Raw genomic sequence first — 112,804 nt, 5'->3', positions numbered from 1 at the left:
GCGAACGCGGATGGCGCGGCGCTTGCGGGCAGCGTTCTTGTAGCCGTTGCCCTTGCCGATCTTGACAGAAAGACTCATGGCTTACTTACCGCTCTTTCCGACCTTGCGGCGGATGACCTCGCCCGCGTACTTAACGCCCTTGGCCTTGTACGGGTCGGGCTTACGCAGCTTGCGGATCTTGGCGGAAACCTCGCCGACCAGCTGCTTGTCGATCCCGTCCACGTGGAACTTGGTGGGCGACTCGACCACGAAGGAGATGCCCTCCGGGGCCTCGATCAGGATCGGGTGGCTGTAGCCGAGCTGGAACTCCATGTCGGAGCCCTTCGCTGCGACTCGGTAACCAACACCGCTGATCTCCAGCGACTTGCGGTAGCCCGCGGTCACGCCGGTGATCATGTTCGCCACCAGCGTGCGGGAAAGGCCGTGAAGGGCCTTCGACAGACGCTCGTCGTTCGGGCGGGTGACGAGCAGAGTGCCGTCCTCGCCCTTGCCGATCTCGATCGGCGCGGCGACAACGTGGGTGAGGGAGCCCTTGGGGCCCTTCACCGAGACCGCCTGGCCATCGATGGTGACGTCCACGCCGGCGGGAACCGGGATGGGCAGCCGTCCAATGCGCGACATTGCTGTACCTCCGTTTCCCGAATTACCAGACGTAGGCGAGAACTTCTCCGCCTACGCCCTTCTTGGCGGCCTGCTTGTCAGTGAGGAGACCGGAAGACGTGGAGATGATCGCCACGCCCAGGCCGCCGAGCACCTTCGGCAGGTTGGTGGACTTTGCGTAGACCCGCAGGCCCGGCTTGCTGATCCGCTTGATGCCAGCGATCGAGCGCTCACGGTTGGGGCCGAACTTGAGCTCGATGGTCAGCTTCTTGCCGACCTCGTTCTCCTGCGGCTCCTCAACCTTCCAGGAGGAGATGTAGCCCTCCTGCTGCAGGATTTCGGCGACGTGCGCCTTGATCTTGCTGGCCGGCATCGCCACGGTGTCGTGGTACGCCGAGTTCGCGTTACGCAGACGCGTGAGCATGTCTGCGATGGGGTCGGTCATGGTCATGATGGGCCTCAGGCCTCTCTCGCCGTGGTTTCTCCGCGCCAGGTCCCCCCGCCGCACTCCGAGGAGTGCGACAGGGGCACAGACGCAGGGGACCTGCGGCGTTAGTAAGACTGGGTGCGAGCCCTCCGAAGAGGGTCGACGGCAGCTACGGAGCTGCCGCGACAGGGGGCCCGACCCCACTACCTTACGGGATTCCGTACGCAGCCCCAAAAGGGGGCCGTGTGGGATCGGGCACCACTGCTTCGCTTATGGCGTTACCAGCGGGTCCTGGACTACCAGGAGCTCTTGGTCACGCCCGGCAGCTCGCCGCGGTGGGCCATCTCACGGAGGCACACACGGCAGAGGCCGAACTTGCGGTACACCGAGTGCGGACGACCGCAGCGCTGGCACCGGGTGTAGGCCCGCACGCCGAACTTCGGCTTGCGCTCGGCCTTCGCGATGAGGGACTTCTTCGCCATGTGCGGCTCACGCCTCCTTGAACGGGAAGCCCAGAGCGCGCAGGAGCGCCCGGCCCTCGTCGTCGGTCTGAGCGGTGGTCACGACGGTGATGTCCATACCGCGCTGACGGTCGACCTTGTCCTGGTCGATCTCGTGGAACATAACCTGCTCGGTCAGACCGAAGGTGTAGTTGCCACGGCCGTCGAACTGCTTGGGGGAGAGACCGCGGAAGTCACGGATACGCGGCAGGGCCAGCGACACCAGACGGTCCAGGAACTCCCACATGCGGTCACCACGGAGGGTGACGTGGGTGCCGATCGGCTGGCCCTCACGCAGCTTGAACTGCGCGATGGACTTGCGAGCCTTCGTCACCGCCGGCTTCTGGCCGGTGATGGCGGTGAGGTCGCGGATCGCGCCCTCGATCAGCTTGGAGTCGCGGGCGGCCTCGCCCACACCCATGTTGACCACGACCTTGACCAGGCCGGGGATCAGCATGACGTTCTCGTAGGAGAACTCCTCCTTGAGCTGGCCCTTGATCTCGGAGTTGTAACGCTCCTTGAGGCGGGGGGCCACCTTCTCAACGTTCTCGATGGTCGTCTCAGACATCAGATGTCCTCACCGGTTCGCTTGGCAACGCGGATCTTGTTGCCCTCGTCATCGAAGCGGTAACCAACGCGAGTGACGACCTTCTTGCCGTCCTTCTCGACGACCAGCTGCACGTTGGAGACGTGCACCGGGGCCTCGACGGTGACAATGCCACCCTGAGTGCCCTGGCCGGGCTTGGTGTGCTTCTTGACCCGGTTCACACCCTCGACGAGGACCTTGTTCTCGGCGGGCAGGGCCTGGATGACCTTGCCCTGCTTGCCGCGGTCCTTGCCGGTGATGACCTGAACCAGGTCACCCTTCTTGATCTTCATGCTGTTCGCCATGGGTTAGAGCACCTCCGGCGCAAGCGAGATGATCTTCATGAACTTCTTGTCGCGCAGCTCGCGGCCCACCGGGCCGAAGATGCGGGTGCCACGGGGGTCACCGTCGGTGTTCTTCAGAACGACCGCGGCGTTCTCGTCGAACCGGATGTACGAACCGTCGGGGCGACGGCGCGACTTCACGGTGCGGACGATGACGCACTTGACGACGTCACCCTTCTTCACCGAACCACCGGGGATCGCGTCCTTGACGGTCGCGACAATGACGTCCCCGATACCGGCGTAGCGGCGACCGGAACCACCGAGAACGCGGATGCAAAGGATTTCCTTCGCGCCCGTGTTGTCGGCGACACGCAGTCGCGACTCCTGCTGGATCACAGCTTTCTCCTGATCGTCAACGAGAGCTGACGGGCCGGCCGCTGCTCACACCGGCGCCCGCGAGGGGCCCGTTGCACATACGGCCGTACCGCATCAACTTCGTTACTTGGCCTTCTCGAGGATCTCGACGACGCGCCAGCGCTTCGTCGCGGACAGCGGGCGGGTCTCCGCGAGGAGGACCCGGTCGCCGATGCCGCAGGCGTTCGCCTCGTCGTGCGCCTTCAGCTTGTTCGTACGGCGGATGACCTTGCCGTACAGAGCGTGCTTGACGCGGTCCTCGACGGCGACGACGACGGTCTTGTCCATCTTGTCGCTGACGACGAGACCCTCACGGGTCTTGCGGAAACCGCGCGCCTCAGTGTCGTTGGTGGTGTTCTCAGTCATCAGGCGTTCTCCACCGTCTCGATGCCCAGCTCGCGCTCGCGCATCAGGGTGTAGATCCGCGCGATGTCCTTACGGACGAGCTTGAGCCGTCCGTGGTTGTCGAGCTGCCCGGTCGCCGCCTGGAAGCGGAGGTTGAACAGCTCCTCCTTGGCCTCACGGAGCTTGGCAACGAGACCCTCGTTGTCCAGCTCGCGAAGCTCAGCAGCCTTGGTGCCGGCCGACATCAGCTCTCACCTGCCTCGCGCCGGATGATCCGGCACTTCATCGGGAGCTTGTGAGCTGCGCGGGTCAGCGCCTCACGAGCCACCTTCTCGTTGGGGTACGACAGCTCGAACATGACCCGACCCGGGTGCACGTTCGCGATCCACCACTCGGGCGAACCCTTACCGGAACCCATGCGGGTCTCGGCCGGCTTCTTGGTGAGCGGACGGTCCGGGTAGATGTTGATCCAGACCTTGCCGCCACGCTTGATGTGACGGGTGACGGCGATACGAGCGGACTCGATCTGCCGGTTCGTCACGTAGGCCGGGGTGACGGCCTGGATGCCGTACTCGCCGAAGGCGAGCTCGGTGCCACCCTTGGCAGCGCCACGGCGCTTGGGGTGGTGCTGCTTGCGGTGCTTGACCCGACGGGGGATCAGCATGTCGGTCAGGCCTCCGTTCCGGTGCTCTCGGCAGCCGGCGTCTCCGTCACAGCCGCGGCCGGAGCCTCGGTGTTCTGGGGACGACGGGCGCCACCACGTGCGCCACCGCGCTCGCCGCCACGGCCACCGCGCTCGCCGCCACGCGCGGGGCGGGCGTCGTTGCGGGCCGGACGGTTGCCCGAGCGGGCAGCAGCGTTCTCAGCGCGGACCTCGGCGATGTTCTTGACGTCGCCCTTGTAGATCCAGACCTTCACGCCGATGCGGCCGAAGGTCGTCTTGGCCTCGAAGAAGCCGTAGTCGACGTTCGCACGAAGGGTGTGCAGCGGCACACGACCCTCGCGGTAGAACTCCGAACGGCTCATCTCGGCGCCGCCGAGACGACCGGAGCACTGGACCTTGATGCCCTTGGCGCCGGACTTCATGGTGCCCTGCATGCTCTTGCGCATGGCACGACGGAAGGAGACGCGCGAGGACAGCTGCTCCGCGACGCCCTGAGCCACGAGCTGGGCGTCCAGCTCGGGGTTCTTGACCTCGAGGATGTTCAGCTGGACCTGCTTGCCGGTCAGCTTCTCGAGGTCGCCGCGGATGCGGTCGGCCTCGGTGCCACGGCGACCGATGACGATGCCGGGACGAGCGGTGTGGATGTCGACCCGGACGCGGTCGCGGGTGCGCTCGATCTCAACCTTCGAGATGCCGGCGCGCTCCATGCCCTTCGTCATCATGCGACGAATGGCAACGTCTTCCTTGACGTAGTCCGAGTACAGCTTGTCGGCGTACCAGCGGGACTTGAAGTCCGTGCTGATGCCGAGGCGGAACCCGTGCGGGTTAACCTTCTGGCCCATTACCGGGTCCCTTCCTTGCTGCTGACGACCACGGTGATGTGGCTGGTCCGCTTGCGGATCCGGTAGGCACGGCCCTGGGCGCGCGGACGGAACCGCTTCAGGGTCGGGCCCTCGTCAACGTACGCCTCGCTGATCACGAGGTCGTCCACGTTGTTGTGGTTGTAGTTGTGCACGGCGTTGGCAATGGCGCTGTCGAGCACCTTGCCGACCGGCACGGTAGCGGCCTGCGGAGCGAAACGCAGGACCGCCTGGGCCTCCGTGGCGTTCAGGCCACGGATGAGGTCCACCACGCGGCGGGCCTTCATGGGCGTGACGCGGATGTACCGCGCCTGGGCCCTGGCTTCCATGGTTGTCCCCTTGCTGGTGTAAGTCATTGAGTCGGTAATCTCGCTGGCGACTAGCGACGCTTCGACTTGCGGTCGTCCTTGACGTGACCGCGGAAGGTACGCGTCGGCGCGAACTCGCCGAGCTTGTGGCCGACCATCGACTCGGTGACGAACACCGGGACGTGCTTACGGCCATCGTGAACCGCGATCGTGTGGCCGAGCATGGCCGGGAAGATCACGGAGCGACGGGACCAGGTCTTGATGACGTTCTGGGTACCCGCCTCGTTCTGCGCGTCCACCTTCTTGAGAAGGTGGCCGTCGATGAAGGGGCCCTTCTTGAGACTGCGCGGCATCTGACCTGCTCCTAGCGCTTCTTGTTGGTCTTGCGGCGGCGCACGATGAGGGCGTTCGAAGCCTTCTTCGGGCTACGAGTGCGACCCTCCTTCTGGCCCCACGGCGAGACCGGGTGGCGACCACCGGAGGTCTTACCCTCACCACCACCGTGCGGGTGGTCGATCGGGTTCATGGCCACACCACGCACGGTCGGGCGAACGCCCTTCCAGCGCATACGGCCGGCCTTGCCCCAGTTGATGTTCGACTGCTCGGCGTTGCCGACCTCGCCGACGGTCGCGCGGCAGCGCGCGTCCACCAGGCGGATCTCACCGGAGGGCATGCGCAGGTGCGCCATCTTGCCCTCACGCGCGAGCAGCTGGATGCCGGCACCGGCGGAGCGGGCCATCTTGGCACCGCCGCCCGGGCGCAGCTCCACCGCGTGGATGGTGGTACCGACCGGGATGTTGCGCAGCGGCAGGTTGTTGCCGGGCTTGATGTCGGCCGCGGGGCCGTTCTCAATCCGGTCGCCCTGGCCGACACCGCGCGGGGCGATGATGTAGCGCTTCTCGCCGTCCGCGTAGTGCAGGAGCGCGATGCGCGCAGTGCGGTTGGGGTCGTACTCGATGTGCGCGACCTTGGCCGGCACGCCGTCCTTGTCGTGACGACGGAAGTCGATCACGCGGTAGGCGCGCTTGTGTCCGCCACCCTGGTGGCGAGCGGTGATACGACCGGCGTTGTTACGGCCGCCCTTGCTGTGCAGGGGGCGAACCAGCGACTTCTCCGGCGTGGACCGCGTGATCTCTACGAAGTCGGCCACGCTGGAGCCACGACGGCCCGGCGTAGTCGGCTTGTACTTGCGGATGCCCATTTGGCTCTCTCGTCCTCGTCCTTATCGACGATCCGAGTCTCCGTTAGGAGACCGGACCCCCGAAGATGTCGATGCGGTTGCCCTCGGCCAGCGTCACGATGGCGCGCTTGGTGTCCTTGCGCTTGCCAAAGCCCGTCTTGGAGCGCTTGCGCTTGCCCTGACGGTTGAGCGTGTTGACCGACTCGACCTTGACCGAGAAGACCGCCTCGACGGCCTGCTTGATCTGGGTCTTGTTGGCGCCCGGCGACACGACGAACGTGTACTTGTTCTCGTCGAGGAGCGAGTAGCTCTTCTCCGAGATGACCGGCTTCACCAGAACGTCACGGGGGTCCGTGAAGGTCTTGCTCGTGATCTCTGCAGCCATCAGGCGGCGCTCCCTTCGAGCTCGCCCTCAGCAGCCACAGCCTTGGCGGACGCGGCGGGACCCGCCACGAAACGCTCGAAGGCGGCCTGGGTGAAGACCACGTCGTCGGAGACGAGCACGTCGTAGGTGTTCAGCTGACCGGCGTCCAGGATGTGGACGTTCGGCAGGTTGCGGGCGCTCTTCAGACCCAGCTCGTCGGCACGCTCGACGACGAGGAGGATGTTCTTGCGCTCGGTGATCTTGCCGAACAGACCCTTGGCGGCCTTGGTCGACGGCGCCTCGGCCGCGACCACGTCGGTGATGACGTGGATGCGGCTGTGGCGGGCCCGGTCGGTGAGCGCGCCACGCAGAGCGGCGGCGATCATCTTCTTCGGGGTCCGCTGCGAGTAGTCACGCGGCTTCGGGCCGTGGACGACGCCACCGCCGACGAACTGCGGGGCGCGGGTCGAGCCCTGACGGGCGCGGCCGGTGCCCTTCTGGCGGTACGGCTTGCGGCCGCCGCCTCGGACCTCGCCACGACGCTTGGTCGAGTGGGTGCCCTGGCGGGCGCCGGCGAGCTGAGCGACGACCACCTGGTGCATCAGCGGAATGCTGACCTTGGCGTCGAAGATCTCAGCGGGCAGCTCCAGGCTGCCGGCCTTGTCGCCCGAGGGCGACAGGATGTCAATGGTGCTCATATCCTCACAGCCCCTTCGCCGCGGTGCGGACGAGGACGAGGCCGCCGTTCGGACCCGGGATTGCGCCCTTGATGAGGAGCAGCCCCTTCTCCGCGTCAACGGCGTGGACGGTCAGGTTCTGGGTGGTCACGCGCTCGTGGCCCATCCGGCCGGCCATCTTCATGCCCTTGAACACGCGACCCGGGGTGGCGCAGCCACCGATCGAGCCGGGCGAACGGTGCTTGCGCTGCACGCCGTGACCGGCGCCGAGGCCCTTGAAGTTGTGACGCTTCATGACACCGGCGAAGCCCTTGCCCTTGGAGGTGCCGGTCACGTCGACCTTGACACCCGCCTCGAACAGCTCAGCGGTGATCTCCTGGCCGAGGGTGTACTCGGACGCGTCCGAGGTACGCAGCTCGACCAGGTGGCGGCGCGGGGTGACACCGGCCTTGGCGAAGTGACCCGCGAGGGGCTTGTTCACCTTGCGGGGGTCGATCTCGCCGAAACCGATCTGCACGGCGTCGTAGCCGGTGCCATCAGCGGTGTGGACCTGGGTCACGACATTGGGCCCGGCCTTGACGACGGTCACCGGAACGATCCGGTTGTTCTCGTCCCAGACCTGGGTCATGCCGAGCTTCTCGCCCAGGATGCCCTTAATCTGCTTTGCCATCTTCGTCGCGCCTCTCAGAGCTTGATCTCGATGTCGACGCCGGCCGGAAGGTCGAGGCGCATCAGCGAGTCAACGGTCTTCGGGGTCGGGTCGAGGATGTCGATCAGACGCTTGTGGGTGCGCATCTCGAAGTGCTCGCGCGAGTCCTTGTACTTGTGCGGCGAGCGGATGACGCAGTAGACGTTCTTCTCAGTGGGCAGCGGCACCGGGCCCGCGACCTGCGCACCAGTGCGAATGACGGTCTCGACGATCTTCTTCGCCGAGGAGTCAATCACCTCGTGGTCGTAGGCCTTGAGCCGGATGCGGATCTTCTGTCCCGCCATGGCTACTCAGTAGTCCTTTGTGTCGTCTGATGCTTCTACTGCCGGAGTCATCCGGGTGGATTGGTCCGGTGGTCCCTCTGGGTGGTTACCTCCGACCCACGCGGTCGGGCGTGTCGCCCTCGCGCTTGCAAAAAATCCACCAGGGATCACTCCCTGCGGATTCCTGCGGGTCGGTGGAGGTCTTGCACCCACCAGGTACCGGGTCGAGGCCCTGCCCACGCTTCCCGGAAGATTCCCGTACGTCCGCCCCGCAGCTGCCGCGGTGTCGCTTACACACCACTGCGGTCCACACCTTCACCCAGGGGGTCGAGGCGGACCACATGAACGGCCATCACGGGAACGACGAGTACGTGGGACTCGCTTCCGGTCCTCCCGGCGGGAGGCGCGCAGCATCGGCACTCAACCGAGCAACTTGGACATACTGCCACAGGAAGCACGCGGGAAGCCAATCGGGGCCGGTGAGGTCTCCCTCACCGGCCCCGATCGGAGCGTCACCCGGTTCAGCGCCGGCGCCACACGACCCAGTGCTCCTTCTCGCTGACCGCGGCGACGTACCACTCCGCGGGGTGGTTGTCCCACAGCGCCTCCGGCGAGCGGCCCGGCTCCAGCGGCGTCACCACCACGGTGGCCTGGGCCGGGACCTCCTGCCAGCGCGGGTCGCGGACCCAGATCCGGCCGTTGTACACCTCGTAGGCCTGAGCCATCCGCAGGCCCCAGTCGAGGTCCCAGGCCAGCACCACGGAATCGCCCCGGACGATGCCCGCCGCCTTGGTGAACCCCGTCGCGGAGGCCTTGCGCACCTTGGAGTGCGGGTAGGTGACGTGGTCGGTGACGGTCGCGGTGGCGAAGGCGCCGAAGAGGACCAGCGAGAGCCCTATCCCCCACAGCACGCGCAACCCGCCGGCGGCCCGCATCAGCACCACGACGGCCAGCACGACCATCGCCGCGACCGTCGCCCGGACCATCTCCAGCGACTGCCAGTTGAGCGTCAGGAAGGACGTGTCCGCCAGCGCCCAGGGGACGAACACCTGGTCGTGCAGGAGCTTGCCGGCGTACTGCATCACCACCTCGCCCAGGACCAGCGCCAGCAGGGCGGTGCCGGCCACCAGGTAGACGAGCCGGCGCCGGCTCAGCCGCGCCAGCAGGGCGATCGCCGCGACGAACAGCGTCGGCACCAGGTAGGAGAGATAGCGCGCGTACACCCAGTTGTCGATGCGCCCGTCGTCCGGCAGGGCCGCCGCCGCGGCGAGCGCGGTGCCGCACATCAGGGCGACGACCACCCCGGACAGCACCCGCAGGGCGCGCGGCACCCGCCCGCTGAACACGGCGAACAGCGCGAAGACGATGGTCAGGCCGCCGAGGCCCCAGGTCGAGACGATCAGGTACCAGATCTGCCCGGCGGTGCGGGTCAGCGTCCGGCCGAGGATCTCGGTGTTGGTGATCCCCTCCAGGGCCAGGTTGCCGACCTCGCTGGGCGGCACGGTGAACAGCGTGTTCAGCCAGGCGGAGAAGAGCTTCACGGCCGCGGCGCCGGCCAGGGCGGTGGCCAGGCCGGCCAGCGAGGCACGGCGGGGCGCCCAGCGCAGGAGGAGTGCCAGCACCAGCACCAGCACGGTGATGGCGATCACCACCGAGCCGCGGTCGTGCGTGGCCATCATGTAGGCCGCCGAGGCTCCCGTGCCCACCGCGGACCAGGTCCGCCGACGCGCCGTGCCCTCCGACAGCCAGCCGTGCATGCACAGCAGCCACCCCAGGACCAGCACCGGCATGACGGTGTCGGACATCGCGAACTGCGAGTAGAAGACCACCGGCGGCAGCAGCGCCGTGGCGGCGCCGAACAGCAGCGCGAGCACTCGACGCAGGCCGAACCGGCGCAGCGCGACGTAGGCGAGCGGGAAGACGAGCGCGTTGAGCAGCGCGTTGATCCCCATCACCAGGTGGTAGGCGGTCACCGGGTTGTCGGCGATCCGGAGCGCCGGGGAGATCAGCAGCGGGTATCCGCCGGGGATGACCACGCCGACCGGCATCTCGGTGGTGGGACGGCCCGCGAGCACCCGGGCGAGGACGAGGTAGGAGTCCTCGTCCGCGTGCACCGAGGGGTAGCTCAGGTGCCGCACGAAGTAGAGCCGGTACGCGACCTGGAGGAGGTAGCCGACGACCAGCAGCGCCGGCCAGAACCAGCTGCGGGTGGCGCTGAGCAGGGCCGCCGTCCGCAGGCGGTCGACGACGTCCCGTCGGGGTGCCCCCGTGTCCTGCGACGCGCGGGCGGGACCGCCTACCGTGCTGTCGGGTGACTCGTCGGCGGTCTCCGCTGAAGTGCGCACTTGATCCGACACATCCCTGGTGGTCCGTTGCTGTGATGAGGAAGTCCTGGGCCGGTCAGGCGCCGGTCGGCGCCGGATGCCCGGGGCTCCCGGCGCCGACCGGCGTTCAGGACCCGACGGTGGCCCCGGCCGGGCTGACCCGGTAGGCGTGGCGCTTCGCCGCGATCACCTTGAGGTGCGGGGGCATGCGGCGGATCATCGCGAGCAGCAGGACGAGCCCGGCCCGCGAGAGGTAGACCATCGCCTTGATCGGCGAGGCGCTGGGCGTGCCGGTGGTGCGCTCGCGCATCGCGACGGGGACCTGGCGGACCACGAAGCCGCAGCGGGCGGCGCCGACCATGCTCTCCACGGTGTCACCGAGGTACTCGACGGGGTACCAGTTGGCGAAGAACTCGATGAGCGGCTTGTTGCAGGCGCGGAAGCCCGACGTGGTGTCGGTCAGCCGGGTGCGGGTGATGCGGGAGAGCACCACCGAGAGCAGGCCCATCGCCCACTTGCGCGGGCCGCGCACCTTGTAGTCGCCCTCGCCGTCGAAGCGGGCGCCGATCACCAGGTCGGCTTCCTTGAGCTTCTCCAGCAGGACGGGCACGTAGGACGGGTCGTGCTGGCCGTCCGAGTCGATCTGGATCGCCACGTCGTAGCCGTGCAGGTGCGCGTAGCGGTAGCCGAGCCGCATGGCGCCGCCGACGCCGAGGTTGTACGGCAGCTGGGCCACCGGCGAACCGGACGCGGTCGCGACGGCCGCGGTGCGGTCGGTCGAGCCGTCGTCGACGACCAGGGTGTCCACACCCGGCAGGTGGGTCTGGATCTCCTTGAGGATGCTGGGGAGACCCTCCTCCTCGTTCCAGGCGGGGAGGATGATGAGGACCCGTCGTCCGTCGATCATGAGTACACCTTGGGGTCAGTGCCGTCCAGGGCGGAGTCCTGGTGCTTGGTCACGGGGTAGCCGTGGTGCTCCACGAGGTGGGACCGCATCAGGGCCACCTCCTCGGACAGGGTGCGGGTCTCGGCCTCCAGGCGGCTGGCCTCCCAGCTGAGGTGCAGACTGACCATCAGCACGAGGACGAACCCGGCGAACAGGACGAGACTGACCCCGGAGGCGATCCCGAGCTTGCGCGCGGTCGAGTCCAGGATGCCCGGGAAGAAGCCCAGCGGAGCCACGACGACGCCGATGGCGAGCCAGATCGTCGCGTACTTCTCCCGGAGCTGCTGACGGCGCAGCAGTTCGAGGATGTACACGACCACCAGGACTCCGGTGACGGAGGTGATGACGGTGAGTTGCACGACGGGAGGCGCCTTTCAGCGGCAGTGGCGTGGCAATAGTAGGCAGATCATATGGGCGTGTCGCACTCGGGTTCTTCACGCCCGGCGTACACGAGGACCTCAGGAGCTCCGCAGTGCTCCGGCCGGACGCTGCCCGGCGGCAGCCGTGCGCGGCTCGCCGGATGCGCTCGGCCGTTCGGGCAGCGAACGGAACAGCGACCACAGCATGGCAGTCGCACTGACGGCGGCACCAGCCAGGTAGCCCACCTCGACCCGGGTGGCGATGTCCCCCGGCATCAGCGTCACCGCGATCATCACGACCGTGCCCGCCAGCCAGGAGAACAGCTGGCGGTGATGGCGGCCCAGCGCCATCAGCGCCTGCCCGAAGACCGTCGCCAGCATGTAGCAGAGGGTGCCGAGGACCAGCCAGAGGAAGTCCAGCGAGGTCAGCACGTCCTGCGCCTTGAAGAGCACCTGGATCAGCCACGGCCCGAGGACGATCGTCGGCAGGCCGGCCGCCGCGCACATCATCACCACGATGGCCGCCGTCCTGGTGAGCACCTTGCGGAACTCCCGGTGGTCGCCCGCCGCCGTCGCGCCGGAGAGCGCCGAGACCAGCGAGGCCTGGATGGCGGCGTAGGCGAACAGCGGCACCCGGGCCAGCACCACCGCGTTGAGCAGCGCGGCCACCAGCGCCGTGGAGGAGGGCGAGAGCAGCCGCACGTTGACCACGGCCGCGTTGACCATCAGCTGCGCCAGCAGGGTCGAGCCGGTCAGCAGGCCCAGGCCCCGGGTGACGTCGCGCCAGGCCGGGATCGGCCCGCCGCGCCGGTCGCCCAGCACGGAGCGCAGTCCGATCACCGAGGCGGCCAGCGGTGCGACCACCAGGATCAGGCTGAACGCCAGCGCCGAGTGCAACCCCAGCACGGGCACCAGGGCGCCGAGCGCGATCCGCAGTCCGCCGTCGACCGCCAGCTGGCTGCCGTAGGCACGGAAGTTGCCCAGGCCCGCGAGCGCGCCGCGGACGACCGAGCTGATCGCCAGGCCGACCAGTGCGCCGCCGAGGCCCAGGACCAGCCCGATGTCCCCGCCGAACAGCCGGTCCGCGATCGGCCGGGCCGCCAGCCCGATCACCAGCAGCACCGCCGCCAGCACGCCGAGCGTGAGCACCAGCACCCTGCGCACGGCGGGCAGCGGGCCGTGCCCGGCCACGTCACGGGCGGCCACCAGCCGGGTCAGTTCCAGCTCGACCGGCGAGAAGAGGCCGTAGCCGACGGACATCACCACCGTCCACAGCACCGAGACGCCGGCGACCTGCGCGGTGTCCAGGCTGTGGCCGGCGAGCGCCAGGAAGATGTACGAGGAGGCACCGAGCACGACGGTCCCCCCGACCACCAGCCGCACGCCCGGTGGCAGCGCGCCGAGCAGCTTGGCGAGCGGTCCCTGAGCCGACGACTTGGTCATCGGCCGGTCACGGGGTTCATCCGGCGAGCTCGGCCTTCGTCTTGAGCGACTCCCACCAGGCGCGGTTGTCGCGGTACCAGGCGATGGTGGCGGCGAGGCCGTCCTCGAAGCGGACCTGCGGGGCGTAGCCCAGCTCCTCGCTGATCTTGGTGATGTCGAGGGAGTAGCGCAGGTCGTGGCCCTTGCGGTCGGCGACCGGCTCGACCATGTCCCAGCCCGCGCCGGCCGCCTCCAGCAGCAGGCCGGTCAGCTCCTTGTTGGTGATCTCGGTGCCGCCGCCGATGTTGTACACGTGGCCGGCCCGGCCCTTGAGCATCGCCAGCTCGATCCCGCGGCAGTGGTCCGAGACGTGCAGCCAGTCGCGGATGTTGCCGCCGGTGCCGTACAGCGGCACCTTCTTGCCGTCGAGCAGGTTGGTGGTGAAGAGCGGGATGACCTTCTCGGGGAACTGGTAGTGCCCGTAGTTGTTGGAGCAGCGGGTCACCACGATGTCCATGCCGTGGGTGCGGTGGTACGCCAGCGCCAGCAGGTCCGAGCCGGCCTTCGAGGCCGAGTAGGGCGAGTTGGGCGCGAGCGGCCACTCCTCGGTCCAGGAGCCCTCGGAGATCGAGCCGTAGACCTCGTCGGTCGACACGTGGACGAACCGGCCGACCCCGTGCTTGCGGGCCGCGTCGAGCAGCACCTGGGTGCCGACCACGTTCGTCAGCACGAACGGGCCCGCGCCCTCGATCGACCGGTCGACGTGCGACTCGGCCGCGAAGTGCACCACCACGTCGTGGCCGGGCATCACCTGGTCGACGGCCTCGGCGTCGCAGATGTCACCCCGGACGAAGGAGTACCCGGAGTGGTTGGCCACGGGCGCGAGGTTGGCCTCGACGCCCGAGTAGGTCAGCTTGTCGAAGACGGTGATCTGGGCCGAGGCGTCAGCGCCGAGCAGCTGGCGGACGAACTCTGAACCGATGAAGCCGGCGCCGCCGGTCACGAGGATGCGCATAGTGGGGGCAGTCTACCCGTGCCCCGTCAAGCACCCACCCCGGGCCAGCGCACCGGTACTCAGCTCACATAAGCTGCCGACATGCGTGGAATTCTCCTGGCGGGAGGCACCGGCTCACGACTGTGGCCGCTGACCCGAGCCGTTTCGAAGCAGCTTCTTCCGGTCTTCGACAAGCCGATGATCTACTACCCGCTCTCGACCCTGGTCATGGCGGGCATCAGCGAGATCCTGATCATCACGACCCCCCAGGACCAGGACCAGTTCCAGCGGCTGCTGGGCGACGGCTCCCAGTTCGGCCTGCGTCTCGAGTACGCGGTCCAGGAGCGGCCCGAGGGCATCGCGCAGGCGTTCGTCCTGGGCGCCGACTTCATCGGCGACCAGCCGGTCGCGCTGATCCTCGGCGACAACATCTTCCACGGCAGCGGGCTCGGCACCCGCCTGGCCCAGCACACCGCGCCCGTCGGCGGCCGGGTGTTCGCGTACCCGGTGGCGGACCCGTCCGCGTACGGCGTCGTCGAGTTCGACGAGCAGGGCCAGGTGCTCTCCCTGGAGGAGAAGCCCGTCCAGCCGCGCTCGCGCTACGCCGTGCCGGGCCTGTACTTCTACGACAACCAGGTCGTCGACATCGCCCGGAAGCTGGAGCCCAGCGCCCGCGGCGAGCTGGAGATCACCGCGGTCAACGAGGCCTACCTGCGGGCCGGCGAACTGCACGTGACGATCCTCGACCGCGGCACCGCCTGGCTGGACACCGGCACCTTCGTCTCGATGGTGCAGGCCTCCGAGTTCGTCCGGGTGATCGAGGAGCGCCAGGGCTTCAAGATCGGCTGCATCGAGGAGGCCGCCTGGCGGGCCGAGCTGATCAGCTCCGCCGAGCTGCGCGAGCTGGCCGAGCCGCTGCGCAAGAGTGGCTACGGCGACTACCTGATCGCCCTGCTCGACGAGGAGAGCGCCCGATGAAGTTCCGCGAACTGTCGATCGGCGGTGCCTTCGAGGTCACCCCGCAGCTGCACGGTGACCCGCGCGGCCTGTTCATGGAGTGGTACCGCTTCGACCGCCTCGCCGAGGTGGTCGGACACCCGCTGCGGCTGGCCCAGGGCAACCTGTCGGTCTCGGCCCGGGGCGTGGTGCGCGGCGTCCACTTCGCCGACGTCCCGCCCGGCCAGGCCAAGTACGTCAGCTGCGTGCGCGGCGCGGTGCTGGACGTCATCGTCGACCTGCGCGTCGGCTCCCCGACGTTCGGCCGGTGGGAGGGCGTCCAGCTGGACGAGACCGAGCGCCGTTCGGTCTACATCTCCGAGGGGCTCGGCCACGGCTTCTGCGCCCTGAGCGACGACGCCACCCTCTCCTACGTCTGCTCCGAGACGTACAACCCGACCGGCGAGCACTCCGTGCACCCGCTGGACCCGGACCTGGGCATCGAGTGGCCCGCCGACAGCCCGCAGCTCTCCGCCCGGGACGCGGCCGCCCCCTCGCTCGCCGAGGCGATCGCCTCCGGCCTGCTGCCGGACTACCAGGCCTGCCAGGCCTTCACCGAGAGCCTGCGCACCGCCTGACCGTGGACCCCCGGTACCGGCCCGGGCCCGGGTCCGCCCCGGTACCGGGCGGGCCGGGGCCGGGGCCCCGGCCACGGGTGGGCGCCCGGGGACCGTCAGTATGATTGGCCAGCCGCAGGTAACCCCTGCGCGGCGGCCGGGCCGGCAAGGACGCCCCCGCCACGACCTCGACCAGCGGATGTGCCCCCACCATGACCACTCTGGATGTGCTCCTCCCGTACTACGGGGACGTCGCGCTGATGCAGGCCGCCGTTCGCAGCGTGCTCGCGCAGACCGACCCGGACTGGCGGCTGACCGTCGTGGACGACGGCAAGGAGCCGGGTGTCCCCGAGTGGTTCGCGGAGCTCGGCGACCCCCGCGTGAGCTACCGCCGCAACGAGCAGAACCTCGGCGTGACCGGCAACTACCGCAAGTGCCTCGGCCTCGCCGAGCACGAGTACCTGGTCTTCATGGGCACCGACGACATCATGCTGCCCAACTACGTGGCGACCATCCGCGCCGCCCTCGCCGCGCACCCCGGTGCCGCGATGATCCAGCCCGGCGTCGAGGTCATCGACAGCGTCGGCAAGCCCAGCAACACGCTGGTGGACGAGGCCAAGCGCCGCCTGTACGCCCCCAAGGAGCAGGGCCGCAGGCTGATGGGCGGCGAGGAGCTCGCCGTCAGCCTGCTGCGCGGCAACTGGCTGTACTTCCCCTCCATCTGCTGGCGCACCGACGCCGTCCGGGGCACCGGCTTCCGGGACGACCTGGAGATCATCCAGGACCTCGCGCTGGTCATCGACCTGCTGCAGGCCGGCGAGCAGATGATCGTCGACGACACCCGCTGCTTCCAGTACCGCCGCCACAACGTCAGCATCTCGGCGAAGTCGGCCTACAGCGGCACCCGGTTCACCGAGGCCCGCCGGTACTTCCTGGAGTCCGCCGACCGCCTCGACGAGCACGGGTGGCCCCGCGCCGCCAAGGCCTCCCGCCTGCACCTCTCCGCCCGGATCCACGCCCTCACCCTGGTGCCGGGGGCGATGCGCGCCGGCCAGTGGGACGGTGCGAAGACGCTGCTGCGCAACGCCACCTCGACGGCCGCCCAGCCCCGCTGACCCCCTTTCCTAGGAGCACCTGCGCAATGTCGTCCGCACCGCACGAGACCGAGGCCCGCGTCGCCGTCCTCGGTGGCTCCGGCTTCATCGGCCGGGTCCTGGGCAACCGTCTGACCGAGCTCGGCCACGAGGTCGTCTCCATCGCCCGCACCGAGCCGGCCGAGCCCGTTCCCGGCCGCTTCGTGCCCTTCGACCTCAGTTCGGCCGCCCCGGCCGAGCTCACCGAGCTGCTCACCCGGGAGCGGGTCGGGCTCGTCGTCAACGCGGCCGGCGGCATGTGGGGCCTCACCGACGAGCAGATGCACGTCGCCAACGTGGTCCTGGTCGACCGGCTGATCGAGGCGATCGGCGCGATGGACCGCCCCGCCCGGCTCGTCCACCTCGGCACCGTGCACGAGTACGGCATGGTGCCGATCGGGACCAGCCAGTCCGAGGACGGCCCGGCGGCGCCCGTCATGGAGTACGGCAAGCTCAAGCTCGCCGCCACCGAGGCCGTGACCCGGGCCGTGCGCGAGCACGGGCTGGACGCCGTCACCCTGCGCCTGGGCAACGTGGTCGGCGCCGGACAGCCCGGGCACAGCCTGCTCGGCGTGATGGCCGCCAAGCTGGACGAGGCCCGCCTCGCCGGGCGGACCGCCGAACTGTCGCTGGCCCCGCTCACCGCGCAGCGCGACTTCGTCGACCTCACCGACACCGTGGACGCCGTCCTCGCCGCCGCCACCGCCACCGACCTGCCGCCGGTGCTCAACATCGGCACCGGCTCCGCCACCTCGGCCCGCGAACTGGTCGAGCTGCTGATCGAGGTCAGCGGCGTCCCCACCGAGATCACCGAGGTCCCCGGCCCGGACGGCGCCGGCCCGGAGACCGAGTGGCAGCAGCTCGACGTCACCGCGGCCCGCGAGCGGCTCGGCTGGACCCCCGAACGCGACATGCGGGACGCCGTCGAATCGCTCTGGCAGGCGCGGATCCGCCCGGCCGCCGGCTAGCACCGCCCCCTGCCCCAGTCTCCGGGCCCCGGGCAGCACACCGCCCCCGCGCCCGGGCCCCCGCTCCGTCAGGCACCGCTCCGACCCCCGAACTAGAGGATTCCATGAGACCGAGCAGTCTGCTCCGCTCCCGGGGCACGCTGGCCGAGCTGTTCTCCAGCCGCGCCAACAGCTTTGGGCTGCTGCGCCTCCTGATGGCCAGCGCCGTGGTCGTCTCGCACGTCTACCCGCTGGCACTGGGACACCTGGACCCGCTGTGGAAGCGCAGCGGCCTGCAGACCGACCTCGGCAAGATGGCCGTCATCGGGTTCTTCGTCACCTCCGGATTCATGATCACCGGAAGCGGTCGGCGCACCACGATCGGCCGCTACAGCTGGCACCGGGCCCTGCGCATCCTGCCGGGCCTGTGGGGATCGCTGGTCATCTCCACCCTGGTCATCATGCCGCTGCTGTACCACTGGCAGCACGGCTCGCTGACCGGCTTCTGGGACCACCCGGCGGGGCCGTTCTTCTACCTGAAGGGCACCTGGGACACCTCGCTGAGCGGCGGCTGGGACGTCTCGGGCGTCATCAAGGAGGGCATCCACCGGGGCACCAACTTCGACCAGAGCGTCAACGGTGCCCTGTGGTCGCTCAAGTACGAGATCCTCTGCTACATCGTGGTCGGCCTGCTGGCCGCCGGCGGCGTGCTGCGCCACGCCCGCCGGTTCATCCCGCTGGCGGCCCTCGGCCTGTGGGTCCTGATCCTCAACGACTGGCTCGACGCGACCGGCTGGCGCGGGATCCCGGGCGACCAGAACACGTACGTGAACCTGCCGTTCCTCGGCGGTCTCTCGACGCACTTCATCATCCACCTCGGGTTCGCGTTCCTGCTCGGGGCGACCGTCCAGCTCTACAAGGAGCGGGTCCCCGTCCACGACGGCCTCGCGCTGCTCTCGCTGGTGGTCTTCGTGGCCACGCTGCGCTGGGGCGGGCTGTTCGTGATCGGCTACCCGGCGTTCACGTACCTGGTGTTCTGGCTGGCCGTCCGGCTCCCCCGGCCGTTCCAGCGGTTCGGCCGCAAGCGCGACTTCTCGTACGGCATCTACATCTACGGGTTCACCGTGGAGCAGTCGCTGGCGATGCTCGGCTTCATCAAGTACGGCAAGCTCGGCTTCCTCGCCTGCGCGCTCGGTGCCACCGTGGTGCTGGCGGCCTTCTCCTGGTACGTCGTCGAGTCCCCCGCGATGCGGCTCAAGGACTGGACGCCGTGGCCCGTCAAGCGCCTGAAGGCCCGTCGGGCCGCCGCCCAGGAGGCCACGGCTCCCGTGACCCCGGTCGCGGGCAGGGCCGCCACCGCGGCCGCTCCGGCGGCGGAGGGCGGCGAACACCCGGCGGCGCCGGGCACCGACGCGGCGCAGAACAAGGACGCCGACGCGTCGCAGAGCAAGACGGCCCCGAGCGTGCGGGCCTGAGCGAGCACGACCCACGAATCCCTGACCGGGCGGGCCCACGGCCTCCCGGTCAGGGATTCCGTCTTTCCCGGGCCCGTTCCCGGGCCTGATCGCGGGCCTCAGCGGGGCCCGATCGACGGGCCCCCCTTCACGGGCGGGATCACGGGCCTCGGCCGGCGACGGCTCCGAGGGACCGGGCCGGCCCCGGCAGTCGCATCGAGGGACCGGCCCGGGGCCGAGCCGGCGGACGACGGGACGACAGGACGACAGGACCACGGCCCGGCCCGGGAACGACGAAGGGGCCGCGGCCCGGGAGCACCCCGGGCCACGGCCCCTCGCCCTGTTCCGCTCCGGCCGGGCAGGCCGTACCCGCGGGTCAGCCCGGGAAGGGCGCGTCCAGCACGGTCACCTTCTTGTTGGTGACCGAGGCCAGGTCCTGCCGCAGCCGCTGGGCGGTCGGCAGATCGGCCACCAGGACGACCACCTCCTTGTCCGGCACCCGCTCGACCACGCCCTTGAGCGCGGCGAACGACTTCTCCCACTGGGCCTTCTCCACCGGGGCCGCGCCGATGTCCACCTTCAGCAGGTCGTCGTAGAAGGCCGACACCCCGCTCTTGTTGGTGAGCGTCACCGCGAAGAAGCTGACCCGCCAGTTCATGTAGCCGCTGTTGGAGTACAGCGCGATGACCGGCGTCGGGGCCTGGACCCGCTTCATGTCGCGGTTGATCAGCGTCTTGGCGACGGGTCCGAGGTCACCGCCCTTGCCACGGCTCCAGGAGACCAGCTCGCTGCTCTGGAAGGCGGTCGGGCCGGCCGCGACGGACGGCACCCCCCACTGGATCCCGCCGAAGAGGCTGAGGCCGGCGGCCACGGCGGCCACCGAGGCCACCGCCTCGGTCCACCAGCCACGACGGAACGGCTTGGTCCAGGGCCCGATGCGCCGCAGCAGCGTCCCCGCCGAGCCGATGCCCAGCATGGTGATGACCAGGCCGCCGACGGCGAGCTTCTCGAAGTAGTACGAGAGGTTGCCGATGGTGTGCATCTGCCACGCGCCGAAGGCGCCGAGGATCAGCGCGCCGCCGGCGACGGTGAGGAGCAGCGCCTGCGAGATGCCGGTCCGCCGGTTGCCCGGCATCAGGACCACGACGACGACCAGCGCCGCCAGTCCGACGAGCATGGAGCGGTCGAACGAGAGGTACATCCCGCGGGCCTGGGCCTGGGACTCGACGTCGAAGTCGGCGAGCACCGACATCAGGCTCGGGATCACGGCGATCGCGCCGCCCAGCACCTGCACGGCGTAGAGCCACCAGCGGCGCCTGCTCTGGCGCTTGCGGTAGACCAGGGCCCCGACCACCAGCGCCATCCCGACGAACGCCGCCAGGATGTTGTAGGTGTAGGCCACCGTGACCAGCGCCGCCGCCGAGACCGACGCGTACGCCCCCCAGCCCATCGCGGGCCGGACGATCAGCGGGATCGCCGCGGTCAGGAAGATCAGACCGCCGATCTGGGAGTCGAAGCCGACCCGGATCATTCCCGCCAGCGGACTGGCCACGGCGATGCCGGCGACCGCGGTGCAGACCACGGCGGTGCGCCAACCGGTGAGCCGGGGCCCGCCGATCCAGCGCGCGCCCCAGACGATCAGGCCGCAGAGAATGGAAAAGGAGGCCAGTACGTAGAGGTAGTAACGGTTGTACGCGGCGACGGTGTCACCGAGATCGGTGGCCGAACGGACGAAGATGTCGAACCAGGCCAGCAGGAAATGCGATCCCTGCGGATAAACGGCCTCGGTCGGCGTCTTGAGCAGCAGCTTTCCGGCGGGCTGGTCGAGGAAGGGGTAACCGCCCAGCTGGTGAACGGCGTCGAAGATGGAGAAGTGAATGAACCTGTCCTCGACCGAGAGGACGAAAGGCAGCCGGTCCTGGAGCGAACGCCCGACGAGCGGGTGGTGGATGTAGTGCCACACCACCGCGACGGTGCCGACGATCATCAGGTCCGAGGTGCGGAACCGCAGCGGCAGCCGCGGCCGGCGACGGCCGATCCAGGCGACCAGCGACACCGTGGAGAGGATCAGTCCGGCGGCCGGGACGGGGGCCAGGCCCCACGGCCAGAGCGACATCACCAGGCCGAGTGCCAGCACGCCGCCGCAGAGGACGAGCGTGGCGATGACGAGCCGGTCGAGCAGCCCGCCACCGGTCCGCATGACGGAGCCGATGGCGAGTACGAATATCGGAATGAGGATGATGTCCAGATTCAGGGCATCAAGGGCGAACGGGACGATCCAGGAAGCCAGGAGCGCTCCGGCGAGGAATTCCCATCGCCGCCCGCCCGCTGACTCCTGATCGGCTGACCGCTTCGACGCGGGAACGCGAAGACGCGTCCGCTGCTCCGAAAGTTGGGTTGCCATATACCCGCCGTCTCCTCAGGTTCCATTTACTCGAAGTTCATCTCAGCCGTATGACGATCAGGCAGATTCTGCACAACGGGCCCCGCCCCGGCCACAAGAGCACGACGTCAAATACCACAGCAGCGTCCGCCATGTTACTGCAATGCCCCCACCGCAATTCCTGGCACCCACGGCCCTCGACGGGCCCGGCCGGCGGCGCTCGCGCCGGGCCGCGCGCCCACCCCGACGCCGTGGCGCGCCGTCACCCCGGTGGCGCGTGCGGTGGCACCGGAAAAACGGCGAGGGGCTCCGCACCCGTCCTCGCGGACGGATGCGGAGCCCCTCGCCGTGCCTGTGGTGCAGGCAGGTCAGACCGTCAAATTACTTGAGGATCTTGGTGACCTGGCCGGCGCCGACGGTGCGGCCACCCTCACGGATGGCGAACTTGAGGCCCTCCTCCATGGCGATCGGCTGGATCAGCACGACCGTCATGGCGGTGTTGTCGCCCGGCATGACCATCTCGGTGCCCTCGGGGAGGGTCACGACGCCGGTCACGTCCGTGGTACGGAAGTAGAACTGCGGGCGGTAGTTGTTGAAGAAGGGGGTGTGACGGCCACCCTCGTCCTTCGACAGGATGTAGGCCTGGGCCTCGAAGTCGGTGTGCGGCGTGACCGAACCCGGCTTGATGATGACCTGGCCGCGCTCGACGTCCTCGCGCTTGATGCCACGGAGGAGCAGACCGACGTTCTCGCCGGCCTGGCCCTCGTCGAGCAGCTTGCGGAACATCTCGATGCCGGTGACCGTGGTGGTGGTCTTGGTCTCCTTGATGCCGATGATGTCGACAGTCTCGTTGACCTTGAGGATGCCACGCTCGATACGACCGGTGACGACGGTGCCACGACCGGTGATCGTGAAGACGTCCTCGATCGGCATCAGGAACGGGAGCTCGGTGGCGCGGGCCGGGGTCGGGATGAAGTCGTCGACCGCGGTCATGAGGCCGAGGAGCTTCTCGCCCCACTCCTTGTCACCCTCGAGCGCCTTGAGCGCCGAGACGCGCACGACCGGCAGGTCGTCGCCCGGGAAGTCGTACTCGGAGAGCAGCTCGCGGACCTCGAGCTCGACGAGCTCCAGGATCTCCTCGTCGTCCACCATGTCGGCCTTGTTCAGGGCGACGACGATGGAGGGCACGCCGACCTGGCGGGCCAGGAGCACGTGCTCCTTGGTCTGCGGCATCGGGCCGTCGGTGGCGGCGACGACGAGGATCGCACCGTCCATCTGGGCCGCACCGGTGATCATGTTCTTGATGTAGTCCGCGTGACCCGGGCAGTCGACGTGGGCGTAGTGACGCGCCTCGGTCTGGTACTCGACGTGCGCGATCGAGATGGTGATACCGCGCTGCCGCTCCTCCGGCGCCTTGTCGATCTGGTCGAACGGCGTGAAGGGGTTGATCTCCGGGTACGCGTCGTGCAGCACCTTGGTGATCGCCGCGGTAAGGGTCGTCTTACCGTGGTCGATGTGACCGATGGTGCCGATGTTGACGTGGGGCTTCGTCCGCTCGAACTTCGCCTTCGCCACTGCAGTCCTCCTGAGGACAGTTCTGTACGCCGTACGACGTCAGTTGGTCTTTGATCGGGTTTGGTACGGAGCGCTGGTTTGCGCTCCATTCCGTCCCGCGGGTGGGGGCGGAGACGCCGGCGGGATCTGTGCGATCCCGCCGGGTATGTCTCCTAATAGCCTAAGGGGTCGTGAACGTCCCGAATGTTCGGGACGTCCGCCGCCCTCGGGTAGGGACGCGGCCGGAGCCGGTCCTTACTCGCCCTTGGCCTTGGCGATGATGTCGTCCGCCACGTTCCGCGGAACCTCGGCGTACGAGTCGAACTGCATCGAGTAGCTTGCGCGACCAGAGGTCTTGCTGCGCAGGTCACCGACGTAGCCGAACATCTCGGAGAGCGGCACCAGCGCCGTGACGACACGGGCGCCGTGACGCTCGTCCATGGACCGGATCTGGCCACGGCGAGAGTTGATGTCGCCGATCACATCGCCCATGTAGTCCTCGGGCGTGGTGACCTCGACGGCCATCATCGGCTCCAGGAGGGCCGGACCGGCCTTCTTGGCGCCTTCCTTGAAGGCCATCGAACCGGCGATCTTGAACGCCAGCTCGGAGGAGTCGACGTCGTGCGACGCACCGTCGAGCAGGGTCACGCGGACACCCTGGAGCGGGTAGCCGGCGAGGACACCGAACTCCATGGCCTCCTGGCAACCGGCGTCGACCGAGGGGATGTACTCCTTCGGAACGCGGCCACCGGTGACCTTGTTCACGAACTCGTAGCCCTCGCCGGACTCGATCGGCTCGATCGCGATCTGGATCTTCGCGAACTGGCCGGAGCCACCGGTCTGCTTCTTGTGCGTGTAGTCGATGCGCTCGACGGCCTTGCGGATCGTCTCGCGGTAGGCGACCTGCGGCTTGCCGACGTTCGCCTCGACCTTGAACTCACGCTTCATACGGTCGACCAGCACCTCGAGGTGCAGCTCGCCCATACCCGCGATGATGGTCTGGCCGGTCTCCTCGTCGGTGTTGACCTGGAAGGACGGGTCCTCCTCGGCCAGCCGCTGGATCGCGGTGCCCAGACGCTCCTGGTCACCCTTCGACTTCGGCTCGATCGCGACGCGGATGACCGGGGCCGGGAAGTCCATGGACTCCAGGATGACCGGGTGCTTCTCGTCGGACAGGGTCTCGCCGGTGGTGGTCTGCTTGAGACCCATGACGGCGACGATGTCGCCGGCGCCCACCGAGTCGATCTCCTCACGCTTGTTCGCGTGCATGCGGTAGATCTTGCCGATGCGCTCCTTGCGGCCCTTCACCGCGTTGAGGACGGCGGTGCCGGCCTCAAGGCGCCCGGAGTAGATCCGGACGAAGGTGAGCTTGCCCAGGTGCGGGTCGGACATGATCTTGAACGCGAGCGCGGCGAGCGGCTCGTCGTCCGAGGCCTTGCGGGAGATCTTGACCGTGTCGTCGCCGGGCTTGGTGCCCTCGATGGACTCGATGTCCAGCGGCGACGGCAGGTACTTGACGACCGCGTCGAGCAGGGGCTGAACGCCCTTGTTCTTGAAGGCGGTACCGCAGAAGATCGGCGTGAAGTCCGAGTTCAGGGTGCCCTTGCGGATCGCGGCGACGAGCAGCTCCTCGGGGACGTCCTCGCCCTCCATGGCGAGTTCCATCACCTCGTCACTGACGTTCGACACGGTGTCCAGCAGCGCCTCGCGGTACTCGTCCGCCTGCTCCTGCAGGTCGGCCGGGATGTCGACGATGTCGTACATCTCGCCCTTGGCGGCCTCGGCGGACCAGACCAGCGCCTTCATGCGGACCAGGTCCACAACGCCGGCGAAGTCGCCCTCGGCACCGATCGGGAGCTGCATCACCAGCGGGGTCGCGCCGAGGCGCTCCACGATGGTGTCGACGCAGAAGAAGAAGTTCGCGCCCGTGCGGTCCAGCTTGTTGATGAAGCAGATGCGCGGGACGCCGTAGCGGTCAGCCTGCCGCCACACGGTCTCGGACTGGGGCTCGACACCGGCGACACCGTCGAACACGGTGACGGCACCGTCGAGGACGCGGAGCGAACGCTCCACCTCGACGGTGAAGTCCACGTGACCCGGGGTGTCGATGATGTTGATCGTGTTGGCGACATCGTCGACGGTCCAGTGACAGGTCGTCGCGGCCGACGTGATCGTGATGCCGCGCTCCTGCTCCTGCTCCATCCAGTCCATGGTGGCAGCGCCATCGTGGACCTCACCGATCTTGTACGACACACCGGTGTAGAACAGGATCCGCTCGGTGGTGGTGGTCTTGCCCGCGTCGATGTGCGCCATGATCCCGATGTTGCGGACCCTGGCAAGGTCAAGGGAGGTTGCAGCCATGGTGGCTCGTTCTCTCTCTGTCTAGTGACGGGGTTAGGACTACCAGCGGTAGTGCGCGAAGGCCTTGTTGGACTCGGCCATCTTGTGGGTGTCCTCGCGACGCTTCACGGAAGCGCCCAGGCCGTTGCTGGCGTCGAGGATCTCGTTCATGAGGCGCTCGGTCATGGTCTTCTCGCGACGGGCGCGGGAGTAGCCGACCATCCAGCGCAGCGCCAGGGTGGCGGCGCGGCCCGGACGGACCTCGACCGGAACCTGGTACGTCGCGCCACCGACGCGGCGGGACTTGACCTCAAGGGCGGGCTTGACGTTCTCAAGCGCGCGCTTCAGGGTGACGACGGGGTCGGCACCGGTCTTCTCACGAACGCCCTCAAGGGCGCCGTAGACGATCCGCTCGGCGGTGGAGCGCTTGCCGTGCAGCAGGATCTTGTTGACCAGCGACGTCACCACAGGGGAGCCGTAAACCGGGTCGATGATGACCGGGCGCTTCGGGGCGGGGCCCTTACGAGGCATTCTTACTTCTCCTTCTTGGCGCCGTAGCGGCTGCGGGCCTGCTTGCGGTTCTTGACACCCTGGGTGTCAAGGGAGCCGCGGATGATCTTGTAACGCACACCCGGCAGGTCCTTCACACGACCGCCACGCACGAGCACGATGGAGTGCTCCTGCAGGTTGTGGCCCTCGCCCGGAATGTAAGCGGTGACCTCGATCCCGCTGGTGAGGCGCACACGGGCGACCTTACGGAGAGCCGAGTTCGGCTTCTTCGGGGTGGTCGTGTACACACGCGTGCAAACGCCACGACGCTGGGGCGAGCCCTTGAGCGCGGGAGTCTTGTTCTTCTCGACCTTGTCCTGCCGGCCCTTTCGGACCAGCTGCTGGATCGTAGGCACCGTTTCTCCGTTTTCTGTGTGCCATCGCTTGGTAGATCTAACCTGCGGTGTTCCCAACGCACACGGCCCCGTGGTCGACCCACGCGGTCGGGTGTGTTGGGCTTCTTCCAGCCCTCCGCACCGACTTCGCAGCCGACGCGGTGGTGGAGGAATCGCGGAATCCCATGAGCTGATGTGCAGCGACGGCGCTCACGCGCGCGAGGCGCTGGAGAGCGCATCGCCGTGGCGCGGCGGCCGGTGTGCTTGCACGCACAAGGACCCGGGGACACCCCAGGCACAAGGTCAGAGCGTACCTAGCGCATCGGGCTCGGTCAAAACAAATGCGACGGCCCAGGTCATGGCGTCCATCACGGCGGCGGGCCGCCCCTACAGCGCTATCACATCCGCCGCGGATCCGCATCCGGAGCCGGTGCGCGTGTCAAGCGGCCGGGGCGCCCGCGCGCTCCCCCGCTCGGCCGATCGCAGGGCCGAGGTCGAGCCCCGCCCGCCCAGGATCGCACCGGACCACGGGACCACGGCACCACGGCCGACGAGCGGGGGCCGGGGCCGGGGTCGGGTCCGCCCGGGCGGAGGCCGGTCAGCCGCCGGCCGCGGCCAGGACGCCGACCAGGGCCAGCAGCACCCAGCCGGCCACCGACAGCCAGCCGATCACCAGGCCCGCGGTGGCCATCCCGTCGCCCTCCTCGCGCCGGGCCCGGATCTGCGCCTTGGCGATGTGGCCGCAGACCACCGCCGGCAGGCCGAGCGTGCCCACGGTGGGGATGCAGAGCAGGCCGAGCACCATCGAGGCGACGGCCACCCCGTTGGTCGGCGGGCGCATCGGCAGCACCGGCGGCGGCAGGAAGGTGGGCGGGACGACCGGCACCGCGCCGCCCATCGGCAGCACCATCGGGCCGGACGGCAGGTCGGCGACGATCTGCGACAGCTGGCCGTAGGTCTGCGCCCGGTTGGCGGCGTCGAAGCGCTGCGAGTACTCCTCGGCGGAGAGCCGCCCCTCGGCGTAGGCGGCCTTGAGGACGTCGACCGTGCGATCGCGGTCCGTGTGGGCGGCGCGCATGGCGGCCTGCGGGGTGGCCGCGGGCTGCCAGGGCTGGGCGTAGGGCTGCGGCTGGGGTGGCTGCGCGTACGGCTGGGGCTGATGGTGCGTCGGGGGCTGGCTGTACGGATTGGGCTGCCCGTACCCGGAGCCCTGCTGACCCCACGGCTGTACGGCCATCCGGCCACCTCCCGACACCCCGGCACGCCGCGCGCGCTCGCTGCTCTCATAGTGCAGGACGAAGGACGGCCCTGAGTAGTTGCCGAATTCTCCGGGGAGCGTGGCCGGATTCGCCCGCGCTCACCCGTTTGGCCCAGACACGCCGTGGTCATGACCCTCGGGAGCGGGCCACCCGGGCGGTGGGAGGCTGGGCCGCGCCCCGTCCGTCCGCCGCGCCCACCCCGGAGAGGTGCCCATGCAGGCGTCCGTCCCACCGCCGCCCACCGCGGCCGCCGTCAGTGTCCACAACCTGTGGAAGCGCTTCGGCCGGCAGGCCGCCGTCGCCGGGCTCGACCTCGAACTGCCCGCCGGCGCCTTCGTCGGACTGGTCGGCCCGAACGGCGCCGGCAAGACCACCACCCTGTCGATGGTCACCGGACTGCTCCGCCCGGACGAGGGCACCGTGCTGATCCACGGCGCCGACGTCTGGACCGACCCGGTCGCGGTCAAGGCCAGGATCGGCATCCTCCCCGAGGGCCTGCGGATGTTCGAACGCCTCAGCGGGCGCGAGCTGCTGCAGTACAACGGACGGCTGCGCGGGCTGCCCGGCGACGAGGTGGACCGCCGCGCCGAGGAGCTGCTGCACGTCCTCGACCTCGGCGCCGACGCCGACAAGCTGGTCGCCGACTACTCCACCGGCATGCGCAAGAAGATCGGCCTCGCCGCCGCCCTGCTGCACAACCCCGACGTGCTGTTCCTCGACGAACCCTTCGAGGGCGTCGACCCGGTCTCGGCCCAGACCATCCGCGGCGTGCTCCGGCGGTACGCGGCGGCGGGCAGCACGGTGGTCTTCTCCAGCCACGTGATGGAACTGGTCGAACAGCTCTGCGACTGGGTGGCGGTGATCGACGCCGGCCGGGTGATCGCGCACGGCCCGCTGGACGAGGTCCGCGGCGAGCGCTCGCTGCACGCCGCCTTCCTGGAGCTCGTCGGCGTCCGCGAGGACGACGGCCAGGCCCTCGGCTGGCTCGGCGGCGACCGGTGAGCGCCCCGCCGCCGCCCGACGGCCGGCAGGTCGTCCGCGCCCTGGTCTCGCTCAAACTGCGGCTGCTCCGCAACGGCCTGCGGCGCAGCCCCGGCCGGGCCGCCGTCTACGTCCTCGGGGCGGTGTTCGGCCTGCTCGCCGCCGCCGCCGTCGCGCTCGGGCTCGCGCTGCTGAACGGCCGGGCCGGAGCCGGCGACGCGGCCGTCATGGTGGCCGCCGCCCTCGTCGTCAGCTGGGCCGCGCTGCCCCTCTTCCTCTTCTCCAGCGACGAGAGCGCGGACCCGACCCGGCTCGCCATGCTGCCGCTGCGCCCCTGGCCGATGCTGCGCGGCTCGGCGCTGGCCGCGCTGATCGGGCCCGGTCCGGCGGCGGCCCTGCTGGTGCTGGGCGGCGCGGCGGCGGCCGGCGCGCACGGGGCCGCCTCGGCGGCGTTCGCGGTGGTCGGCGTCCCGCTCGCCGCGGTCAGCCTGGTGGCGCTGTCCCGCGCGGTCGCCGCCGGCAACGCCCGGCTGCTCTCCAGCCGGCGCGGCAAGGACTTCGCCATCTTCGGCGGGCTGCTCTTCGCGCTGCTCGCCCAGGCCGGCAACCTCACCTTCCAGAGCACCCTCGGCAAGCCCGGTGAGTCGCTGGACCTGACCCCCTTCGCTCCCTTCGCCGCGGTGCTGCGCTGGCTCCCGCCGGTCAGTGCGCTGGACGCGGCCAGGACCGCGGGCGAGGGCCGGTACGCCCTGGCGGCGCTGCAGCTCGCGGCGGGCGCCGCGCTGCTGGTGGCGCTGCTGCGGTGGTGGCTGGCCAGTCTGCGGCAGCTGATGGTGACGGCCGACTCCTCCACCCTGGAGGTCGCCCGCGGCGCCGGCCGCGCCCGGGCCTGGCGGTTCCTGCCGGCCGGCCGGACCGGCGCGGTGATGCAGCGGCACCTGCGGTACGCCTGGCGGGAGCCGCGCGCGAAGGCGGCGGTGTTCACCGGGATCGGGATGACGCTGGTGCTCTGCGCGCTGTCGGTGATCCAGGGCTGGTCCAGCGTCTACCTGGTGGTGATGGCCGGGATGTTCCTCGGCCTGCAGATGCTCAACCTGTTCGGGATGGACGGCTCCGCCTTCTGGATGGTCGCCGCCACCCTGCTCACCCCGGCCGACGCCCGCGACGAGCTGCGCGGGCGCGCGTACGCCGTCCTCTCCTACGCGGTGCCCGTCACCGTGCTGCTGGGGCTCGTGCTGGCCGCCGTCACCGGCGACTGGGCCGGCCTCGCACCGGCACTCGGTCTGGCGCTGTGCGTCCTCGGGTGCGCGATCGGTCTCGGCGCCCTGTTCAGCGTCGTCGCGCCGTACACCATGCCGGCCGACAACAGCCCGATGCGCAGCGCCGCCCCCGGCCAGGGCGGGCTGACCCTGCTGAACACCTTCGGCTCGATGGTCGGCGTCCTGCTGCTCGGCCTCCCGGTCGGCGGCTACCTGCTCTGGGCGTCGGCCGGCCACGGCCCGGCCTGGGCGGTGCTGCCGCTCGGCCCGCTCTACGGCGCCCTGGCCGTCGTCCTCGGCATCCGGATCGCCGCCGGGCGGCTGCTCGGCCGGCTGCCGGAGATCCTCGCGAAGGCCGTCGAACGCTGAGCGCCGAGCGCCGAACTCTGAACGCCGGCAGCCGGCCGCGGGCCCAGTGGAACCGCCCCGGGCGGGCCGGGCCCGGACGGGCTGATCACCCGGAGCCGGCGGAGCCGCACCCCCGTGACCGGCCGCGGGAGGTCCGGCCGGACCGATCCGGGCGCGCGCTCCGGCATCATGGCAGGAGGGCCGACCGCCCCGGACACCGAACGCAGCGAAAGCAGAATCACCGTGGGCAAGCGCAGGCAGCAGCAGGACTCCGGGCGGGACGAGGCCGTCGGCGGGCTGCTGGAGCAGGCGGTGCGCCGGGTGGTGGCAGCGCCCGTCCAGGAGCTGGACCTCGCCCTGGACACCGGGGCCTCCATGCTGGCCGCGGCCCCCGGGCAGTGGGCGGAGGTGAGCCGGGCCCTGCTCGCGCACGCCGACACCGCCGTCGGGCGGTGCTGGTCGGCGGGGTGGCGGCCGGCCGACCTCGCGCGGGTGGTGCGGCGCGAGCTGAAGCCGGTGCACCTGGCGCTCGCCGTGGACCTGATCGCCGCCGAGGGGCGCCGCCACCCGGCCGCCGCGCTCGACCGGCGCTGGCACGAGCAGCTGCGGGAGCTCGCCACCGAGGTCTGGTGGGGCGGGGACGAGACCTTCCTCACCGCCTTCGCCGCCCGGCACCGCCTGGACCGCTTCGCACTGGCCACCGCCGCCCTGGAGCTGCTGCGCAGCTGGGGGCACCTGCCGCCGATCCAGCCGGTCGGGGCGGTGCCGGGTCAGAGCCCCCGGCCCGAGCGGCCGACCGGGCCGGTCACCGGCGAGCCCCGGATGCTCTCCCGGATCCGGGCCCTGCTCGCCAAGGCCGAGTCCACCGAGTACCCCGAGGAGGCCGAGGCGCTGACCGCCAAGGCCCAGCAGCTGATGGCGCAGCACAGCATCGACGAGGCACTGCTCGCCGCCACCGTCGCCGCGAAGGACGTGCCTTCGGCCCTGCGGATCGGCGTCGACAACCCGTACGAGGGCCCGAAGACGATGCTGCTGGACGCGGTGGCCGCGGCGAACCGCTGCCGGGTGGTCTGGGCGAAGGAGTTCGGCTTCTGCACGATCGTCGGCTTCGACGCCGACCTCGACGGGGTCGAACTCCTCTACACCTCGCTGCTGGTGCAGGCCACCGCGGCGATGCACAAGGCGGGCAGCCGCCAGCACCTGGACGGCGCCTCCCGGACCAAGGCGTTCCGGCAGTCGTTCCTGGTCGCGTACGCGGCCCGGATCCGGGAGCGGCTGACCACCGCGACCGAGCAGGCCACCCGGGACGCGGCCGCCGGACGGCACCTGCGCGAGGACGGCACGGCGGAGCAGCTGGTGCCCGACGAGCGGCTGCTGCCCGCACTGGCCGCACGCGAGGAGGCGGTGGATGCGACGATCGGTCGGATGTTCCCCAAGCTGACCTCGCAGCGGGTGCGGGTGAGTGACGGCGAGGGGTGGGCCGCCGGCCGGGCGGCCGCCGACCGGGCCGCCCTGCACGGGCGGGCCGGGGCCATCCGGCGCTGAACCACGAGGGCTCGGACGAAGGGGGATTGGTGGTTGTGACGGAGTACGCGGACCGGGTACGGGGTGCCCTGCTCGGCGGGGCGGTCGGCGACGCGCTCGGCTGGCCGGTGGAGTTCCTGCGCCTGGACGACATCCGGGAGCGCTACGGCCCGGACGGCCTCACCGACCTGGTGAACAGCCGGGGCTGGCAGGTCACCGACGACACCCAGATGACGCTGTTCACCGCCGAGGGGCTGATCCGCGGCTTCGTCCGCGGCTGGACCGGCGGTGGCGGGTCGGTGCCGCAGGCCGTCCACGGCGCCTACCAGCGCTGGCTGCTGACCCAGGAGCAGGACGCCCCCGACCTGCTGCCGTTGCAGAAGCCGTACGACGGCTGGCTGCTGCGGCAGCCGTTCCTGTACGCGCGGCGGGCGCCGGGCAACGCCTGCATGACCGGGGTCGGGCAGCACCGGGAGTTCGAGGCCCCCTCGGCGTTCGGGCTGCCGGGGCCGATCAACTCGCACTCCAAGGGGTGCGGCACGGTGATGCGCTCGGCGCCGTTCGGCCTCGCCCGGCTCGGCGTCGAGCAGGCCTTCGGGCTGGCCGCGCAGTGCGCGCAGCTCACCCACGGGCACCCGACCGGGTACCTGGCGGCGGGCGCGTTCGCGGCGCTGATCGAGCGGGTGACGGCCGGGACGCCGCTGCGGGCCGCCGTCGACGAGACCATCGAGCAGACCGCCGGCTGGCCCGGCGGCGAGGAGACCGTCAAGGCGCTGCGGCGGGCCGTCCTGCTGGCCGACCAGGGCGACCCGAGCGCCGACTGGGTGGAGCGGGTCGGTCTCGGCTGGATCGCCGAGGAGTGCCTGGCCATCGCGGTGTACTGCGCCCTCGCGGCGGGCCCCGGCGCGGCGGGGGCCCGGCAGGCCCTGCTGCTCTCGGTGAACCACTCCGGCGACAGCGACTCCACCGGCGCCGTCTGCGGCAACCTGGTCGGCGCGGCGTACGGCGCCGCCGCGCTGCCGGCCGCCTGGACCGGCGCGGTGGAGGGCCGGGAGGTGCTGCTCAGGGTCGCGGACGACCTGGTGGTGCTGTTCGGCAGCCGGGAGCCGGCCCACCCCGTGCTCGACGACCGCTACCCGGTGGGGTGACGGCGGCCGGGGCGCCCGGCGCTCCGAGGGTCGTGATCAGGCCTTCGGATCGGTGACCTGCCCGAGGAAGAGGGGCTGCCCGGTCACGGTGTCGCGGATCAGGAAGAGGAACGGCCGGTCCACGTGCAGCTCGACGGACTGCCCGGGGGCCTGCGCGGCGACCGCCGCGACCCCCACTCCGCTGCCGGCCGCGGCCACCGTGCCGCCCTCGTCCACCGCGACGGTGGCCTTCTGCACCACCGCGTCCACCTTCAGCCGCTGCTGCTCGCCGGGCCCGGGGATGCCGCTCAGGTCGGCGGCGTCGAAGGCGGCGGCGACCCCGAGCGCGCGCAGCGGTCCGACCAGACTGCCGCCGGTCTCGAAGGTGAAGCGCGGCAGGGTCAGGTCGACCGGGCGCTCGGCCAGCGCGCCGAGGATCCGGTCGAGCTGCGGGGCGTCCAGGCCGTGCCGGAACCCCTCGAAGCCGCCCTGCGCGGGCACCACCAGGTCCATGGCCAGGTTGCCTCCGGCGTACGGGAGTTCGACGGCCTGCCAGGGCTGGCCGGCGATCCCGCCCGAGCCCTCGGCGTAGCGCAGCGGCGCGTTGCGGCTCATCGTGGCGACCGGCGCGGCGGTGCCGTCGAGCCGGTGGAAGGGCTGCTGCGAGGTCCGGGCGGGCTCGAAGGGCTGGCGCCACTTCGCCTGCAGGAAGAGGGCGTCGGTCAGCACCAGGCGGGTGTCCGAGGTGACGGCGCCCTCGCCGAAGAGGTCCTTGATCCGGCCCCCGGTGTCCTTCTCGACCAGGGCGTTCACGGCCTTGCGGGAGCCGGCCGGGTCCCGCGCGAAGTCGGCGGTGCGCACGCCCGTGTCGAAGGCGGCGGCGAGGGTCGCGAGGTAGCCGGGGTCGACCGCGTACCCCTGCTGGGCCCAGAGCGTGTCCGACTGTCGCAGGACCGGCCCGTCCGCGGCGCCGGCGGGCCGCGACCCGCGGTCGAGCGCTCCGACCGCGACCGCGTACGGGCCGGCGGGCAGCTCGGTGTGCAGCGCCCTGGACAGCTCGTCGGCCGTGGCGCCGCGGGCGCCGGGGAGCAGCATCGCCAGCGCGGTGGCGAGGCCGGCCGGCGAGAGCACCAGATTGCGGTCGGCGCCGCCGTCCGCGACCAGTGCCCGGTACAGGTCGACGCCGAAGGCGTTGGTGGCGGCGGCGGTGGCCGCCAGCTGCTCGGGGGTGGCGGGCACCGGGGTCGCGGGGGCCGGGGCGCTGGTCCGGGAGGGCTGCGGCGCGGCGCCGGGGCCGGCGTTGCCACCGCAGCCCGCGGCCAGGGTCGCGGACAGCACGGCCGCGAGGAGGAGGGCCGCGGGGCGGCGGGTCCGACTGGTCATGGCTGCTCTCCCCGTCCTGGAGCGGTGCGCCGGGCGGAGCACCGGCGCGGGTACCGGCGATTCGACGCGGCTCCGCCCGGTCCGGTTCCGGTGGCGACCTCGGGGCGGAGCACCGGGCCGGGGCGGACGCGGGGCAGGGCCGGACGCGGGCCGGTTCGACCGCGTTCGGGCCGCCGGCGCGGCGGGCGGGGAGCGCGCGCGTCCGGTCGGCGCCCCGGGGCCCCGGGCGCCTACCCTGGCGGCATGGCCGAACCCAGGACGACCAGGAACACGGCCGACGTCGGGGCCTTCCTCGCGACGGTGGCCGACGACCGGCGCAGGGACGACGCCCGGGCCCTGTGCGCGCTGATGGCCGAGGTGACCGGCGAGGCGCCCCGGATGTGGGGCACCTCGATCATCGGCTTCGGCACGTACCGCTACCGCTACGCGAGCGGCCGGGAGGGCGACTGGCCGCCGGTCGGCCTGTCACCGCGCAAGCAGGCGCTGACGCTGTACGTCGCGGAGGGCTTCGACCGGCACGCCGACCTGCTGGCCCGGCTCGGACCGGTGACCACAGGCAAGGGCTGCCTCTACATCAGGCGGCTCGCCGAGGTGGACACCGAGGCGCTCCGCGAGCTGGTGAAGGCGGCGTTCGACCGCCTCGACGGCACAACCGTCACCTGAGCCCGCTCCGGCCGACTCCGCTCCGGCCGACTCTGCTCCCACCGACTCCGCTCCGGCCGACCGGTCAGTCAGTCCCGGTCCCAGAGCGCGCCGAAGGCCAGCAGCTCGTCGCGGTGCTCGATCCGCTCGACCCAGTCGGCCGGCCAGCCGCCCGCGCCGTGGTGCGCGCCCGCGAAGGCGCCGGCCAGGCAGGCCAGCGAGTCGGAGTCGCCGCCGGAGTAGGCCGCCCGGCGGACGGCCGCGACCGGGTCGTCCGGCAGCAGCAGGAAGCAGAGCAGTCCGGTGGCCAGGGCTTCCTCGGCGATCCAGCCCTCGCCGGTGGCCAGGCAGGGATCGGCCTCGACGTCGGGTGCGGCGAGCGCCGCGTCCAGCCGGTCCAGGACGTGCAGGCAGTCGTCCCAGCCGCGGGTGATGAAGCTCTCCGGGGTCGGGTCCTGCGCGTGCGCGGCGAGGTCGCCGAGCCAGTACGCGTGGTAGCGGGTGCGGTTCGCCAGGGCGTACGCCCGCAGCAGCGCGGGGAGTTCGGCCGGCGCCGCACCGCGGGCGAGCAGCCGGACGGTGTACGCGGTCAGGTCGCTCGCGGCCAGCGCGGTGGGGTGGCCGTGGGTGAGCGCGGACTGCAGCTGCGCCGCGCCGGCGCACTCCTCCTCGGTGATGCCGGGCAGCAGGCCGACCGGCGCGACGCGCATGTTGGCGCCGCAGCCCTTGGAGCCGAGGTCGCTGGCCGCCTGCCAGCGCCGACCGTCCCGCAGCCGCTCGCAGGAGCGCAGACAGGTCATGCCGGGCGCGCGGTTGTTGTCCGGCGAGCGCCACCAGTCGACGAACTCCTCGCGGAGCGGCCGCTCCAGACGCAGCGGCCCGAGCGGGCCGCGCTCCAGCGCGGTGCGCAGCCCGCCGGCCAGGGCCAGCGTCATCTGGGTGTCGTCGGTGACCAGTGCCCGCTTCGGCAAGGGCAGTTCGCGCCAGTCGGGGTGGTCGGCCGCGATCCGCTCGACCGGCTGGAACTCGGTGGGCCTGCCCATGGCGTCGCCGATCGCCAGGCCCAGCAGCGCGCCCGTGGCCGCCTTCCTCATCGCCTACCCCCTACACCTCGACCAGCAGCTCCTTGAGCCCCCGGATCACGTAGCCGGGCTGCCACTCGGGCTCGCGCACCAGGCGCAGCCCCGGTGCCCGGCGCAGCAGCGCGCCGTACGACTCGCCGAGCTCCAGTCTGGCGAGCGGGGCTCCCAGACAGAAGTGGATTCCGGCGCCGAAGGTGATGTGCGGGTTGTCGGCGCGGGTGAGGTCGAGCCGGTCGGGGTCGGTGAAGCGGGCCGGGTCGCGGTTGGCGGAGCCGAACAGCAGGGCGACCTCGGCGCCGCGCGGGATGGTCGTGCCGGCCACCTCGACGTCCTCCAGCACCCAGCGCTCGAACATCTGCAGCGGGGTGTCGTAGCGCATCAGCTCCTCGACGGCGGTGGGCAGCAGCCGGTCCACCGAGCCGCGCAGCAGGTCGAGTTGGTCGGGGTTGCGGAAGAGCGCCCACCAGCCGTTGCCGGTGGTGTTGACGGTGGCCTCGTGCCCGGCGTTGAGCAGCAGGACGCAGGTGGAGACCATCTCCTGCTCGTTCAGCGCGTCGGAGCCGTCCTGGGCCCGGATGAGCGCGCTGATCAGGTCCGGGCCGGGCCGGCTGCGGCGCTCGCGGATCAGGGCGCGCAGGTAGTCGGAGAACTCGACGCTGGCGGCGACCGCCCGGCGGCCGGTCTCCTCGGTCGGGTTGAGTTCGAACATGCCGGTGATGGCGGCGGACCACGGGCGCAGCAGCGCGCGGTCAGCCGCCGGGATGCCGAGCATCTCGGCGATCACCGCGACCGGCAGCGGCTCGGCGACGGCGGCGATCAGGTCGCCGCCGCCGTCGGCCACCAGGGCGCCGACCAGTTCGTCGGCGAGCCGGCTGACGGCGGGCCGCAGGTCCGCGACCGTGCGCGGGGTGAAGGCCTGGGAGACCAGTCGCCGGATCCGGGTGTGGTCGGGGGCCTCCAGGTCGAGCAGCCCGCTGTCGTTGAGGGTGTGGAAGGGCTCGTGCGCGGGGTCCGGCGCGGGGCGTCCGAACTCCTCGTGCGAGTAGCGGTGGGTGTAGGTGCGGCCGAGCCTGCGGTCCCGCAGCAGGGCGCTGACGTCCCGGTGCCGCGCGACCAGCCACTGCCCGGTCGGCTCGTACCGGCTCACCGGCGCGTGCTCGCGCAGTTCGGCGTACGCGTCGTACGGGTGCGCCACGAAATCGGCCGACCAGGGGTCGAAGGTCGCTGTCGTCATCGGTGACTCCCTCACTCGCCGGGGCGATCATCGTACGCAGGGCGCTCCGGCGAGGCGGGTCACCACGCGCTCGGACCGCGGCCGTCCGGCGCCGGCACCGCTCAGGCCTGCGCCGCCAGTCTCCGGACCAGGGCGGGCAGCGCCGTGCCGATCGGCTCGCGGATCACCTCGTCCGCGACCGGGTCGTACGGGGTCGGCTCGGCGTTCATCACGATCAGCCGGGCGCCGCCCTCCAGCGCGACCTGCACCAGCCCGGCGGCCGGGTACACCTGGAGGGTGGTGCCGACCGCGACGAACAGGTCGCAGGCCTCGGCGATCGCCGCGGCCTGGTCCAGCACCACCGGGTCGAGCGCCTCGCCGAACATCACCGTCGCGGGCTTGAGGACGCCCCCGCAGGCCGCGCAGGGCGGGTCGGGCTCGCCGGCCGCCACCCGCTCCAGCACCTCGCTCATCGGACCGCGCGCCCGGCAGGTCACGCACTGCACCTCCCGTGCCGTGCCGTGCAGTTCGAGCACCTTGCGGGGCGGCAGGCCGGAGCGCTGGTGCAGGCCGTCCACGTTCTGGGTGAGGACGCGGACGGGCAGGCCGGTGCGCTCCAGCTCGGCCAGCGCGAGGTGGCCGGCGTTCGGCTCGGTCCACAGGGCGCCCACCTCGCGGCGCATCAGCCAGGCGCGGCGGCGGACGTCGGGGTCGGCGAGGTACGGGCCGATGGTGACGAGTTGCTGGGCGTCGGGATCGCGCTGCCAGACGCCGTTCGGTCCGCGGTAGTCGGGGATGCCCGAGTCGGTGGAGATGCCGGCACCGGTGAGGACGGCGATCAGGGGACGCTTCGCGTTCATGCCCGGACGGTACGGGCCGCCCGGGCGCGCCCGCCACCGAGAATCGGAGCCCCGCGCGGACGCCGCCTCGCCCGCACGCACCCCCGCACCCGCACCCCCGCACCCGTACGCGCCCCCGCACCCGCCCGACCGGGCCGCCGAGTCGCCCACCGCCGCCGAAAACCGGGTGCGCCCCCGGGAGCCCCGCCGCAGACTTGCCGGGGCCCCGCGATCCGCGGGCGCCCCCGTCCCGAAGGAGCCCCGTGCAGGGAGCAGTCACCGTCTCGCCGTCCCAGGTCCCCGAGCTGCTGCTCGGCCTGGCCACCGTCAGGCCGGTCTTCCTGTGGGGCGCACCGGGCATCGGAAAGTCCTCCCTGGTCCGGGAGTTCGCCGACTCGCTGGGGCTGGCCTGCGTCAGCCTGATCGGCACCCAGCTCGCGCCCGAGGACCTGGTCGGCGTCCCGCAGATCACCCCGGAGGGCCGCTCGCGGTTCTGCCCGCCCGAGTCGATCGCCCGCGACGAGCCGTACTGCCTCTTCCTGGACGAGCTCAACGCGGCGACACCGGACGTCCAGAAGGCCTTCTACTCGCTCATCCTGGACCGCCGGATCGGTTCGTACGAACTGCCGCCCGGCTCGATCGTGATCGGCGCCGGCAACCGGGCCACCGACGGCGCGCTGGCCCGCCCGATGGCGTCCGCACTGGTCAACCGGCTGGTCCACGTGCACCTGCGGGCCAGTGCGACCGACTGGCTGCACTGGGCGGCGGGCCACGGCATCCACCCCTGGGTGACGGACTACCTCACCGACCGGCCCGACCACCTGTGGTCCACCCCGCCGAAGTCCGAGGAGCCGTTCTCCACCCCGCGCGCCTGGCACATGCTGTCCGACGCCCTGCACTCCTTCGGCTTCGACACCGGCGGGGGCGCCGCCGGGCCGAAGGCCGGGGACGACCAGACCCTCAAGGTCCTCACGTACGGGCTACTCACCCCGCAGCACGCCGTCGCCTTCTGCGGGTACGCGAAGATCGTCCGCAACTCCTACGGGCTGGACGCGATCCTCAAGGGCGACGCCCGCTGGCCGCACCGCCAGGAGGACCGCGACCTGCTCTACTACCTCGCCGACGCCTTCCGCGGCCGGCTGGTGAAGGAACTCCCCGCCCGCAAGGAGCACGCCTCCGGCGCGCTGCGGCAGACCGCCTACCGCTCCAAGTCGCTGCTCGTCCAACTCGCCGAGATCTCGGTCGAGGTGGCCCAGACGGTGATCGCCGACGGGCCGGACGGCAACCCGGTGCTGCCCGCCTGGTTCCTGATCGAGGCGGCCCGCGACATGCCCCGGCTGGTCGAGGCCCGCCGGTGAGCCGGACCGACCGGGGCGCCAAGGCCGCCGCCAGGCCCGACCCGGCCACCGAGGCCTTCCTCGCCGGCCTGCAACTGCTCAACGGCAACACCGCCTTCGCCGCGCTGAACGCCACCGTCTGCCGCGACGAGGACTGCACGCGGCGTCCCGCGGACGGCTGGGCGGTCGTCTCCTCCAGCGGGACGATCCACGTCGACCCCCGGCGCCGCGCCGAACCGGCCGAGTGGGCCTGGGTGCTGGCGCACTGCCTGCTGCACCTGGGATTCGGGCACGTCCCCGCCGAACAGGGCCGGCGCACCCAGCCGGACGCGTACGAGCTGGCGGCCCGCTGCGCCGTGGTGAACCGCTTCCTGGCCACCTTCCCGATGGGCCGGGCGCCGGTCGAACTGCCGCCCGTGCACGCGGGCGGTGACGAGGAGGAGCTGGCCGCCCGCTGGCGCCGCGACGGGCTCCCGCAGGTCGTGGGCGGCGCCGCCGGACCGGGCCCGGACCAGCTGCTGGTGCCCTGGGCCGGCGACGGCGACCCCGATGACTGGACCGGGGCGTTCGCGTCCGCGCTCACCCGCACCATGTCCGCCGCGATGGACCTGGCCGGCGGCCGGATCGACGAGGAGACCGGGCGCCGGCTGCCCGAGCGGCCCTGGACCAGGGCGCTGAACTGGTTCATCTCCTCGTACCCGCTGCTGGGCGGCCTGGCCGCCGGCATCACCCTGGTGGCCGACGCCGAACTCGCCCGCGCCCAGGGCATCGCCGTCGCCGCGGTGAACGCCGAGGCCGGCGAGATCTACCTCAACCCGCTGCGCCACCACAGCGACGAGGAGTGGCGCTTCGTCCTGGCGCACGAGATGCTGCACGCCGCCCTGCGCCACGGGGACCGACGGGGCGCCCGCGACCCGTACCTGTTCAACGTGGCCGCCGACTACGTCGTCAACGGCTGGCTGCTGGAGATGGGCGTCGGCGAGATGCCCGCGGGCCTGCTGCACGACCCGCAGCTGAAGGGCCTCTCCGCCGAGGAGGTGTACGACCGGCTCGCCCGCGACCAGCGCCGGGCCCGCCGGCTCGCCACCCTGGCGGGAAGGGACCGCCCGGACATCCTCGGCGAGCCGCTCGGCCACGGCCGGCGCGACTACGTCGACCTGGACGACTTCTACCGGCGCGGGCTCCAGCAGGGCTTCGAGCTGCACCGCCGCGAACGCGGCCGCCTCCCGGCCGGGCTGGTGGAGGAGATCCGCGCGCTCGCCCATCCGCCGCTGCCCTGGGACGCCCGACTGGCCCGGTGGTTCGACGAGTTCGTGCCGTCCCCGCAGCCCGTCCGCAGCTACGCCCGCCCGTCCAGGCGGCAGGGCGCCACCCCGGACATCCCGCGCGCCGGGCGGTACCACCCGCCGGAGGAGGTGGCCCGCTGCACCTTCGGCGTGCTGCTGGACACCTCCGGCTCGATGAGCCGGGCCCTGCTCGGCAAGGCGCTGGGGGCGATCGCCTCCTACGCCACCGCCCGGGACGTCACCGCGGCCCGGGTGGTGTTCTGCGACGCCGCGCCGCACGACGCCGGGTACCTGCCGGTCACCGAGATCGCCGGCCGGGTACGGGTCCGGGGGCGCGGGGGCACCGTGCTGCAACCCGGTGTCGACCTGCTGGAGCGCGCCGAGGACTTCCCCCGGACGGCGCCCGTCCTGCTGATCACCGACGGCGAGTGCGACGTCCTGCGGGTGCGCCGCGAGCACGCCTACCTCGTCCCGCCGGGTGCCGGGCTGCCCTTCACCCCTCGGGGGCCGGTCTTCCGGATGCGCTGAAACGGCCCCCGGACGGTCCGCTACCGTGGGGCCGTGACCAGCGCCGACGCCCTGATGACCTGGCTGACCACCCGCACCCCCGAGCAGCTGACCGAGCTGCTGGAACAGCGCCGGCTGCCCTACACCGGCGTCCCCGGCCTGGAGGACCCGGCCCGGCTCGCCGAGCACCTGCTGAGCGCGGGTTCGGTGGCCACCGGCCTGGTCGGGCTGACGGTGGCCGAACTGCAGGTCCTGGCCGCCGTCGCCGTGCTCGCCGAGCGGCTGCACGGGCCCGCCCCCGCGCCCGCCGCCACCGCCGGCCTGGCCGGGTTCGCCGGGAGCCGGGCCGCCCACCGGCTCGGCCCGGCCGCCGGCCCGGCTGCCGACCCGGCCGAACGGGCCGTGCCGCGTGACCGGCTGCTGGCGGCCCTCGGCCCGCGGGCCGCCGCCGACCTGGCGCGGCTCGCCGAACGCGCCCTGATCCTCCCGCCGCACGACGGTCCGCTGGTCGTGCCCGCCCTGCTGCACCAGCAGGTGCCCGAACTGCTGGGCCTGGGCCGCCCGGTGGACGTCCTGCTGAGCTCGGCGTACCGGGCCGCGGAGGTGGCCCGGGTGGCCGACGGCCTGGGCCTGCCGGCCGGCCGCAGCCGGGACCAGACCCAACGCCAGGTCGTGGACCTCCTGCAGGACGCGGAGCGGCTGCGCGCCCTGCTGGCGGACGCCCCGCCCGAGGCGGTCGAGCTGCTGGACGCACTCGTCCCCGGCCCGCCGCTGCTGCGCACCCGCTGCTTCACGGCGGACACCGGCGGGTACTACGGCTCGGCGAGCCGGTTCCTGTTCCGTCCGGACGGGTCGGGGGACGGCGGGACGGACTGGCTGGCCGGGCGCGGCCTGCTCGTCCCGGTCGGCCCGGACCTCGCCGAACTCCCCCGCGAGGTCGGCCTCGCCCTGCGCGACCCCGACCGACCGCTGCCGTACGAGCCCGAGCCGCCGGCCGTCCACGGCGCCCGCCCGCTGCCGGCGGGCTGGACCGGCGAGGCCCAGGCCGCCGCCACCGCCACCGCCTCCCGGGTGGAGCTGCTGCTGCGCGCGACGGCGGCGCAGCCGCTGGCCGTCCGCAAGGCCGGCGGCATCGCCGTGCGCGACACCCGGCGCCTCGCCAAGGCGGCCGGCGCCCCCGAGGCGCAGGCCAGGCTCTGGCTGGACCTCGCCGCCAACGCCGGCCTGATCGCCCCGCACCGGGACACCCCGCCGCCCACCCGCAGTCGCAAACCGCAGCCGCAGCCGCCGGCCCGGATGCTGCCCACCGCGCGGTACGACGGCTGGCTGAGCGCCGCCCCGGCCGACCGGCTGGTCCCGCTGATCGCCACCTGGGCGGCCACCCCCGAGGTGTTCAGCCACTGGCCCGACGAGGACGAGACCCCGGTCGCCCTGGTCGCCCCGCAGGACCCGTACGCCGTGCCGCTGCGGCACGCGCTGCTGGCCGCGCTGGCCGGCCTGCCCGGCGGCTCCGGGCTCGGCGCGGCCGACGCCATGTCCGACCGTACGGTGGACGAACTCCTTACCCGCGCCGGCTGGTTCAGTCAGGGCGCGACCGGCGGGGGCGAGCAGGACGAGGGCACCCTGGCGGCCCGGGTGACCGCGACCCTGCGGGAGGCCGAACTGCTCGGCGTCGTCGCCCACGGGGCGCTCACCCCGGTCGGCCACGCGGTCCTCGGCCTGCTCCGGGCCGGCGCCGACCGGTACTTCCCGGCCGTGCCCGGTACGGGCGTGCGCCTCACCGGGTACCCGGCGCTGGCCGCGGCCCTGGACACGCTGCGCGCGGCCCTGGCCGAACTCGTCCCGCCGCCCCGGACCACCGCCCGCTTCCAGGCCGACCTCACCGCCGTGGTCTCCGGCTCCGCCGACCCCGAACTCACCGGCCTGCTCTCCTCGGTGGCCGACCGCGAGTCCGAGGGCCATGCCGTGGTCTGGCGGATCGGCCCGGCCTCCGTCCGCCGGGCACTGGACGCCGGCTCGGACGCGGCCGAGCTGGCGGCCCGGCTGGCCGAGGTCTCCGAGGGCGGTCTGCCGCTCCCGCAGACCCTGGAGTACCTGCTCAAGGACACCGCCCGGACCCACGGCCGGATGCGGGTGGTGCGCAGCGCCTGCTGCATCCGCTCCGACGACGAGGCGCTGGTGACGGAGCTCTCCAGGGCCCGCGCGCTGTCCCGGCTCGGCCTGCGCCGGATCGCGCCCACCGTCCTGATCAGCACGGCGCCGCCGGAGGAGACCCTGGCGGCGCTGCGGCTGGCCGGGTACGCCCCGGTGCTGGAGGCGGAGACCGGGACGACGGTGGTGGAGCGGGCCCCCGAGGAGCGGGCCGAGAACCCGATGCCCTCGCTGGCGCAGGCCCGCCGGTTCCACGGCCGGGGCCCCGGCGATCCGGCCGCCCTGGCAGCGGCGGTGCTGGGCACGGACCCGACCGGCACCGGCCGGGCCTGACCGGCACCCGACCGGGTGCCGGCCCCGCCCGGTCGGAGCAGGCCACCGGTCAGAGCAGGCGCTTGATCTCGCCCCGCGCCCGGTAGAAGCCGCCGCTGCCCGACTCCAGCACCTCGGCGACCAGGTAGCGGGCGCCGGGCACCCGGATGTCCTTCGGGAACTGCACCCGGCGGGCGGGGTCGAAGCCCGCCGTGACGACCCTGATCCGGGTCCGGCCGCCCTCCTGGACGCACTCGACCTCGACACCGCCGGCCTGCCCGGCCTGGGCCGCGCTGACCGTCTCCAGCTCGACGCTCGGCACCACCCGCTCCCACCCGGCGGCCTTCACGTCGGCCGTCCGCGGCAGCCGGCCGCCCTCCGCCGCCCGCACCGCCTCCTCGCTCGCGTCCAGGCAGGCCAGCGAGCCGTCGGTGGTCACCAGGTAGAGCCGCCCGTCCCGGTACTGCATGCTGTACGCCGACCCGCAGCCGGTGCCGAGCTTCCAGAGCCGGGTGCCGTCGGCGGCGAAGCAGTACACCGAGGAGTGGTTGTCGCCCGCGAAGACGTACTGCCCGTCCGGCGAGGTGGCGCAGGAGAACACCGCCGCGTCGCACTTGTAGCGGGCGACCGTGGAACCGTCGTCCTTGCGCAGCCGGTACACCCAGCCCCGGGAGGTGCCCGCGAAGACCTCGCCGGGCTCCTGCCAGCCGAACAGCACGGCGCCCTGGGTGTCGACCTGCCAGAGCTCCTCGCCGCCGCGCGACGAGTAGCGGGCCACCCCGCGGGAGTGCCCGTGGTAGACGCCGTCCTCGTCGCAGCGCACCATCCAGCCCGCGCTGCCGGCGCCCTTGCGCCGCCACTGGAACTCGTCCTCGTGGTCGACCGTGGTGATCCCGCCGGCACCGTCGGAGACCCCGAGCACGCCGTCGTGGATGTCCAGCCAGTAGATGTCGACGTCGGCGGCGATCTCGTACGCCACCCGCGGGATCTTGCCGCCGAGGTCGTAGACCCGGCCGTCGTCGCAGCCCGCGTAGATCCAGTGGTCGTCGGCGACGATGCACTTCACGCCGTCCGGCAGCCCGTAGCGGCCGGTGACCTCGCCGTCGTGGGTGAGGGTGTAGACGTCGCCGGCCTCGTTGCCGACCCAGGCGTGCTCGTCGCCGACGAAGATCCCGAACGCGGCCGCGCCCGACTTGAACCGCCACAGCACCGGGGCCTGGCTGGCGCTCGACCGGGTGCTGGTGATCTCCCGGCGGGTGACCGCCCGCTTCTGCCGGACCCCGCGCTGCGCCGGTGCGTACCCCTTGCGGACCTTCTCGCCGACCTTCTTGGCGGCGGCCGCGGCGGCCTTCTCGGGCGTCGGGTAGGCCGTCGTCCTGGCCTGGCCGGGCTCGCCGATCCGCCCGTAGGTGATGGTCAGCTCGGCGCCGGCCTGCCGCACCTCGTAGAACTTGTGGGCGCTCCCGCCGCCCTCCTCCTCGGACAGCTCCAGGTAGGTGACCTGCTCGGCGGAGGCGGTGGCGGCGGAGGTGGTGGTGGCGGACATCGGCGGTCCCTCCCGGGGAGTCGGCAAGACGGCGGTCGGCGGGCTGGGGGGTGACGAACGGCCTCGGCCGCGTACGGCCGGGCGATCGGCGGGCGCTGCGGCGCCGTCCGTCGACAGGGAGAACCTATGTGCCACCACCGACAGTTGACCGGCCGCCCCCACCGGCGACCCGGGGTCAGCGCGCCGCGACCGCCGGGCGGCGGGCCGGGGCGGTGCGGCGGGCCAGCGGCGCCAACGCGGCCAGCCAGAGCGCCGCGCCGATCGTGATGAAGTCCAGGTCGGCCGCCATGAGCACGGTGCCGGCCAGCACCAGCACCGGACTCCACACCGGCACCCGGCGGGCCCGGCCGGTCGCCAGGGTGACCAGCAGCGCCAGCAGGCCGACGTAGAACAGCACCGGCCCGACCGTGTAGAAGGCCGGCAGGACGCCCGGGTGGCCCTGGATCCGGTCGAACAGCACGTTCTGTTCGGCCCGGTCGGCGGCCCTGGCCCCGACGTACAGGTCGATGACGGTCTGTCCGACCGAGGCCAGCAGTCCGGCGTGGGCCAGGCCCGCCAGCAGGTCGGCGGCGACCCGGCCGGCCGGGCGGCGCGGGGCGACCAGCCGGCGCAGCTCGGCGAACACCGGGACGAACAGCAGCAGTCCGGCGAGCAGGGCGGCGTGGCCGACCGTCCAGCCCGGTCCGGGGGCGCGGGATCCGGCCAGCAGCCGGATCCCGCCGTACAGGCCCAGCAGGGCCGGGGCGGCGATCGACGCGACTCTGGTGACACGGGAGTTGGTGCCGACGCTCATGGCGGGATCCTCTCGGGGCGGTGTGGTCCGACACCGCAGATCCTGACCGCCGGCCCCCGGTCGGCGGATCGCCCGTACCGGCGAACCGGCCGCCTCCCCCGCGCGGGTGAGAGTCAGCCCTCGCCGGCGACCACCGCACCCGCCTCGTACGCGAACACCACCGCGTGCACCCGGTCGCGCAGGTGCAGCTTGGCCAGCACGTTGCTGACGTGCGTCTTCACCGTGTGCTCACTGACCACGAGTTCGGCCGCGATCTCCGCGTTGGACAGGCCCCGGGCGAGCAGCCGCAGGGTCTCCCGCTCGCGGGCGGTCAGTTGCTCCAGCAGCCGGGAGGGCGCCCGGGCGACGGTGGCGGCGCCGGCCGGACGGCGGGCGGCGAACTCGCCGATCAGGCGCCGGGTGACCGAGGGGGCGAGCAGCGCCTCGCCGGAGGCCACCATCCGGACGCCGTGCGCGAGGTCGTCCCGGCGGACGTCCTTGAGCAGGAACCCGCTGGCGCCGGCGTACAGGGCGTCGAAGACGTAGTCGTCCACGTCGAAGGTGGTCAGCATGATCACCTTGGTCTCCGGGTACCGCGCGCAGACCTGCCGGGCCGCCTCCAGTCCGTCCATGACCGGCATCCGGACGTCCAGCAGCAGCACGTCCGGACGATGCTCCCGGACCGCCTCGACGGCCTGGGCGCCGTCCGCCGCCTCGGCCACCACCGTGATGTCCGGCTGGGCGTCCAGGATCATCCCGAACCCGGCCCGGACCAGCTCCTGGTCGTCGGCGACCACCACCCGTATCGGGGCCATCGCTCCGCTCCCCTCTCCGTCGTAGGTGCCCCGGGCCGCTCCGACCCGGGCCCGATCCGCCCTCAGGCCCGTTCCACGCTCAGGCCCGCTCCACGCTCAGGCCCGCTCCACGCTCAGGCCCGCTCCACCAGGGCCGCGCCCAGCGGCAGCCGCGCGCTCACCACGAACCCGGTACCGTCGGCCCGCGGCCCGGCCTCGGCCCTGCCGCCGCAGGCCGCGGCCCGCTCCCGGATGCCGACCAGGCCCCGGCCGCCCGACCGGTCGCCCACCACCCGGTCCGCCTTCGGGCGCACCCCCCGCCCGTCGTCGGAGACCAGCACCTCCAGCGCCTCCCCCGGAACGGTGACCCGGACCTCCGCGGCGCCCGCGCCGGCGTGCTTGACCACGTTCGTCAGCGCCTCCTGGACGATCCGGAACGCGGTGGCCTCCACGTCCGCCGGCAGGCTGAACCCCGGCCCGGGCAGCTCCAGCCCCACCCGCACGCCCGCCTCCCTGACCCGCTCGGCCACCGCCGCCAGGTCGGCCAGCCGCGGCTGCGGCGCGAGCTGCGGGCCGGCCCCGTCCTCCTTCAGGACGCCCAGGACCCGCCGGAGCTGGGCCATCGCGTCGCGACCGGAGTCGGCGATGGTGTCGAAGGTCCTGATCGCCCGCTCGGGGTCGGAGCGGACCACCACGGGCCCGGCCTCCGCCTGGACCACCATCAGGGAGACCGCGTGCGCCAGGATGTCGTGCATCTCGCGGGCGATCCGCCCGCGTTCCTCCGCCACCGCGCGGGCCGCGTCGCTGGCCGCCCGCAGCCCCACCTCGTGCGCACGCTCCGCCTCCACCCGGGCCAGCCTGCGCAGTTCGCGCACCAGGGAGCCGAAGACGAAGGTGCCGACGGTGAGCAGCAGGCTGAACAGCATCCCGTCGGCGGAGTGGGTGCCGACGATGTTGGACACCACCAGGACGGCCAGCAGGAGCATCCGCTGCCAGTCCCGGCCACGGTCGGCGACCGTGTAGACGACCAGGACGGCGTACACCGGGATCTGCGGCATCGACGAGTGCGCGCCCACCGACACCCCCACCGAGACCAGCCCGCTCGCCGCGGCCACCGACATCGGCAGCCGGCGGCGCCAGGGCAGCGGCAGGGCGGTGCCGAGCGCCAGCGCGTACACCCACCAGGGGCGGTCCACCGAGTCGTTCCACACCGACCAGAACGAGACCGCCGCCGAGAACAGCGCCAGCAGGGCGTCCAGCACGTACGGGTTCACCCCGGCGAGGCGCCGCCGCCGGTCCGCACTCCAGCCGGCCACCCCGGCCGTCCAGTTCGCCAGCATCGCGTCCACCCCTCCCCCGGGCCGGGGCCGGCCTCCCCCGTTCGGACGATCATGCCCTACCGGTGGTCGGCGCGCCCCGCCCTCAGGCACCGCCGACCGTCACGCTGCCGGTCTCCGACCGGGCGGTGATCCGCCGGGCGGCGGTGTCGTCCCTGGCCACCCCGACCGTCACGTCGCCCGTCCGGGTCGCCGCCTCGACCGCGTACGCGCCCTCCCGCGGCACCCGGACCCGGACGTCGCCGGTGCGGGTGTTCGCCCGTACGCTCGCGGGCCCGGTGCTGAAGCTCGCCGAGATCCCGCCCGTCCGCGCCTCCAGCCGGACGGTCGGCGAGGTCAGGGCGCTCGCCGTCACATCGCCCGTGCCGGTCCGCACGTCGACCTCGGCGCCGAGCCCGGACAGCACCACCGTGCCCGTCTCGTTCTCCACCCGGACGACCGTCCCGGCCGGCACCTCGACGTCGTAGCCGACGCCGCAGTCCCCGTCCGGGCAGCGGTAGCCGAGGGTGAGCGTGCCGTCCGCCGTGCCGTGGGTGGTGACCGGCTCCGCCCCGCGGTACGTCCGGTGCTCGGTGACCCGTACGGCGGCGCCGCCACCGGTGACCCTGATGTCGCCGGTGTGGCCCTGGACCACCAGGGTCCGCACCGGCTCGGCGACGCCGTAGACCACCACCCGCTCGCGGTCGTCCCCGACCAGGCAGCCGCTCATCCCGCCCACCACGGCCGCCGTGACCGCCAGCTTCGACCCGACCCGCACCAGTACCCGACGCCTCATGCGTCCCCCTCGGCTTCCCTGAGCGCCCCGGCTCCCGGGGCGGCGGCACCGAGCCTCCCCCGGCGGACGGCGCCACCGGATCCCCCGCGCGGGCGGTCAGCTCCCCTCCCCCGCGCGAGGGATTCCCGGGCCCGGGACGGTCGGTGGGCCCCGAGGGGTGGGCGGACGACGAAGGGCCCGGAGGCTTGATGCCTCCGGGCCCTTCACCTGCAAGTAGCGGGGACAGGATTTGAACCTGCGACCTCTGGGTTATGAGCCCAGCGAGCTACCGAGCTGCTCCACCCCGCGTCGGTGAACACGACACTACGGGACATCCACCGCCAGGCCTAATCCATTTCCCGGCGGCCCGGCCCGAGGGCGGGACACGCGGACCGACGGCGCCGCGGCGCGACAACGCGAGAGGCCCGGAAGCTGATTGCTTCCGGGCCTCTCGACTGAGTAGCGGGGACAGGATTTGAACCTGCGACCTCTGGGTTATGAGCCCAGCGAGCTACCGAGCTGCTCCACCCCGCGTCGGTAAACCCGACTCTACGGGACATCCACCGCCAGGCCTAATCCATTTCCCCACGGACGATCGGCCCCCGGGCGCGCCCCTCCGCCCCGAGTGCCCGCGGACCTCCCCGAGGCCCTCCGAGGCCCCGCGAACCACCCCGCAGTGCCCTGAGCGGCCCGCCGGCCCGCCGGCGGACGGGGAGCCGGACCGGGGCACCGCGAACGCCGCAGGGCGGCCACCCCCGAGGGGGCGGCCGCCCTGCGGCGTACCTGGTGCGGACTGTCAGCCGGTGTACGGGCCGTAGTCGTAGTCGTCCAGCGGGACGGCCTGGCCGGAGCCGGCGCCGAAGGGCGACAGGTCGTAGTCGTCGTAGCCGACGGCCGAGTACATCGCGGCCTTGGCCTCCTCGGTCGGCTCGACCCGGATGTTGCGGTAGCGGGGCAGACCCGTACCGGCCGGGATGAGCTTACCGAGGATGACGTTCTCCTTGAGGCCCAGCAGCGGGTCCGACTTGGCGTGGATCGCCGCGTCGGTGAGGACCCGGGTCGTCTCCTGGAAGGAGGCGGCCGACAGCCAGGACTCGGTGGCCAGCGAGGCCTTGGTGATACCCATCAGCTGCGGACGGCCGGAGGCCGGGTGGCCGCCTTCCGACACCACGCGACGGTTCTCCTGCTCGAAGCGGCCGCGCTCGACGAGCTCGCCCGGGAGCAGCTCGGCGTCGCCCGACTCGATGATCGTCACGCGGCGGAGCATCTGCCGGATGATGATCTCGATGTGCTTGTCGTGGATCGACACGCCCTGCGAGTTGTAGACCTTCTGGACCTCGGCGACCAGGTGGATCTGGACGGCACGCTGGCCCATGATCCGCAGCACGTCGTGCGGGTTGGTGGCACCCATGGTCAGCTTCTGGCCGACCTCGACCGCCTGGCCCTCGCTGACGAGCAGCTTCACACGCTTGGAGACCGGGTAGGCGATCTCGTCGGTGCCGTCGTCCGGCGTGACGACCAGCTTGCGGGTCTTCTCGGTGTCCTCGATGCGGACCCGGCCCTGCGCCTCCGAGATCGGGGCCACACCCTTGGGGGTACGGGCCTCGAAGAGCTCGACGACACGGGGCAGACCCTGCGTGATGTCGTCACCGGCCACACCACCGGTGTGGAAGGTACGCATGGTCAGCTGGGTACCGGGCTCACCGATGGACTGGGCGGCGATGATGCCGACCGCCTCACCGATGTCGACCAGCTTGCCGGTGGCCAGCGAGCGGCCGTAGCAGAAGGCACAGGTGCCGACGGCCGACTCACAGGTCAGGATCGAGCGGGTCTTGACCTCGCCGATGCCGTGGCGGATCAGCTCGTCGATCAGCACGTCACCGAGGTCGGTGTTCGCGGTGGCGAGGAGCTTGCCGTCGACCGTGATGTCCTCGGCCAGCATGCGGGCGTAGACGCTGGTCTCGACGTCGTCCGTCTTGCGCAGGACGCCGTTCTCGACCGTGCCGATGGCCAGCTTGAGGCCGCGCTCGGTGCCGCAGTCCTCCTCGCGGATGATGACGTCCTGGGAGACGTCGACCAGACGACGGGTGAGGTAGCCGGAGTCCGCGGTACGGAGCGCGGTGTCGGCCAGACCCTTACGGGCACCGTGGGTGGAGATGAAGTACTCGAGGACGGTGAGGCCCTCACGGAACGACGCCTTGATGGGGCGGGCGATCGTCTCGTTCTTCGCGTTCGACACCAGACCACGCATACCGGCGATCTGACGCATCTGCATCATGTTTCCTCGAGCACCGGAGTCCACCATCATGAAGATGGGGTTGGTCTTCTCGAAGTTGGCGTTCATCGCCTCGGCGACCTCGTTGGTCGCACGGGTCCAGATGCCGATGAGCTCCTGCTTGCGCTCGTCGTTGGTGATCAGACCGCGCTCGTACTGCTTCTGGATCTTCTCGGCCTGCGCTTCGTAGCCCTCGAGGATCTGGGCCTTCTGCGGCGGGACGACGACGTCCGAGATCGAGACGGTGACACCCGAGCGGGTGGCCCAGTGGAAGCCGGCCGCCTTCAGGTTGTCCAGGGTCGCCGCGACGACGACCTTGGGGTAGCGCTCCGCCAGGTCGTTGACGATCGCGGAGAGCTGCTTCTTGCCCACCTCGTAGTCGACGAACGGGTAGTCCTCGGGCAGCAGCTCGTTGAAGAGCGCGCGGCCCAGGGTGGTGCGCAGACGGAAGGACTCGCCCTCGAACCAGGTCGGCGTGCCGTCCTCGTCGACCGGCGGGGTCCAGCCGCGCGGCGGGACGGTGCCGATCGGCAGGCGGACGTCGATGACGGCCTGGACGTCCAGCTCCTTGGCGTCGAACGCCATCACGGCCTCGGCGGTCGAGGAGAAGGCGCGGCCACCGCCCTTCACCTGCTCGCGGTCCGAGGTCAGGAAGAACAGGCCCAGCACCATGTCCTGGGTCGGCATGGTGACGGGGCGACCGTCGGCCGGCTTCAGGATGTTGTTCGAGGACAGCATCAGGATGCGGGCCTCGGCCTGCGCCTCCGCGGAGAGCGGCAGGTGGACGGCCATCTGGTCACCGTCGAAGTCCGCGTTGAACGCGGTGCAGACGAGCGGGTGGATCTGGATGGCCTTGCCCTCGACCAGCTGGGGCTCGAAGGCCTGGATGCCGAGGCGGTGCAGGGTGGGCGCACGGTTCAGCAGCACCGGGTGCTCGGCGATGACCTCTTCGAGGACGTCCCACACGACCGGGCGCGCGCGCTCGACCATGCGCTTGGCCGACTTGATGTTCTGCGCGTGGTTGAGGTCCACCAGGCGCTTCATCACGAACGGCTTGAAGAGCTCCAGCGCCATGGCCTTCGGCAGACCGCACTGGTGCAGCTTGAGCTGCGGGCCGACGACGATGACCGAACGGGCCGAGTAGTCGACTCGCTTGCCGAGGAGGTTCTGACGGAAACGACCCTGCTTACCCTTCAGCATGTCGCTGAGGGACTTCAGGGGCCGGTTGCCCGGGCCGGTGACCGGACGGCCGCGACGGCCGTTGTCGAACAGCGCGTCGACGGCCTCCTGGAGCATGCGCTTCTCGTTGTTCACGATGATCTCGGGGGCACCGAGGTCGAGGAGGCGCTTCAGGCGGTTGTTGCGGTTGATCACGCGGCGGTACAGGTCGTTCAGGTCGGAGGTCGCGAAGCGGCCACCGTCCAGCTGCACCATCGGACGCAGGTCCGGCGGGATGACCGGGACGCAGTCCAGCACCATGCCGTTGGGCTTGTTGGTGGTCTGCAGGAACGCGGAGACGACCTTGAGGCGCTTGAGCGCACGGGTCTTCTTCTGGCCCTTGCCGGTGCGGATGATCTCGCGCAGGCGCTCGGACTCCTCCGCCAGGTCGAAGGTCTCGAGGCGGTCCTTGAGGGCCGCCGCGCCCATCGAGCCGGAGAAGTAGGTGCCGAAGCGGTCGCGCAGCTCGCGGTAGAGCAGCTCGTCGCCCTCGAGGTCCTGGACCTTGAGGTTCTTGAAGCGGGCCCAGACCTCGTCCAGACGGTCCAGCTCGCGCTGCGCACGGTCGCGCAGCTGCTTCATCTCGCGCTCGGCACCCTCGCGCACCTTGCGGCGCACGTCGGCCTTGGCGCCCTCGGCCTCGAGCTCGGCCAGGTCGGTCTCGGCCTTCTTGGCACGGGCTTCGAGGTCGGAGTCGCGACGGTTCTCGATCTGCTGACGCTCGACCGAGACGTGCGCCTCCAGGGACGGGAGGTCGCGCTGGCGACGCTCGTCGTCCACCCAGGTGATCATGTAGGCGGCGAAGTAGATGACCTTCTCGAGGTCCTTCGGCGCCAGGTCGAGCAGGTAGCCGAGGCGGCTGGGCACACCCTTGAAGTACCAGATGTGGGTGACCGGCGCGGCCAGCTCGATGTGGCCCATCCGCTCACGACGCACCTTGGCGCGAGTGACCTCGACGCCACAGCGCTCACAGATGATGCCCTTGAAGCGGACGCGCTTGTACTTGCCGCAGTAGCACTCCCAGTCCCGGGTGGGGCCGAAGATCTTCTCGCAGAAGAGCCCGTCCTTTTCCGGCTTCAGGGTGCGGTAGTTGATGGTCTCCGGCTTCTTGACCTCGCCGTGCGACCACTGGCGGATGTCGTCGGCGGTCGCGAGGCCGATGCGGAGCTCGTCGAAGAAGTTGACGTCAAGCACTGGTCGTCAAGCCCTCTTTCGTAAGTCGAAAGTCGTTCATCTGGTCTGAGGGGGCCTGGGGGCGGGCCGGCTGCTCCTGGAAGCAGCCGGCCCCACCTCCGTCAGACCTCTTCGACGCTGCTCGGCTCGCGCCGGGACAGGTCAATGCCGAGCTCCTCGGCGGCGCGGAAGACGTCCTCGTCGGAGTCCCGCATCTCGATGGACGAGCCGTCCGAGGACAGCACCTCCACGTTGAGGCAGAGCGACTGCATTTCCTTGATGAGGACCTTGAAGGACTCGGGAATGCCGGGCTCGGGGATGTTCTCGCCCTTGACGATGGCCTCGTAGACCTTCACGCGGCCGAGGACGTCGTCGGACTTGATGGTGAGGAGCTCCTGCAGCGCGTAGGCCGCGCCGTACGCCTCGAGGGCCCACACCTCCATCTCACCGAAGCGCTGACCACCGAACTGCGCCTTACCACCGAGCGGCTGCTGGGTGATCATCGAGTACGGGCCGGTCGAACGCGCGTGGAGCTTGTCGTCGACCAGGTGGTGCAGCTTGAGGATGTACATGTAGCCGACCGAGACCGGCATCGGGAACGGCTCGCCGGAGCGGCCGTCGAACAGCCGGGCCTTGCCGGTGGAGTTCACCAGGCGCTCACCGTCACGGGTGAGGGTGGTGTTGTCCAGCAGGCCGGTGATCTCGTCCTCGCGGGCGCCGTCGAAGACCGGGGTGGCGAGGTTGGTGCCACCCGTGACCGTGTCGGCGCCGATCGCCTGCAGGCGCTGGGCCCACTCGTCGGCGAGGCCGGAGACGTCCCAGCCCTGCTTGGCGAGCCACCCGAGGTGGATCTCCAGGACCTGTCCCGGGTTCATTCGGGACGGGACGCCCAGCGGGTTGAGGATGATGTCGACCGGGGTGCCGTCGGCGAGGAACGGCATGTCCTCGACCGGCAGGATCTTGGAGATGACACCCTTGTTGCCGTGACGGCCGGCCAGCTTGTCACCGTTGGTGATCTTGCGCTTCTGGGCCACGTAGACCCGGACCAGCTGGTTGACGCCCGGGGGCAGCTCGTCGCCCTCTTCGCGGTCGAAGACGCGGACGCCGATGACCTTGCCGGACTCGCCGTGCGGCACCTTCAGCGAGGTGTCGCGGACCTCACGGGCCTTCTCGCCGAAGATCGCGCGGAGCAGGCGCTCCTCCGGGGTCAGCTCGGTCTCACCCTTGGGCGTGACCTTGCCGACCAGGATGTCGCCGGTGACGACGTCCGCGCCGATGCGGATGATGCCGCGCTCGTCGAGGTCGGCGAGGACCTCCTCGGAGACGTTCGGGATGTCCCGGGTGATCTCCTCGGGGCCCAGCTTGGTGTCACGGGCGTCGACCTCGTGCTCCTCGATGTGGATCGAGGAGAGGACGTCGTCCTGCACGAGGCGCTGCGACAGGATGATCGCGTCCTCGTAGTTGTGACCCTCCCAGGACATGAACGCCACGAGCAGGTTCTTGCCCAGCGCCATCTCACCCTGGTCGGTGCACGGGCCGTCGGCCAGCACCTGGTTGACCTCGACCCGGGCGCCCTCGTCCACGAGCACCTTCTGGTTGAAGGAGGTGCCCTGGTTGGAGCGGGTGAACTTGGCGGCGCGGTACGTGGTGTACGTGCCGTCGTCGTTGGCCACGGTGACGTAGTCGGCCGAGACCTCCTGGACGACACCCGCCTTCTCGGCCGTGATGACGTCGGCGGCGTCGACCGCGCAGCGGTACTCCATGCCGGTGCCGACCACGGGTGCCTCGCTCTTCAGCAGCGGCACCGCCTGGCGCATCATGTTGGAGCCCATGAGCGCACGGTTGGCGTCGTCGTGCTCCAGGAACGGGATCATGGCGGTCGCGACCGACACCATCTGGCGCGGCGAGACGTCCATGTAGTCGATCTCGGTGCCCGGGATGTAGTCGATCTCGCCGCCGCGGCGGCGGACCAGGACACGCGGCTCGGCGAAGTGCAGGTCCGCCGTCAGCGGGGCGTTGGCCTGCGCGATGACGAAGCGGTCCTCCTCGTCGGCGGTCAGGTAGTCGACCTGCTCGGTGACGACACCCTCGACGACCTTGCGGTACGGGGTCTCGATGAAACCGAACGCGTTGACCCGGCCGTAGGAGGCGAGCGAGCCGATCAGACCGATGTTCGGGCCTTCGGGGGTCTCGATCGGACACATGCGGCCGTAGTGCGACGGGTGGACGTCACGGACCTCGAAGCCGGCGCGCTCACGGGACAGACCACCGGGGCCCAGCGCGGACAGACGGCGCTTGTGGGTCAGGCCCGACAGCGGGTTCGTCTGGTCCATGAACTGGGACAGCTGGCTGGTGCCGAAGAACTCCTTGATGGAGGCGACGACCGGCCGGATGTTGATCAGGGTCTGCGGCGTGATCGCCTCGACGTCCTGGGTGGTCATGCGCTCGCGCACGACGCGCTCCATACGGGCGAGACCCGTACGGACCTGGTTCTGGATCAGCTCGCCGACGTTGCGCAGGCGGCGGTTGCCGAAGTGGTCGATGTCGTCGACCTCGACCACGATGTCGCGGCCCTCGGTGTCACGCCACTCGGTCTCGCCCGCGTGCAGCTTCACCAGGTACTTGATCGCACCGATGATGTCGGGCTCGGTGAGCACGCCGGAGTCCAGCGACTCGGCGTTGCCCAGCTTGCGGTTGACCTTGTAACGGCCGACCTTCGCGAGGTCGTAGCGCTTCGGGTTGAAGTACAGGTTCTCCAGAAGCGTCTGCGCGGCCTCGCGCGTCGGCGGCTCGCCCGGACGCAGCTTGCGGTAGATGTCCAGCAGCGCGTCGTCCTGGCCCTGGGTGTGGTCCTTCTCCAGGGTGGCGCGCATCGACTCGTACTCGCCGAACTCCTCGAGAATCATCTCGTTGGTCCAGCCGAGGGCCTTGAGCAGCACGGTGACCGACTGCTTGCGCTTGCGGTCGATGCGGACACCGACCATGTCGCGCTTGTCGATCTCCATCTCCAGCCAGGCACCACGCGAGGGGATGACCTTGCAGGAGTAGATGTCCTTGTCGGACACCTTGTCCAGGGTGGAGTCGAAGTACACGCCCGGGGAGCGGACCAGCTGCGAGACCACGACACGCTCGGTGCCGTTGATCACGAACGTGCCCTTGTGGGTCATGAGCGGGAAGTCGCCCATGAAGACCGTCTGAGACTTGATCTCACCGGTCTCGTTGTTGGTGAACTCGGCGGTGACGAAGAGCGGGGCCGCGAACGTGAAGTCGCGGTCCTTGCACTCGTCGATGGAGTTCTTCGGCGGCTCGAAACGGTGGTCGCGGAAGGTCAGCGACATCGACCCGCTGAAGTCCTCGATCGGGGAGATCTCTTCGAAGATCTCCTCCAGACCGGACTTCGTGGGGACGTCCTGACCACTCTCCAGGGCCGCCTCGACGCGAGACTTCCAGGCCGCATTGCCGAGGAGCCAGTCAAAGCTCTCGGTCTGCAGGGCCAGGAGGTTCGGGACCTCGAGGGGCTCCTTGATCTTCGCGAAGGAAACGCGGAGCGGGGCGGTGGAATTAGCGTTGTTCGAGGCGTTGCGCGGCGCGGCCAAGAGGGGGGTCCTTCCGAGGGCTCGGAGCTCACTGCGCGCGTACCGGCCGGCCTCGACGGGCTTGGTCCCACCCCCGGCGCCGTGGGTCTCAGCCGGAGTGGAAACCCCAGGTCAGAGCCGCTTCGCGGAGGCGGTGCCAGGCCCCTTCAGGGCAGCGCACACTCCGGGCGACGAGTCACGGAGCAGCTAACAGGCAGCGCAAAGGGACAGTGTAGCCAATAGGCACACTGCTGTCCAGCTCTGATTCGGAGACCGAATCGGAGACTCCTCCCTGTCGCCACCCGGGCGGCTCCGGAGCCCCTCCCGGGGCCGGGCCGCAGGGTGGTCCCTGCCCTCACGAACTGCCGCCGGCCCGCGCACTGCGGGCCACCGCGCCTCACATGGAGTCACTTCCCGCTGGGACCGCCGAATATGCATCCGGGGCCTCGCCAACCGTCGGCGCACTCCACGTTCACGGCGCGCGCCTTGAGAATCGCGCGCCACGTTCGGTTCGTCAAGGCCCACACCGCAGTGCGGACCTCGTCCTACCTATCGCCCGAGACCCCTCCGGCGTTACAGAACCCGTGGTGAGGGCTGTTCCGGGCGACAGCGATCACCCTACCCGCCCGGACCGGCAGTGCCGAGGGGCCGATCGGCCCGCGCCGCCGCGGAGCCCGGCCGCGGCCCGCCCGGCGCCGCGCGGGGCCCGGCCGCGACTCGGACGGGCGTACGCAAAAAGGCCGGGCCGACCACCCGCAGGGGTGATCGGCCCGGCCTCGGAGCCCCGTCCCCCTCAGAGGGGGCGCGGGGGCACCTTCCGACCCTCAGGGTCGGAGGGAAGTCACTTGACGGTGACCTTGGCGCCGGCGGCCTCGAGCTGGGCCTTGGCCTTCTCGGCAGCGTCCTTGGCGACCTTCTCCAGGACCGGCTTCGGGGTGCCGTCAACGAGGTCCTTGGCCTCCTTCAGGCCGAGGGAGGTCAGGGCGCGCACCTCCTTGATGACCTGGATCTTCTTGTCGCCGGCCGACTCGAGGATGACGTCGAACTCGTCCTGCTCCTCGACGGCCTCGACGGCGGCGGGGCCACCGACGGCGGCAACGGCGACCGGGGCGGCAGCCTTGACGTCGAACTTCTCCTCGAACGCCTTGACGAACTCGGAGAGCTCGATCAGGGTCAGGGTCTCGAACTGCTCGAGCAGCTCGTCCTGGGACAGCTTCGCCATGATGGCGTCCTTCCACTCAATCGGCAGGTGCCGGATGTACGGGATGGCGGGCGTACGGGCCCGCTGCGGCCGGAGGTACCGGACGCTGAGTGCCTCACGCGTGAGCGTGAATTACTCGGCAGCCTCGGTGGTGTCCTCGGCCTCGGCGGGAGCCGGCGTACCGGCACCGCCCTGCTCGACCTTCGCGCGCAGTGCCTCGGCAGTGCGGGCGAACTCGACCAGCGGAGCCTGGAAGGTGGCCGCGGCCTTCGCCATGGACGCCTTCAGACCGCCGGCCAGCTTGGCGAGCAGCACCTCGCGGGACTCGAGGTCCGCGAGCTTCTTGATCTCATCGGCGGACAGCGCCTTGCCGTCAAGGACACCGCCCTTGATGATGAGAGCGGGGTTTTCCTTGGCGAAGTCACGCAGAGCCTTCGCCGACTCCACCGGGTCACCGGTGACGAAGGCGACAGCCGTCGGACCCGCGAACAGGTCGTCGAGCTCCGTGATCCCGGCCTCATTGGCAGCGATCTTGGTCAGCGTGTTCTTCACCACGGCGTACTGGGCGTTCTCACCCAGCGAGCGACGCAGGTTCTTCACCTGCTTCACCGTCAGACCGCGGTACTCGGTCAGCACGGCCGCGTTCGAGGCACGGAACTTGTCCGTGATCTCGGCGACGGCAGCGGCCTTGTCGGGCCTTGCCATAGGCTTACGCCTCCTTCCGTGATGTCGAAGTCGGGCCGACCTGCGAAAGTCGACCATCTGCGCCTCGGACACACCGGTCTGGTCAGAAGGAGACACCCTGCAAAACAGTGAGAGCCCCGGTGCGCAGGCGCACGGGGCTCAGTAAGACCTCGACGGCCGAACGGCGAACCGAACGAACCGGAAGTCCAAGCTCCAAACACTCCTGCGCGGGCTGTCTGCGGAAAATCGCAGATCCTTCGGTCACCCCGCACCCTCACGGGCACACGGCAACAACCAGCGGTCTTTGGCTTGCACCAAGGTAGCCCGGATCCCCCCGGAACGACAAATCCGTGCGCACCGCCCGGCGCGGCCGGCCCGGACGGACCGTGCGCCGCCGCCCGGGCGGGCGCGTACCCGAGCCGGTCAGCGGGCGAGCGGCGGAACGCTGCGGGTGCCGGTGTCGGAGGTGTCGGCCTCGGCCGGCGCCTGCACCGACAGGGCGCCGCCGAAGTCGGAGTACAGCACCGTGTCGTCGGCGCCGCCCTCCGTGCCGGTGCCGGTCCGGCGCAGCTCGACGAGCTGGTCCTTGTCGTTCAGCCACAGGTCGAGGGTGAGCACGGTGGAGCCGCCCGGGGCCAGCGCCGTCCGCAGCCCGGCCCGCCGGGCCTCGCTCAGCTGGGTCTGGGCCGCCGCGTAGCGCTCCGCCGTGGTGGTCACCTGGTAGTGCTGGACGGTGCTGTCGTCGAGCTTCTCCTCGCCGACCAGCCTCGGGTCGCCCACCGCCGTCGCGGCGGCCAGCGCCGCGACCGGGCTGAGCAGGTCGACCAGCCCCGCGTACGGAACCTCCCGGTGGCCGTCCGCGCCGGTGGCGCCGGTGAACTTCTCCCAGTGCCGGCCGCCGAGGCGGGCCGCGGTGGCCTCGTCCCCGCCCTGGTAGGCGGTGGTGTCCATGACGATCAGCTGCTCGGCCGCGCCCGGCGTGGAGCGCTTGATCTGCAGGGCGGTCTTCGGCTGCCAGAACAGCAGGCCCGAGGCGCTGTCGGCGCCCAGCCGGTAGGTGATCTTCGCCCGCCGCGCGGTCTGCATGGCCAGCTGGGCGGAGAGCAACACCCCGTGCGGCGAGCGGTCGGTCGGCTTGTCGGCGTCGCTCGGCGAGGCGCTGGCACTGCTCGGCGGGTCCGAGGCCGCGGGGCCGGGCGGCTGCGCGGGGCCGCCGCCGCAGCCGGCCAACACGCTCGCGAGCAGCACGACGGCCACTCCGGCCGTCATCCGCCGCCGAGCCCCCATCGCCGCCTCCTCCTGGTCCGCCGTCCGGCCGTCGCCCGGGCCGCTCACCCGGGTCCGCCCCGGCCGCCGGGTCAGCCGCCGGTCACACCGACCGCCCCCGCCCGGGGCCCCGGACGGATCCTCCCGGCCGGCCCCGCACGTCTCCCCCTGCCAGCCCACCATGTCACGCCCCCGACCGCCGCGCGGCGGCGGCCCGTCCCTCCCGGCCCCGAGCGACCTGACGCCGCGAGGGCGGGCCCGGGCCGGGGGGCTATCCCGCCCGCACTCCGCCCGGCGCCCCGGCCGGGCCGGGGGCCCGGACCTCGAAGGCGACCCCCGGGTCGGACACCTCGACGGTGGTCGTCTCCGTCCCCGCCCGGCCGGAGGCGCTCTCCCGCAGCCTGAGCAGCCGGTCCCCCTCGCCGATCCAGACGTCGTAGTCGAGGGCCTCCACCCCCTGGGCCCGGTAGTGCGCCAGGACGACCGCCAGCCGCTCCGGGTCGAGGTTCTGGTCGGCGCCGAAGAGCGCCTCGACCGGTGCGCTGCCCCGGTAGTGCGTGGCCACCGCGGCGCCCTCGGTCACCGGGCCGTCCTCGGTGACCCGGCCGGCCAGGGCCACCAGGCGCAGCCGGCCGCCCGGGTTGGAGACCAGGGCGGTGAGCCAGCCGCCCGCGTAGCCGCCGGCCCCGGCGCCGCCGGGCTCCAGCGACTCCACCTCGGCGCGGTCGGCCCGCGCCCACGCGCCGCCGGCCGCCGGGTCCGCCGCCGGGTCCCGGCTGAGGTAGCAGACGCTGTCCACCATCAGGAGCCGGCCGGCGCCCCGGGGGTCGGTCAGCCGCAGGTCGGCCGTGTCCGCCGCACCCCAGGAGACCGTGCCGTCGGCCCCGCCCCGCCCGGCCGGACCCTCCCGGTCGGCGTGCAGGCGCGCGCTGCCCGCGTCGTCCAGGTGCTGGGCCGCGCTGAGCAGCACCTGACGGGCCGGTCGGGAGGCGGTGGTCGCCGGCGCCACCGATCCGGGCCTGGCCTGCGGGGCGGGGTCGGCGCGGACGTCCAGCGTGGCCACCGCCGCGCCGAAGACCACCAGCGTGGCCACCACCCCGAGGGCCACTATTCGATCGGACGGCACGGCACTCTCCCCGGAGGACGGACGCGGGCACGGGTCAGCCGAGCGTAATCCGGCCGGCGGCGCGGTCGGCCGCCGGGGGCGTCTCGATCCGGGAACACCTGTGCCCACCCGTGCCGGCGGGAACGCCGAAGGGCCCGCACCCCCCTGGGGGTACGGGCCCTTCGTACGAACTGAGCTGCGCCCAGGACGCGGCTACGGTCGGAGCACGGGTGCTCAGACGGCGGCCGGGTCCTCCTCGACGAGGAGGTTGCGGGTGCGGTTCGGGTCCACCTGGATGCCGGGGCCCATGGTGGTGCTGACCGCGGTCTTCTTGATGTAGCGGCCCTTGGCGGCGGACGGCTTGGCCCGGAGGACCTCGTCCAGCGCGGCGCCGTAGTTCTCGACCAGCTGCTCGTCGGTGAAGGAGGCCTTACCGATGATGAAGTGCAGGTTCGAGTGCTTGTCGACGCGGAACTCGATCTTGCCGCCCTTGATGTCGTTGACAGCCTTGGCGACATCGGGGGTGACGGTGCCGGTCTTCGGGTTCGGCATCAGACCACGCGGGCCGAGCACGCGGCCGAGGCGGCCGACCTTGCCCATGAGGTCCGGGGTGGCGACGACGGCGTCGAAGTCCAGACGGCCCTTGGCGACCTCGTCGATGAGCTCGTCCGAGCCCACGATGTCGGCGCCCGCAGCACGCGCGGCCTCGGCACGCTCGCCGGTCGCGAAGACCAGGACCCGAGCGGTCTTACCGGTGCCGTGCGGGAGGATCACGGTGCTGCGGACCATCTGGTCGGCCTTGCGCGGGTCGACGCCCAGACGCATGGCGACCTCGACGGTCGAGTCGAACTTGGTGGTCGACGTCTCGCGGGCGAGGCGGATGGCCTCGAGGGGTGCGTAGAGACGGTCGCGGTCAACCTTGGCGGCCGCGGCCGTCAGAGCCTTGCTGCGCTTCACTGCTGCTCCTGAATAGATAGCGGAGTTGTGGTGTGTCGGGCCGCGCAGGCCCTACCACAGGGACGAGAGGGGCTGATCAGCCCTCGACCGTGACGCCCATCGACCGGGCGGTGCCGGCGATGATCTTCGCGGCGGCGTCCAGGTCGTTGGCGTTCAGGTCGGGGAGCTTCACGGTGGCGATCTCGCGGACCTGGGCGCCGGTGAGCTTGGCGACCTTGGTCTTGTGCGGCTCGGCCGAGCCCTTCTCGATGCCGGCGGCCTTCAGGATGAGGCGCGCGGCCGGCGGGGTCTTCGTGATGAAGGTGAAGGAGCGGTCGTCGTAGACCGTGATCTCCACCGGCACGATCATGCCGCGCTGCGACTCGGTCGCGGCGTTGTAGGCCTTGCAGAACTCCATGATGTTCACGCCGTGCTGGCCCAGCGCGGGGCCGACCGGCGGAGCCGGGTTGGCCGCACCGGCCTTGATCTGGAGCTTGATGAGCCCCGTGATCTTCTTCTTCTTGGGAGGCATGTCTCTCCGGGTCCTTCTGAGAGGGGATGGTCGGCGTGTGCGGCAACCGGGGCGACACCCGGAGGGCACCACACACATCGGACCAGGCTAACGCGGATGCGTCGCTGGACCAAAACGATAAAGGGGGCGGGCCGAAGGCCCGCCCCCCGCACCGAAACCGTCGGCTAGTTCTTCTGGATCTGGTCGAACGACAGCTCGACCGGGGTCTCCCGGCCGAAGATCTCGACCAGGCCCTTGACCTTCTTGGAGTCCGGGTTGATCTCGTTGATCGTCGCCTGCAGGGTGGCGAACGGACCGTCGGTGACGGTGACCGAGTCGCCGACCTCGAAGTCGAGCACCTGGACCTCGACCGGCTTGCCGGGAACCGGCCGGCCGGCCTCCTTGGCCGCCTGGCGCTCCACGTCGGGAGCGAGCATCTTGACGACCTCGTCCAGGGTCAGCGGGTACGGGTCGTAGGCGTTGCCCACGAAGCCGGTGACGCCGGGGGTGTTGCGCACGACGCCCCAGGACTCCGGGGTGAGGTCCATCCGGACCAGGACGTAGCCGGGGAGCTTGTTCTGGCGGATGGTCTTGCGGTCGCCGTTCTTGATCTGGACGACCTCCTCCTGCGGCACCTCGGACTGGAAGATGTAGTCCTCGACGTTCAGGGAGACGGAGCGCTGCTCCAGGTTCTGCTTCACGCGGTTCTCGTAACCCGCGTAGGTGTGGATCACGTACCACTCGCCGGGGGCGGTGCGGAGCTTCTCGCGGAACTCGGCGACCGGGTCGACCTCGACCTCGGGCTCCTCCTCGGCGGCGTCCTCGGCGGTCGCGTCCTCGTCGGCCTCGACCTCGCCGGTCGCGTCGTCCTCGTCGGTGTCGGCCTCGTCGGTGTCCTCGTGCAGCGCGGCGACCTCGGCGGGCACGTCGGCCTCGGCCTCGTCGTACGCCTCGGCCTCGTCCTCGTCGCTGTCCACGGCGTCCACGATCTGCTCGGCGGACTCGGAGTCGGCGGCACTGTCAGCCAGCGCAGCCGCGTCCAGCTCGGCGGCGACATCCGCCTCGCGGACGGTCTCGTCGGCGTCGTACAGGGGGGACTCAGACACGGTGGCTGCTTCTTTCCTGGAGATGGTGAAGATGGCGCGCTCCGGGCCGCTCCGGCGCCGCGCTGCTCTCGCGGGCGCCCAGGACAAACGACTCAGAGACTTCAACAGTACCGAGTCAACGGTAGCGGGCTCGTACGATCGGCGCCGACAGCTCGACCCGGACCAATGAATCGGCCCGGGTCGGAGTGCTTGTTCGAGGTGCTATGGGTCAGCTCGGTCAGCCGAAGATCCACAGGCTGAGCTTGGCGAAGCCGAAGTCGAGGGAGGCCACCAGGCCCATGATCACGACAACGAAGACGACCACGACGGTGGTGTAGTTGATCAGGTCGCTGCGGCTCGGCCAGACGACCTTGCGCAGTTCCGCGATGATCTGCCGGTAGAACAGCGCCAGCCGGGCGAACACGCCCTTCTTGGCCCGCTTGCCGGACTTCTTCTCGCCATCGGCGCCCGAGCGCTTGGCGCGCTTGCGGTCGCGGCGCGAGAGCGCCTTGTCCTCGCCGTCGACAGGCGTGGTCCCGTCAGCGCCTTCGGCACCCTCGGGGTTGCCGCTCTCAGGCGTTGCGGTGGAGCCCGTGGTCTCCGTCACTCGTCCTCACCTGAATCCGGGTCCTGCCGAGTGTCGCGCGCACCAGGAGCACGAGCGATCCGGCGAAAGCAGTGCTGAATGAGGCCCTCTCCGCATCAAGCCCGCTCGCTCTGCAAGAGCGAACGGGCTCGGTACGGATCAAGCAGCAGGGCAAGAGGGACTTGAACCCCCAACCGCCGGTTTTGGAGACCGGTGCTCTACCAATTGAGCTATTGCCCTACGACGCCTCGCGGCGCCTGCAGTGTCCCCCAACCTACCGCATCCGGGGCCGCTGTATACACAGGCGGTGGATGCTGCACTTCGGGAGCCATCGAGCAGTGAGTGTACGTGTTCCGGGGCGATTGGTCGAACCTCTCACCGGCGGCGTCCCGGGGACACGCCGGACCGTCACCGGTCCGGCCCCCGCCGGGGCCGGTCACATGGTGGACGCGCGCGTACGGATGGTGAAACCGCCATGCCCCGTCAGCGCCCGTTCTGCGACCATGCAGGCATGAGCGCTTCCACCCCGCAGCCCGACAGTTCCGTCCGTCCCGCCGACCGCCGGGTGTCCGCCCGGATCGGCGCGATCGCCGAGTCCGCCACCCTCGCGGTGGACGCCAAGGCCAAGGCCCTCAAGGCGGCCGGCCGGCCGGTCATCGGTTTCGGCGCCGGCGAGCCCGACTTCCCCACCCCGGACTACATCGTCGAAGCGGCCGTCGAGGCCTGCCGCGACCCGAGGAACCACCGCTACACCCCCGCCGGCGGCCTGCCCGAGCTCAAGGCCGCCATCGCCGCCAAGACGCTGCGGGACTCCGGCTACGAGGTGGACGCCTCGCAGGTGCTGGTGACCAACGGCGGCAAGCAGGCCATCTACGAGGCCTTCGCCGCCATCCTCGACCCGGGTGACGAGGTCATCGTCCCGGCGCCGTACTGGACCACCTACCCCGAGTCGATCCAGCTCGCGGGCGGCGTCCCGGTCGAGGTCGTGGCCGACGAGACCACCGGCTACAAGGTCTCGGTGGAGCAGCTGGAGGCCGCGCGCACCGAGAACACCAAGGTGCTGCTCTTCGTCTCGCCCTCCAACCCGACCGGCGCGGTGTACACCCGCGCCGAGGTCGAGGCGGTCGGCCGCTGGGCGCTGGAGCACGGCCTGTGGGTCCTCACCGACGAGATCTACGAGCACCTGGTCTACGGCGACGCCGAGTTCGTCTCGCTGCCGGCCCTGCTGCCCGAGCTGGCCGACAAGACCGTCGTGGTCAACGGCGTGGCGAAGACCTACGCCATGACCGGCTGGCGGGTGGGCTGGGTGATCGGCCCCAAGGACGTCATCAAGGCCGCGACCAACCTCCAGTCGCACGCCACCTCGAACGTCTCCAACGTGGCGCAGCGCGCCGCGATCGCGGCCGTCTCCGGCGACCTCTCCGCCGTGCACGAGATGCGCGTCGCCTTCGACCGCCGCCGCCAGACCATCGTGCGGCTGCTCAACGAGATCGACGGCGTCGTCTGCCCCGAGCCCGAGGGCGCCTTCTACGCCTACCCGTCGGTCAAGGGCCTGCTGGGCAAGGAGATCCGCGGCAAGCGCCCGCAGACCTCCGCCGAGCTGGCGGGCCTGATCCTGGACGAGGCCGAGGTCGCGGTCGTCCCCGGCGAGGCCTTCGGCACCCCGGGCTACCTGCGGCTGTCCTACGCGCTCGGCGACGCCGACCTCGCGGAGGGCGTCGGCCGCCTGCAGAAGCTGCTCGGCGAGGCCCGCGACTGACCTCCCGGCCCGGCCGGCGCCCGGCCGGCCCGAACCGCCCCCTTCACCCCTTCGAGGGATGTGACGGGGGCGGTTCCCGTCCACGGCCCGGATACGGCAGTATCGGCGAATGGAACGCCTGCCTGTACCCCGCGACGTGAGGGACCTGCCGAAGGCCCATCTCCACCTGCACTTCACCGGCTCGATGCGCCCGGCCACCCTTCTGGAGCTCGCCGACAAGCACGGGCTGCGCCTGCCCGAGGCGCTGAGCTCCGGCGAGCCGCCGCAGCTGCGCGCCACCGACGAACGCGGCTGGTTCCGCTTCCAGCGGCTGTACGACACCGCCCGCTCCGTCCTGCGCGACGAGGAGGACATCCGGCGGCTGGTGCTGGAGACCGCCGAGGACGAGCGGCGGGACGGCTCGCGCTGGCTGGAGATCCAGGTCGACCCGACCTCCTACGCCCCGCTGCTCGGCGGGCTGATCCCGGCCCTGGAGCTGATCCTCGACGCCGTGCGGCACGCCTCCGAGGCCACCGGGGTGGGCATCCGGGTGCTGGTCGCGGCCAACCGGATGAAGTCCCCGATGGACGCCCGGACGCTGGCCCGGCTCGCCGTCCGGTACGCCGACCAGGGCGTGGTCGGCTTCGGCCTCTCCAACGACGAACGGCGCGGCCTCGCCCGCGACTTCGACCGGGCCTTCGCCATCGCCCGCGGCGGCGGCCTGCTGGCCGCCCCGCACGGCGGGGAACTCGCCGGCCCCGAGTCCGTCCGGGACTGCCTGGACGACCTGGGCGCCGGGCGGATCGGTCACGGCGTCCGGGCCGCGGAGGACCCGCGGCTGATGCAGCGGCTGGCCGACCGCCAGGTCACCTGCGAGGTCTGCCCCTCCTCGAACGTCTCGCTCGGCGTCTACGAGCGACCCGAGGACGTCCCGCTGCGCAGGCTCTTCGACAACGGCGTCCCGCTCGCGCTCGGCGCGGACGACCCGCTGCTGTTCGGCTCGCGGCTCGCGGCTCAGTACGAGCTGGCCCGGGACGTGCTGGAGTTCAACGACGCCGAATTGGCCGAGCTCGCCCGGCAGTCGGTACGGGGCTCGCGCGCGCCGGAGGACGTCCGCAAGGTGCTGCTCGCGGACATCGACGGCTGGCTGGCCGGCTGACCCCCGCCGGGGCGTCCTGACGGCCGGGGCGAGGGAGGGGTGCCCGGGTCGCCTACAGCTCGACGCCGACCATCACCGGCTCGTTGACGAGCTCCACCCCGAAGGCCGCCCGCACGCCGTCCCGGATCTCCCGGGCCAGTGCCAGCAGGTCGCCGGCGGTGGCGGCGCCCCGGTTGGTGAGCGCCAGGGTGTGCTTGGTGGAGAGGGTGGCCGGGCCCGCGCCGTAGCCCTTGCCGAAGCCGGCCTGGTCGATCAGCCAGGCGGCGGAGGTCTTGGTGCACCCGTCCGGCGCCGGGTAGGCGGGGGCGGTGCGACCGTCCAGCCTGGCCCGGAAGTCCGCGTACTGGTCCGCCGTCAGGATCGGGTTGGTGAAGAAGGAGCCCGCCGACCAGGTGTCGTGGTCGGCCGCGTCCAGCACCATGCCCTTGCCCGCGCGCAGCCGCAGCACGGCGTCCCGGGCGGCGGCGAGGTCCACCCGCTCGCCGACCTCCACCCCCAGGTACCTGGCCGTCTCCGCATACCTGACCGGGGTGGAGAGCCCGCCGTTGTCCTCCAGCCGGAAGCGCACCCGCAGCACCACGTAGCGCTCCGGGTCGGCCTTGAAGCGGCTGTGCCGGTAGGAGAAGCCGCACTCCTCGCCGGTCAGCGTGACGCTCTCGCCGGCCCGGCGGTCGTAGGCGACCACCTCGGTGATGCCGGTGGACACCTCCTGGCCGTACGCACCGACGTTCTGCACCGGCGTGGCGCCGGCCGAGCCGGGGATACCGGCGAGGAACTCGATCCCGGCCAGACCCTTGTCCACCGTCCTGGCGACCGCCTCGGCCCAGACCTCGCCGGCCGCCAGCTCCAGCACCGTGCCGTCCAGCTCGAAGCCGGTGGTGGCGATCCGCAGCACCGTCCCGTCGAAGCCGGCGTCGCCGATCACCAGGTTGCTGCCGCCGCCGATGACCAGCAGGGGCTCACCCGCGGCGTCGGCCTCCCGGACGGCCGAGACCACCTCGGCGTCGGTGGTCGCGGTGACCAGCCGCCGGGCGGGGCCGCCGAGCCGGAGGGTGGTCAGCGGGGCGAGGGGGGCGTCGTGTTGTACCAGCACGCCACCAGCGTACGGGGGCGGTGACCTCCGGCCCGCTCCGGCGGCGCGGTCGCGGGACCGCGAACCGGGGCGTCACGTGACGCACCTCACATCACCCAAATGAGTCGGTAGCTCCCGGATCCGGCGCCCACCGGTCGGGAATCCGGTTGCCGCGGCTTCGTGCGCCTGCCAACTTGCTGGTGATCTCCGCGTGATGGACGCCGGGGACACCACTGGGGGGAGCACGTTGCCCAACCGTCCGTACGAGCACCGCACAGCCCGCGCCGCCGCCCTGGCGGCGGCGTTCCTCGTCGTCTCGGCCCTCGCCGCCCCGGCCGCCGTCGCCGCCGGTCCGGACGGCACGGCGGCCGCCGGTCCGAGCGCCGCCTCGGTCGCCGCTTCCGACTCCGCCTCCGCTTCCGACTCCGCCGAGACGGCCGCACCCGCCGACGCGGCGGCGAAGGGCGACCCGCACCGCGCCACCGTCGCGGATCCGCACCTCGGACCGATCCACCCCCACACGCTCAGCCCGGCGGTCGAGGACCTGGAGTCCTGCGGCCGGCCCGACCCGGCGACCTGGGGCTGGATCGGCGCGGGCTCGGACGCCCCGGGTGCGGTCACCCTGGACGCCACCGTGGCCGACCCGGCCGGAACGCCCCTGCGCTCCTCGAACCGGCTGACGGACTACAGCCTCCCGCACAGCCCGGTGGTGGCCACCGGCCACTCGGCCGCCACCGCGAGCGGGTCAGTCGCCTCCTTCACCGTGCCGTCCGGTCTGATCAAGGACGGGCACGCCTACGGCTGGACCGTCCGCGCCACCGGCCTCACCGGCGCGGCCCACCGGTCGGCGGCCTCACCGTCCTGCCACTTCCGGGTGGACCTGACGCCGCCCACCGTCACCCTCCCGACCGAGGTCACCGACCCGGCGCACCAGTTCCCGCCCTCCGGCAACGGCCAGAGCACCGGACTGCACCTGGGCCAGAGCGGCACCATCCCGTTCACGGTCGCCGACGCGGACCCGTCCGGACTGGGCGCCTCCGGCGTGGCCTGCGTCCGCTGGGGCTTCGACCCCCAGTTCGCCGACGCCTCCTGGAAGTGCGGGAGCGAACTGCCCGCCGGCTCGCTCACCGTCACCCCGGCGCACTGGGGAACCAACACCACCTACATCCAGGTGGCCGACAACGCGGGCAACCACTCGCAGCCCGCCGCCTACGGCTACTACGTCCCCGACCGCCCCGCGCCCGGCTGGGTGTACGGCGACGTGACGGGCGACGGCGTCCCCGACGTGCTCACCGCCGACACCGCGGGCAACCTCCGGACGTACAGCGCGGTCGGCCCGACCGGCACGGTCGCCTCACCGGCCGGCCAGGGCCCCGGCAGCACCTGGGGCGGCGTGCAGGTGACGCACCGCTCGAACAACAGCGGACCACCCGCCGACAACGTCTACGCCCACCGGGCCGGCTCCGACACCCTGAACCTGTACACGAGCAACTTCAGCGCCCCCGGGACGTACAACAGGGGCCTGGCGACCACCGTCGACAAGCCGGAGTGCGTGGCGCCCGCGAGCGACCCCGACCAGTGCGCCGACTACCTCACGGACTTCAGCCGCACCCTGCGGATCGCCGCCACCGGCGGGATCACCCTGCCGGACTACACGCAGAGCGCCCGCAACCTGAACCGGCCGGGCCTGCTGACCGTCGAGGCGAACGCCGACGGCACCGACGCCGCCCTCTGGTTCTACCCCGCCGGGGGCTTCAACGGCTTCGACCGGCCGGTGCGGCTCGCCGCCACCGGCTGGAAGGACACCGAGCTGATCACCCCGGGCGACTGGGCCGGGCAGGGCCGTCCCGGGCTGTGGACGCGCGACCGCCTCACCGGGGACGTGCACGCCCTCACCTTCACCGTGGGCACCATCGAGTCGTCCGACCCGTTCGGCGACCCGACCGAGGTCACGGCCCTCACCGCCCTCGCCAGTGACACCGTGATCGGCAACGTCCCGGTCTCGCAGTGGTCGCTGATCGGCTCCGAGGGCGACCTCACCGGGAACGGCAGCCCCGCCCTGTGGGGCGTCACCGCCGCCGGCGAGGTCCAGGTCCGTGCCGGGCACCGCACCGGCGGCCCGGCCGCACCCGGCTTCACCTTCGAGGACGCGGTCCGCACCATCGGCAGCACCGCACCGCCGGCCGGCTGACCGCCGCTCAGCACCGCTCGGCAGAAAGGGCCGGGCCCGGGGCGTTCGCCCCGGGCCCGGCCCTCGTCCGCGGACCCGTCAGGCCAGCTGCACGACGGCGCGGGACATGCCCAGCACCTTCTGGCCGCCGGTGGTGGCCAGGAGGTCGACCCGGACCCTGCGGTCGTCCAGCAGGGCCGCGACCTTGGCGGTGACGTCGATCACGGCGCCGGTGCCGTCGTTGGGCACGGGCACCGGACGGGTGAACCGCACGCCGTACTCGACCACCGCGCCGGGGTCGCCCAGCCAGTCGGTGACCACCCGGATGGCCTCGGCCATGGTGAACATGCCGTGCGCGATGACGTCCGGCAGGCCCACCTCCAGCGCGAACTTCTCGTTCCAGTGGATCGGGTTGAAGTCGCCGGAGGCGCCCGCGTACTTCACCAGCGTGTCGCGGGTCACGGGGAAGGAACGGGCCGGCAGCTCGGTGCCGACCTCGACCTCGTCGAAGCTGATCGCCATCGTGCTACTCCCCCGCCTCGTCGGCGGCCCGGGCCACCAGGGTCATCAAGGACGTGACCACGTGCTCGCCACTCCCGTCGGAAACCTCGCCACGCACCGTCAGCACGTCGTTGCCGGCCAGCGACTTGATGGCGTCGATGCTCACCACGACCGAGAGCCGGTCGCCGGCCCGTACCGGGCGGGTGTAGGCGAACTTCTGGTCGCCGTGGACCACCCGGGTGAAGTCCAGGCCGAGCTCCGGGTCCTCGACCACCTGGGCGGCCGCCCGGTAGGTGATCACGAACGGGAAGGTCGGCGGGGCGATCACATCCGGATGGCCCAGCGCCTTGGCGGCCTCCGGGTCAGTGTAGGCGGGGTTGTCGTCGCCCACGGCGACGGCGAACTCGCGGATCTTCTCGCGGCCGACCTCGTAGGGCTCGGTGGGCGGGTAGGTCCGCCCGATGAAGGCGGGGTCGAGCGGCATGGGCAACTTCTCCGGAATCCAGTCGATACGGAAAAAACTCCGGGCCGCACCCCTGCGAAGGGGTGCGGCCCGGAGTCAGAGACCTGAGTCACACAGGCCCGGCGACACCTTTACGGGGTCAGCGGGTCTCGCGGTGCGCGGTGTGCGAGTTGCAGCGGGGGCAGTGCTTCTTCATCTCAAGACGGTCCGGGTCGTTACGCCGGTTCTTCTTGGTGATGTAGTTCCGCTCCTTGCACTCCACGCAGGCCAGCGTGATCTTCGGGCGGACATCGGTGGCAGCCACGGGAGTGCCTTCCTTGAACAATGGGTGAGAACACAACAAGAGTAGCCGACCGGGAGTTCGATCTCCCGACCGACTACGCGGGGTAGCGGTGACCGGACTTGAACCGGTGACACAGCGATTATGAGCCGCTTGCTCTACCAACTGAGCTACACCGCCACGGTGACCTTCATGACAGCCGAGGCTGACAATCGTTCACCAGAGCCCCCATGCGGAATCGAACCGCAGACCTTCTCCTTACCATGGAGACGCTCTACCGACTGAGCTATAGGGGCGAACGAGGAAGAGATTACACGGTTCCCGGCCAGAGGTGAAATCCGTATCCGGCCCGGAAGATCGCAGGTGGGCGGCTCGTACACCCGCCCGATCGACGACCCCGCGTTCGTGCGGCCTGCGAAGCCCACGGGCCGGTCCGACACGGCCGCCGCCCGCCTCCCTGCGCCCCACCCGGCGGCGCCATAGGCTCGGCACCCAGCGATCTCGCCTGCCACGAACCCCTCCCGACCTCGTCGGCGGGCCCGAGAGGACGCGGGAAGGAGTCTGCCGATGGCCGCGGACAGCACACCCGCCGACGGGCCGCCGACGGGCCGGGGCCCGGCGGCCAACCCGCTCGGGCACGGCCCCGTCCTGCTGCTCGCCGGCGCCCGCCTCGCCGACGGGCGCGTCGTCGACGTCCGGATCAGCGGCGACCGGATCCAGGCCGTCGGCACGGCCGGCAGCCTCGGGCCGCTGCCCGCCCTGCCCGGCGGCCCCACCTCCACCACCGGAGCCCGGATCGACCTGGCCGGCTACCTGCTGCTGCCCGCCCCCGCCGAGCCGCACGCCCACTACGACCTGGCCTTCTCCGCCGCGCTGCCGGCCCCCGCGCCGGAGACCGCCGCCGAGGTCACCCGCCGCGTCACCGAGGCCGCCCTCACCTCACTGGGCTACGGCGCCACCGCCCAGCGCACCCACGTCCGGATCGGCGACGAGCACGGGCTGCGGCGGCTGGAGGCCGTGCTCACCGCCCGGCAGTCGCTGCGCGGCCTCGCCGAACTCCAGGCGGTCGCGATGCCGCGACTGCTCACCGGAGCGGCCGGCGCGGACGGCCGCGCCCAGCTGCGCGACGCGCTCAAGCTGGGTGCCACCGCCGCCGGCGGCTGCCCCGACCTCGACCCCGACCCGGTCGGCTACGTCCAGATCCTGCTGGACGCCGCCCGCGAGGCGGACTGCCCGGTCGACCTGCACACCACCGCCGCCGACCCGGCCGCCCTCGCCCGGCTGGCGACGGCGCTCGCCCCGCACCGACCGCGCGTCACGCTCGGCCCGTGCAGCGCCCTGGGCCCGGACGGGCCGGGCGTACTGGCGCACGCCGGCATCCGGGTGGTCTGTCTGCCGCACAACGGCTGGTGCACCGGCGTCGAGGGCCGCCCGAGCGGCCTGCGTCCGCTGCTGGTGGCCGAGTTGGCGAAGGCCGGCATCCCGGTGGCGGCCGGCGGCGGCTCGCTGCGCGACGGCGCCAACCCGGTCGGCCGGGCCGATCCGCTGGAGGCCGCCTACCTGCTGGCCGCGGGCGGCGGGATCGGTGTGGAGGCCGCGTACGACGCCGTCGCCAACCAGGCCAGGGCCGCCATCGGCCTGCCTCCCGTACGGGTGGACGCGGGGTTCCCCGCCGAGCTCCTCGCCGTCCGCGGCGACAGCCTGGCCGGCGCGCTCGCCGGCGGCCACAGTCGTCTGGTGGTGCACAGCGGACGGATCGTCAGCAGGACGAGCGCGGTGCGGGAGTTCGCCGACACGGTCGCCCTCGCGCTGCCGCGCCAGAGCGCCCCGGAGTAGGCCGGGCGAGAGGCGCGCGTGGGGGGGATTGCGGGGCGGGGGGCCTGACGTCCCGGCGGGCGCCGGTTGGGAAGACGATCAGCTCGCACGGAGGACCCCAGCTCGCACCGGGGCGCGTCCGGGACTGTCACAGCGGGGAGGCTCACAGGCCCTACCCGCCCCTGTCGAAACACTCTGATGCCATTCGGATGTAATTGCAAGCCATTCGCAATAGTGTTGCCAGGGCATGGCCGTCCACTCGCCACCACACGGACTAGGAGCCCCATCCCATGGGCCAGTACACCCTCCCCGACCTCGCCTACGACTACTCCGCCCTGGAGCGGGCGATGACGGGCGAGATCCTGGAGCTGCACCACTCCAAGCACCACGCCGCCTACGTGAAGGGCGCGAACGACACCCTCGACCAGATCGCCGAGGCCCGCGAGAAGGAGCAGTTCGGCGGCCTGGTGGGCCTCCAGAAGACCCTCGCCTTCCACCTCTCCGGCCACGTGCTGCACTCCCTCTTCTGGGAGAACCTCTCGCCCGACGGCGGCGACCGCCCCGACGGCGCCCTCGCCGACGCCATCGACGAACACCTCGGCGGCTTCGACGCGTTCAGGAAGCAGCTCACCGCGGCCACCGTCGGCGTCCAGGGCTCGGGTTGGGGCATCCTCTCCTGGGAGCCGCTCGGCCGGCGCCTGATCGTCGAGCAGGTCTACGACCACCACGGCAACGTCGGCCAGGGCACCACCCCGCTGCTCGCCTTCGACGCCTGGGAGCACGCCTACTACCTGCAGTACCGCAACGTCCGCCCCGACTACGTCACCAAGCTGTGGGACGTCGTCAACTGGTCCGACGTCTCGGCCCGCCTCGCCGCGGCACAGGCCTGACCCCTCCCCGGCGTGCGTCCCCCGCCGCCCGGGCACCCGGGGGGCGCACGCCGGGCGCCGGCGGGCCACGGTCAGCGGCTCCCGGCCGCAGCTTCTCCGCGCCCCCGCCGCCGACCCGTTCGTCGGAGTCGGCGCTCCGCCGAACCAAAGAAGAACGGCCCCGGTCAGCGTTTCCGCTGATCAGGGCCGTTCTTCTATCCTGTGGCTGGTGCAGGGTTCGAACCTGCGTAGCTTGCGCGACAGATTTACAGTCTGCTCCCTTTGGCCGCTCGGGCAACCAGCCTGGGATGTGTTTCGCGGGGCGTGCCCCGTTCGACTCGGTAAACGATACCTGATGACGGGGGGTGCTCCGCCACTCGATGGGTCACGTGATGATCAAGGGCTCCCCCCGGCTGTCGGGGGTCGCGACGGGGCTGCGCTGGATAGGCTGGGGGCGCGGCCTGCCTCCAGGGGCGGGCCCCTGACAGTGAAGCCAGAGCATCAAGGAGACCAAGACACCATGGCCGACTCCAGTTTCGACATCGTCTCGAAGGTCGAGTGGCAGGAGGTCGACAACGCGATCAACCAGACCTCCCGCGAGATCGCCACCCGCTTCGACTTCAAGAACGTCGGCGGCGAGGTCAAGCGGTCGGGCGAGAAGATCGAGATGAAGGCCAACGGCGAGGAGCGCGTCAAGGCGATCCTGGACGTGCTGAAGGACAAGTTCATCAAGCGGGGCCTGTCCCTCAAGGCGCTGGACGCGGCCGAGCCGCAGCTGTCCGGCAAGGAGTACAAGATCTTCGCGGACGTGAAGGAGGGCATCTCCCAGGACGATGCCAAGAAGGTCGCGAAGATCATCCGCGATGAGGGCCCCAAGGGCGTGAAGGCCCAGGTCCAGGGCGACGAACTGCGCGTCAGCTCGAAGAGCCGCGACGACCTGCAGGCCATCCAGGCCCTGCTCAAGGGCAAGGACCTGGACTTCGCGATCCAGTTCGTGAACTACCGCTAGTAGGCCCCGGCCTGCGAGGACGCCCCCGGACCCTCGGCCCGGGAGGACGGATCGGGGCACGCGCGACAGCGAGGGCGACCCCGGTCGCACCCCTTGCTCCGCCCGCGTGATCGACGGCTCGGCCACACCGAGCCGTCGATCACGCCGCGAAGACCCCGCCCGCGACGCCCACGCTCTCGCGGCCCGCGAATCGCCTATCTATCAGGAACCCTTCCTGATAACTTATGGTCCGTACGGACAGGGGGCCCCTGCGAGGTCTAATCATCAGGGTCCCTTCCTGATGATTACCGAGGCGGTCGTGCAGAAGGAGAGTGGGGGGCTGTGAACAGCCGTCAGGAGGCCCGACGGGCCAGAGCGCGGTTCAGCGTGGTGTTCGCGGTGCACGGAGCCGTCACCGGCAGCTTCGTGACCCGCATCCCGTGGATCCAGCACCATCTGGACCTGAGCGCGGGCCGGCTCGGCCTGGCGCTGATCGCCCCCGCCATCGGCGCCTCGCTGGCGATGCCGCTGGCCGGCCGGCTCTCCCACCGGTACGGATCCAGGGTGGCGGTGCGGACGTTGATGGCGCTGTGGTGCCTCGCGCTGGCGCTGCCCGCCCTCGCCCCGAACCTCGCGGTGCTGTGGACGGCGCTGCTGGTCTACGGCGCCACCGCGGGAATGGCGTCCGTCCTGCTGAACGCCCAGGGCGTGGAGGTGGAGCGCGGACTCGGACAGTCGATCATGTCGGGTCTGCACGGGATGTGGAGCGCCGGCGGGCTGATCGCCTCCGGCTTCGGCGTGCTGGCGGCCCAACGGCAGTACGACGCCCGGGTGCAGCTGACCGTCACCGCACTGATCCTCACCGCACTGGCCACCCTGGCCTGCAACGGCCTGCCCGACGTACGGCCCACCGCCGGGGAGGACGCCCCGCCGCGCTTCGCCCTCCCGCCGCGCTCGGCCCTCGCCATCGGACTGGTCGGCTTCTGCGCCGTCTTCGTCGAGGGCGCCAGCATGGACTGGGCGGGCGTCTACCTCCGGGACGTCACCGGCGCCTCACCCGGCACGGCCGCCGTCAGCTTCACCGCCTTCGCCGCCACCATGACCGCCGCCCGCCTGGCCGGCGACCTGGTCGTCCGCCGGCTCGGCCCCGTCCGCACCGTCCGCACCGGCGGCTCCGTCGCCGCCCTCGGCGGGCTGTTCGTCGTCGGCTCCGACAACCCCTACCTCGCCATCCCGGGCTTCGGCCTGATCGGCATCGGCGTCGCCGTCGTCGTCCCCCTCTCCTTCGCCGCCGCCGGACGCACGGCCACCCCGAGCCGGGCCATCGCCGGTGTCGCCACCATCACCTACACCGCCGGCCTGATCGCTCCCGCCGTCATCGGCCTGATCGCCCAGACCACCTCACTCACCGTCTCCTTCGGGATGGTCACCGCACTCGCCGCCGCGCTCGTCCTCAGCGCCGGCGCACTGCGACCGAAGCCGGCCGGGCACGCCGGCAAGGTGGCGGACGGGGCCGTCTTCGAGCGCGAGGGTGCCGGCGCCGTCTGAGCGCCCGCCCCGGCCCGCGTCGGGGAGCAACGCCGGCGAGGAGGGCCCCGACTGAAGTCGGGGCCCTCCGTGCGGATCGGCGTGACGGACACCGCGACCGGGTCCGAGCACCGGCCGCGGCATCCACGGCGATCGTGGGCCCGGGACTACCGGGCGGGCGCCGGAGCGGACTTGGCAGCGACGGCCGGACCGGTCGACCCCGCCCTGGCGGCGGCCGCGGCATCGGTCAGAGCCCGGGCCCGGGTCTTCAACTGGTTCAACCGGTCCAGCTGCTCCTGCAGGGCCGACGGCCGGCCCTGGGGCGACGTCCCGGCCTGGGTACCGGTCGGGGGCCTGGCCGGCACACCGGCCTTGGGCGGTACGACCTTCGGCTGAACGACCTTGGGCTGCACGGTGCTCGGCCGGCCGGCCTTGGGCTGGGGCGCCTCGGGAGTCGAGGCGTTCGGCTGCTGCTTGGCGGGCGCCGGGACCGGCGCGGCGGGCAGCTGCCCCAGCAGGGACTGCACGGTCGAGTCGAGATCAGCGAGCAGCTGCTGAAGGGCGCCCAGGTCGGGCGTGCCGGCCGAGCCGAGGACCGTCCCGATCAGCCCGGTGAGCAGGCCGAGGACGTCGCCGAGGCCGCCGAGGGCGGAGGTGAGGTCCGGCAGGTCGGGGGTCGCCGGCAGGCCTGGGGTCGCCGGCAGCTCGGGGAGGGTGAGCAGCGAGGAGAGGTCCGGCAGTTGGGGCAGGGCCGACAGATCCGGTACGGCCGGCAGGTCCACCGGCGGCAGCGACACGGGCGGTACGGCGACGGCCGGCGGCGCCACGGCCGGTGCGGCCGCGGCGGGTGGGTCGGCGGCGGGTATGTCGGCGACGGGCGCGTCGTCGGCCGGGGGCGCGACGGCGGTGCGGGCCGACAGGAGGGAGGCAGTCGTCGCGGCCGCGACGGGCTGCCGGGCGCTCCGGCCGGTGGCGCTGACGGGGCCGGAAGCGGTGGCGGACGCCGTGGTGACCGTGGTCAGCCCGATGGCTGTGGTCAGCGCGGCGGCCATCCAGATGGCACGCATAGGAAACGCATCCTCTCGGTGTGGTTCAGGCGATGTGCCTGTTCCACACGTTGAGCCAAGGCAGTTGAGCCAGCCACCCCTCCTACGCCGAATGATTCACCGCCCGTGCCCGCACCGGAGGCCGGAGTCGGAGCGCGCCGGCGTCGGGCACCGCGGGGCCATGCCGGACGCCGACCGAAGCGCCACCGTGCAGTGACTTCAACGGAGTTGGTGATCCATGGGCGGTGACCCCGGCCCGCCGGCCGGAGCGGCGGCGGACCGACCGGCCGGACCGTCGAGGCGCCGGACCCCGCCCGCTCCCGGGGCCGGCGCCGGGACGTCGGGAACGGCCCCGGAGCCGGCCTGGGACCACCGCCGACAGGCCCTAGGGCGAGGACTCCAACGCGCCGCCGGCGGTGGGGGGTTCGCCGGCCACCGCGCCGCCGCCGACCGGCACGCCGTAGAGCAGGGTGAAGGCGGTGACGTCGACGGCGTCGGGGTCGGTGCTCCGCTCCTCGGTGGCGAGTTCGTCGAAGATCGCGTGCAACTCCGCCCGCAGGCGCACCAGTCGGTCCGGTGCCAGCCGCACGGCGAAGTGCGCGAAGAGCGAGGGCGGGCCGTCCGTGCCGTCCCCGGGCGCGCTGAAGTCGAGCCTGCCGTCGAGGACTTGGGCACGGAACTCGTCACGGACCAGGTCGACCGCGGCGAGCACCGCGTCCAGCGCCTCGGTGCGGGTGCCGGAGTCGGCCGAGAAGAGCTCGTGGGACAGCCTGAGCGACTCCTGCGCTGCCACGTACCGGCTCTCGACGATGCCGGACACCAGGCGGGTGCCGGCGACGGTGATCAGCCCGGCCTTCTCCAGCTGCTTGATGTGCCGGTAGAGCTTGGTCTGCGGTTCCTTGAGCGCGGCGGAGAGCTCCTTGACCGTCTGGGGCGCGTCCTCGCCCGCTGACATCAGGGCGCCGATGATGCCCAGCCGGATCGGGTCGGCGAGCGCTTTCAGCGTCGCGACGTCTTCCACCTGGCGTTCTTTGACTCTGTCGACCACGAGGCAACTTTCGCAGCCCGTCCACCCTTGCGCAATCAATCACCAGAGCGCAATCATTCACTTCAACGTGAATGGTTCCGCAAGCGCAATAGGTGGGGGAACGACCATGACGGGAATCTCGGCTTCGACGACCCGGGAGTCCGCCCAGGACGGGCGGGTATCCGCCCAGGACGGACGGGGACCGGAGGCGGTACGGATGGAGCCGGCGGTGCGCCCGCCGGTGCCGCTCCACCGCAACCTCCGCTTCCAGCTGCTGTGGGGCGGGGCGGCGAGCTCCACGCTCGGGCTCCAGGTGTCGGACACCGCGTACCCGCTGCTGCTGCTCGCGATGACCGGGTCGTCCACCCTGGCCGGCGCCTTCGGGGCACTCCAGATCGCCGCCTCGGTGCTGTTCGGCGTGCACGGCGGTGCGGTCGCCGACCGGTGCGACCGGCGACGGGTGCTGATCGTGGCGGACTCCGTCCGCCTGTCGGCCGCCCTGAGCGTGCCGCTCGCGATGGCGCTGGACCTGTTCACCGTCGCCCACGCGCTGCTGTCCGCGGTGGTGATCGGGGCGACCCTCGCGTACAGCGGGCCGGTGCGGCTGCTCGCCGTCCGTTCGGTGGTGCCGCCGGAGCAGCTGCGCCAGGCCCTCGCGCAGGACGAGGCGCGGATGAGCGGAGCGGGTCTGGCCGGACCGCCGCTGGCCGGGCTGCTGCTGGGGGCGGGACGGGCGGTGCCGTTCCTCGGCGCGGCGCTGGCCTCCCTGCTCTCCCTCGCGACCGCCTGCCTGGTGCGGTTCCCCGCCGGTGCCGCAGCCCGCGGCGGCGCCGGTGCCGGTGCCGACCCGAGCACCAGCACCGACACCGGCACCGGCACCGGCACCGACCAGACCCGACCTGCCGCACCGGCCCGCGAAGCCGACCCGGCAGCCGGCGGCGAGACCGAGCGCGGCGGTGCCCTCGCGGGGTTCCGGTACCTGCTGGCGGACCGGACGCTGCGCGCCACCCTGGCCGTCGTGTTCGGCATCAACCTGGTCGGCTCGGCGGTGGTGCTGCCGGTCATCGTCCTGCTCCGCGAGCGGGGCGCCTCCAGCGGCGGCATCGGCGTGGCGCTGGCCGGCGAGGCGGTGGGCGCGATCGTCGGCGCGCTGCTGGTCTCCCGTCTGCACCGGCTGACCGGCCCGGGCTCCCTGCTGCTGGCCGTGGCCTGGTGCGTCGTCCCGCTGTTCCTCCTGCCGCTGCTGCCGGGCGGCGCGGTCACGGTGTTCGGCGCGCTCTTCCTGATGGGCCTGGGTGTGCCGGCCCTGCGGGTGATGATCGACATCCTGGTGTTCCAGCAGGTCGCCGAGGAGCTCCGTGGGCGGGTGATCGCCGCGACCATGACCCTGTTCACCGTCGGCATGCCGGCCGGGCTGTTCGGCAGCGGCGTCCTGCTCGACCAGGTCTCACCGGCGACCGCGCTGGTCGCCTTGGCGGCCCTGCTCGCCCTCGGCCTGCTGCCGGCGACCTTCGACCGGACCCTGCGCCGCGCCGACTGGCCCGCCTGACCCCCGGGCGCACACCGGACCTGACCCCGGACGGGACACGGGCGGGCACCGGACCGGACGCCGGGCAGGCACCGGACCGGACACCGGACGGACACCGGGCCGTCGCCGAGCGGTCGCCCCGCCGCCACGGCCACCCGCCCCGCCTGACAGTCGATCACCCGTGCGGGTGCGCGCCGGGTGCGGGCCGGCGCGCATCCGGGTGAACTGGGCCTCGTGCGGTCCGAACGGGCCGCGGGGCAGGAGGCCTGATGAGTTCCATGGACGTGCCGGCGGACGACCGGGGCGGCACCCCGGCGACGACACGGCGCACCGGCTCGGCGACGGCCAAGGTGATCGCCAACGCGCCGAAGATGTCCTGGGTGACGCTGGCCCTGATGACCACGAGTTCGGTGGCCAGCCTGCGGGCCGCCCCGACCATGGCGGTGTACGGGCTCGCGGCCGTCTTCCTGTACGTCGTCCCGGCGATCGTGTTCCTGCTGCCGACCGCGCTGGTCTCGGCGGAGCTGGCCTCGGGCTGGAACGGCGGGGTGTACCGCTGGGTCTCCGAGGGCCTGTCCAAGCCGCTCGGCTTCCTGGCCGTGTGGTGCCAGTTCGCGATGACGATCTTCTACTACCCGAGCCTGCTGGCGTACGTGGCGTCCACCATCGCGTACGTCATCAATCCGAGCCTGGCGAGCAACGGCCCGTACACCGCGATCGTGATCATGGTGCTGTACTGGTCCGGGGTGTGGGTCTCGTCCCGCGGCACCGGCGCCGTGGCCGGCCTCTCCTCGTGGGGGCTGGTGATCGGCACGCTCGTCCCGGGCACGTTGCTGGTGGTGCTCGGCATGGTCTTCCTCGGCCAGGGCAACCCCTCGGCGGCGCCGATGACCGCGAGCAACCTCCTCCCCCAGTGGACCGGCCTGGCCAGCCTCGTCCTGATCGTCAACAACTTCCTGAGCTACTCCGGCATGGAGATGAACGCGGTGCACGTCTCCTCGCTGCGCAACCCCGCGCGGGAGTTCCCCCGCTCGATGTTCACGGCGTCCGGGCTGGTGCTGCTGATCTTCATCCTGCCCGCGCTGGCGATCAGCTGGGTGGTGCCGTCCAGCCAGCTGAGCCTGACGGCCGGCGTGATGCAGGCCTTCGACTCCTTCTTCCAGTACTTCGGCATCGGCTGGCTGACGCCGGTGATCGCGGTCGCCCTGGTCACCGCCTCGCTCGGCGGCATGCTCACCTGGCTCGCCGGCCCGTCCAAGGGCCTGCTGCTGATCTCCCGCCAGGAGGGCTACCTGCCGCCGTTCCTGCAGCGGCTGAACAAGCACGGCATCCAGCAGAACATCCTGGTCACCCAGGGGGTGGTCACCACGATCATCGCGCTGGCCTACGCGCTGCTGCCGAACGTCTCCAGCGCCTACTGGATCTTCTCAGTGATCACCACGCAGGTGTACCTGATCGTCTACCTGCTGATGTTCGTCGCCGCGATCCGGCTGCGCCGCACCCAGCCGGACCACCCGCGCGGCTACCGGGCTCCGGCGCTGGTCCTGACCTGTGTGGTCGGGTTCCTGTCCTCCGCCGCGGCGATGGTGATCGGCTTCGTCCCGTCCTCGCAGTTCGGCAACGGCAGCGTCTGGGTCTACATCGCCATCGTCGGCGGCGGCCTGCTGCTGCTCGGCGTGATCATCCCCTATCTCTTCCTGCGGCTGCGCAAGCCCAGCTGGCGCATGCCCGAGGAGACCGGCACCGAGGGAGCCCCCGCATGAGCAGCAGCCTGGGCGCCGGGCCCGGACCGGGCGCTCCGGAGCCGGCCGGCGAGCCGGAGGAGCGCACCCGCGGCGGGCTGATGGCCTCGCAGCACCGGTGGATCTACATCGGTTCGATCGTGGTGCTGGTGGCCATGCTGGTGATCGGCCTGCTGTCGTTCACCCAGGTCCACGCCACCAACGAGGCCTACCGCAAGGCCTCCCAGCTGTCCGACGCCCTGCAGGCGGCCGGCTACCCGGTGCCCTCGCAGGACCAGATCGTCCGCACCCTGGGCAGCGACGGCGGAGCCGTCTGCTCGGACCCGGCGAACGCGCTGGTCCAGGCCCAGTGGAAGTACGGGATGTCCAACGGCGCGGCCGGCCCGGGCCAGCGCCCGGTGCTGTCGGACCGCCAGGTGGTGCAGGGCGAGGCCATCGTGCTCTCGGTCTACTGCCCGGACAAGCTGGCGGACATCCAGGACAAGATCGACGACTTCGACCTCCGCGACACCGTCCGGGACTGAGCCGGCCCCCGCACGGCACGTCCCGCGCCCGACCCGCGCCGCCCGGGTCGCCTCACCCCCTCGGGCACCCACCCCCCGCACGCCCCCGGACCGACCGGACCAGACCGGACCAGACCAGAGGAGTACGCATGACCGACGCACTGGCAGGGCGCATCGAGGAACTGATGCCGCGGGCGAAGAGCGACCTGGCGGCGCTGGTGGCGATACCGTCCGTGGCCGACCCCCGACAGTACCCGCCGGAGCGGTGCCGCGAGGCCGCCGAGTGGGTCGCCGCGGCCTTCACCGAGGCGGGCCTGCACGACGTCCACCTGGAGGAGACGCCCGACGGCAGTCACGCGGTGATCGGGCACCGCCCGCCGCCGCCCGGCGCGCCGACCGTACTGCTCTACTGCCACTACGACGTGCAGCCGCCGCTCGACGACGAGGCCTGGACCTCCCCGCCCTTCGAACTGACCGAGCGGGACGGCCGCTGGTACGGGCGCGGGACGGCGGACTGCAAGGGCAACATCGTCATGCACCTCACCGCGCTGCGGGCGCTCGGCGAGGACATCCCGGTGGGGCTGAAGCTGGTCGCCGAGGGCTCGGAGGAGCAGGGCACCGGCGGGCTGGAGCAGTACGTCCCGCCGCACGCCGGGGAGCTGCACGCGGACGCGCTGCTGGTCTGCGACACCGGCAACGCCGCCGTCGGCGTGCCGACCGCCACCACCACGCTGCGCGGCCTGGCCAACGTGGTGGTCTCCGTCCGGGCGCTGAAGGGGGACGTGCACTCCGGGATGTTCGGCGGACCGGCGCCCGACGCGCTGGCCGCGCTGGTCCGGATCCTCGACTCGCTGCGCGACGAGGCCGGCGGCACCCGGATCGACGGCCTGGACTGCGAGGGCACCTGGGCCGGCGTGGGCTACGACGAGGCGCAGTTCCGCACCGACGCCGGGGTGCTGGACGGCGTCGCGCTGACCGGCACCGGCAGCGTGGCCGACCGGCTGTGGGCCCGGCCCGCGGTGACCGTGCTGGGCATCGACTGCCCGCCGGTGGTCGGCTCGGCCGCCGCCGTCCCCGGCGCCGCCCGGGCCCGGGTCAGCCTGCGGGTGCCGCCGGGCACCGAGCCCGGGGCGGCCCGCGACGCCCTGAGCGCCCACCTGCGGGCCGCCGCGCCGTGGGGCGTCCAGGTCGAGGTCGAGACCGAGAGCACCGGATCCCCCTTCGAGGCCGCCACCGGCGGGCCCGCCTACGGCGCGCTCGACACCGCGATGCGGGAGGTCTACGGCAAGCCGATGTCCTTCCTCGGGCAGGGCGGCTCGATCCCGCTGTGCAACGTCCTGGCCCGGACCTTCCCCTCCGCCGAGATCATCCTGATGGGCGTCGAGGAGCCGCGCTGCCTGATCCACGCGCCCAACGAGAGCGTCGACCCGGAGGAGATCCGGCACATGGCCCACGTCGAGGCCCTGTTCCTGCAGAACTACGCGAAGGCGGCCCGGTCGTGACGGGCCCGCTGGACGGCGGGACGCAGGTACCCCGGCCGTTCACCGACGAGGACTACCGGGCCCGGATGACCCGCGCCACCGCCGACGCGACCGCCGCCGGGCTCGCGGGGCTGGTCATCGCCCCCGGGCCCGACCTGGTCTACCTGTGCGGCTACCAGCCGACCGCGATCACCGAGCGGCTCACCGCCCTCGTCCTCACCGCCGGGCGCGAGCCGGCCCTGGTGGTGCCCCGGCTGGAGCGCCCGGACGCCGAGCAGGCCCCCGGTGCACCGGGGCTGCGCCTGTTCGACTGGGCCGACGGCGACGACCCGTACGCGACCGCCGCGCCGCTGCTGGCGACGGAGGGGCGGTACGGCGTCTCGGACTCCGCCTGGGCGATGCACCTGCTGGGCCTGCAGTCCGCCCTGCCGCGCAGCGGCTGGACCGCGCTGACCTCGGCCCTGCCGATGCTGCGCGCCGTCAAGGACACCGACGAGCTGGCGCGCCTGGCCGCCGCCGGGGGCGCCGCCGACGCCGCGTACCGGCGGATCCTGGAGGTGGAGTTCGCCGGGCGCCGGGAGTGCGACGTCGCCGCCGACCTCAGCGCGCTGCTCATCCAGTACGGGCACAGCCAGGTCGACTTCACCGTGGTCGGCTCCGGCCCCAACGGCGCGAACCCGCACCACGAGGCCGGCGACCGGGTCATCCGTACGGGTGACACGGTGGTGCTCGACTTCGGCGGGCTCAAGGACGGCTACGGCTCCGACACCACCCGCACGGTGCACGTCGGCACCGAGGTGCCCGACGTGGTCCGGGAGGTGCACGAGGTGGTGCGCCGGGCCCAGCAGCTGGCCTTCGAGGCCGTCCGGCCCGGTGTGGAGTGCCAGGAGATCGACCGGGTCGCCCGCCGGGTGATCACCGACGCCGGCTACGGCGAGTACTTCATCCACCGCACCGGCCACGGCATCGGCATCACCACGCACGAGCCGCCGTACATGGTCGAGGGCGAACGGCAGCGGCTGGTGCCGGGCATGTGCTTCTCCATCGAACCGGGGATCTACCTGCCCGGGCGCTTCGGCGTGCGGATCGAGGACATCGTCACCGTCACCGACCGGGCCGGCCGGCGGTTCAACAACACCCCGCACGAACTTCAGTGCGTCAGCTGACCGCTAGCTGGGTGACATGACCGGCGATCCCAAGAATTCTCCAAGGAAGCGTTGCTAACTTCACCCTGTATGACCGACTTGCTCCGCCCCGCGCCGCCCGACAAGAAGACCGACAGGGCGCTACGCGCCCGGCGCGGCGCCTCCAGGCTCTGCCTGCTGGCGTGGCCGGTCTACTTCGGGGTGCTGGCCTGGTACGTGGACGAGAACGGGCTCCCCTACTCCAACGACGTGGTGTTCTGCTGCCTCATCGGCGCCCTGCTCGCGGCCTCCGTGCACAGCGGGCGCGGCCTGCGCGGCTCCCTGCTGGTGCTGCGCGACTGGGTGCCGGTGATGGCGGTCGTCTGGGTCTACTCGCTGCTGCGCGGTTACGGGGCGCACACCCCGTGGCCGGTGCGCTTCGAACCGCAGCTGAGCATCGACACCTTCCTCGGCGGCGGGGAGACCTGGACGGTGCGGCTGCAGGGCTGGCTGTACCACCCGGGCCGGCCGCGCTGGTACGACTACGCCGGCGTCACCGTCTACATGTCGCACTTCTTCGTGATCTTCGTGACCCTCGCGGTGCTCTGGCGGCGCGACTACGGCCGCTTCCGGCACCTGCTGGCGGCGTACGTCCTGCTCACCTACGTCGGCTTCGCCACGTACATCCTGTACCCGGCGGACCCGCCGTGGCTGACCTCGCTGGAGGGCCACATGCCGGCCGCCACCCGGGTCGTGCAGGACCTGCTGAGCTCCAGCGGGATGCCCCGGGCCGGGTCGATCTTCGAGAACGGCAGCCAGTTCGCCAACGACGTGGCGGCGATGCCCTCGCTGCACGCGGCCTACCCGATGCTGCTCGCGGTGTTCTTCTGGCGGACCGCGAACCGGCCGGTCCGGGTGCTGCTGGTGGCCTATCCGCTGGCCATGGCGTTCATCCTGGTCTACGGCGCCGAGCACTTCATCATCGACATCCTGGTGGGCTGGGCCTACGCCGCCGGGCTCTGGTACGGCCTCGACCGCTTCCTGAAGGCCCGGCGGGCGAAGCGGCGGCTGCGCGCCGGGGTGCCCGCGCGGGCCTGAGGCCCGCGCGGACGCTCACGCGGCACGTTCCCCGGCCGGCTGGGTCGGGTCCAGGTGGGTCGGGTCCAGGTGGGTCGGGGCGAACATCCGCAGCAGCGCCGGCAGCACCACGACGCTCGGGCCCGGGGCCGCCAGCGCCGCCGCGAGGTCGCGCTCCAGGTTCTCGGGCGTGCTGCGGACGGCCGGCACGCCGAAGGACTCGGCCAGCCGGACGAAGTCCGGGCGGGCCAGCTCGGTGGCCGTCGCCTCGCCGAAGGCCTCCGCCATGTACTCGCGCAGGATGCCGTACCCGCCGTCGTCGACGATCAGCCAGGTGACGTCCAGGCCGAGCTGGCGGGCGGTGGCGAGCTCGGCCACCGAGTACATCGCGCCGCCGTCGCCGGAGACCGCGAGCACCGGGCCCCCGGTGGCGGCGGCCGCGCCGAGCGCCGCCGGGAACCCGTAGCCGAGGCCGCCGGCGCCCTGGGCGGAGTGCATGGCGTTCGGCCGGCGGGCGTCGAAGGCCGACCAGGCCCAGTAGCCGAGGATCGTCATGTCGAAGAAGACCGGCGAGTCGTCCGGCAGGGCGCGCCGGACGGCCGCCAGCAGGTCCTGCTCCAGGTCGAGCCCCTGCTCGTCGATCCGGGCCCGGACCTTCTTCAGCAGGTCGGCGGCGGCGGCCTCGGCCCGGCCGTCCGGGGCGTTCGCGGGCACCGAGTCGGCGAGGGCCGCCAGCGCCCGGCGGGCGTCGGCGTGGATGCCGAAGGCCGGGTGGTTGGACTCCAGCTTGCCGAGGTCCGCCTCGATCTGGATCACCCGGCCGCGCGGCGCCAGCGTGTGGTAGTTGCTGGAGAGCTCGCCGAGGCCGGAGCCGACCACCAGCAGGACGTCCGCGTCCTCCAGCAGGTCGGTGGTGTGCCGGTCCTCCAGCCAGGACCGCAGCGACAGCGGATGCTCCCAGGGGAAGGCGCCCTTCGCGCCGAAGGTCGACGCCACCGGGGCGCGCAGCAGCTCGGCCAGGCGCAGCAGCTCGGCGGTCGCGCCGGAGCGCACCACGCCGCCGCCGGCCAGGATCACCGGGCGCTCGGCCTCGGCCAGCAGCACCGCCGCCTCCGCGATCAGCTCCGGCCGGGGCACCAGCGCGCGCGGCTCGGCGCGCAGCCCGGTCACCCGGGGCACGGTGGTGGGGGCGAGCAGCACGTCCTGCGGGATCTCCACCCAGACCGGCCCGTACGGCGCGGTGAGCGCGGACTCCCAGGCGGCGGCCAGCGCGGAGGGGATCTGCGAGGCGGTGCGCGCGGTGTGCACGGACTTCACCACGTCGCGGAAGCTGGCCTGCTGGTCCCGGAGTTCGTGCAGGTAGCCGCGCCGGTGCCCGCCGAGGCCGGCCGAGGGGATCTGGCTGGAGACGGCCAGCACCGGGACGGAGGCGGCGGCGGCCTCCTGGAGGGCGGCGAGCGAGGTCAGCGCGCCGGGGCCGGTGGAGAGTAGCAGCGGGGCGACCGTACCGGCCGTCCTGGCGTAGCCGTCGGCGGCGAAGCCGGCGTTGTTCTCCACCCGCAGGCCGACGTAGCGCAGCGGGGAGCGGCGGAGCGCGTCGAACAGGCCCAGCGCGTGCTGGCCGGGGAGGCCGAAGACGCACTCGGCGCCGAGCGTGGTCAGCGACTCGACCACCAGGTCACCGCCGTTGCGGACGTGGTTCATGCGCGTTCTCCGGCGATCTGGCGGGCCATCAGGGTGGTCAGCTCGTAGGCGGTGTGCGAGGCGGCGACGGCGGTGATCTCCGCGTGGTCGTACGCGGGGGCGACCTCGACCAGGTCGGCGGAGACCAGCCGGCAGCCGGCCAGGCCGCGGAGGATCTCCAGCAGCTCGCGGGAGGTGAGGCCGCCGGCCTCGGGGGTGCCGGTGCCGGGGGCGTGGGCGGGGTCGAGCACGTCGATGTCGATGGAGACGTACAGCGGCCGGTCGCCGATCCGCTCGCGCAGCTGCTGGGCGACCTCGTCGACGCCGCGGCGCATCACGTCGGCGGAGGTGACGATGCCGAAGCCGAGCTTCTCGTCGTCGGTGAGGTCCTGCTTGCCGTAGAGCGGGCCGCGGGTGCCGACGTGGGAGAGCGCCTCGGTGTCGAGCAGGCCCTCCTCGACGGCGCGCCGGAAGGGCGTGCCGTGGGTGTACTCGGCGCCGAAGTAGGTGTCCCAGGTGTCCAGGTGGGCGTCGAAGTGCAGCAGTGCGACGGGGCCGTGCCGCCGGGCGACCGCGCGCAGCAGCGGCAGCGCGATGGTGTGGTCGCCGCCGAGGGTCATCAGGCGGGCGCCGGTCGCGAGCAGCTCGTCGGCGGCGGCCTCCACGGTCTCCACCGCCTCGTGGATGTCGAACGGGTTGGCCGCGATGTCGCCGGCGTCGGCGACCTGGGCGAGCGCGAACGGCGAGGCGTCCTGGGCCGGGTTGTAGGGGCGCAGCAGCCGGCTGGCCTCCCGGATCGCGTTGCCGCCGAAGCGGGCGCCGGGGCGGTAGGAGACGCCGGTGTCGAAGGGGACGCCGACGACGGCGATGTCGGTGCGGCCCACCTCGTCCAGCCGGGGCAGCCGGGCGAAGGTGGCGGGGCCGGCGTAGCGGGGGACGCGGGAGGAGTCGACGGGGCCGCGGGGGGCGGGGTTGCTCATGGGGTTTCCTCGGGGTGGGTCAGTCGGTGTGGTCGGGGGCGATCCGGGCGGCCAGTCGCAGCAGCGCGGCCCAGGCGAGCTCGTACGCCTGGTCGTCCTGGAGGTCGCCGCCGTGCTCCTCGCCGGTGAGCTGGCGGGCGGCGAGTTCGCAGACGTCCTCGGGCGGCAGGATCAGCGGGGCGCCGGCGGCCTGGGCGGTGGTCTGGATCTGGCAGGCCTGCTCCAGGTAGTACATCCGCAGGAAGGCCTGGCCGGGGGTCTGCCCGACGGTGAGCAGTCCGTGGTTGCGCAGGAGCATCGCGGGGTGACCGCCGAGGTCCTCGACCAGGCGCCGGCGCTCGTCGAGGTTGAGCGCGACGCCCTCGTAGTCGTGGTGGCCGAGCCGGTTGTGGAACTCCATCGACATCTGGTTCAGCGGCAACAGCCCGCCCTGCTGGGCAGCGACGGCGCAGCCGGCCCGGGTGTGGGTGTGCAGGACGCAGTGCGCGTCCTCGCGGGCGGCGTGGACGGCGCTGTGGATCACGAAGCCGGCCGGGTTGACGGGGTGCGGGCCCTCCTCGACCGCGTTGCCGTCCAGGTCGATCTTCACCAGGTTCGAGGCGGTGATCTCCTCGAACAGCAGCCCGTACGGGTTGATCAGGAAGTGCTGCTCGGGGCCGGGCAGCCGGGCCGAGATGTGGGTGAAGATCAGGTCCGTCATCCGGAAGTGCGCGACCAGGCGGTAGACGGCGGCGAGTTCACGGCGCAGCCGGAGCTCCTCGGTGGTCATCGGGGCCCTCTCGGTCATCGGGGTCTCCTCAGGCGGCCACGGGCGCGGCGGACTCGGCGGCGGCCCGCTCGGGGGCGTCCTGGCCGGCCAGGCGGCGGCGCCACTGCTCCAGGACGACGGCGTCGGTGGGCCGGGTGGCGAGGCTGGCGGCCAGGTAGGCGACCAGGCTGACGGCGAGGCCGTAGTAGATCGGCTCGTTCGCGAGGACGCCCTCGGTGACCATCAGGACGATCACGGTGAGGCCGCCCGTGACCATCGAGGCGAGCGCGCCCTGCAGGTTGCCGCGGCGCCAGAGCAGGCCGCCCAGGATCGGCACCAGCAGGCCGCCGACCAGCAGGTTGTAGGCCACCGTGAGGGCGGAGATGACGTCGTCCAGCAGGCAGGCGACCAGGATCGAGACGGCGCCGAGGGCCACGATGGCCAGCCGGTTGGAGCGGACCTCGTCGTGGTCGTCGGCGAGGGCCGGCGCGGGCCGTCCGCCGAGGGTGCGCAGCCGGGCCCAGATGTCGTTGTTGGCCACCGTGGCGGAGGCGATCAGGGCGCCGCTCGCGGTGGACATCATCGCGGACAGCGCCGCCGCCAGCACCAGGCCCTTGACGCCGGTCGGCAGGACGTTCTTGACGATCGTCGCGAACGCGCCGTCCGCGCTGGGCAGCGTCGGGTAGAGCGCCTTGGTGGCCATCCCGATGACGGCCCCGGCCAGCGCGTAGACCAGGCAGTAGACGCCGGCGACGGTGCCGCCGTACGAGGCGACCCTGTCGGTGCGGGCGGTGAACACCCGCTGCCAGATGTCCTGGCCGATCAGCATCCCGAAGGTGTAGATCAGCACGAAGGTGAAGATGGTCTCGCCGCCGATCGAGGTGAACGAGAAGTACCCGGTGGGCAGCTTGTCCTTCATCTCGGCGAAGCCGCCGGCCCGGATCACGGCGATCGGCAGCAGCAGCACCAGCACGCCGACGCTCTTCACCACGAACTGCACCATGTCGGTGAGGGTGATCGACCACATCCCGCCGAGGGCCGAGTAGCCGACCACGATGCTGCCGCCGATCACCACGGCCACCCAGCGCGGCACGTCGAACAGCACGTCGAAGACGGTGGCGTAGGCGATGGTGGAGGTGACGGCCAGCATCAGGGTGTAGATCCACATCACCACCCCGGAGATGATGCTGGCGGCGCCGCCGTAGCGCAGCGAGAGCATCTCGGCGACGGTGTAGACGCGCAGCCGGGCGATCCGGGCGGAGAAGAAGACGCTCAGCGCCAGCAGGCCGAGGCCGATCGCGAAGACCATCCAGGCGCCGGACAGGCCGTAGGTGTACCCGAGCCGCACCCCGCCGATGGTGGAGGCGCCGCCGAGGACGACGGCGGCCATGGTGCCGGTGTACATCAGCGGGCCGAGGCGGCGGCCGGCGACCAGGAAGTCGCTCTTGGAGGCCGCGCGTCTCTTGCCCCACCATCCGACTCCGACGATGCCCAGCAGGTATCCGATCATCACGACGTAGTCGACGGCCATGGGGTCCTCCGATCCGGTGCGGCCCGCGCGGTGGGACGCGGGGGCCGCCCAGGTGGCTGTTCGTGGGGGCGACCGCTGCGCGCCGTCGGGGAGCGGGGGTGGCGGCGGCAGCGGCTGGTGGCGGGGGAGGTGACGGGTTCGTGCGCTCTCGGGGTCGGACGGTCGTACGGCCGCGGGGGTCGTACGGTCGCGGGGTCCGGATGCCCGGGGCCCGCGTGCTCCGGGGGCTGCCGTACGAGGGCCGCCGTTCCGGGGTCGGGCCCGGGCGGGCGGGTGGCCCGGAGCCGGCGTGGTGGGGGCCGGTGGGCCGGAGGCCGGCCCCGCGGCGATGCAGTGACGCTATCCGGGCCCGGCCCCGGAGAAGAAGTGCCGGTTTCGTCCAACCTGGTGGACGACAATGGATGAAACATCCTCGGAAGGCGCCCCGTGACCACCCCCGACCAGCCCGCCGCACCCCCGTACGCGCCGGCCCCCGGCACGCCCGCCGTACCGCTCTCGGTGCTGCTCGCCGACCCGGCCCTGGGCCTGGAGCGGATCGCCGGGCCCGTCGACGACCGGCTGATCGGCACCGTCGGCACCACCGAGGTCGAGGACCCGGCGCCCTACCTGCTCGGCGGCGAACTGCTACTCACCGCCGGCGTACGGCTCCCGCAGAGCGCCGAGGGCATCGACGGGTACGTCCGCGGCGTGGTCGGGGCCGGCGCCGCCGCCCTGGGCTTCGGCGTCGCGCCCGTCTACCAGGAGGTGCCACCGGAGCTGGTCGCCGCCTGCGAGCGGCACGGCCTGCCGCTGCTGCGGGTGCCGGTCGCCACCCCCTTCGTCGCCGTCGGCCGGGCCGCCTACGGCGCGATGGCGGAGGCCCGCAACCGCGACCTGCGGCAGATCTCCGAGGCGCAGTCCGCGCTCGCCTCCGCCGCCGCCCGCCCGGACGCGCTGCGCGCGGTGCTGCACCAGCTCTCGGTGCACCTCGGCGCCTGGACGGCCCTGCTCGACGGCCGGGGCGGCGAGCTGTTCGGCGCCGGCCGGCGGCCCGGCCCGGCCGTCCAGCGGCAGCTGTCCGAGCTGGCCGTCCGCACCGCCGCCCGGGCCCGCCCGGCCGGGCCCGGGCGGGTCCGCCCGCCGACCGCCGCCGCCGAGCACCACGCCGGGACGTACCTCACCGTGCACAGCCTCCCCGGCGGCGATCGGTCCGGCGGCCCGCTGGCGCTCGGCGTCGCCGCCACCGCGCCGCCCACCGTGGTGCACCGCTCGGTGACCGGCGTCGCCACCGTGCTGCTCTCGCTGCTCACCAGCCCCCGGCACGCCCTCGGCGCGGACGCCGCCGGTGCGGGCGCCCTGGTCCGGCTGCTGCTCGGGGCCACCCCCGCCGAGGTGGCGCCGGCGCTGCTGCCGGCCGGCGCCCCGCCCGCCGGGCGCTGGGTGGTGGTGCACGGCCGGCGCGGCCGCCCGGGCACCGGCCCCGCCGTCGACCCGGGCGGCGACGCCGTCCGCCTCGCCGCCCTCGGCACCGTGCTCGGCACGCCCTACCTGGACCTCGAAGGCGACACGCTGCGGGCGCTCGTCCCCGGCGACCGGCCGCCCGAGCCGGGCTCCGCCGCCCGGCTCGGCTGGACCCTCGGCCTGAGCGCCCCGGCGGCCACCGCCGACCTGCCGATCGCCGACACCCAGGCCCGGCGGGCCCTGCGCCGCGCGCTGGCCACCGGTGAGGAGGTGGTGCACCACCGCACCGAGGAGCGGAGCGTGCACGGCCTGGTCTCCGGCTCCGACGCCACCGAGCTCGCCCGGCTGCGGTTCGCCCCGCTGGAGACGGCCGGCGCCCCGGGGGCGGCCGTCCTGCTGGAGACCCTGCGGGCCTGGCTCTCCCTGCACGGCAGCTGGGACCGCACCGCCACCGCCCTCCAGCTGCACCGCAACACCGTGCGCCAGCGGATCGCCCGGGTGGCCGAGCTGCTCGGCGTGGACCTGCAGGATCCGGACGTCCGGATGGAGCTCTGGTTCGCGCTGCACTGGCTGCCGGGCGAGCGGCCGGCGGACGGCGGGCGCTGAGCGCGGTCCGGCCGGCCGGTTCGGCGCCCGCCGGGCCGGCGCGGGCGGGCAGACTGGGCGGGTGCAGACTTCGACCCGCCCCACCGCCGAACAGCTCGCCGCCGCCCAGGACGCGACCATCCCGGACATCGCAGCGCCCGGGCTCACCGTGCTCTTCTGCGGCATCAACCCGGGCCTGTGGTCCGGCGCGACCGGCCGGCACTTCGCCCGCCCCGGCAACCGCTTCTGGCCGGCCCTGCACCGCTCCGGCTTCACCCCCCGCCAGCTGCGCCCCGACGAGCAGGAGCAACTGCTCGACCTGGGGCTGGGCATCACCAACGTGGCCCCCCGCACCACCGCGAAGGCCGACGAACTGACCCGGGACGAGCTGCGCGCGGGCGGCGCCGCGCTCGCGGAGCGGGTGGCCCGGCTGCGTCCGCGCGCGCTCGCCGTCCTGGGCATCGGCGCCTACCGGACGGCCTTCGGCAGGCCGCGCGCGACGGTCGGGCGCCAGCCGGACGGGCTCGGCGACAGCGAGGTGTGGGTCCTGCCCAACCCGAGCGGCCTGAACGCGCACTACACCCTGGACGCGCTCGCGGAGGAGTTCGGCCGGCTCCGGGAGGCCGTCGGCCGGTAGTGCCCGGTGCCGCCCCGGCCACGGCCGCCGGCCGCCCGCCGGGCCGGGTTCGAGCGGGGTTCGGGCCGCGGTTCGGGCCGGGATCGACGTCCGGCTGCGTCCCGGCGCCGACCGGACGGCGGCCGAGGAACGCCTGCGCGCCGCGGGTCGGGCGTACGGCGCCGACCGCTGTCACCCGTGGCGGCGTTCCCCCGGAAGCGTGTGGTCCGGCCGGCCGGCTTCGCCCGATCGGTGGACACGTGCGGCGGAACACCGGCGGCGGAACACGGGCGATCGGCTCGGCGTGGCGAACACGGCGTGGCGGACACGGATCGGCGCGACCGGACCGCACCCGCACCTCGACGCCGACGACCCGGGCCCCACGGCGGCCGGAACGGGGAGGAAGGACCGGGTGAATTCCTGTTGCCGTCACCGCGCCCCGGCCGGATACCCGATCAAGATCAAAATCGTGCCGGCGGCCGGCGGATTGGGCCGGACGGCCGATCCCCGACCCGGCAATTCCCGCGACACGGCGGGTGGCACGGCGTCGGAAAGGAAGATCGTCCCAGCCCCGAAGCCCGGTCGGCCGATGTACGGCCCGGGCCGCCGGGACGGAAAACCGCGCACAACGGCCGTGGGGCCCGCAGAAAATCTGCGGGCCCCACGGTCTGCGACTCAAGCCGCGTACTTCGACACAACCATCAGATGACGGTGATGTTCTCCGCCTGCGGGCCCTTCTGGCCCTGCGTGACGTCGAACTCGACCTTCTGGCCCTCGACGAGCTCGCGGAAGCCCTGGGCGCTGATGTTCGAGTAGTGGGCGAAGACGTCGGCGCCGCCACCGTCCTGCTCGATGAAGCCGAAGCCCTTCTCGGCGTTGAACCACTTCACGGTGCCAGTAGCCATATTCATTCTCCTTCGGGGCTGAACCGGCGATCCACACCTCGCGGACCACCTTGTCGTCGCGCTGATTGCCCCGTCCGGAAAAGAATCCGGGCAAAAAACAAAAAGTGCGCCCCGGGTCGAAACCAGCAGGCGCACACATAAGTTCATGGGAACCAAAACTGCAACTGATACCGACAGTACCACGGCCGGAGGGTCGAATGACCCGGGGCCGGCAGAAAATTCAGGCCTCGCGCCGGCAGGCTCCGATGTGCGACTCTCGACCTAGAGGACCAGTCCATCCCCCGACCACACCCGTGAGGCAACATGCGCTCCACCATCGCCGGCCGCTCGTTCTACCTGGAGGCGAACGAGGTGGAGAAGGCCATGGCCGGCATCAAGCCGGAACCCGCCCTGGCCGAGGCCGTCCGCATCGGACGCCGCTGGTACCCCGTCAAGCAGGTCGGCGCCGTCATCACCCGCCAGGACCGTCGCGACTTCAGCGCCGCCGAGGTCTACCGCGCGATGGAGCGACTCGGCTTCACCTGCCGGACCGCCCCGCCGGTCGCGGAGACGCCCGAGCCCACCGAGCCCACCGCCGGCACGGAGTCCACCGACCCGCTGGGGTTCTGACCACGCTCCGGCCGGACGAGGACGGGCCCCCGCCCACCTCCGACAGCCCGCGTGAACCACGCCCGGCCAGGCCCGCAGGGCCGCCGGGCCTTTCGGCTTGTCCGGCCCCGGGCGGGCGGGCCCGGGGGCCTGCCCGCCCGGCCGGTGCCCGGCCCTAGCCGGGCACCTCGGAGCCCGCCGCGCCGGCCCCGCGAGCCAGTTCCGCGACGAACCTGTGCACCTGGCCGGCCGGGTCCGCCGCGCCCGTCCAGCCGGTCATCAGCAGGTGGTGGACGGTGCCCACGACGACGAGCGCCAGCGCGCCGCAGTCCGTCCCCGACCCGACCCGTCCGAGCTCCCGCTCCGCCTCCAGGTAGTCGGCCAGCGCGCGCTCGACCTGCGGCATCCCCGGCGCGCCGGCCGCCATCGCCGCGCGCACCCGGGCCGACACCCCCGCCCGGGTCAGCGCCAGCGAGGCGACGGCGGGGCCGCTGGAGGCCAGCAGCGCGAGCGCCGTCGCGGTCAGGTTCCCGGCCACCGTGCCCTGTCCGGCCCGGCCGGGGAGGGCCGCGGCGCCCTGCGCGACCGCGCCGAAGCGGTCCAGGACCAGCTCCGCGACGAACTCGTCCAGGTCGGCGAAGTGGCTGTACAGGACGCCCTTCGCGCAGCCCGCCTCGCCGGTGACCGACCGGTTCGACAACCCGCCCGGCCCCTCCCTGGCGAGCACCCGCTCCGCGGCGGCGAACAGCCGCTCCCGGACATCGGTGATCGGCACTCCTCGGGGTGACATCGTCCTCCTCCGCCGCCGCCCGGGGGCGACCGCCTCCCACCGATACCCCTTGCAGGTATGGGCGCTCGCCCATACTATATGGGCAGGCGCCCATTCTAGGGGGCGGCGCCGCACCCGACCGGAGGGATCTCCCGATGCACCAGGTCGTCAACACCGAGCAGGCCCAGGCGTGGAACGGCTACGAGGGGCAGCACTGGGCCGACCACCACGACCGCTGGCAGGCCGTCAACGAGGGCTTCGACGAGCACCTGTTCACCGCCGCCGCGATCGGCCCGGACGACCGGGTGCTCGACATCGGCTGCGGCACCGGCCGGACCACCCGATCGGCCGCCCGCCGCGCCCCCGGGGTCCGCGCGCTGGGGCTCGACCTGTCCGCCCCGATGCTCGCCCGGGCCCGCGCCGCCACCGCGGACGACGATCCGGCCGACGTCGCGTTCGTCCAGGGCGACGCGCAGGTGTTCGCCTTCCCCCCGGCCTCCTTCGACGTCGTGGTCAGCCGGTTCGCGACGATGTTCTTCTCCGACCCGGTCGCCGCCTTCACCAACGTCCGCACCGCGCTGCGCCCCGGCGGGCGGCTCGCGCTGGTCTGCATGGGCGACCCGGACCGCAACGACTGGCTGCGGGCCCTGTTCGCGCTGCGTCCGCACCTGCCGCTGCCGCCCCTCCCCTCCCTCGGCGACCCCGGCATGTTCTCGCTCGCCGACCCCGCCCGCATCCGCGAGGTGCTCTCCGGGGCCGGCTACTCGCAGATCGACTCCACCGCCGTCGAGGCCCCGATGCACTGGGGCCGGGACGCCGCGGACGCCGCCCGGTTCCTGCTCGGATCCGGCCCGGCGCACCACCTGCTCGCCCGGGTCGACGCGGCCACCGCCCGGCGGGCCGAGGAGGCCCTCACGGCCGCCCTGCGCCCCCACGCCGGGCCCGACGGCGTACGACTGCGCGGCTCGGCGCGACTGGTGACCGCCGTGGCCCCCTAGGGCCTGTCCGCCGCACCCCGCGGGCGCCCGGAACCGGCCCGCGGCTCACTCCTCGATCGCCCCGCCGACCGCCCGCAGGTGCTCACGGAACGTGAGCGCCGGATTCGCCTCACGGGCCGCCAGATAGCGGTCGAAGCGGGTCTGTTCGCGCAGCGACGTCCCGGCCCGCATCGCCTCCGCCTGCCGCTCCTCGGTCACCCGGACGGCGTCGGCGGCCGCCGCGATCTCGGGCAGCCTCGCCGCCGGCAGGAAGATCACACCGTCGCGGTCGCCGACCGCCACGTCGGCGGCCGTGACCACCCACGGTCCGACGTGCGCGAGCTCCAGCCCGTCCGGGTGCCGCACGCCGACCCCGAGCGGCCCCGCGGGCGTGGCGCCGAGGCTGAACAGCGGCAGCCCGATCCGCAGCAGCTCGCCGGTGTCGCGGTGCAGGCCCCAGACGACCGCCCCGGCCAGACCGGCCCGCTGGAGCTCCAGCACCGCCAGGTCGCCGACGCACGCCTCGTCGAGCCGGCCGCCGTTGTCGACGACCATCACGTCACCCGGCCGGGAGTACTCCAGCGCCTCGAAGAAGACGTCCACGCTGCCGACGTGACGCACCGGCAGCACCCGGCCCGCGCAGCGCATCCCGCCGGACAGCGCCACCAGCCCCGCCGGGCCGCACCGCACCGGGAGGCCGAGGCGCAGGCACGCGTCCGCGAGATGCGGGGTGGACAGTGCCGACAGCGCGGACAGCGCCTCGGCCTGCTGGTCGCTCATCAAGCCCTCCGGATCCCCGGCCCCGGCCGGGGGCGGCAGCGCCCGCCACGGCCGGACCGGGTCGACGTCGCCGATCGGCTCCGCAGTCTCCTCCCCCGCCACGAACGGGGCAAGGAGAACGCCCGATCGGGTGAGCGGGGCGGCTCCGACCGCTCAGCGACCGCCGAACTTCTCGTCCGTGGGGACGATCTCGCGGCCCAGCGGCATCAACGAGATCGGGATCATCTTCAGGTTCGCCCAGCCGAACGGGATCCCGATGATCGACAGGAACAGCGGGATGCTGGTGATCACATGCCCGATCGCGAGCCAGATGCCGGCGAAGATCACCCAGATGACGTTGCCCACCAGGGACGGCGCGCCGGCGTCGTCCCGCTGGACGGTCGTCCGGCCGAAGGGCCACAGGACGTAGCCCGCGATGCGGAACGAGGCGATGCCGAAGGGAATGGTGATGATCAGGATGCAGCAGATGATCCCCGCGATGGCGTAGCCGATGGCCATCCAGATGCCGCAGAAGATCAACCAGATCACGTTGAGGATAAAGCCGATCACCTTCATGGAATCCACCCTCCCACGAGCCGTCCCCCGAGGCTCTTCGGTGCGTACCCGGCGAGTCCCCGCCGGGGGGCCACCGGAAACCCGGGGGCCGGGGCCGCTCCGCTCGCGGGCCGTCAGCCGAGCGGCTCGCGGGCGTTCTGCAGGCGGTCGAGCTCGGCGATGTCGGGGTGGTGCAGGTCGAAGGCCGGAGACTCGGAGCGGATGCGCGGGAGGGTGACGAAGTTGTGCCGCGGCGGCGGGCAGGAGGTCGCCCACTCCAGTGACCGGCCGTAGCCCCACGGGTCGTCGACCTCGACCTTCTCCCCGTACTTCGCGGTCTTCCAGACGTTGTAGAGGAACGGCAGGGTGGAGAGGCCGAGCAGGAAGGAGCCGATGGTGGAGACGGTGTTCAGGGTGGTGAAGCCGTCCGAGACCAGGTAGTCGGCGTAGCGGCGGGGCATGCCCTCGGCGCCGAGCCAGTGCTGGACCAGGAAGGTCGCGTGGAAGCCGATGAACAGCGTCCAGAAGTGGATCTTCCCGAGGCGCTCGTCGAGCATCCTGCCGGTCATCTTCGGCCACCAGAAGTGGAAGCCGGCGAACATCGCGAAGACGACGGTGCCGAAGACCACGTAGTGGAAGTGGGCGACGACGAAGTACGAGTCCGAGACGTGGAAGTCGATCGGCGGGGAGGCCAGCAGGACGCCGGTGAGACCGCCGAAGAGGAAGGTGACCAGGAAGCCGACCGTCCAGAGCATCGGGGTCTCGAAGCTCAGCGAGCCCTTCCACATGGTGCCGATCCAGTTGAAGAACTTCACCCCGGTGGGCACCGCGATGAGCAGCGTCATGATCGAGAAGAACGGCAGCAGCACCTGGCCGGTCACGAACATGTGGTGCGCCCAGACGGTGATGGACAGGCCGGTGATGGCGACGGTCGCGGCGATCAGGCCGCTGTAGCCGAAGATCGGCTTGCGGCTGAAGACCGGGATGATCTCCGTGACGATGCCGAAGAACGGCAGCGCGATGATGTACACCTCGGGGTGGCCGAAGAACCAGAACAGGTGCTGCCAGAGCATCGCGCCGCCGTTCGCCGGGTCGAAGACGTGCGCGCCGAACTTGCGGTCGGCCTCCAGCGCGAGCAGTGCGGCCGCCAGCACGGGGAACGCGAACAGCACCAGCACGGCGGTGAGCAGGATGTTCCAGACGAAGATCGGCATCCGGAACATGGTCAGCCCCGGCGCCCGGAAGCAGACGATCGTGGTGATGAAGTTGACCGCGCCCATGATGGTCCCGAAGCCGGAGAGCGCCAGACCCATGATCCACATGTCCCCGCCGATCCCCGGCGAGTGGACCGCGCTGTTCAGCGGCGCGTAGGCGAACCAACCGAAGTCCGCGGCGCCGTCGGGGGTGGCGAAGCCGGCCACCACGATCAGCGAGCCGAACAGGTACAGCCAGTAGGCGACCATGTTGAGCCGCGGGAACGCCACGTCGGGGGCGCCGATCTGCAGCGGCATGATCCAGTTCGCGAACCCGGCGAAGAGCGGGGTCGCGAACATCAGCAGCATGATCGTGCCGTGCATGGTGAACAGCTGGTTGTACTGCTCGTTCGACAGGATCTGGGTGCCAGGCCGGGCCAGCTCCGCCCGCATCAGCAGCGCCATCACCCCGCCGACCAGGAAGAACCCGAAGGCGGTGGTCATGTAGAGGGTGCCGATGCGCTTGTGGTCGGTGGTGGTCAGCCAGGACACCAGCACCTGCCCCCGGGGCCCTCGCCGGCGACCGCCCCGGCGGGGGCGGGGCGGCCGCTGCGGGCCGCGCCCGGGGGTCTCGGTTCTCGGCAGAAGGGTCATGGCTCCGCACCTTCCCTGGGCACCGTCACGAGTGGTCCGTCAAGCACTACCAGTCGCGATTGCCGGGAGCGTGCGGCACGCCGGGTCGGGCCGGGGCGGCGTCAGCCGAACGCGGACGCACGCCGGGCCCGCGCCCCCGGCCGGGCCCGGACGCCCCCCGCGGCGCGCCGGGGCGGGACCCACCCGGCCGTACCCGGCCGCGAGGGACGCCCCCCGGCCCCGGCCGGCCGCGACGGGCACCTCAGCCCCGGGCCCGCTGCGTCGCCGCGATGCACAGCAGGACGGCGAGCGCGGTGACCGGAGCGGCCGGCGGCAGCTCCTCCCCCAGCAGCAGGACGGCCCACACCAGGGTCAGACCCGGCTGGGCGAGCTGCAGCTGACTGGCCTTCGGCACACCGACCTCGGCCATCCCCCGGTACCAGACCACGAATCCGCCGAACTGCGAGACCGCCGCCGTGTACGCCAGCCCGCCGACCGCCCCCGCGGACAGGTGGACGGGTTCGGCCGCCAGGGCCAGCGCCGCGGCGGGCACCGTGACGGGCAGCGAGGCCACCACCGCCCAGCCGATCACCTGCCAGCCCGGCATCTCCCGGGAGAGCCGCCCGCCCTCCGCGTACCCGGCGGCGCAGACCAGCAGGGCCCCGAACAGGTAGAGGTCCGCCAGGGCCAGGCGGCCGTGGCTCTGCTGGAGGGTGAAGCCGAGCACGGCGGCCGCGCCGGCCAGCGCGGCGCACCAGAAGGCGCGGGAGGGCCGGGCACCGGTACGGGCCGCCGAGACCGCGGCGGTGGCCAGCGGCAGGATGCCGACGACGACGGCCGTGTGGGCGGTCGAGGAGGTCTGCAGGGCCAGGGTGGTCAGCAGCGGGAAGCCGAGCACGCAGCCGGCCGCCACCACGAGCAGCCCGGGCCAGTACCGGCGGTCGGGGACGCGGACCCGGGCGGCGGCCAGGCAGCCCAGCGCGAGGACGCCCGCCAGCACCCCGCGCAGGCCGGTCGCCGTCCAGGGCCCGAAGCCGGTCAGGGCGCCGGCGGTGGCGGGGAAGCTGAAGGAGAAGCAGAGGACGCCGAGGGCCGCGAGCAGGGTGCCCCGGCCGGCGGCGCCGCCGGTGCGGCGGCCCACCGCTATCGTGATCGGTCGAGTAGCGCTATCTTGTGCCGTCATGAACGAGCCTAGCAGCGTCACCGAACTGGCCGACAGTCTCCGGCGCGATCTCGACCGCTACTCCGAAGGCGAGAAGCTGCCGTCGAGCCGGGCCCTGGTGGAACGCCACCAGGTGAGCCCGGTGACGGTGTCCCGGGCGATCGCGCTGCTGGTCACGGAGGGCCTGGTGGTCTCACGGCCCGGCTCCGGCGTGTTCCGGGCGCCCCGGCCGGGCTCCGGCCCCGGGAGCGCGGTGAAGCCGGGGGACGTCTCCTGGCAGGAGGTGACGCTGAGCGCGGAGGCGGGCACGCACGTCCCCGGTGCGGCCGGCCTGCTGGCCACGCTCACCGTCCCGCCGCCCGACGTGATCGACCTGAACGGCGGCTACCCGCACTCCTCGCTGCTGCCCGAACGCACGCTCGCCGGCGCGCTGGCCCGGGCCGGACGCCGGCCCGGCGCCTGGGGGCGCCCGCCGGTGGACGGGCTGACCGAGTTGCGGGCCTGGTTCGCCCGGGACATCGGCGGGCCGGGCGGCTCGCTGGGCGCCAGCGACGTCCTGGTGACGGCGGGCGGGCAGAGCGCGCTGACCACGGCGCTGCGCTCGCTGGTGAGCCCGGGCGCGCCCGTCCTGGTCGAGTCCCCGGGGTACCCGGGGACGCTGGCGGTCGCGCGGGCCGCCGGGTTGCGACCAGTGCCGGTGCCGGTGGACGCGGAGGGCGTCCGGACCGACCTGCTGGCCGACGCGTTCGAGGCCACGAAGGCCCGCGCCTTCGTCTGCCAGCCGCTGTTCCAGAACCCCACCGGCGCCGTGCTCAGCACCCCGCGCCGGGCCGAGGTGCTGCGGATCGCCCGGGCGGCGGGCGCCTTCGTGATCGAGGACGACTTCGCCCGCCGGCTGGTGCACGCGGACGCCGCCGCCCTGCCCCGGCCGCTGGCGGCCGACGACCCGGACGGCGTGGTGGTCCACGTCCGCTCGCTGACCAAGGCGGCCTCGCCGAGCCTGCGGGTGGCGGCGCTCACCGCGCGCGGGCCGGCCATGGAGCGCCTGCGCGCCGTCCAGGTGGTCGACAGCTTCTTCGTCCCGCGCCCGCTCCAGGAGGCCACCCTGGAACTCGTCGGGGACCCGGGCTGGGCCCGGCACCTGAGGGTGCTGGCGGCCGAACTGCGCAGCCGCCGGGAGGCCGCGGTGAGCGCGCTGCGCCGGGGGCTGCCGGGCCTGCTGGGGGCGTCGGTGCCGGCCGGGGGCTACCACCTGTGGCTCCGGCTGCCGGACGGCGAGGACGAGGCGGCCGTCGTCGCCGCCGCGCTGCGCGCCGGTGTCGGGGTGACGCCCGGCCGGCCGTACTTCGCGGCCGAGGCCCCGGGGCCGCACCTGCGGCTGAGCTACGCGGCGGCGGAGAGCGTCGCCCAGGTGGCCGAGGGGGTGGAGCGGCTGCGCCGGGCGTACGCCCCGGCCGGCCGCACCGACTGACCTGGCCGGCTGACGGAGCCCGCTGACGGGCCCGGCTGCGGCCGGCTCCCAAGAGCGGACGGCCCGCCACCGGCGTCAGGCCCGGTGGCCGGCCATCCGCTCCAGGCGGGCGATCCGCTCGGCCATCGGCGGGTGGGTGGAGAACAGCCGGGCACCGGCCTCGCCCGGCCGGAACGGACTGGCGATCATCATGTGGCTGGCGGTCTGGAGCTGCGGCTCGGGCGGCAGCGGCAACTGCCTGGTGCCGGCGTCCAGCTTGCGCAGGGCGCTCGCCAGGGCGAGCGGATCGCCGGTGATCCGGGCACCGTCGGCGTCGGCCTGGTACTCGCGGGAGCGGCTGACGGCCAGCTGGATCAGGCCGGCCGCGAGCGGCCCGAGGATCATGATCGCCAGGATGCCGAAGAGTCCCGGTCCGTCGTCGTCGTCACCGCGGCCGAAGGGCACCAGCCAGGCGAAGTGGACCAGGAACATCACCGCCGAGGCGAGCGCCCCGGCCACCGAGGAGATCAGGATGTCGCGGTTGTAGACGTGGCTCAGCTCGTGCCCGAGCACCCCGCGCAGCTCGCGTTCGTCCAGGATCCGCAGGATGCCGTCGGTGCAGCAGACGGCCGCGTTGCGGGGGCTGCGACCGGTGGCGAAGGCGTTCGGGGCCGGTGTCGGCGAGATGTAGAGGCGGGGCATCGGCTGGCGGGCCGAGGTGGAGAGCTCCCGGACGATCCGGTACAGACCGGGCGCCTCGATCTCGCTCACCGGGCGGGCCCGCATGGCGCGCAGGGCCAGCTTGTCGCTGTTCCAGAACGCGTAGGCGTTGGTGCCGATCGCGACCAGCAGCGCCAGGACGAAGCCGGTGCGGCCGAAGAAGCTGCCGATCACCAGGATCAGCGCGGAAAGACCGCCGAGCAGTACGGCGGTCCGCAGTCCGTTGTGCCGGCGATGCACGGCAGGCCCTCCAGGTGGTGCGGTGGGAAGCCTTCTGTCTAGTCCCCGTGCCGGATCAACGGACGGATGCGGGGGCCTTGTTCCCTTGTGCTTCCGCGTTCCGCCGCCGTGCCTCCCGCCTTCCGGCGCGCAGGCCGGGCCGGGGCCGCGCCCGACCTGCGCCCCGACCGGCCCGCGGGCGGGCGGAGCGGCGACGAACGAGGTCGGCGCGGCCGGCGGCCGGCCGGGCTCAGAAGAGGCTGCCGCCCGCCACCTGGAGCACCAGCTGCGGGGCCACCGAGAGGACCACGGCGACCGAGGCGGTGAGCGCGAGGGTGGCCGTGAGCGGGGCGGGCAGCCGGCGGGCCCGCGGGGCCTGCTCGGCCTCCTGCGGCCCGGGGAGGAACAGCTTCGCCGTCCAGAGCAGGTAGTAGAACAGCGCGATCACCACGTTGACCGCCATCACCACGGCCAGCCAGCCGAGGCCGGCGTCGACGGCGGCCCGGAACACCACGACCTTGCCGAAGAGGCCGATCACGCCGGGCGGCAGCCCCGCCAGGCAGAGCAGGAAGAAGGCCAGCGCGAGCGCCGTCCAGCGGCGGCGGGCGTACAGCCCGCGGTAGTCGTCCAGCCGCCCTCCCGAGCGGGAGACGACGGCGGCCACGGCGAACGCACCGAGGTTCACCACCCCGTAGATCAGGCCGTACGCGGCGGTGGCGCCCAGCGGTCCGGCGCCCTCGGTGTACCCGGCGGCGGCGATCGGCACCAGCAGGTAGCCGGCCTGCGCGACCGAGGACCAGGCGAGCAGGCGGACGGCGCCGTACTCGGTGTCGGAGCGCTGGCGCAGCGCCGCGACGTTGCCGGCCGTCATGGTGAGCGCGGCCAGCACCGCCAGGACCAGGCCCCAGCTGTGGCCGTACGGGCGGAAGCCGACGCTGGTGACGAGCGCCAGCCCGGAGAGGCCGGCGGCCTTGCCGACCACCGAGAGGTAGCCGGCCACCGGCAGCGGGGCGCCCACGTAGGTGTCGGGCACCCAGAAGTGGAAGGGGACGACGGCGACCTTGAAGGCGAAGCCGACCAGGACGAGCACCGCACCGGCCTCGGCCATCGGCTTCAGCTGTCCGGGCGCCTGCGGCAGGGCGTCCGCGATCACGCCCAGGTGCAGGCTGCCGGTCGCGGCGTAGACGAAGCCGACGCCCATCAGCATCACGGCGGTCGCGGTGACGGACGACAGGAAGAACTTCAGCGCGGCCTCGGCGCCCCGGCCGTCGCGGCGCAGGGCCACCAGGGCGAAGGCGGGCAGCGAGGCGACCTCCAGCGCGACCACCAGGGTGGCCAGGTCGCGGGCGGCGGGCAGCAGGGCGGCGCCGGCGGCGCTGCTGAGCAGCAGGAACCAGTACTCGCCGCGGGGCAGCCCGGTGGCGGGGCCGCCGGTCGGGGCCTCCGCGTCCACGGTGTGCACGGAGAGCAGGGCGGCGATCAGCGCCCCGCCGAGCGCGAGCAGCTGGAAGACCAGCGCGAAGTGGTCGGCCACGTAGCTGCAGCCGCCGGCGGCGGCCGGGACGTCCTGCAGGCAGAAGGTGGCGCGGGGGGCGCCGCCGGTGAGCGGCAGCAGTGCGAGGACGGCGAGGGCGAGGCCGGCGACGGAGAACCAGCCGAGCAGTCGCTTGCGGCGCTCGGGCAGGAAGAGGTCGGCGACCAGGACGGCCAGGCCGGCGGCGGCGGCGATCAGCGGCGGCGCGACGGCCACCCAGTCGACGGACTGGATGAGGCCGCCGGGGTCGGCTACGGCGAGGGAGGTCACAGTGGGCTGCCCCGTGAGGTGAGTGCTGAGCTGCGGACCGATCAGGCCGGCGAGCTGGGCGGTGGCCATGGTTCAGCCACCTCCGAGCAGGTACTTGACGGCCGGGTCGGAGAGGCTGAGCAGGAGGGCGGGCCACAGGCCCGCGAGCAGGGTGAGCGCGGCGAGCGGGGTCCAGCTGACGGCCTCGTAGCGGCGCAGGTCCGGGACGACGGCGGTGGCCGCGGGCTGCTCCGGGTCGCCCATGCAGACCCGCCGGACCACGATCAGCAGGTAGGCGGCGGTGAGCAGGGTGCCGAGGCCAGCCAGCACCATGTAGGTGACGAAGGCGGGCCGGGAGAGCCCGGCGGCCGGGTCGAAGGCGCCGTACATGGCGAGCAGCTCGCCCCAGAAGCCGGCGAGTCCGGGCAGTCCGAGGCTGGCGACGGCGGCGAAGGCCAGCAGGGCGCCGAGGCGTGGCGCCCGCCCGTACAGCGCGGCGCCGGTGGCCCCGGCGAGGGTGTCGAGGTCCGCGGTGCCGTAGCGGTCCTTGAGGGCGCCGACGACGAAGAAGAGCAGGCCGGTGATCAGGCCGTGGGCGATGTTGGCGAAGAGCGCGCCGTTGACGCCCACCTGGGTGAGCGAGGCGATGCCGAGCAGGACGAAGCCCATGTGGCCGACGGAGGAGAAGGCGATCAGGCGCTTGAGGTCGCCCTTGGCGCCGGGCCGGGCGAGGGCCAGGCAGGCGAGCGAGCCGTAGACGATGCCGACCGCGGCGAACGCCCCGAGGTAGGGGGCGAGGGTGGCGGTGCCGTCCGGGACGACCGGGAGCAGGACCCGGACCAGGCCGTAGGTGCCCATCTTCAGCAGGACGCCGGCGAGCAGCACCGAGCCGACGGTGGGGGCCGCCGTGTGGGCGTCCGGGAGCCAGCTGTGCAGGGGCCAGGCCGGGGCCTTGACGGCCAGACCGACCATGATCGCGAGTGCGGCGGTGACCTGGGTGGTGTGGCTGAGGCCGCTGCCCCGGGCGGCGGCCAGCGCCTGCATGTCGAAGGTGCCGGCCTCGGTGCCGACCAGCAGGAAGCCGAGCAGCATCACGGCGGAGCCGAGCAGGGTGTAGAGGATGAAGCGGTTGGCGGCCGGGACCTTGCGTCCGCTGCCCCAGCGGGCGATCAGGAAGTACATCGGGATCAGCACGATCTCGAAGGCCAGGAAGAAGAGGATCAGGTCGAGCACGGCGAAGGTGGCGAGCATGCCCACTTCGAGCAGCAGGAACAGCCCGACGAAGGCCCGCGCGGAGGGCACGCCCTCGCCGGCGGGCAGCCGCTTGGCGGAGTAGAGGGCGCAGAGGAAGGTCAGCAGCGAGGTCAGCACGATCAGCGGCAGCGAGACGCCGTCGACGCCGAGGTGCAGGCGCACGTCGAGCGCCGGGATCCAGGCCAGGTCGGTGGTGGCCTGCATCCGGGCGGGCTCGTCGTGGTCGAAGCCGGCCGCGAGCACGACGGTGAGCAGCAGGACGGCACCGGTGACGGCGGTGTTGAAGCGCAGCGCGCGCCGGTCGGCGGCGGCCGGGTCGGCGCCGAAGACGGGGGCCAGGGTGACGGCCGCGCCGAGCAGCGGCAGCAGCAGGAGGGCGATGAGGACCGCGTTCATCGGGGGCTCCAAAGGGGTGCTGCGGCGGGCGGGGCGGGGCGGCGGGGTGCGGCGGCGGGGCCGGTCGGGTGGATCATCCGCTACACCGCCACCCAGACGGCGAGCAGGACGACCCCGGCGAGCAGTGCGCTGAGGTAGGTCTGCGCGTTGCCGGTCTGCGCCAGGCGCACGGCCCGGCCGAGCAGGTTGGCACCGATCCCGCCGCCGCGCACGTACGTCTCGACGACCTCGCGGTCGAGGAAGCGGACGAGCTTCGCGGCGCCGCCGACCGGGCGGACGACCAGGGCGCTGTACAGCCGGTCGACGCCGAAGCCGTGCCGGGCGGGGGTGAACAGCGGGCCGAGCAGGGTGCGGCCGGGATCGGCCGGGAAGTGCTCCGCCGCGGGGGCGCCGGCCTGCTCGGGCACCATGCCCTCGGCGGCGGGCCGCGGGCGGGCCGCGGTGATCCGCGCGGTGGCGGAGCGCCAGGCGGCGTACGCGATCAGGATGCCGATCACGGCCATGCCGGTGCCGATCACGGCGGTGGCCGGGGAGGGCCGCAGCGAGCCGCCGTCGAGCAGGGTGGGCAGCCAGTCGGAGCGCACGCCGGCGATGCCGAAGCCCATGGTGGGCACGGCGAGCACCCAGAGCGGCCAGCGCATCGCGGACGGCTCGGCGGTGCCCGGGTCGGCCTCGTCGATCTCGGGCGAGTAGGGGGCGTCCGGCTCGGCGCCGGCGGGTGCCGGTGCGGCGGGGACGGCGGAGGCCGGGGTGTGGAAGGCCACCAGCCAGAGCCGGGTGGCGTACGCGGCGGTGATCAGCGCGGTGAGGCCGGCGGCGACCAGGACGATCCACCCCGCCGCGGCGGGCACCGCGGAGGCCGGGCCGACACCGTTGGTGACGGCCTCTCCGGTGGCGGCGTGCTCGGCGGCGGTGAGCACCGCCTCCTTGCTGAAGAAGCCGGAGAACGGCGGCAGGCCGACCAGGGCGACCAGCGCGATCCCGGTCGTCCAGTAGGCGTCCGGCACCCGGCGGCGCAGCCCCGGCATCCGGGACATCGCGGAGATCGAGTTGGTGTGCGCGGCGTGGATGACCACACCGGCGGCGAGGAACAGCAGGGCCTTGAAGGCGCCGTGGCTGACCAGGTGGAAGACCGAGGCCTCGCGGTCGCCGGCGGCCAGGGCGCCGGCCATGTAGCCGAGCTGGCCGACCGTCGAGTAGGCGAGGACGCGCTTGAGGTCGTCCTGGGCGAGCGCGCAGAGCGCGGAGCCGATCATCGTGACGGCGGCCATCACCGCGAGGACGACCAGGGCGGCGCCGGAGAGCAGGAAGACCGGCAGCAGCCGGGCCACCAGGTAGATGCCGGCCGCGACCATGGTGGCGGCGTGGATCAGCGCGGAGACCGGCGTCGGGCCGGCCATCGCGTCCGGGAGCCAGGTGTGCAGCGGGAACTGCGCGCTCTTGCCGGCCACGCCGGCGAGCAGCAGCAGGGCGGTCAGCGTGGGGTGGCCGATCCGGCCGTCGCCGGCCGCGGCCAGCACGTCGGTGATCCGGAAGCTGCCGGCGTCGGCGCCGAGCAGGAAGATCCCGAACACGAACGGGACGTCGCCGAGCTTGGTGACCAGGAAGGCCTTCAGCGAGGCCGAGCGGGCGTCGGCGGTCTCCCAGTGGTGGCCGATCAGGAAGTACGAGCAGATGCCCATGACCTCCCAGCCGACCAGCAGCACGATCAGGTCGCCGGAGTAGACGACCAGCAGCATCGCCGCGGTGAACAGCGAGACCAGCGCCGCGTACGACGGGTAGCGCGGGTCGTCCTTGAGGTAGGCGGTCGAGTAGACCTGCACGCAGGTGGCGACCAGGCCGACCAGGACGGAGATCAGCGAGGTGTAGCCGTCCAGGTGGATGGAGATCGCGATGCCGGGGCCGCCGGTGGGGGCGAGCCGGGTGGCGGCGTCCAGGGACTGGCCGGTGCCGAGCTGGAGGGCGACGACCAGGGCGAGCACGGCGGAGGCGGCGACCGGGAGGATCGCCAGCGGCCGGGCGAAGCCGGGGGCGCGGCGGCCGGTGGCCAGGGTGGCGGCGGCGCCGAGCGCGGGCAGCGCGGGGACGAGCGCCGGGAGGGCGAGGTTCATGCGGTGGCCCGGCCCTTCGGCGCTTCGGCACCGGCGAGCGCCCCGGCGGCGGCCTCGGCCCGGTCGCCGAGCGCGGTGATGCGGTCGATGTCGGCGGTGCCCCTGGTCCGGAAGACCAGCAGGACGATCGCCAGGCCGAGACCGATCTCGGCGGCGGCGAGGGTGATGACGAAGAGCGTGAGGGCCTGTCCTGCGTGCAGCGAGTCGCGCAGCCAGGTGTCGAAGGCGACCAGGTTGAGGTTGACGGCGTTGAGCATCAGCTCGACCGACATCAGCACCAGGACGACGTTGCGCCGGGCGAGCACGCCGTACACGCCGACGCTGAACAGCAGCGCGGCGAGGACGGCTGGGTAGGCGAGGTGCATCGGCGGTCAGCGCTCCTGCGGAGGGGGCGTCGGGGCGTCGGGCGCCCCGGCGGGGGGTGTCGTGGTGGGTGCGGTCGGGGCCGCGGCGGGCGTCGGCGCGCCGGCGGCGCGGCCGGGGGTGCCGACCGGCTTGCCGGCCCGCAGCCTGCCGGCCCGGGGCGCCGGGACGCGGCCCTTGCCGGTGCGGGACAGCACGATGGCGCCGACCAGCGCCGCGAGCAGCAGGACGGACAGCGCCTCGAAGGGCAGCACCCAGTGCCGGAACAGGCTGGCGCCGGTGGCCCGGGCGGAGCCGCCGCCGGCGCCGAGGTCGATCCAGGCGCTGCGGAAGCCGTCGACCGTCAGGGTCACCAGGGTGCCGGCGGCGGCGAGGGCCACCACCAGCGCCACCCAGCGGTTGCCGGAGTCCGCGTCGGGCGAGCGCCCGATCGGGGCCCTGGTCAGCATCAGACCGAACAGCACCAGCACCACGACCGAGCCGAGGTAGATCAGCACCTGGACCCAGGCGATGAACTCGGCGGTCAGCAGCAGGAACTCCACGGCCAGCCCGCCGAGCGCGACGACCAGCCAGAGCGCCGCGTGCACCAGCTGCCTGGTGGTGACGGTGATCAGCGCGGAGCCGAGCACGGCGACGCCGACCAGCAGGAAGACGATCTCGACGCCGGTCGGGGAGAGGAAGGAGCGGGCGGCCGGTTCCAGTGGACCGGCCGCGGCCAGCAGCGCGCTCACTCGGACTCCTCGGCTTCGGCGGCTGCGCTGGCGGCGGCCGCCGCCAGCTTCTCGGCCGCCTTGCGGGCGGTGGCGATCTCCTTGGGCTCCTCGGCCGCCGGGTCCAGCGCGGGCGGCGCCGGGACGGTCCACATCCACTCGCGGAGCTTGTCCCGCTCGTGCGTCAGCTCCAGGATGTCGGTCTCCGCGTACTCGAACTCCGGCGACCAGAAGAGCGCGTCGAAGGGGCAGACCTCGATGCAGATCCCGCAGTACATGCAGAGCGAGAAGTCGATCGCGAACCGGTCCAGCACGTTGCGGGTGCGGGCCCGGGCGTTCGGGTCGGCGGCGGGCAGCGTCTCCTTGTGGGAGTCGATGTAGATGCACCAGTCCGGGCACTCGCGGGCGCACAGCATGCAGACGGTGCAGTTCTCCTCCAGCAGCGCGATCACGCCGCGGGTGCGCGGCGGGAGCTCGGGCTGCACGTCGGGGTACTGCGCGGTGACGGTCTTCTTCGTCATCGTCCGCAGGGTGACGGCCAGGCCCTTGGCCAGGCCGGAGCCGGGGAAGCTCATCAGGAGATCGCCACCTTGATGACGCCGGTCAGGGCGAGCTGGACGAGGGCGAGCGGGATCAGGACGGTCCACGCGAACCGCATCAGCTGGTCCTCGCGCAGCCGCGGGTAGGTGACCCGCAGCCAGATCACCACGAAGGCCAGCGCGAAGGTCTTGAGGATCGTCCAGAGCCAGCCGAGCTCGTCGGGCAGCGGCCCGTGCCAGCCGCCCAGGAAGAGCACGGCGGTGAGCGCGGAGACCACCAGGATGCCCGCGTACTCGGAGAGCAGGAAGAACGCGAAGCGCAGGCCGGTGTACTCGGTGTACGCGCCGAAGATGATCTCGGAGTCGGCGACCGGCATGTCGAAGGGCGGACGCTGCAGCTCGGCCAGGCCCGCCGTGAAGAACACGAACGCGCCGATCGCCTGCCACGGGATCCAGTACCACTCGAAGGCGTCCACGATGCCGGGCAGCGACAGGGTGCCCGCGGCCATCGCGACGGAGGCCGCGGCGAGCACCATCGGCAGCTCGTACGACATCAGCTGGGCGGCCGTGCGCAGGCCGCCGAGCAGCGAGAACTTGTTCGCCGAGGCCCAGCCGGCCATCAGCTTGCCGATCACGCCGACGCCCATCACGGCCAGCACGAAGAACAACCCGGCGTCGACGGCCTGCCCGACGAAGCCGTCCGGGCCCACCGGGATCGCCAGCAGCACGATCAGGTACGGCAGCAGCGAGACGGCCGGCGCCAGCTGGAACACCCGGCGGTCCGCCCCGGCCGGGACGATGTCCTCCTTCTGGACGAACTTGACGCCGTCGGCGACCAGCTGCGCCCAGCCGTGGAACCCGCCGGCGTACATCGGGCCGAGCCGGCCCTGCATGTGGGCCATCACCTTGTGCTCGGTCTGACCGATGATCAGCGGGAAGGTGAGGAAGACGACGAGCGCGGCGGCGCAGCGCAACAGCGTGTCGAGCAGGTTCACGCGCTGTCTCCTTCCTGGGTGGGCTTCTCGGGTCCGGCTGCGGGGGCTTCGGGCGTCCCGGTCTCGGGCTGCGGGGCATCCGGCTTCGCGGACTCGGGCTTCGTGGCCTCCGGCTTCGCCGGCTCGGGCTTCGCGGGCTCCGGTGCCGGGGTGGCCGCCGGTGCGGCGGGCTCCCCCGCCGGCTCCGCCGCGGGCCCGTGCGCGGGCACCGGTGCGTGCCAGGGCGCGTCGGAGGACCGCGTCCGGGCGGGCGGCGTCGGCGCCGACTTCTCGGCGGGCGCCTCGGCCGGGGTGACCGCCGGCGCCTCGGCCGGTGTCTCGGTCGGGGTGACCGCCGGGACGGCGGCGGTCTGGCTGGCCGAGCCCTCGGTGATCGAGCGGGTGCGCCGGGGCCGGTCGGCCCGGATCGCGGGCCCGCCCTCGGCCGCGGCCGGGGCTGCGGCACCGGCGGCGGCGCCCGCGGCCGCCCGCGGGGTGCGGGCCGCCGC

At 72.5% G+C, this 112,804-nt stretch carries 103 protein-coding genes, 6 tRNA genes and 1 pseudogene (1 of these 110 cut by a window edge); 31 read left to right on the top strand and 79 right to left on the bottom strand.

What is annotated here, in order from left to right; genetic code table 11:
• From rplR to rfbB, 23 genes are all read right to left on the bottom strand, one after another.
• Positions 1-78, bottom strand: the start of a protein-coding gene (gene rplR, locus ACFTWP_RS06835) for a 50S ribosomal protein L18 (protein WP_073924298.1). The gene continues 306 nt to the left of window position 1, outside the view; the window shows 78 of its 384 coding nt (coding positions 1-78); it begins with the start codon at positions 76-78; its stop codon lies beyond the left edge, outside the window.
• A 3-nt stretch (positions 79-81) separates the two neighbouring features.
• Positions 82-621 (bottom strand): 50S ribosomal protein L6, encoded by a 540-nt coding sequence (rplF, locus tag ACFTWP_RS06830; protein WP_380263178.1) that lies wholly within the window; start codon positions 619-621, stop codon positions 82-84.
• Between the two features lie 22 nt (positions 622-643).
• Complete coding sequence (gene rpsH, locus ACFTWP_RS06825) at positions 644-1,051, bottom strand: 30S ribosomal protein S8 (protein WP_073924300.1); 408 nt, start codon at positions 1,049-1,051, stop codon at positions 644-646.
• Positions 1,052-1,323: 272 nt separating this feature from the next.
• On the bottom strand, positions 1,324-1,509 hold the full coding sequence (locus tag ACFTWP_RS06820) for a type Z 30S ribosomal protein S14 (protein WP_030393303.1): 186 nt from the start codon (positions 1,507-1,509) through the stop codon (positions 1,324-1,326).
• Positions 1,510-1,516: 7 nt separating this feature from the next.
• A complete protein-coding gene (rplE, locus tag ACFTWP_RS06815; RefSeq protein ID WP_073924301.1) occupies positions 1,517-2,095 on the bottom strand; it encodes a 50S ribosomal protein L5 in 579 nt (192 codons plus the stop codon).
• Positions 2,095-2,406 (bottom strand): 50S ribosomal protein L24, encoded by a 312-nt coding sequence (gene rplX / locus ACFTWP_RS06810; RefSeq protein ID WP_380263333.1) that lies wholly within the window; start codon positions 2,404-2,406, stop codon positions 2,095-2,097. The genes rplE and rplX overlap by 1 nt, the downstream gene beginning before the upstream one ends.
• A 15-nt stretch (positions 2,407-2,421) precedes the next feature.
• Entirely contained in the window at positions 2,422-2,793 is a 372-nt protein-coding gene (gene rplN, locus ACFTWP_RS06805) for a 50S ribosomal protein L14 (protein WP_035800854.1), read from the bottom strand.
• 102 nt (positions 2,794-2,895) lie between these two features.
• Complete coding sequence (gene rpsQ, locus ACFTWP_RS06800) at positions 2,896-3,177, bottom strand: 30S ribosomal protein S17 (protein ID WP_380254943.1); 282 nt, start codon at positions 3,175-3,177, stop codon at positions 2,896-2,898.
• Positions 3,177-3,401, bottom strand: coding sequence for a 50S ribosomal protein L29 (rpmC, locus tag ACFTWP_RS06795; RefSeq protein WP_030055825.1), 225 nt, complete (start codon positions 3,399-3,401; stop codon positions 3,177-3,179). The genes rpsQ and rpmC overlap by 1 nt, the downstream gene beginning before the upstream one ends.
• Positions 3,401-3,820, bottom strand: a complete 420-nt coding sequence (gene rplP / locus ACFTWP_RS06790) for a 50S ribosomal protein L16 (RefSeq protein WP_030055824.1) — start codon at positions 3,818-3,820, stop codon at positions 3,401-3,403. The genes rpmC and rplP overlap by 1 nt, the downstream gene beginning before the upstream one ends.
• Positions 3,821-3,825: 5 nt before the next feature.
• Positions 3,826-4,662, bottom strand: coding sequence for a 30S ribosomal protein S3 (rpsC, locus tag ACFTWP_RS06785; RefSeq protein ID WP_073924303.1), 837 nt, complete (start codon positions 4,660-4,662; stop codon positions 3,826-3,828).
• The gene (gene rplV, locus ACFTWP_RS06780; protein ID WP_033824229.1) at positions 4,662-5,009 is read right to left on the bottom strand and encodes a 50S ribosomal protein L22; all 348 of its coding nucleotides are present in this window, start codon (positions 5,007-5,009) and stop codon (positions 4,662-4,664) included. Before rplV ends, rpsC begins: the two co-directional genes overlap by 1 nt.
• A 50-nt stretch (positions 5,010-5,059) precedes the next feature.
• Positions 5,060-5,341, bottom strand: coding sequence for a 30S ribosomal protein S19 (gene rpsS, locus ACFTWP_RS06775; protein ID WP_030055821.1), 282 nt, complete (start codon positions 5,339-5,341; stop codon positions 5,060-5,062).
• Between the two features lie 11 nt (positions 5,342-5,352).
• Entirely contained in the window at positions 5,353-6,189 is an 837-nt protein-coding gene (gene rplB, locus ACFTWP_RS06770; protein WP_073924304.1) for a 50S ribosomal protein L2, read from the bottom strand.
• A 43-nt stretch (positions 6,190-6,232) separates the two neighbouring features.
• Positions 6,233-6,553 carry a 50S ribosomal protein L23 gene (rplW, locus tag ACFTWP_RS06765; RefSeq protein WP_063348967.1) on the bottom strand — a complete coding sequence of 107 codons (321 nt, stop codon included), beginning with the start codon at positions 6,551-6,553 and terminating at the stop codon, positions 6,233-6,235.
• Complete coding sequence (gene rplD / locus ACFTWP_RS06760; RefSeq protein ID WP_266323028.1) at positions 6,553-7,230, bottom strand: 50S ribosomal protein L4; 678 nt, start codon at positions 7,228-7,230, stop codon at positions 6,553-6,555. The genes rplW and rplD overlap by 1 nt, the downstream gene beginning before the upstream one ends.
• Before the next feature lie 4 nt (positions 7,231-7,234).
• The gene (gene rplC, locus ACFTWP_RS06755) at positions 7,235-7,879 is read right to left on the bottom strand and encodes a 50S ribosomal protein L3 (RefSeq protein WP_266323027.1); all 645 of its coding nucleotides are present in this window, start codon (positions 7,877-7,879) and stop codon (positions 7,235-7,237) included.
• Between the two features lie 14 nt (positions 7,880-7,893).
• Positions 7,894-8,202 carry a 30S ribosomal protein S10 gene (gene rpsJ / locus ACFTWP_RS06750; protein ID WP_012785157.1) on the bottom strand — a complete coding sequence of 103 codons (309 nt, stop codon included), beginning with the start codon at positions 8,200-8,202 and terminating at the stop codon, positions 7,894-7,896.
• 500 nt (positions 8,203-8,702) lie between these two features.
• A complete protein-coding gene (locus tag ACFTWP_RS06745; protein WP_380263177.1) occupies positions 8,703-10,526 on the bottom strand; it encodes a hypothetical protein in 1,824 nt (607 codons plus the stop codon).
• A 106-nt stretch (positions 10,527-10,632) separates the two neighbouring features.
• The gene (locus ACFTWP_RS06740; protein ID WP_380263176.1) at positions 10,633-11,412 is read right to left on the bottom strand and encodes a glycosyltransferase family 2 protein; all 780 of its coding nucleotides are present in this window, start codon (positions 11,410-11,412) and stop codon (positions 10,633-10,635) included.
• On the bottom strand, positions 11,409-11,810 hold the full coding sequence (locus tag ACFTWP_RS06735) for a DUF2304 domain-containing protein (RefSeq protein ID WP_380263175.1): 402 nt from the start codon (positions 11,808-11,810) through the stop codon (positions 11,409-11,411). Before ACFTWP_RS06735 ends, ACFTWP_RS06740 begins: the two co-directional genes overlap by 4 nt.
• A 99-nt stretch (positions 11,811-11,909) precedes the next feature.
• Positions 11,910-13,253 (bottom strand): lipopolysaccharide biosynthesis protein, encoded by a 1,344-nt coding sequence (locus ACFTWP_RS06730; protein WP_380263174.1) that lies wholly within the window; start codon positions 13,251-13,253, stop codon positions 11,910-11,912.
• Positions 13,254-13,269: 16 nt separating this feature from the next.
• Positions 13,270-14,247, bottom strand: a complete 978-nt coding sequence (gene rfbB, locus ACFTWP_RS06725; protein ID WP_380263173.1) for a dTDP-glucose 4,6-dehydratase — start codon at positions 14,245-14,247, stop codon at positions 13,270-13,272.
• 81 nt (positions 14,248-14,328) lie between these two features.
• Here rfbB and rfbA point away from each other — a divergent pair, with 81 nt between their 5' ends.
• From rfbA to ACFTWP_RS06700, 5 genes are all read left to right on the top strand, one after another.
• The gene (gene rfbA / locus ACFTWP_RS06720) at positions 14,329-15,204 is read left to right on the top strand and encodes a glucose-1-phosphate thymidylyltransferase RfbA (protein ID WP_380263172.1); all 876 of its coding nucleotides are present in this window, start codon (positions 14,329-14,331) and stop codon (positions 15,202-15,204) included.
• On the top strand, positions 15,201-15,800 hold the full coding sequence (gene rfbC / locus ACFTWP_RS06715; RefSeq protein WP_380263171.1) for a dTDP-4-dehydrorhamnose 3,5-epimerase: 600 nt from the start codon (positions 15,201-15,203) through the stop codon (positions 15,798-15,800). The genes rfbA and rfbC overlap by 4 nt, the downstream gene beginning before the upstream one ends.
• Before the next feature lie 191 nt (positions 15,801-15,991).
• On the top strand, positions 15,992-16,894 hold the full coding sequence (locus tag ACFTWP_RS06710) for a glycosyltransferase family 2 protein (RefSeq protein ID WP_380263170.1): 903 nt from the start codon (positions 15,992-15,994) through the stop codon (positions 16,892-16,894).
• A 26-nt stretch (positions 16,895-16,920) separates the two neighbouring features.
• A complete protein-coding gene (locus ACFTWP_RS06705) occupies positions 16,921-17,880 on the top strand; it encodes an NAD-dependent epimerase/dehydratase family protein (RefSeq protein WP_380263169.1) in 960 nt (319 codons plus the stop codon).
• Between the two features lie 104 nt (positions 17,881-17,984).
• Entirely contained in the window at positions 17,985-19,334 is a 1,350-nt protein-coding gene (locus ACFTWP_RS06700; protein ID WP_380263168.1) for an acyltransferase family protein, read from the top strand.
• Positions 19,335-19,689: 355 nt separating this feature from the next.
• On the opposite strand, the gene ACFTWP_RS06695 is transcribed toward ACFTWP_RS06700, so the two are convergent.
• The 6 genes from ACFTWP_RS06695 to ACFTWP_RS06670 form a co-directional block, all read right to left on the bottom strand.
• Positions 19,690-21,513 carry a hypothetical protein gene (locus ACFTWP_RS06695; protein WP_380263167.1) on the bottom strand — a complete coding sequence of 608 codons (1,824 nt, stop codon included), beginning with the start codon at positions 21,511-21,513 and terminating at the stop codon, positions 19,690-19,692.
• 564 nt (positions 21,514-22,077) lie between these two features.
• Complete coding sequence (gene tuf, locus ACFTWP_RS06690; protein WP_380263166.1) at positions 22,078-23,271, bottom strand: elongation factor Tu; 1,194 nt, start codon at positions 23,269-23,271, stop codon at positions 22,078-22,080.
• A gap of 234 nt (positions 23,272-23,505) precedes the next feature.
• Positions 23,506-25,611 (bottom strand): elongation factor G, encoded by a 2,106-nt coding sequence (gene fusA / locus ACFTWP_RS06685; RefSeq protein WP_380263165.1) that lies wholly within the window; start codon positions 25,609-25,611, stop codon positions 23,506-23,508.
• Positions 25,612-25,650: 39 nt separating this feature from the next.
• On the bottom strand, positions 25,651-26,121 hold the full coding sequence (gene rpsG, locus ACFTWP_RS06680; protein ID WP_073924319.1) for a 30S ribosomal protein S7: 471 nt from the start codon (positions 26,119-26,121) through the stop codon (positions 25,651-25,653).
• Positions 26,122-26,123: 2 nt separating this feature from the next.
• On the bottom strand, positions 26,124-26,495 hold the full coding sequence (rpsL, locus tag ACFTWP_RS06675; RefSeq protein WP_014144289.1) for a 30S ribosomal protein S12: 372 nt from the start codon (positions 26,493-26,495) through the stop codon (positions 26,124-26,126).
• A gap of 577 nt (positions 26,496-27,072) precedes the next feature.
• On the bottom strand, positions 27,073-27,711 hold the full coding sequence (locus ACFTWP_RS06670) for a DUF1707 and DUF4190 domain-containing protein (RefSeq protein ID WP_380263164.1): 639 nt from the start codon (positions 27,709-27,711) through the stop codon (positions 27,073-27,075).
• A gap of 235 nt (positions 27,712-27,946) precedes the next feature.
• On the opposite strand from ACFTWP_RS06670, the gene ACFTWP_RS06665 reads away from it, so the two are divergent.
• The 4 genes from ACFTWP_RS06665 (at position 27,947) to ACFTWP_RS06650 (ending at position 32,993) form a co-directional block, all read left to right on the top strand.
• Positions 27,947-28,735: an ABC transporter ATP-binding protein gene (locus ACFTWP_RS06665; RefSeq protein ID WP_380263163.1), complete on the top strand. Its 789-nt coding sequence runs from the start codon at positions 27,947-27,949 to the stop codon at positions 28,733-28,735.
• Complete coding sequence (locus ACFTWP_RS06660; protein ID WP_380263162.1) at positions 28,732-30,342, top strand: transporter; 1,611 nt, start codon at positions 28,732-28,734, stop codon at positions 30,340-30,342. The genes ACFTWP_RS06665 and ACFTWP_RS06660 overlap by 4 nt, the downstream gene beginning before the upstream one ends.
• Positions 30,343-30,564: 222 nt before the next feature.
• Positions 30,565-31,866, top strand: a complete 1,302-nt coding sequence (locus ACFTWP_RS06655) for a DUF2786 domain-containing protein (RefSeq protein WP_380263161.1) — start codon at positions 30,565-30,567, stop codon at positions 31,864-31,866.
• A 35-nt stretch (positions 31,867-31,901) separates the two neighbouring features.
• Complete coding sequence (locus ACFTWP_RS06650; protein WP_380263160.1) at positions 31,902-32,993, top strand: ADP-ribosylglycohydrolase family protein; 1,092 nt, start codon at positions 31,902-31,904, stop codon at positions 32,991-32,993.
• A 36-nt stretch (positions 32,994-33,029) separates the two neighbouring features.
• On the opposite strand, the gene ACFTWP_RS06645 is transcribed toward ACFTWP_RS06650, so the two are convergent.
• Positions 33,030-34,355, bottom strand: a complete 1,326-nt coding sequence (locus tag ACFTWP_RS06645; protein WP_380263159.1) for a serpin family protein — start codon at positions 34,353-34,355, stop codon at positions 33,030-33,032.
• Positions 34,356-34,598: 243 nt separating this feature from the next.
• Here ACFTWP_RS06645 and ACFTWP_RS06640 point away from each other — a divergent pair, with 243 nt between their 5' ends.
• A complete protein-coding gene (locus tag ACFTWP_RS06640; protein ID WP_380263158.1) occupies positions 34,599-35,018 on the top strand; it encodes a DUF1801 domain-containing protein in 420 nt (139 codons plus the stop codon).
• 68 nt (positions 35,019-35,086) lie between these two features.
• On the opposite strand, the gene ACFTWP_RS06635 is transcribed toward ACFTWP_RS06640, so the two are convergent.
• From ACFTWP_RS06635 to ACFTWP_RS06625, 3 genes are all read right to left on the bottom strand, one after another.
• Positions 35,087-36,091, bottom strand: coding sequence for an ADP-ribosylglycohydrolase family protein (locus ACFTWP_RS06635; RefSeq protein WP_380263157.1), 1,005 nt, complete (start codon positions 36,089-36,091; stop codon positions 35,087-35,089).
• 10 nt (positions 36,092-36,101) lie between these two features.
• Complete coding sequence (locus tag ACFTWP_RS06630) at positions 36,102-37,313, bottom strand: cytochrome P450 (RefSeq protein ID WP_380263156.1); 1,212 nt, start codon at positions 37,311-37,313, stop codon at positions 36,102-36,104.
• A 101-nt stretch (positions 37,314-37,414) separates the two neighbouring features.
• Entirely contained in the window at positions 37,415-38,152 is a 738-nt protein-coding gene (locus ACFTWP_RS06625; RefSeq protein ID WP_380263155.1) for an NAD-dependent deacetylase, read from the bottom strand.
• 242 nt (positions 38,153-38,394) lie between these two features.
• Between ACFTWP_RS06625 and ACFTWP_RS06620 the strand changes: the two genes are divergently transcribed.
• The 3 genes from ACFTWP_RS06620 to ACFTWP_RS06610 are packed head-to-tail and all read left to right on the top strand — an operon-like array spanning position 38,395 to position 43,745.
• Positions 38,395-39,489 carry an ATP-binding protein gene (locus tag ACFTWP_RS06620; protein WP_380263153.1) on the top strand — a complete coding sequence of 365 codons (1,095 nt, stop codon included), beginning with the start codon at positions 38,395-38,397 and terminating at the stop codon, positions 39,487-39,489.
• A complete protein-coding gene (locus ACFTWP_RS06615; protein WP_380263152.1) occupies positions 39,486-41,282 on the top strand; it encodes a hypothetical protein in 1,797 nt (598 codons plus the stop codon). Before ACFTWP_RS06620 ends, ACFTWP_RS06615 begins: the two co-directional genes overlap by 4 nt.
• A gap of 33 nt (positions 41,283-41,315) precedes the next feature.
• Complete coding sequence (locus tag ACFTWP_RS06610; protein WP_380263151.1) at positions 41,316-43,745, top strand: helicase-associated domain-containing protein; 2,430 nt, start codon at positions 41,316-41,318, stop codon at positions 43,743-43,745.
• A 49-nt stretch (positions 43,746-43,794) separates the two neighbouring features.
• On the opposite strand, the gene ACFTWP_RS06605 is transcribed toward ACFTWP_RS06610, so the two are convergent.
• From ACFTWP_RS06605 to ACFTWP_RS06520, 18 genes are all read right to left on the bottom strand, one after another.
• Positions 43,795-45,270 (bottom strand): WGR domain-containing protein, encoded by a 1,476-nt coding sequence (locus ACFTWP_RS06605; RefSeq protein ID WP_380263150.1) that lies wholly within the window; start codon positions 45,268-45,270, stop codon positions 43,795-43,797.
• Between the two features lie 175 nt (positions 45,271-45,445).
• On the bottom strand, positions 45,446-46,063 hold the full coding sequence (locus ACFTWP_RS06600; RefSeq protein WP_380263149.1) for a hypothetical protein: 618 nt from the start codon (positions 46,061-46,063) through the stop codon (positions 45,446-45,448).
• Positions 46,064-46,176: 113 nt separating this feature from the next.
• Positions 46,177-46,857: a response regulator gene (locus ACFTWP_RS06595; RefSeq protein WP_380263148.1), complete on the bottom strand. Its 681-nt coding sequence runs from the start codon at positions 46,855-46,857 to the stop codon at positions 46,177-46,179.
• Positions 46,858-46,970: 113 nt separating this feature from the next.
• Positions 46,971-48,176 carry a sensor histidine kinase gene (locus tag ACFTWP_RS06590; RefSeq protein ID WP_380263332.1) on the bottom strand — a complete coding sequence of 402 codons (1,206 nt, stop codon included), beginning with the start codon at positions 48,174-48,176 and terminating at the stop codon, positions 46,971-46,973.
• 82 nt (positions 48,177-48,258) lie between these two features.
• A complete protein-coding gene (locus ACFTWP_RS06585) occupies positions 48,259-48,948 on the bottom strand; it encodes a DUF4097 family beta strand repeat-containing protein (RefSeq protein ID WP_380263147.1) in 690 nt (229 codons plus the stop codon).
• 214 nt (positions 48,949-49,162) lie between these two features.
• Positions 49,163-49,236, bottom strand: a tRNA-Met gene (locus tag ACFTWP_RS06580).
• Between the two features lie 151 nt (positions 49,237-49,387).
• Positions 49,388-49,461, bottom strand: a tRNA-Met gene (locus ACFTWP_RS06575).
• A 262-nt stretch (positions 49,462-49,723) separates the two neighbouring features.
• The gene (locus ACFTWP_RS06570; protein WP_380263146.1) at positions 49,724-53,614 is read right to left on the bottom strand and encodes a DNA-directed RNA polymerase subunit beta'; all 3,891 of its coding nucleotides are present in this window, start codon (positions 53,612-53,614) and stop codon (positions 49,724-49,726) included.
• Positions 53,615-53,715: 101 nt separating this feature from the next.
• Complete coding sequence (gene rpoB, locus ACFTWP_RS06565) at positions 53,716-57,189, bottom strand: DNA-directed RNA polymerase subunit beta (RefSeq protein WP_380263145.1); 3,474 nt, start codon at positions 57,187-57,189, stop codon at positions 53,716-53,718.
• Positions 57,190-58,009: 820 nt separating this feature from the next.
• Positions 58,010-58,390, bottom strand: coding sequence for a 50S ribosomal protein L7/L12 (rplL, locus tag ACFTWP_RS06560; RefSeq protein WP_380263144.1), 381 nt, complete (start codon positions 58,388-58,390; stop codon positions 58,010-58,012).
• A 111-nt stretch (positions 58,391-58,501) separates the two neighbouring features.
• Positions 58,502-59,074, bottom strand: coding sequence for a 50S ribosomal protein L10 (gene rplJ / locus ACFTWP_RS06555; protein ID WP_380263143.1), 573 nt, complete (start codon positions 59,072-59,074; stop codon positions 58,502-58,504).
• A gap of 402 nt (positions 59,075-59,476) precedes the next feature.
• Positions 59,477-60,340 (bottom strand): hypothetical protein, encoded by an 864-nt coding sequence (locus ACFTWP_RS06550; RefSeq protein WP_380263142.1) that lies wholly within the window; start codon positions 60,338-60,340, stop codon positions 59,477-59,479.
• A 250-nt stretch (positions 60,341-60,590) separates the two neighbouring features.
• Positions 60,591-61,445, bottom strand: coding sequence for a hypothetical protein (locus ACFTWP_RS06545; RefSeq protein ID WP_380263141.1), 855 nt, complete (start codon positions 61,443-61,445; stop codon positions 60,591-60,593).
• 213 nt (positions 61,446-61,658) lie between these two features.
• The gene (gene rplA / locus ACFTWP_RS06540; protein ID WP_380263140.1) at positions 61,659-62,381 is read right to left on the bottom strand and encodes a 50S ribosomal protein L1; all 723 of its coding nucleotides are present in this window, start codon (positions 62,379-62,381) and stop codon (positions 61,659-61,661) included.
• 76 nt (positions 62,382-62,457) lie between these two features.
• Positions 62,458-62,892 (bottom strand): 50S ribosomal protein L11, encoded by a 435-nt coding sequence (gene rplK, locus ACFTWP_RS06535; protein WP_073924351.1) that lies wholly within the window; start codon positions 62,890-62,892, stop codon positions 62,458-62,460.
• A 164-nt stretch (positions 62,893-63,056) separates the two neighbouring features.
• The gene (gene nusG / locus ACFTWP_RS06530; RefSeq protein WP_380263139.1) at positions 63,057-63,977 is read right to left on the bottom strand and encodes a transcription termination/antitermination protein NusG; all 921 of its coding nucleotides are present in this window, start codon (positions 63,975-63,977) and stop codon (positions 63,057-63,059) included.
• 217 nt (positions 63,978-64,194) lie between these two features.
• Complete coding sequence (secE, locus tag ACFTWP_RS06525; protein ID WP_380263138.1) at positions 64,195-64,563, bottom strand: preprotein translocase subunit SecE; 369 nt, start codon at positions 64,561-64,563, stop codon at positions 64,195-64,197.
• 146 nt (positions 64,564-64,709) lie between these two features.
• Positions 64,710-64,782 (bottom strand) — tRNA-Trp (locus ACFTWP_RS06520).
• A 271-nt stretch (positions 64,783-65,053) separates the two neighbouring features.
• Here ACFTWP_RS06520 and ACFTWP_RS06515 point away from each other — a divergent pair.
• Complete coding sequence (locus ACFTWP_RS06515) at positions 65,054-66,301, top strand: pyridoxal phosphate-dependent aminotransferase (RefSeq protein ID WP_380263137.1); 1,248 nt, start codon at positions 65,054-65,056, stop codon at positions 66,299-66,301.
• A gap of 109 nt (positions 66,302-66,410) precedes the next feature.
• The gene (locus tag ACFTWP_RS06510) at positions 66,411-67,439 is read left to right on the top strand and encodes an adenosine deaminase (RefSeq protein ID WP_380263136.1); all 1,029 of its coding nucleotides are present in this window, start codon (positions 66,411-66,413) and stop codon (positions 67,437-67,439) included.
• Between the two features lie 52 nt (positions 67,440-67,491).
• On the opposite strand, the gene ACFTWP_RS06505 is transcribed toward ACFTWP_RS06510, so the two are convergent.
• A complete protein-coding gene (locus ACFTWP_RS06505; RefSeq protein ID WP_380263135.1) occupies positions 67,492-68,532 on the bottom strand; it encodes a UDP-N-acetylmuramate dehydrogenase in 1,041 nt (346 codons plus the stop codon).
• A 226-nt stretch (positions 68,533-68,758) separates the two neighbouring features.
• Here ACFTWP_RS06505 and ACFTWP_RS06500 point away from each other — a divergent pair, with 226 nt between their 5' ends.
• Positions 68,759-70,702 (top strand): hypothetical protein, encoded by a 1,944-nt coding sequence (locus ACFTWP_RS06500; RefSeq protein ID WP_380263134.1) that lies wholly within the window; start codon positions 68,759-68,761, stop codon positions 70,700-70,702.
• 78 nt (positions 70,703-70,780) lie between these two features.
• Here ACFTWP_RS06500 and ACFTWP_RS06495 read toward each other — a convergent pair whose 3' ends face one another.
• The 5 genes from ACFTWP_RS06495 to ACFTWP_RS06475 form a co-directional block, all read right to left on the bottom strand.
• On the bottom strand, positions 70,781-71,203 hold the full coding sequence (locus tag ACFTWP_RS06495) for a MaoC family dehydratase (RefSeq protein ID WP_380263133.1): 423 nt from the start codon (positions 71,201-71,203) through the stop codon (positions 70,781-70,783).
• Between the two features lie 4 nt (positions 71,204-71,207).
• Complete coding sequence (locus ACFTWP_RS06490) at positions 71,208-71,666, bottom strand: MaoC family dehydratase N-terminal domain-containing protein (RefSeq protein WP_380263132.1); 459 nt, start codon at positions 71,664-71,666, stop codon at positions 71,208-71,210.
• 118 nt (positions 71,667-71,784) lie between these two features.
• Complete coding sequence (rpmG, locus tag ACFTWP_RS06485; RefSeq protein ID WP_006604855.1) at positions 71,785-71,949, bottom strand: 50S ribosomal protein L33; 165 nt, start codon at positions 71,947-71,949, stop codon at positions 71,785-71,787.
• An 83-nt stretch (positions 71,950-72,032) separates the two neighbouring features.
• Positions 72,033-72,105: transfer RNA gene (locus tag ACFTWP_RS06480), tRNA-Met, on the bottom strand.
• Positions 72,106-72,148: 43 nt separating this feature from the next.
• Positions 72,149-72,221: transfer RNA gene (locus ACFTWP_RS06475), tRNA-Thr, on the bottom strand.
• A gap of 271 nt (positions 72,222-72,492) precedes the next feature.
• Here ACFTWP_RS06475 and ACFTWP_RS06470 point away from each other — a divergent pair.
• Together ACFTWP_RS06470 and ACFTWP_RS06465 are read left to right on the top strand one after the other, a co-directional pair.
• Positions 72,493-73,761, top strand: coding sequence for a hydrolase (locus ACFTWP_RS06470; RefSeq protein WP_380263131.1), 1,269 nt, complete (start codon positions 72,493-72,495; stop codon positions 73,759-73,761).
• A gap of 269 nt (positions 73,762-74,030) precedes the next feature.
• Entirely contained in the window at positions 74,031-74,630 is a 600-nt protein-coding gene (locus ACFTWP_RS06465; protein ID WP_380263130.1) for a superoxide dismutase, read from the top strand.
• Positions 74,631-74,832: 202 nt separating this feature from the next.
• On the opposite strand, the gene ACFTWP_RS06460 is transcribed toward ACFTWP_RS06465, so the two are convergent.
• Positions 74,833-74,913 (bottom strand) — tRNA-Tyr (locus tag ACFTWP_RS06460).
• Positions 74,914-75,129: 216 nt separating this feature from the next.
• Here ACFTWP_RS06460 and ACFTWP_RS06455 point away from each other — a divergent pair.
• Positions 75,130-75,618 carry a YajQ family cyclic di-GMP-binding protein gene (locus tag ACFTWP_RS06455; protein ID WP_190215469.1) on the top strand — a complete coding sequence of 163 codons (489 nt, stop codon included), beginning with the start codon at positions 75,130-75,132 and terminating at the stop codon, positions 75,616-75,618.
• Between the two features lie 321 nt (positions 75,619-75,939).
• Entirely contained in the window at positions 75,940-77,145 is a 1,206-nt protein-coding gene (locus ACFTWP_RS06450; protein WP_380263129.1) for an MFS transporter, read from the top strand.
• Positions 77,146-77,291: 146 nt separating this feature from the next.
• Here ACFTWP_RS06450 and ACFTWP_RS06445 read toward each other — a convergent pair whose 3' ends face one another.
• Together ACFTWP_RS06445 and ACFTWP_RS06440 are read right to left on the bottom strand one after the other, a co-directional pair.
• Entirely contained in the window at positions 77,292-78,191 is a 900-nt protein-coding gene (locus tag ACFTWP_RS06445; RefSeq protein WP_380263128.1) for a hypothetical protein, read from the bottom strand.
• A 364-nt stretch (positions 78,192-78,555) separates the two neighbouring features.
• Positions 78,556-79,191 carry an ArsR/SmtB family transcription factor gene (locus ACFTWP_RS06440; RefSeq protein ID WP_380263127.1) on the bottom strand — a complete coding sequence of 212 codons (636 nt, stop codon included), beginning with the start codon at positions 79,189-79,191 and terminating at the stop codon, positions 78,556-78,558.
• A 133-nt stretch (positions 79,192-79,324) separates the two neighbouring features.
• Between ACFTWP_RS06440 and ACFTWP_RS06435 the strand changes: the two genes are divergently transcribed.
• The 6 genes from ACFTWP_RS06435 to ACFTWP_RS06410 all read left to right on the top strand — a co-directional run bounded on the left by ACFTWP_RS06435 (position 79,325) and on the right by ACFTWP_RS06410 (position 86,673).
• Positions 79,325-80,746: an MFS transporter gene (locus tag ACFTWP_RS06435; protein ID WP_380263126.1), complete on the top strand. Its 1,422-nt coding sequence runs from the start codon at positions 79,325-79,327 to the stop codon at positions 80,744-80,746.
• Positions 80,747-80,994: 248 nt separating this feature from the next.
• Positions 80,995-82,488, top strand: a complete 1,494-nt coding sequence (locus tag ACFTWP_RS06430; protein WP_380263125.1) for an APC family permease — start codon at positions 80,995-80,997, stop codon at positions 82,486-82,488.
• Entirely contained in the window at positions 82,485-82,991 is a 507-nt protein-coding gene (locus ACFTWP_RS06425) for a hypothetical protein (RefSeq protein ID WP_380263124.1), read from the top strand. The genes ACFTWP_RS06430 and ACFTWP_RS06425 overlap by 4 nt, the downstream gene beginning before the upstream one ends.
• Before the next feature lie 128 nt (positions 82,992-83,119).
• Positions 83,120-84,472, top strand: a complete 1,353-nt coding sequence (locus ACFTWP_RS06420; RefSeq protein WP_380263123.1) for a dipeptidase — start codon at positions 83,120-83,122, stop codon at positions 84,470-84,472.
• Positions 84,473-84,537: 65 nt separating this feature from the next.
• Positions 84,538-85,617, top strand: a complete 1,080-nt coding sequence (locus ACFTWP_RS06415) for a M24 family metallopeptidase (RefSeq protein WP_380263331.1) — start codon at positions 84,538-84,540, stop codon at positions 85,615-85,617.
• A gap of 69 nt (positions 85,618-85,686) precedes the next feature.
• The gene (locus ACFTWP_RS06410; protein WP_380263122.1) at positions 85,687-86,673 is read left to right on the top strand and encodes a phosphatase PAP2 family protein; all 987 of its coding nucleotides are present in this window, start codon (positions 85,687-85,689) and stop codon (positions 86,671-86,673) included.
• A 15-nt stretch (positions 86,674-86,688) separates the two neighbouring features.
• Here the strand turns inward: ACFTWP_RS06410 and ACFTWP_RS06405 are convergent, their stop codons facing one another.
• The 4 genes from ACFTWP_RS06405 to ACFTWP_RS06390 are packed head-to-tail and all read right to left on the bottom strand — an operon-like array spanning position 86,689 to position 91,594.
• The gene (locus ACFTWP_RS06405; protein WP_380263121.1) at positions 86,689-88,356 is read right to left on the bottom strand and encodes a thiamine pyrophosphate-binding protein; all 1,668 of its coding nucleotides are present in this window, start codon (positions 88,354-88,356) and stop codon (positions 86,689-86,691) included.
• Positions 88,353-89,315: an agmatinase gene (gene speB, locus ACFTWP_RS06400; protein WP_380263120.1), complete on the bottom strand. Its 963-nt coding sequence runs from the start codon at positions 89,313-89,315 to the stop codon at positions 88,353-88,355. The genes ACFTWP_RS06405 and speB overlap by 4 nt, the downstream gene beginning before the upstream one ends.
• Before the next feature lie 19 nt (positions 89,316-89,334).
• Entirely contained in the window at positions 89,335-90,102 is a 768-nt protein-coding gene (locus ACFTWP_RS06395) for a class II aldolase/adducin family protein (protein ID WP_380263119.1), read from the bottom strand.
• A 10-nt stretch (positions 90,103-90,112) separates the two neighbouring features.
• On the bottom strand, positions 90,113-91,594 hold the full coding sequence (locus ACFTWP_RS06390) for a sodium:solute symporter (RefSeq protein WP_380263118.1): 1,482 nt from the start codon (positions 91,592-91,594) through the stop codon (positions 90,113-90,115).
• A gap of 426 nt (positions 91,595-92,020) precedes the next feature.
• Between ACFTWP_RS06390 and ACFTWP_RS06385 the strand changes: the two genes are divergently transcribed.
• Both ACFTWP_RS06385 and mug read left to right on the top strand, forming a co-directional pair.
• Positions 92,021-93,640 carry a helix-turn-helix domain-containing protein gene (locus ACFTWP_RS06385; protein WP_380263117.1) on the top strand — a complete coding sequence of 540 codons (1,620 nt, stop codon included), beginning with the start codon at positions 92,021-92,023 and terminating at the stop codon, positions 93,638-93,640.
• A 61-nt stretch (positions 93,641-93,701) separates the two neighbouring features.
• Positions 93,702-94,256, top strand: coding sequence for a G/U mismatch-specific DNA glycosylase (gene mug, locus ACFTWP_RS06380; protein WP_380263115.1), 555 nt, complete (start codon positions 93,702-93,704; stop codon positions 94,254-94,256).
• Positions 94,257-94,936: 680 nt separating this feature from the next.
• On the opposite strand, the gene ACFTWP_RS06375 is transcribed toward mug, so the two are convergent.
• Positions 94,937-95,140 carry a cold-shock protein gene (locus tag ACFTWP_RS06375; RefSeq protein WP_073924377.1) on the bottom strand — a complete coding sequence of 68 codons (204 nt, stop codon included), beginning with the start codon at positions 95,138-95,140 and terminating at the stop codon, positions 94,937-94,939.
• Positions 95,141-95,443: 303 nt separating this feature from the next.
• Between ACFTWP_RS06375 and ACFTWP_RS06370 the strand changes: the two genes are divergently transcribed.
• Complete coding sequence (locus ACFTWP_RS06370) at positions 95,444-95,749, top strand: SCO5918 family protein (RefSeq protein WP_380263114.1); 306 nt, start codon at positions 95,444-95,446, stop codon at positions 95,747-95,749.
• A gap of 154 nt (positions 95,750-95,903) precedes the next feature.
• On the opposite strand, the gene ACFTWP_RS06365 is transcribed toward ACFTWP_RS06370, so the two are convergent.
• Positions 95,904-96,518 carry a TetR/AcrR family transcriptional regulator gene (locus ACFTWP_RS06365; RefSeq protein WP_380263113.1) on the bottom strand — a complete coding sequence of 205 codons (615 nt, stop codon included), beginning with the start codon at positions 96,516-96,518 and terminating at the stop codon, positions 95,904-95,906.
• A gap of 134 nt (positions 96,519-96,652) precedes the next feature.
• Between ACFTWP_RS06365 and ACFTWP_RS06360 the strand changes: the two genes are divergently transcribed.
• Positions 96,653-97,495: a class I SAM-dependent methyltransferase gene (locus ACFTWP_RS06360; RefSeq protein ID WP_380263112.1), complete on the top strand. Its 843-nt coding sequence runs from the start codon at positions 96,653-96,655 to the stop codon at positions 97,493-97,495.
• 45 nt (positions 97,496-97,540) lie between these two features.
• On the opposite strand, the gene ACFTWP_RS06355 is transcribed toward ACFTWP_RS06360, so the two are convergent.
• From ACFTWP_RS06355 to ACFTWP_RS06340, 4 genes are all read right to left on the bottom strand, one after another.
• On the bottom strand, positions 97,541-98,254 hold the full coding sequence (locus tag ACFTWP_RS06355; RefSeq protein WP_380263110.1) for an RraA family protein: 714 nt from the start codon (positions 98,252-98,254) through the stop codon (positions 97,541-97,543).
• Positions 98,255-98,407: 153 nt separating this feature from the next.
• Entirely contained in the window at positions 98,408-98,809 is a 402-nt protein-coding gene (locus tag ACFTWP_RS06350; protein WP_380263109.1) for a YccF domain-containing protein, read from the bottom strand.
• Between the two features lie 113 nt (positions 98,810-98,922).
• Positions 98,923-100,635, bottom strand: a complete 1,713-nt coding sequence (gene ctaD / locus ACFTWP_RS06345; RefSeq protein WP_380263108.1) for a cytochrome c oxidase subunit I — start codon at positions 100,633-100,635, stop codon at positions 98,923-98,925.
• Between the two features lie 241 nt (positions 100,636-100,876).
• Complete coding sequence (locus ACFTWP_RS06340; protein ID WP_380263107.1) at positions 100,877-101,797, bottom strand: DMT family transporter; 921 nt, start codon at positions 101,795-101,797, stop codon at positions 100,877-100,879.
• Between ACFTWP_RS06340 and ACFTWP_RS06335 the strand changes: the two genes are divergently transcribed.
• Positions 101,796-103,247 (top strand): PLP-dependent aminotransferase family protein, encoded by a 1,452-nt coding sequence (locus ACFTWP_RS06335; protein ID WP_380263106.1) that lies wholly within the window; start codon positions 101,796-101,798, stop codon positions 103,245-103,247. The genes ACFTWP_RS06340 and ACFTWP_RS06335 overlap by 2 nt on opposite strands.
• A 75-nt stretch (positions 103,248-103,322) precedes the next feature.
• On the opposite strand, the gene htpX is transcribed toward ACFTWP_RS06335, so the two are convergent.
• The 9 genes and pseudogenes from htpX to ACFTWP_RS06290 all read right to left on the bottom strand — a co-directional run.
• On the bottom strand, positions 103,323-104,186 hold the full coding sequence (gene htpX, locus ACFTWP_RS06330) for a zinc metalloprotease HtpX (protein ID WP_380263105.1): 864 nt from the start codon (positions 104,184-104,186) through the stop codon (positions 103,323-103,325).
• A gap of 229 nt (positions 104,187-104,415) precedes the next feature.
• Positions 104,416-106,038 carry an NADH-quinone oxidoreductase subunit N gene (locus tag ACFTWP_RS06325; RefSeq protein WP_380263104.1) on the bottom strand — a complete coding sequence of 541 codons (1,623 nt, stop codon included), beginning with the start codon at positions 106,036-106,038 and terminating at the stop codon, positions 104,416-104,418.
• Between the two features lie 3 nt (positions 106,039-106,041).
• Positions 106,042-107,598, bottom strand: a complete 1,557-nt coding sequence (locus ACFTWP_RS06320; RefSeq protein WP_380263103.1) for a NuoM family protein — start codon at positions 107,596-107,598, stop codon at positions 106,042-106,044.
• 80 nt (positions 107,599-107,678) lie between these two features.
• Positions 107,679-109,709 carry an NADH-quinone oxidoreductase subunit L gene (locus ACFTWP_RS06315; protein WP_380263102.1) on the bottom strand — a complete coding sequence of 677 codons (2,031 nt, stop codon included), beginning with the start codon at positions 109,707-109,709 and terminating at the stop codon, positions 107,679-107,681.
• On the bottom strand, positions 109,706-110,074 hold the full coding sequence (nuoK, locus tag ACFTWP_RS06310; RefSeq protein WP_380263101.1) for an NADH-quinone oxidoreductase subunit NuoK: 369 nt from the start codon (positions 110,072-110,074) through the stop codon (positions 109,706-109,708). The genes ACFTWP_RS06315 and nuoK overlap by 4 nt, the downstream gene beginning before the upstream one ends.
• A gap of 6 nt (positions 110,075-110,080) precedes the next feature.
• Positions 110,081-110,803 (bottom strand): NADH-quinone oxidoreductase subunit J, encoded by a 723-nt coding sequence (locus ACFTWP_RS06305; protein WP_380263100.1) that lies wholly within the window; start codon positions 110,801-110,803, stop codon positions 110,081-110,083.
• Positions 110,800-111,357: a NuoI/complex I 23 kDa subunit family protein gene (locus tag ACFTWP_RS06300; RefSeq protein WP_380263099.1), complete on the bottom strand. Its 558-nt coding sequence runs from the start codon at positions 111,355-111,357 to the stop codon at positions 110,800-110,802. Before ACFTWP_RS06300 ends, ACFTWP_RS06305 begins: the two co-directional genes overlap by 4 nt.
• Positions 111,357-112,310 (bottom strand): NADH-quinone oxidoreductase subunit NuoH, encoded by a 954-nt coding sequence (gene nuoH, locus ACFTWP_RS06295; protein ID WP_380263330.1) that lies wholly within the window; start codon positions 112,308-112,310, stop codon positions 111,357-111,359. Before nuoH ends, ACFTWP_RS06300 begins: the two co-directional genes overlap by 1 nt.
• 2 nt (positions 112,311-112,312) lie before the next feature.
• A pseudogene (locus ACFTWP_RS06290) lies at positions 112,313-112,804 on the bottom strand (hypothetical protein); the annotation flags it as partial.

Origin of the sequence: Kitasatospora sp. NPDC057015 (assembly GCF_042673745.1) — a bacterium.
In the GTDB taxonomy this organism is placed as follows: Bacteria; Actinomycetota; Actinomycetes; order Streptomycetales; family Streptomycetaceae; genus Kitasatospora.
This window is presented reverse-complemented; position numbering and strand designations above follow the sequence as displayed.

Bases quoted from the DNA above. Each gene is read 5' to 3' on its own strand.
- rplF (WP_380263178.1), bottom strand. From the start codon at position 621: ATGTCGCGCATTGGACGGCTGCCCATCCCGGTTCCCGCCGGCGTGGAC.
- rpsH (WP_073924300.1), bottom strand. From the start codon at position 1,051: ATGACCATGACCGACCCCATCGCAGACATGCTCACGCGTCTGCGTAAC.
- ACFTWP_RS06820 (WP_030393303.1), bottom strand. From the start codon at position 1,509: ATGGCGAAGAAGTCCCTCATCGCGAAGGCCGAGCGCAAGCCGAAGTTC.
- rplE (WP_073924301.1), bottom strand. From the start codon at position 2,095: ATGTCTGAGACGACCATCGAGAACGTTGAGAAGGTGGCCCCCCGCCTC.
- rplX (WP_380263333.1), bottom strand. From the start codon at position 2,406: ATGAAGATCAAGAAGGGTGACCTGGTTCAGGTCATCACCGGCAAGGAC.
- rpsQ (WP_380254943.1), bottom strand. From the start codon at position 3,177: ATGACTGAGAACACCACCAACGACACTGAGGCGCGCGGTTTCCGCAAG.
- rpmC (WP_030055825.1), bottom strand. From the start codon at position 3,401: ATGTCGGCCGGCACCAAGGCTGCTGAGCTTCGCGAGCTGGACAACGAG.
- rplP (WP_030055824.1), bottom strand. From the start codon at position 3,820: ATGCTGATCCCCCGTCGGGTCAAGCACCGCAAGCAGCACCACCCCAAG.
- rpsC (WP_073924303.1), bottom strand. From the start codon at position 4,662: ATGGGCCAGAAGGTTAACCCGCACGGGTTCCGCCTCGGCATCAGCACG.
- rplV (WP_033824229.1), bottom strand. From the start codon at position 5,009: ATGGAAGCCAGGGCCCAGGCGCGGTACATCCGCGTCACGCCCATGAAG.
- rpsS (WP_030055821.1), bottom strand. From the start codon at position 5,341: ATGCCGCGCAGTCTCAAGAAGGGCCCCTTCATCGACGGCCACCTTCTC.
- rplB (WP_073924304.1), bottom strand. From the start codon at position 6,189: ATGGGCATCCGCAAGTACAAGCCGACTACGCCGGGCCGTCGTGGCTCC.
- rplW (WP_063348967.1), bottom strand. From the start codon at position 6,553: ATGGCTGCAGAGATCACGAGCAAGACCTTCACGGACCCCCGTGACGTT.
- rplD (WP_266323028.1), bottom strand. From the start codon at position 7,230: ATGAGCACCATTGACATCCTGTCGCCCTCGGGCGACAAGGCCGGCAGC.
- rplC (WP_266323027.1), bottom strand. From the start codon at position 7,879: ATGGCAAAGCAGATTAAGGGCATCCTGGGCGAGAAGCTCGGCATGACC.
- rpsJ (WP_012785157.1), bottom strand. From the start codon at position 8,202: ATGGCGGGACAGAAGATCCGCATCCGGCTCAAGGCCTACGACCACGAG.
- ACFTWP_RS06740 (WP_380263176.1), bottom strand. From the start codon at position 11,412: ATGATCGACGGACGACGGGTCCTCATCATCCTCCCCGCCTGGAACGAG.
- ACFTWP_RS06730 (WP_380263174.1), bottom strand. From the start codon at position 13,253: ATGACCAAGTCGTCGGCTCAGGGACCGCTCGCCAAGCTGCTCGGCGCG.
- rfbB (WP_380263173.1), bottom strand. From the start codon at position 14,247: ATGCGCATCCTCGTGACCGGCGGCGCCGGCTTCATCGGTTCAGAGTTC.
- rfbA (WP_380263172.1), top strand. From the start codon at position 14,329: ATGCGTGGAATTCTCCTGGCGGGAGGCACCGGCTCACGACTGTGGCCG.
- rfbC (WP_380263171.1), top strand. From the start codon at position 15,201: ATGAAGTTCCGCGAACTGTCGATCGGCGGTGCCTTCGAGGTCACCCCG.
- ACFTWP_RS06710 (WP_380263170.1), top strand. From the start codon at position 15,992: ATGACCACTCTGGATGTGCTCCTCCCGTACTACGGGGACGTCGCGCTG.
- ACFTWP_RS06705 (WP_380263169.1), top strand. From the start codon at position 16,921: ATGTCGTCCGCACCGCACGAGACCGAGGCCCGCGTCGCCGTCCTCGGT.
- ACFTWP_RS06700 (WP_380263168.1), top strand. From the start codon at position 17,985: ATGAGACCGAGCAGTCTGCTCCGCTCCCGGGGCACGCTGGCCGAGCTG.
- ACFTWP_RS06695 (WP_380263167.1), bottom strand. From the start codon at position 21,513: ATGCGGACCGGTGGCGGGCTGCTCGACCGGCTCGTCATCGCCACGCTC.
- fusA (WP_380263165.1), bottom strand. From the start codon at position 25,611: ATGGCTGCAACCTCCCTTGACCTTGCCAGGGTCCGCAACATCGGGATC.
- rpsG (WP_073924319.1), bottom strand. From the start codon at position 26,121: ATGCCTCGTAAGGGCCCCGCCCCGAAGCGCCCGGTCATCATCGACCCG.
- ACFTWP_RS06670 (WP_380263164.1), bottom strand. From the start codon at position 27,711: ATGGCCGTACAGCCGTGGGGTCAGCAGGGCTCCGGGTACGGGCAGCCC.
- ACFTWP_RS06665 (WP_380263163.1), top strand. From the start codon at position 27,947: ATGCAGGCGTCCGTCCCACCGCCGCCCACCGCGGCCGCCGTCAGTGTC.
- ACFTWP_RS06645 (WP_380263159.1), bottom strand. From the start codon at position 34,355: ATGACCAGTCGGACCCGCCGCCCCGCGGCCCTCCTCCTCGCGGCCGTG.
- ACFTWP_RS06640 (WP_380263158.1), top strand. From the start codon at position 34,599: ATGGCCGAACCCAGGACGACCAGGAACACGGCCGACGTCGGGGCCTTC.
- ACFTWP_RS06635 (WP_380263157.1), bottom strand. From the start codon at position 36,091: ATGAGGAAGGCGGCCACGGGCGCGCTGCTGGGCCTGGCGATCGGCGAC.
- ACFTWP_RS06630 (WP_380263156.1), bottom strand. From the start codon at position 37,313: ATGACGACAGCGACCTTCGACCCCTGGTCGGCCGATTTCGTGGCGCAC.
- ACFTWP_RS06625 (WP_380263155.1), bottom strand. From the start codon at position 38,152: ATGAACGCGAAGCGTCCCCTGATCGCCGTCCTCACCGGTGCCGGCATC.
- ACFTWP_RS06605 (WP_380263150.1), bottom strand. From the start codon at position 45,270: ATGTCCGCCACCACCACCTCCGCCGCCACCGCCTCCGCCGAGCAGGTC.
- ACFTWP_RS06600 (WP_380263149.1), bottom strand. From the start codon at position 46,063: ATGAGCGTCGGCACCAACTCCCGTGTCACCAGAGTCGCGTCGATCGCC.
- ACFTWP_RS06595 (WP_380263148.1), bottom strand. From the start codon at position 46,857: ATGGCCCCGATACGGGTGGTGGTCGCCGACGACCAGGAGCTGGTCCGG.
- ACFTWP_RS06590 (WP_380263332.1), bottom strand. From the start codon at position 48,176: ATGCTGGCGAACTGGACGGCCGGGGTGGCCGGCTGGAGTGCGGACCGG.
- ACFTWP_RS06585 (WP_380263147.1), bottom strand. From the start codon at position 48,948: ATGAGGCGTCGGGTACTGGTGCGGGTCGGGTCGAAGCTGGCGGTCACG.
- rplL (WP_380263144.1), bottom strand. From the start codon at position 58,390: ATGGCGAAGCTGTCCCAGGACGAGCTGCTCGAGCAGTTCGAGACCCTG.
- rplJ (WP_380263143.1), bottom strand. From the start codon at position 59,074: ATGGCAAGGCCCGACAAGGCCGCTGCCGTCGCCGAGATCACGGACAAG.
- ACFTWP_RS06550 (WP_380263142.1), bottom strand. From the start codon at position 60,340: ATGGGGGCTCGGCGGCGGATGACGGCCGGAGTGGCCGTCGTGCTGCTC.
- rplK (WP_073924351.1), bottom strand. From the start codon at position 62,892: ATGCCTCCCAAGAAGAAGAAGATCACGGGGCTCATCAAGCTCCAGATC.
- ACFTWP_RS06515 (WP_380263137.1), top strand. From the start codon at position 65,054: ATGAGCGCTTCCACCCCGCAGCCCGACAGTTCCGTCCGTCCCGCCGAC.
- ACFTWP_RS06510 (WP_380263136.1), top strand. From the start codon at position 66,411: ATGGAACGCCTGCCTGTACCCCGCGACGTGAGGGACCTGCCGAAGGCC.
- ACFTWP_RS06495 (WP_380263133.1), bottom strand. From the start codon at position 71,203: ATGGCGATCAGCTTCGACGAGGTCGAGGTCGGCACCGAGCTGCCGGCC.
- ACFTWP_RS06490 (WP_380263132.1), bottom strand. From the start codon at position 71,666: ATGCCGCTCGACCCCGCCTTCATCGGGCGGACCTACCCGCCCACCGAG.
- ACFTWP_RS06470 (WP_380263131.1), top strand. From the start codon at position 72,493: ATGGCCGCGGACAGCACACCCGCCGACGGGCCGCCGACGGGCCGGGGC.
- ACFTWP_RS06465 (WP_380263130.1), top strand. From the start codon at position 74,031: ATGGGCCAGTACACCCTCCCCGACCTCGCCTACGACTACTCCGCCCTG.
- ACFTWP_RS06455 (WP_190215469.1), top strand. From the start codon at position 75,130: ATGGCCGACTCCAGTTTCGACATCGTCTCGAAGGTCGAGTGGCAGGAG.
- ACFTWP_RS06445 (WP_380263128.1), bottom strand. From the start codon at position 78,191: ATGCGTGCCATCTGGATGGCCGCCGCGCTGACCACAGCCATCGGGCTG.
- ACFTWP_RS06435 (WP_380263126.1), top strand. From the start codon at position 79,325: ATGACGGGAATCTCGGCTTCGACGACCCGGGAGTCCGCCCAGGACGGG.
- ACFTWP_RS06430 (WP_380263125.1), top strand. From the start codon at position 80,995: ATGAGTTCCATGGACGTGCCGGCGGACGACCGGGGCGGCACCCCGGCG.
- ACFTWP_RS06425 (WP_380263124.1), top strand. From the start codon at position 82,485: ATGAGCAGCAGCCTGGGCGCCGGGCCCGGACCGGGCGCTCCGGAGCCG.
- ACFTWP_RS06420 (WP_380263123.1), top strand. From the start codon at position 83,120: ATGACCGACGCACTGGCAGGGCGCATCGAGGAACTGATGCCGCGGGCG.
- ACFTWP_RS06415 (WP_380263331.1), top strand. From the start codon at position 84,538: ATGACCCGCGCCACCGCCGACGCGACCGCCGCCGGGCTCGCGGGGCTG.
- ACFTWP_RS06410 (WP_380263122.1), top strand. From the start codon at position 85,687: ATGACCGACTTGCTCCGCCCCGCGCCGCCCGACAAGAAGACCGACAGG.
- ACFTWP_RS06405 (WP_380263121.1), bottom strand. From the start codon at position 88,356: ATGAACCACGTCCGCAACGGCGGTGACCTGGTGGTCGAGTCGCTGACC.
- speB (WP_380263120.1), bottom strand. From the start codon at position 89,315: ATGAGCAACCCCGCCCCCCGCGGCCCCGTCGACTCCTCCCGCGTCCCC.
- ACFTWP_RS06395 (WP_380263119.1), bottom strand. From the start codon at position 90,102: ATGACCGAGAGGGCCCCGATGACCACCGAGGAGCTCCGGCTGCGCCGT.
- ACFTWP_RS06390 (WP_380263118.1), bottom strand. From the start codon at position 91,594: ATGGCCGTCGACTACGTCGTGATGATCGGATACCTGCTGGGCATCGTC.
- ACFTWP_RS06375 (WP_073924377.1), bottom strand. From the start codon at position 95,140: ATGGCTACTGGCACCGTGAAGTGGTTCAACGCCGAGAAGGGCTTCGGC.
- ACFTWP_RS06370 (WP_380263114.1), top strand. From the start codon at position 95,444: ATGCGCTCCACCATCGCCGGCCGCTCGTTCTACCTGGAGGCGAACGAG.
- ACFTWP_RS06365 (WP_380263113.1), bottom strand. From the start codon at position 96,518: ATGTCACCCCGAGGAGTGCCGATCACCGATGTCCGGGAGCGGCTGTTC.
- ACFTWP_RS06360 (WP_380263112.1), top strand. From the start codon at position 96,653: ATGCACCAGGTCGTCAACACCGAGCAGGCCCAGGCGTGGAACGGCTAC.
- ACFTWP_RS06355 (WP_380263110.1), bottom strand. From the start codon at position 98,254: ATGAGCGACCAGCAGGCCGAGGCGCTGTCCGCGCTGTCGGCACTGTCC.
- ACFTWP_RS06350 (WP_380263109.1), bottom strand. From the start codon at position 98,809: ATGAAGGTGATCGGCTTTATCCTCAACGTGATCTGGTTGATCTTCTGC.
- ctaD (WP_380263108.1), bottom strand. From the start codon at position 100,635: ATGACCCTTCTGCCGAGAACCGAGACCCCCGGGCGCGGCCCGCAGCGG.
- ACFTWP_RS06335 (WP_380263106.1), top strand. From the start codon at position 101,796: ATGAACGAGCCTAGCAGCGTCACCGAACTGGCCGACAGTCTCCGGCGC.
- ACFTWP_RS06340 (WP_380263107.1), bottom strand. From the start codon at position 101,797: ATGACGGCACAAGATAGCGCTACTCGACCGATCACGATAGCGGTGGGC.
- ACFTWP_RS06325 (WP_380263104.1), bottom strand. From the start codon at position 106,038: ATGGCCACCGCCCAGCTCGCCGGCCTGATCGGTCCGCAGCTCAGCACT.
- ACFTWP_RS06320 (WP_380263103.1), bottom strand. From the start codon at position 107,598: ATGAACGCGGTCCTCATCGCCCTCCTGCTGCTGCCGCTGCTCGGCGCG.
- ACFTWP_RS06315 (WP_380263102.1), bottom strand. From the start codon at position 109,709: ATGAACCTCGCCCTCCCGGCGCTCGTCCCCGCGCTGCCCGCGCTCGGC.
- nuoK (WP_380263101.1), bottom strand. From the start codon at position 110,074: ATGCACCTCGCCTACCCAGCCGTCCTCGCCGCGCTGCTGTTCAGCGTC.
- ACFTWP_RS06300 (WP_380263099.1), bottom strand. From the start codon at position 111,357: ATGAGCTTCCCCGGCTCCGGCCTGGCCAAGGGCCTGGCCGTCACCCTG.